General features: G+C 72.8%; 94 protein-coding genes, 1 tRNA gene, 5 pseudogenes and 1 riboswitch (2 of these 101 only partly in view). Of the genes and pseudogenes, 60 read left to right on the forward strand and 40 right to left on the reverse strand.

Translation table 11 applies throughout. The annotated features are described in order from the left end of the window. The 3 genes from ABD981_RS08275 to ABD981_RS08285 form a co-directional block, all read right to left on the reverse strand. A protein-coding gene (locus ABD981_RS08275; RefSeq protein ID WP_046910444.1) for an acyl-ACP desaturase crosses the window boundary here: on the reverse strand, positions 1-469 show its 5' portion. The gene continues 506 nt to the left of window position 1, outside the view; 469 of the gene's 975 nt are visible here — the first part of the coding sequence; it begins with the start codon at positions 467-469; its stop codon lies off the left edge, out of view. Positions 470-676: 207 nt separating this feature from the next. Then, positions 677-895, reverse strand: coding sequence for a hypothetical protein (locus ABD981_RS08280; RefSeq protein ID WP_046910445.1), 219 nt, complete (start codon positions 893-895; stop codon positions 677-679). Positions 896-908: 13 nt separating this feature from the next. Next, a complete protein-coding gene (locus ABD981_RS08285) occupies positions 909-1,760 on the reverse strand; it encodes a helix-turn-helix domain-containing protein (RefSeq protein WP_046910446.1) in 852 nt (283 codons plus the stop codon). 195 nt (positions 1,761-1,955) lie between these two features. Between ABD981_RS08285 and ABD981_RS08290 the strand changes: the two genes are divergently transcribed. Further along, positions 1,956-2,417 carry an ATP-binding protein gene (locus ABD981_RS08290; protein WP_046910447.1) on the forward strand — a complete coding sequence of 154 codons (462 nt, stop codon included), beginning with the start codon at positions 1,956-1,958 and terminating at the stop codon, positions 2,415-2,417. Here ABD981_RS08290 and ABD981_RS08295 read toward each other — a convergent pair. The 3 genes from ABD981_RS08295 to ABD981_RS08305 form a co-directional block, all read right to left on the reverse strand. Next, the gene (locus tag ABD981_RS08295; protein ID WP_046910448.1) at positions 2,403-4,046 is read right to left on the reverse strand and encodes an ABC-F family ATP-binding cassette domain-containing protein; all 1,644 of its coding nucleotides are present in this window, start codon (positions 4,044-4,046) and stop codon (positions 2,403-2,405) included. The genes ABD981_RS08290 and ABD981_RS08295 overlap by 15 nt on opposite strands. Positions 4,047-4,321: 275 nt before the next feature. Then, positions 4,322-4,738, reverse strand: coding sequence for a spore wall synthesis regulator SsgD (gene ssgD / locus ABD981_RS08300; protein WP_046910449.1), 417 nt, complete (start codon positions 4,736-4,738; stop codon positions 4,322-4,324). A 155-nt stretch (positions 4,739-4,893) separates the two neighbouring features. Next, complete coding sequence (locus tag ABD981_RS08305) at positions 4,894-5,370, reverse strand: (4Fe-4S)-binding protein (RefSeq protein WP_046910450.1); 477 nt, start codon at positions 5,368-5,370, stop codon at positions 4,894-4,896. A 75-nt stretch (positions 5,371-5,445) separates the two neighbouring features. Here ABD981_RS08305 and ABD981_RS08310 point away from each other — a divergent pair, with 75 nt between their 5' ends. Continuing rightward, positions 5,446-6,534, forward strand: a complete 1,089-nt coding sequence (locus ABD981_RS08310) for a WD40/YVTN/BNR-like repeat-containing protein (protein ID WP_240495391.1) — start codon at positions 5,446-5,448, stop codon at positions 6,532-6,534. A 31-nt stretch (positions 6,535-6,565) separates the two neighbouring features. Here the strand turns inward: ABD981_RS08310 and ABD981_RS08315 are convergent, their stop codons facing one another. Further along, the gene (locus tag ABD981_RS08315) at positions 6,566-6,865 is read right to left on the reverse strand and encodes a YciI family protein (protein WP_046910452.1); all 300 of its coding nucleotides are present in this window, start codon (positions 6,863-6,865) and stop codon (positions 6,566-6,568) included. Positions 6,866-6,918: 53 nt separating this feature from the next. On the opposite strand from ABD981_RS08315, the gene ABD981_RS08320 reads away from it, so the two are divergent. Continuing rightward, positions 6,919-7,614 carry an endonuclease V gene (locus ABD981_RS08320; protein WP_046910453.1) on the forward strand — a complete coding sequence of 232 codons (696 nt, stop codon included), beginning with the start codon at positions 6,919-6,921 and terminating at the stop codon, positions 7,612-7,614. A 92-nt stretch (positions 7,615-7,706) separates the two neighbouring features. Next, positions 7,707-8,096: a VOC family protein gene (locus ABD981_RS08325; RefSeq protein ID WP_046910454.1), complete on the forward strand. Its 390-nt coding sequence runs from the start codon at positions 7,707-7,709 to the stop codon at positions 8,094-8,096. Between the two features lie 12 nt (positions 8,097-8,108). On the opposite strand, the gene ABD981_RS08330 is transcribed toward ABD981_RS08325, so the two are convergent. Next, on the reverse strand, positions 8,109-9,296 hold the full coding sequence (locus tag ABD981_RS08330; protein WP_046910455.1) for a saccharopine dehydrogenase family protein: 1,188 nt from the start codon (positions 9,294-9,296) through the stop codon (positions 8,109-8,111). Positions 9,297-9,482: 186 nt separating this feature from the next. On the opposite strand from ABD981_RS08330, the gene ABD981_RS08335 reads away from it, so the two are divergent. From ABD981_RS08335 to ABD981_RS08350, 4 genes and pseudogenes are all read left to right on the forward strand, one after another. Further along, positions 9,483-10,655 (forward strand): CaiB/BaiF CoA transferase family protein, encoded by a 1,173-nt coding sequence (locus ABD981_RS08335; RefSeq protein ID WP_046910456.1) that lies wholly within the window; start codon positions 9,483-9,485, stop codon positions 10,653-10,655. Next, positions 10,652-11,803 (forward strand): acyl-CoA dehydrogenase family protein, encoded by a 1,152-nt coding sequence (locus tag ABD981_RS08340; RefSeq protein WP_046910457.1) that lies wholly within the window; start codon positions 10,652-10,654, stop codon positions 11,801-11,803. The genes ABD981_RS08335 and ABD981_RS08340 overlap by 4 nt, the downstream gene beginning before the upstream one ends. 22 nt (positions 11,804-11,825) lie before the next feature. Further along, positions 11,826-13,041 (forward strand): annotated as a pseudogene (locus ABD981_RS08345) (acetyl-CoA C-acetyltransferase). 38 nt (positions 13,042-13,079) lie between these two features. Further along, positions 13,080-15,260 carry a 3-hydroxyacyl-CoA dehydrogenase NAD-binding domain-containing protein gene (locus ABD981_RS08350; protein WP_046910459.1) on the forward strand — a complete coding sequence of 727 codons (2,181 nt, stop codon included), beginning with the start codon at positions 13,080-13,082 and terminating at the stop codon, positions 15,258-15,260. Here the strand turns inward: ABD981_RS08350 and ABD981_RS08355 are convergent. After that, complete coding sequence (locus ABD981_RS08355) at positions 15,241-15,990, reverse strand: MerR family transcriptional regulator (protein WP_046910460.1); 750 nt, start codon at positions 15,988-15,990, stop codon at positions 15,241-15,243. The two genes, ABD981_RS08350 and ABD981_RS08355, sit on opposite strands and share 20 nt — an antisense overlap. Positions 15,991-16,067: 77 nt before the next feature. On the opposite strand from ABD981_RS08355, the gene ABD981_RS08360 reads away from it, so the two are divergent. The 3 genes from ABD981_RS08360 (at position 16,068) to ABD981_RS08370 (ending at position 20,833) form a co-directional block, all read left to right on the forward strand. Beyond that, the gene (locus tag ABD981_RS08360; protein WP_046910461.1) at positions 16,068-16,550 is read left to right on the forward strand and encodes a macro domain-containing protein; all 483 of its coding nucleotides are present in this window, start codon (positions 16,068-16,070) and stop codon (positions 16,548-16,550) included. A gap of 104 nt (positions 16,551-16,654) precedes the next feature. After that, the gene (locus tag ABD981_RS08365) at positions 16,655-17,134 is read left to right on the forward strand and encodes a hypothetical protein (RefSeq protein ID WP_046910462.1); all 480 of its coding nucleotides are present in this window, start codon (positions 16,655-16,657) and stop codon (positions 17,132-17,134) included. Between the two features lie 231 nt (positions 17,135-17,365). After that, positions 17,366-20,833 (forward strand): M28 family peptidase, encoded by a 3,468-nt coding sequence (locus ABD981_RS08370; protein ID WP_046910463.1) that lies wholly within the window; start codon positions 17,366-17,368, stop codon positions 20,831-20,833. Between the two features lie 84 nt (positions 20,834-20,917). Here ABD981_RS08370 and sph read toward each other — a convergent pair whose 3' ends face one another. Continuing rightward, on the reverse strand, positions 20,918-21,913 hold the full coding sequence (gene sph, locus ABD981_RS08375) for a sphingomyelin phosphodiesterase (protein WP_046910464.1): 996 nt from the start codon (positions 21,911-21,913) through the stop codon (positions 20,918-20,920). A gap of 174 nt (positions 21,914-22,087) precedes the next feature. On the opposite strand from sph, the gene ABD981_RS08380 reads away from it, so the two are divergent. After that, the gene (locus ABD981_RS08380; protein WP_123954949.1) at positions 22,088-22,576 is read left to right on the forward strand and encodes a F0F1 ATP synthase subunit B family protein; all 489 of its coding nucleotides are present in this window, start codon (positions 22,088-22,090) and stop codon (positions 22,574-22,576) included. Positions 22,577-22,774: 198 nt separating this feature from the next. Next, on the forward strand, positions 22,775-23,686 hold the full coding sequence (locus ABD981_RS08385; RefSeq protein WP_046910479.1) for an oxygenase MpaB family protein: 912 nt from the start codon (positions 22,775-22,777) through the stop codon (positions 23,684-23,686). Here ABD981_RS08385 and ABD981_RS08390 read toward each other — a convergent pair. The 6 genes from ABD981_RS08390 to ABD981_RS08415 form a co-directional block, all read right to left on the reverse strand. Further along, positions 23,655-25,025, reverse strand: a complete 1,371-nt coding sequence (locus ABD981_RS08390; protein ID WP_046910465.1) for a GH1 family beta-glucosidase — start codon at positions 25,023-25,025, stop codon at positions 23,655-23,657. The two genes, ABD981_RS08385 and ABD981_RS08390, sit on opposite strands and share 32 nt — an antisense overlap. Before the next feature lie 88 nt (positions 25,026-25,113). After that, a complete protein-coding gene (locus ABD981_RS08395; RefSeq protein WP_046910480.1) occupies positions 25,114-26,037 on the reverse strand; it encodes a carbohydrate ABC transporter permease in 924 nt (307 codons plus the stop codon). Continuing rightward, positions 25,938-26,852 (reverse strand): carbohydrate ABC transporter permease, encoded by a 915-nt coding sequence (locus ABD981_RS08400; protein ID WP_123954951.1) that lies wholly within the window; start codon positions 26,850-26,852, stop codon positions 25,938-25,940. The genes ABD981_RS08395 and ABD981_RS08400 overlap by 100 nt, the downstream gene beginning before the upstream one ends. Positions 26,853-26,961: 109 nt before the next feature. Further along, positions 26,962-28,254: an extracellular solute-binding protein gene (locus ABD981_RS08405; RefSeq protein WP_046910466.1), complete on the reverse strand. Its 1,293-nt coding sequence runs from the start codon at positions 28,252-28,254 to the stop codon at positions 26,962-26,964. A gap of 190 nt (positions 28,255-28,444) precedes the next feature. After that, positions 28,445-29,470 carry a LacI family DNA-binding transcriptional regulator gene (locus ABD981_RS08410; protein WP_046910467.1) on the reverse strand — a complete coding sequence of 342 codons (1,026 nt, stop codon included), beginning with the start codon at positions 29,468-29,470 and terminating at the stop codon, positions 28,445-28,447. Between the two features lie 191 nt (positions 29,471-29,661). Beyond that, positions 29,662-31,209 carry a M1 family metallopeptidase gene (locus tag ABD981_RS08415; RefSeq protein WP_046910468.1) on the reverse strand — a complete coding sequence of 516 codons (1,548 nt, stop codon included), beginning with the start codon at positions 31,207-31,209 and terminating at the stop codon, positions 29,662-29,664. 201 nt (positions 31,210-31,410) lie between these two features. On the opposite strand from ABD981_RS08415, the gene ABD981_RS08420 reads away from it, so the two are divergent. From ABD981_RS08420 to ABD981_RS08430, 3 genes are all read left to right on the forward strand, one after another. After that, complete coding sequence (locus ABD981_RS08420; protein ID WP_046910469.1) at positions 31,411-33,438, forward strand: Xaa-Pro dipeptidyl-peptidase; 2,028 nt, start codon at positions 31,411-31,413, stop codon at positions 33,436-33,438. Then, positions 33,435-34,748: a M14 family metallopeptidase gene (locus tag ABD981_RS08425; RefSeq protein ID WP_046910470.1), complete on the forward strand. Its 1,314-nt coding sequence runs from the start codon at positions 33,435-33,437 to the stop codon at positions 34,746-34,748. Before ABD981_RS08420 ends, ABD981_RS08425 begins: the two co-directional genes overlap by 4 nt. 155 nt (positions 34,749-34,903) lie before the next feature. Beyond that, positions 34,904-35,209, forward strand: a complete 306-nt coding sequence (locus ABD981_RS08430) for a hypothetical protein (protein ID WP_046910471.1) — start codon at positions 34,904-34,906, stop codon at positions 35,207-35,209. A 95-nt stretch (positions 35,210-35,304) separates the two neighbouring features. On the opposite strand, the gene ABD981_RS08435 is transcribed toward ABD981_RS08430, so the two are convergent. Beyond that, the gene (locus ABD981_RS08435; RefSeq protein WP_046910482.1) at positions 35,305-36,318 is read right to left on the reverse strand and encodes an FAD-dependent oxidoreductase; all 1,014 of its coding nucleotides are present in this window, start codon (positions 36,316-36,318) and stop codon (positions 35,305-35,307) included. A gap of 163 nt (positions 36,319-36,481) precedes the next feature. Here ABD981_RS08435 and ABD981_RS08440 point away from each other — a divergent pair, with 163 nt between their 5' ends. The 3 genes from ABD981_RS08440 to ABD981_RS08450 are packed head-to-tail and all read left to right on the forward strand — an operon-like array spanning position 36,482 to position 39,290. Next, entirely contained in the window at positions 36,482-38,119 is a 1,638-nt protein-coding gene (locus tag ABD981_RS08440) for an ABC-F family ATP-binding cassette domain-containing protein (protein WP_046910472.1), read from the forward strand. Continuing rightward, positions 38,119-38,889: a 2-phosphosulfolactate phosphatase gene (locus ABD981_RS08445; protein ID WP_046910473.1), complete on the forward strand. Its 771-nt coding sequence runs from the start codon at positions 38,119-38,121 to the stop codon at positions 38,887-38,889. The genes ABD981_RS08440 and ABD981_RS08445 overlap by 1 nt, the downstream gene beginning before the upstream one ends. Continuing rightward, positions 38,886-39,290: a hypothetical protein gene (locus ABD981_RS08450; RefSeq protein ID WP_046910474.1), complete on the forward strand. Its 405-nt coding sequence runs from the start codon at positions 38,886-38,888 to the stop codon at positions 39,288-39,290. Before ABD981_RS08445 ends, ABD981_RS08450 begins: the two co-directional genes overlap by 4 nt. Positions 39,291-39,455: 165 nt before the next feature. Here the strand turns inward: ABD981_RS08450 and ABD981_RS08455 are convergent, their stop codons facing one another. Both ABD981_RS08455 and ABD981_RS08460 read right to left on the reverse strand, forming a co-directional pair. Further along, entirely contained in the window at positions 39,456-41,870 is a 2,415-nt protein-coding gene (locus ABD981_RS08455) for a Tex family protein (RefSeq protein WP_345528580.1), read from the reverse strand. A gap of 199 nt (positions 41,871-42,069) precedes the next feature. Beyond that, positions 42,070-42,939 (reverse strand): SCO6745 family protein, encoded by an 870-nt coding sequence (locus ABD981_RS08460; protein WP_046910916.1) that lies wholly within the window; start codon positions 42,937-42,939, stop codon positions 42,070-42,072. Positions 42,940-43,061: 122 nt separating this feature from the next. Here ABD981_RS08460 and ABD981_RS08465 point away from each other — a divergent pair, with 122 nt between their 5' ends. Both ABD981_RS08465 and ABD981_RS08470 read left to right on the forward strand, forming a co-directional pair. After that, the gene (locus ABD981_RS08465) at positions 43,062-44,039 is read left to right on the forward strand and encodes a GlxA family transcriptional regulator (protein ID WP_046910917.1); all 978 of its coding nucleotides are present in this window, start codon (positions 43,062-43,064) and stop codon (positions 44,037-44,039) included. A 130-nt stretch (positions 44,040-44,169) separates the two neighbouring features. Then, positions 44,170-44,790 carry a DJ-1/PfpI family protein gene (locus ABD981_RS08470; RefSeq protein WP_046910918.1) on the forward strand — a complete coding sequence of 207 codons (621 nt, stop codon included), beginning with the start codon at positions 44,170-44,172 and terminating at the stop codon, positions 44,788-44,790. A gap of 25 nt (positions 44,791-44,815) precedes the next feature. On the opposite strand, the gene ABD981_RS08475 is transcribed toward ABD981_RS08470, so the two are convergent. Continuing rightward, positions 44,816-45,559, reverse strand: coding sequence for an enoyl-CoA hydratase/isomerase family protein (locus ABD981_RS08475; protein WP_046910919.1), 744 nt, complete (start codon positions 45,557-45,559; stop codon positions 44,816-44,818). A 219-nt stretch (positions 45,560-45,778) separates the two neighbouring features. Between ABD981_RS08475 and ABD981_RS08480 the strand changes: the two are divergent. Next, a pseudogene (locus tag ABD981_RS08480) lies at positions 45,779-46,222 on the forward strand (ATP-binding protein); the annotation flags it as partial. Between the two features lie 94 nt (positions 46,223-46,316). On the opposite strand, the gene idi reads toward ABD981_RS08480, so the two are convergent. From idi to ABD981_RS08495, 3 genes are all read right to left on the reverse strand, one after another. Then, a complete protein-coding gene (idi, locus tag ABD981_RS08485) occupies positions 46,317-46,925 on the reverse strand; it encodes an isopentenyl-diphosphate Delta-isomerase (protein WP_046910920.1) in 609 nt (202 codons plus the stop codon). A gap of 143 nt (positions 46,926-47,068) precedes the next feature. Then, a complete protein-coding gene (locus ABD981_RS08490; protein ID WP_046910921.1) occupies positions 47,069-48,334 on the reverse strand; it encodes a bifunctional class I SAM-dependent methyltransferase/N-acetyltransferase in 1,266 nt (421 codons plus the stop codon). A 173-nt stretch (positions 48,335-48,507) separates the two neighbouring features. Further along, positions 48,508-49,449 (reverse strand): cation diffusion facilitator family transporter, encoded by a 942-nt coding sequence (locus ABD981_RS08495; RefSeq protein ID WP_046910922.1) that lies wholly within the window; start codon positions 49,447-49,449, stop codon positions 48,508-48,510. A 419-nt stretch (positions 49,450-49,868) separates the two neighbouring features. Here ABD981_RS08495 and ABD981_RS08500 point away from each other — a divergent pair, with 419 nt between their 5' ends. From ABD981_RS08500 to ABD981_RS08585, 18 genes and pseudogenes are all read left to right on the forward strand, one after another. Beyond that, entirely contained in the window at positions 49,869-51,695 is a 1,827-nt protein-coding gene (locus ABD981_RS08500) for a DUF5941 domain-containing protein (protein ID WP_046910948.1), read from the forward strand. Continuing rightward, positions 51,692-52,441: a phosphocholine cytidylyltransferase family protein gene (locus ABD981_RS08505; RefSeq protein WP_046910923.1), complete on the forward strand. Its 750-nt coding sequence runs from the start codon at positions 51,692-51,694 to the stop codon at positions 52,439-52,441. Before ABD981_RS08500 ends, ABD981_RS08505 begins: the two co-directional genes overlap by 4 nt. After that, positions 52,429-53,490, forward strand: coding sequence for an iron-containing alcohol dehydrogenase family protein (locus tag ABD981_RS08510; RefSeq protein WP_046910924.1), 1,062 nt, complete (start codon positions 52,429-52,431; stop codon positions 53,488-53,490). The genes ABD981_RS08505 and ABD981_RS08510 overlap by 13 nt, the downstream gene beginning before the upstream one ends. Then, positions 53,468-54,247, forward strand: coding sequence for a CDP-alcohol phosphatidyltransferase family protein (locus ABD981_RS08515; protein WP_123955040.1), 780 nt, complete (start codon positions 53,468-53,470; stop codon positions 54,245-54,247). Before ABD981_RS08510 ends, ABD981_RS08515 begins: the two co-directional genes overlap by 23 nt. Positions 54,248-54,270: 23 nt before the next feature. Beyond that, complete coding sequence (locus ABD981_RS08520; protein ID WP_046910949.1) at positions 54,271-55,143, forward strand: glycosyltransferase family 2 protein; 873 nt, start codon at positions 54,271-54,273, stop codon at positions 55,141-55,143. A 51-nt stretch (positions 55,144-55,194) separates the two neighbouring features. After that, complete coding sequence (locus tag ABD981_RS08525) at positions 55,195-56,124, forward strand: ABC transporter permease (RefSeq protein WP_046910926.1); 930 nt, start codon at positions 55,195-55,197, stop codon at positions 56,122-56,124. Beyond that, positions 56,117-56,905 carry an ABC transporter ATP-binding protein gene (locus ABD981_RS08530; RefSeq protein ID WP_046910927.1) on the forward strand — a complete coding sequence of 263 codons (789 nt, stop codon included), beginning with the start codon at positions 56,117-56,119 and terminating at the stop codon, positions 56,903-56,905. The genes ABD981_RS08525 and ABD981_RS08530 overlap by 8 nt, the downstream gene beginning before the upstream one ends. Positions 56,906-57,033: 128 nt before the next feature. Next, positions 57,034-57,690: a TetR/AcrR family transcriptional regulator gene (locus ABD981_RS08535; RefSeq protein ID WP_046910928.1), complete on the forward strand. Its 657-nt coding sequence runs from the start codon at positions 57,034-57,036 to the stop codon at positions 57,688-57,690. A 312-nt stretch (positions 57,691-58,002) separates the two neighbouring features. Next, positions 58,003-58,923 carry a squalene synthase HpnC gene (gene hpnC, locus ABD981_RS08540; protein WP_046910929.1) on the forward strand — a complete coding sequence of 307 codons (921 nt, stop codon included), beginning with the start codon at positions 58,003-58,005 and terminating at the stop codon, positions 58,921-58,923. Then, positions 58,920-59,873, forward strand: a complete 954-nt coding sequence (gene hpnD / locus ABD981_RS08545; RefSeq protein ID WP_046910930.1) for a presqualene diphosphate synthase HpnD — start codon at positions 58,920-58,922, stop codon at positions 59,871-59,873. The genes hpnC and hpnD overlap by 4 nt, the downstream gene beginning before the upstream one ends. Positions 59,874-59,955: 82 nt before the next feature. Then, positions 59,956-61,380: a hydroxysqualene dehydroxylase HpnE gene (gene hpnE, locus ABD981_RS08550; protein ID WP_046910931.1), complete on the forward strand. Its 1,425-nt coding sequence runs from the start codon at positions 59,956-59,958 to the stop codon at positions 61,378-61,380. A 38-nt stretch (positions 61,381-61,418) separates the two neighbouring features. After that, entirely contained in the window at positions 61,419-62,477 is a 1,059-nt protein-coding gene (locus ABD981_RS08555) for a polyprenyl synthetase family protein (protein ID WP_046910932.1), read from the forward strand. Positions 62,478-62,605: 128 nt separating this feature from the next. Further along, positions 62,606-64,601 (forward strand): annotated as a pseudogene (gene shc / locus ABD981_RS08560) (squalene--hopene cyclase). Next, the gene (locus ABD981_RS08565; RefSeq protein ID WP_123955037.1) at positions 64,601-65,317 is read left to right on the forward strand and encodes a phosphorylase family protein; all 717 of its coding nucleotides are present in this window, start codon (positions 64,601-64,603) and stop codon (positions 65,315-65,317) included. The pseudogene shc and the gene ABD981_RS08565 overlap by 1 nt, the downstream one beginning before the upstream one ends. Before the next feature lie 7 nt (positions 65,318-65,324). Next, positions 65,325-66,347, forward strand: a complete 1,023-nt coding sequence (hpnH, locus tag ABD981_RS08570) for an adenosyl-hopene transferase HpnH (RefSeq protein WP_046910934.1) — start codon at positions 65,325-65,327, stop codon at positions 66,345-66,347. A 79-nt stretch (positions 66,348-66,426) separates the two neighbouring features. Further along, positions 66,427-67,794, forward strand: a complete 1,368-nt coding sequence (locus tag ABD981_RS08575) for an aspartate aminotransferase family protein (protein WP_046910951.1) — start codon at positions 66,427-66,429, stop codon at positions 67,792-67,794. 87 nt (positions 67,795-67,881) lie between these two features. After that, positions 67,882-68,535 (forward strand): helix-turn-helix domain-containing protein, encoded by a 654-nt coding sequence (locus ABD981_RS08580; protein WP_240495425.1) that lies wholly within the window; start codon positions 67,882-67,884, stop codon positions 68,533-68,535. A 33-nt stretch (positions 68,536-68,568) separates the two neighbouring features. Next, positions 68,569-68,730 carry a DUF6126 family protein gene (locus ABD981_RS08585; RefSeq protein WP_165591013.1) on the forward strand — a complete coding sequence of 54 codons (162 nt, stop codon included), beginning with the start codon at positions 68,569-68,571 and terminating at the stop codon, positions 68,728-68,730. An 82-nt stretch (positions 68,731-68,812) separates the two neighbouring features. Here the strand turns inward: ABD981_RS08585 and ABD981_RS08590 are convergent, their stop codons facing one another. Next, a complete protein-coding gene (locus ABD981_RS08590; protein WP_046910935.1) occupies positions 68,813-69,610 on the reverse strand; it encodes a tyrosine-protein phosphatase in 798 nt (265 codons plus the stop codon). Positions 69,611-69,983: 373 nt separating this feature from the next. Further along, a riboswitch (cyclic di-AMP (ydaO/yuaA leader) is annotated at positions 69,984-70,138 on the forward strand. Between the two features lie 4 nt (positions 70,139-70,142). Between ABD981_RS08590 and ABD981_RS08595 the strand changes: the two genes are divergently transcribed. Beyond that, positions 70,143-71,117 carry a M23 family metallopeptidase gene (locus tag ABD981_RS08595; protein WP_046910936.1) on the forward strand — a complete coding sequence of 325 codons (975 nt, stop codon included), beginning with the start codon at positions 70,143-70,145 and terminating at the stop codon, positions 71,115-71,117. 161 nt (positions 71,118-71,278) lie between these two features. Beyond that, on the forward strand, positions 71,279-72,073 hold the full coding sequence (locus ABD981_RS08600; protein WP_046910937.1) for an SGNH/GDSL hydrolase family protein: 795 nt from the start codon (positions 71,279-71,281) through the stop codon (positions 72,071-72,073). Here ABD981_RS08600 and ABD981_RS08605 read toward each other — a convergent pair. Genes ABD981_RS08605 through ABD981_RS08625 form a run of 5 tightly spaced genes read right to left on the reverse strand, consistent with a single transcriptional unit; the run spans position 72,060 to position 77,419 of the window. After that, positions 72,060-72,926 (reverse strand): STM4011 family radical SAM protein, encoded by an 867-nt coding sequence (locus ABD981_RS08605; RefSeq protein ID WP_046910938.1) that lies wholly within the window; start codon positions 72,924-72,926, stop codon positions 72,060-72,062. The genes ABD981_RS08600 and ABD981_RS08605 overlap by 14 nt on opposite strands. Before the next feature lie 11 nt (positions 72,927-72,937). Next, the gene (locus ABD981_RS08610; protein ID WP_046910939.1) at positions 72,938-74,317 is read right to left on the reverse strand and encodes an STM4012 family radical SAM protein; all 1,380 of its coding nucleotides are present in this window, start codon (positions 74,315-74,317) and stop codon (positions 72,938-72,940) included. Further along, complete coding sequence (locus tag ABD981_RS08615) at positions 74,314-75,141, reverse strand: STM4013/SEN3800 family hydrolase (RefSeq protein ID WP_046910953.1); 828 nt, start codon at positions 75,139-75,141, stop codon at positions 74,314-74,316. Before ABD981_RS08615 ends, ABD981_RS08610 begins: the two co-directional genes overlap by 4 nt. A 17-nt stretch (positions 75,142-75,158) precedes the next feature. Further along, positions 75,159-76,463: an STM4014 family protein gene (locus tag ABD981_RS08620; protein ID WP_205628281.1), complete on the reverse strand. Its 1,305-nt coding sequence runs from the start codon at positions 76,461-76,463 to the stop codon at positions 75,159-75,161. After that, positions 76,460-77,419, reverse strand: a complete 960-nt coding sequence (locus ABD981_RS08625; protein ID WP_046910940.1) for an STM4015 family protein — start codon at positions 77,417-77,419, stop codon at positions 76,460-76,462. The genes ABD981_RS08620 and ABD981_RS08625 overlap by 4 nt, the downstream gene beginning before the upstream one ends. Positions 77,420-77,556: 137 nt before the next feature. Between ABD981_RS08625 and ABD981_RS08630 the strand changes: the two genes are divergently transcribed. From ABD981_RS08630 to ABD981_RS08640, 3 genes are all read left to right on the forward strand, one after another. Next, complete coding sequence (locus ABD981_RS08630; protein ID WP_046910941.1) at positions 77,557-78,009, forward strand: iron chaperone; 453 nt, start codon at positions 77,557-77,559, stop codon at positions 78,007-78,009. 144 nt (positions 78,010-78,153) lie between these two features. Further along, positions 78,154-79,263 carry a glycoside hydrolase family protein gene (locus ABD981_RS08635; protein ID WP_046910942.1) on the forward strand — a complete coding sequence of 370 codons (1,110 nt, stop codon included), beginning with the start codon at positions 78,154-78,156 and terminating at the stop codon, positions 79,261-79,263. A 129-nt stretch (positions 79,264-79,392) separates the two neighbouring features. Continuing rightward, positions 79,393-80,184, forward strand: coding sequence for an SIMPL domain-containing protein (locus ABD981_RS08640; RefSeq protein WP_046910955.1), 792 nt, complete (start codon positions 79,393-79,395; stop codon positions 80,182-80,184). Here ABD981_RS08640 and ABD981_RS08645 read toward each other — a convergent pair. Beyond that, complete coding sequence (locus ABD981_RS08645; protein ID WP_123955039.1) at positions 80,169-80,945, reverse strand: TetR/AcrR family transcriptional regulator; 777 nt, start codon at positions 80,943-80,945, stop codon at positions 80,169-80,171. The genes ABD981_RS08640 and ABD981_RS08645 overlap by 16 nt on opposite strands. Before the next feature lie 101 nt (positions 80,946-81,046). Further along, complete coding sequence (locus ABD981_RS08650) at positions 81,047-82,225, reverse strand: glutamate dehydrogenase (RefSeq protein WP_046910943.1); 1,179 nt, start codon at positions 82,223-82,225, stop codon at positions 81,047-81,049. 119 nt (positions 82,226-82,344) lie between these two features. Between ABD981_RS08650 and ABD981_RS08655 the strand changes: the two genes are divergently transcribed. The 6 genes from ABD981_RS08655 to ABD981_RS08680 all read left to right on the forward strand — a co-directional run bounded on the left by ABD981_RS08655 (position 82,345) and on the right by ABD981_RS08680 (position 87,813). Then, a complete protein-coding gene (locus tag ABD981_RS08655; protein WP_046910944.1) occupies positions 82,345-83,622 on the forward strand; it encodes an MBL fold metallo-hydrolase in 1,278 nt (425 codons plus the stop codon). Between the two features lie 324 nt (positions 83,623-83,946). After that, positions 83,947-85,830, forward strand: coding sequence for a sensor histidine kinase (locus tag ABD981_RS08660; RefSeq protein WP_345528611.1), 1,884 nt, complete (start codon positions 83,947-83,949; stop codon positions 85,828-85,830). A gap of 7 nt (positions 85,831-85,837) precedes the next feature. Further along, positions 85,838-86,272, forward strand: a complete 435-nt coding sequence (locus ABD981_RS08665; protein WP_046911062.1) for a roadblock/LC7 domain-containing protein — start codon at positions 85,838-85,840, stop codon at positions 86,270-86,272. Between the two features lie 2 nt (positions 86,273-86,274). Then, on the forward strand, positions 86,275-86,646 hold the full coding sequence (locus ABD981_RS08670; RefSeq protein WP_046911061.1) for a DUF742 domain-containing protein: 372 nt from the start codon (positions 86,275-86,277) through the stop codon (positions 86,644-86,646). Continuing rightward, positions 86,624-87,244 carry a GTP-binding protein gene (locus ABD981_RS08675; RefSeq protein WP_046911060.1) on the forward strand — a complete coding sequence of 207 codons (621 nt, stop codon included), beginning with the start codon at positions 86,624-86,626 and terminating at the stop codon, positions 87,242-87,244. Before ABD981_RS08670 ends, ABD981_RS08675 begins: the two co-directional genes overlap by 23 nt. After that, the gene (locus ABD981_RS08680) at positions 87,241-87,813 is read left to right on the forward strand and encodes a GAF domain-containing protein (RefSeq protein ID WP_046911059.1); all 573 of its coding nucleotides are present in this window, start codon (positions 87,241-87,243) and stop codon (positions 87,811-87,813) included. The genes ABD981_RS08675 and ABD981_RS08680 overlap by 4 nt, the downstream gene beginning before the upstream one ends. Positions 87,814-87,897: 84 nt before the next feature. Here ABD981_RS08680 and ABD981_RS08685 read toward each other — a convergent pair whose 3' ends face one another. After that, a complete protein-coding gene (locus ABD981_RS08685; RefSeq protein ID WP_046911058.1) occupies positions 87,898-89,097 on the reverse strand; it encodes an acyl-CoA dehydrogenase family protein in 1,200 nt (399 codons plus the stop codon). 548 nt (positions 89,098-89,645) lie between these two features. Between ABD981_RS08685 and ABD981_RS08690 the strand changes: the two genes are divergently transcribed. Further along, positions 89,646-90,014, forward strand: coding sequence for an MmcQ/YjbR family DNA-binding protein (locus ABD981_RS08690; RefSeq protein ID WP_046911057.1), 369 nt, complete (start codon positions 89,646-89,648; stop codon positions 90,012-90,014). A 91-nt stretch (positions 90,015-90,105) separates the two neighbouring features. Here ABD981_RS08690 and ABD981_RS08695 read toward each other — a convergent pair. Further along, a pseudogene (locus tag ABD981_RS08695) lies at positions 90,106-91,000 on the reverse strand (transketolase family protein). Between the two features lie 92 nt (positions 91,001-91,092). Then, positions 91,093-91,806, reverse strand: coding sequence for a thiamine pyrophosphate-dependent enzyme (locus tag ABD981_RS08700; RefSeq protein WP_046911056.1), 714 nt, complete (start codon positions 91,804-91,806; stop codon positions 91,093-91,095). A gap of 125 nt (positions 91,807-91,931) precedes the next feature. On the opposite strand from ABD981_RS08700, the gene ABD981_RS08705 reads away from it, so the two are divergent. Beyond that, positions 91,932-92,005: transfer RNA gene (locus ABD981_RS08705), tRNA-Pro, on the forward strand. Positions 92,006-92,266: 261 nt separating this feature from the next. On the opposite strand, the gene ABD981_RS08710 is transcribed toward ABD981_RS08705, so the two are convergent. The 3 genes and pseudogenes from ABD981_RS08710 to ABD981_RS08720 form a co-directional block, all read right to left on the reverse strand. Next, entirely contained in the window at positions 92,267-93,304 is a 1,038-nt protein-coding gene (locus ABD981_RS08710) for a TolB family protein (RefSeq protein WP_046911055.1), read from the reverse strand. Between the two features lie 242 nt (positions 93,305-93,546). Further along, positions 93,547-94,071, reverse strand: a pseudogene (locus ABD981_RS08715) (MFS transporter); the annotation flags it as partial. Position 94,072: 1 nt separating this feature from the next. Further along, entirely contained in the window at positions 94,073-94,951 is an 879-nt protein-coding gene (locus ABD981_RS08720) for an alkaline phosphatase family protein (protein WP_046911053.1), read from the reverse strand. Between the two features lie 570 nt (positions 94,952-95,521). Between ABD981_RS08720 and ABD981_RS08725 the strand changes: the two genes are divergently transcribed. The 4 genes from ABD981_RS08725 to ABD981_RS08740 all read left to right on the forward strand — a co-directional run bounded on the left by ABD981_RS08725 (position 95,522) and on the right by ABD981_RS08740 (position 100,775). Further along, entirely contained in the window at positions 95,522-96,937 is a 1,416-nt protein-coding gene (locus ABD981_RS08725) for a family 2B encapsulin nanocompartment shell protein (protein WP_046911052.1), read from the forward strand. Between the two features lie 140 nt (positions 96,938-97,077). Beyond that, entirely contained in the window at positions 97,078-98,412 is a 1,335-nt protein-coding gene (locus ABD981_RS08730) for a family 2 encapsulin nanocompartment cargo protein terpene cyclase (RefSeq protein ID WP_046911051.1), read from the forward strand. Positions 98,413-98,431: 19 nt separating this feature from the next. Further along, the gene (locus ABD981_RS08735; protein ID WP_046911050.1) at positions 98,432-99,322 is read left to right on the forward strand and encodes a geranyl diphosphate 2-C-methyltransferase; all 891 of its coding nucleotides are present in this window, start codon (positions 98,432-98,434) and stop codon (positions 99,320-99,322) included. A gap of 166 nt (positions 99,323-99,488) precedes the next feature. Continuing rightward, positions 99,489-100,775: a serine hydrolase domain-containing protein gene (locus tag ABD981_RS08740; protein ID WP_240495428.1), complete on the forward strand. Its 1,287-nt coding sequence runs from the start codon at positions 99,489-99,491 to the stop codon at positions 100,773-100,775. Positions 100,776-100,863: 88 nt separating this feature from the next. Here the strand turns inward: ABD981_RS08740 and ABD981_RS08745 are convergent, their stop codons facing one another. Both ABD981_RS08745 and ABD981_RS08750 read right to left on the reverse strand, forming a co-directional pair. After that, a complete protein-coding gene (locus tag ABD981_RS08745; protein WP_345528621.1) occupies positions 100,864-101,217 on the reverse strand; it encodes a hypothetical protein in 354 nt (117 codons plus the stop codon). 353 nt (positions 101,218-101,570) lie between these two features. After that, positions 101,571-109,352 carry a ricin-type beta-trefoil lectin domain protein gene (locus ABD981_RS08750; protein WP_240495429.1) on the reverse strand — a complete coding sequence of 2,594 codons (7,782 nt, stop codon included), beginning with the start codon at positions 109,350-109,352 and terminating at the stop codon, positions 101,571-101,573. A 624-nt stretch (positions 109,353-109,976) separates the two neighbouring features. On the opposite strand from ABD981_RS08750, the gene ABD981_RS08755 reads away from it, so the two are divergent. Next, on the forward strand, positions 109,977-113,138 hold the full coding sequence (locus ABD981_RS08755; protein ID WP_046911047.1) for a VCBS repeat-containing protein: 3,162 nt from the start codon (positions 109,977-109,979) through the stop codon (positions 113,136-113,138). Positions 113,139-113,231: 93 nt separating this feature from the next. Here the strand turns inward: ABD981_RS08755 and ABD981_RS08760 are convergent, their stop codons facing one another. Further along, positions 113,232-113,780 (reverse strand): carboxymuconolactone decarboxylase family protein, encoded by a 549-nt coding sequence (locus ABD981_RS08760; RefSeq protein WP_046911046.1) that lies wholly within the window; start codon positions 113,778-113,780, stop codon positions 113,232-113,234. 85 nt (positions 113,781-113,865) lie between these two features. Here ABD981_RS08760 and ABD981_RS08765 point away from each other — a divergent pair, with 85 nt between their 5' ends. Next, positions 113,866-114,573 carry an HAD family hydrolase gene (locus tag ABD981_RS08765; protein WP_046911045.1) on the forward strand — a complete coding sequence of 236 codons (708 nt, stop codon included), beginning with the start codon at positions 113,866-113,868 and terminating at the stop codon, positions 114,571-114,573. 324 nt (positions 114,574-114,897) lie between these two features. Further along, positions 114,898-115,343, forward strand: partial view of a hypothetical protein gene (locus tag ABD981_RS08770; protein WP_046911044.1) — the 5' portion only. 358 nt of this gene lie beyond the right edge of the window; 446 of the gene's 804 nt are visible here — the first part of the coding sequence; its start codon is at positions 114,898-114,900; the stop codon falls past the right edge of the window.

Here is a 115,343-nt window from a genome sequence, read left to right on the forward strand (position 1 = left end):
GGTTGTCGGACTCGAAGCCCTCGCTCATGTGCGCCATGCGGAAGCGCTCCAGCTCGTCCGGGTCGACCGCCCGCGAGGCCAGCAGGTAGTCGCGCATCACGATGCCGTGCCGGCCCTCCTCCGCGGTCCAGCGGTGCACCCAGGTGCCCCAGGCGCCGTCGCGGCCGAAGAGGCTGGCGATCTCGTGGTGGTAGCTCGGGAGGTTGTCCTCGGTGAGCAGGTTGACCACCAGGGCGATCCGGCCGATGTCGGTGACCTTGGACTGCGAGCGGTCCCAGGCCTCGCCGTCCTCGAAGAAGCCCGGGAAGTTCCGGGCGTCGGACCACGGCACGTAGTCGTGCGGCATCCAGTCCTTGGTGACCTTCAGGTGCCGGTTGAGCTCCTTCTCCACGACCTCTTCCAGGGCGTACAGGAGCCGCGCGTCGGTCCACCCTGCGGAGCTGCCGAGGTGGGGAGAGGTGAGCGTCACGGGAACTCCTGGGGACGGAGAGGGGGCATACGGAACTACCTACGGATTCGTAGGTTACGAGACCGTAGGTTAAAGCCCTCATAAGGGGGTGGCCAAGCCCGTCCCGGAGACGAGCCGTCACGTTCCGTCATGCGCGCAGTTCCGGCGGCCGGCGGGAGACCCAGGTCACGGGAGTCCGGGCCCGCCGCGGGCCCCGGCGGCGGCTACTCAGAGCAGATGATCGGCGGCGCCGGCCTTCACGGCCGAGATGAGCGCCCGCAGTGCCTCGACCGAGTCGCTGACGTACGCGTCGGGGGTGAGGGTGGAGCCGATGTAGGCGCGGCCGGAGCCGTCGAGCCCGAAGCGGAAGCAGTTGGCGCCCTCGCTGCAGAACGCCTCGTTCCAGGAGATGTCCCGGGTGGCGGCGGGGTGGTCGGTGAGGTTCATGGTGACGGGTCCTTCAGAGGTCCTGGGCGATGGAGCGTATGAAGTCGCGGGAGGCGGGCAGCGGCAGGGCGAGTCCGCTCAGCCGGTCCAACAGGCCCCGGTAACGGCGCAGTTGCATGTCGGTGTCGAGGAGCATGGAACCGTGGGACGAGTCGAGCTGCACGGTGTCGAGCTGCGGCACCGGCGCGGACACATAGGTGAACGACTGTCCCGCCCCGGGGAAACCCCCGGCCGTGAACGGGATGACCCGCACGGAGACGGTGTCCCGCTCCGAGCGCTCCAGGATGTACTCCAGCTGTGCCCTGGCGACCTTGGGCCCGCCGAACTGCATGCGCAGCGCCGCCTCGTGGATCACCGCGCCGTACGGCGTCGGCGGGTCCCGGTCGAGCACCTCCTGGCGGCGCAGCCGCAGCTCCACCCGGGCTTCCAGGTCGGGTCCCGGCAGCGGCGGGTCGGCGGTGTCGAAGACGGCCCGCGCATGCTCCTCGGTCTGCAGCAGGCCCGGGATGTGCGTGGTGACGGCGGTGCACAACTCGGAGGCGTGGAACTCCAGTTCGGCGATGTCGATCAGTGCGGGCGGCAGCAGTCCCCGGTGCTGCTCCCACCAGCCGCGGTCGCGCTCCTGCGCCATGGCGGCGAGCAGGTCGATCAGGGCCGTGTCCGGGCAGCCGTAGTTGAAGGCGAGGGTGCGGACCCGTTCGGCGCTGATGCCGAAGCGCCCCGACTCGATGTGGGGGATGCGGGTGCGGTCGACGCCCAGGAGGGCGGCCGCCTGCTGGGCCGACATGCCCGACTGTTCGCGCAGTCTGCGCAGCTCGTGTCCGAGGCGCTGTTGGCGCGCGGTCGGGGTGCTCCTTGGCGGCACGCTCGTGTCCCCCTTCGGTTCCGGGCTCGTGGTCCGGAGGAATCCGCCCGGAACGGCACAAGTGCGAGTGTCTACTGCCAAGTAGTAGCACTGTGCTCCGGGCGTACGTTACGGTCGGTAGTGCAAGTCTCACACGGGGCAATCGTGTTCGACGTGTGAGCACCCCCACACGCACAGGAAATGTGAGCGAAACCGATGAAGGGCGCACTGCGTTGCCTCCCGTCCGCCGTGGCGGCCGGCCCCATACCTCCCGCCACGGAGAACCTCAGCTACTCGATGCTCCTCCCCGGGGGCGCCTACTGTGCCGGACTGGCCCGTGACGCCATCCGCACCCTGGTGAGCCGCCACGGGCTCGCCGAACTCTGCGAGACCGCCGTCCTCGCCGCCTCCGAGCTGGTCTCCGCCGCGTACCGCTTCACCCCGGACCGCGAGATGGTCCTGCGGGTGCGCTGGCAGTTCGACGCGCTGCGGATCGTCCTCTACGACCAGCACCCGGCCCACTCCGCGCCGACGGCGGCCGACGCATGCCGCGACCGCCGCAGCCGCAGCATGTGGCTGCTGGCCGCGGCGGTCGAGGCGCACGGCGGGGACTGGGGGCTCGCCCCCGTCCTCACACCGGACGGGGGCACCAAGTCCTGGGCCTTACTCCACCGTTAGCAGCCCCTCCCGCACGGCCTCGGCCGTCGTGGGCCGCAGCTCGCCGTCGAGCCGCAGCCAGCGGGTGATCCCCAGCGACTCCAGGAACGGCACGTCGTGACTGGCCACGATCAGTGCCCCCTCGTACGCGTCGAGCGCGGCGGTCAGGCTCCGCACCGACGCCATGTCCAGGTTGTTGGTCGGCTCGTCGAGCATCAGCAGCTGCGGCGCCGGCTCGGCGAGCAGCAGCGCCGCCAGCGTCGCACGGAACCGCTCGCCGCCGGACAGCATGCCCACCGGCCGGTCGGCCCGGGCGCCCCGGAAGAGGAACCGGGCCAGCCGTGCCCTGATCGCGTTGTCCGTCGCCCCGGGTGCCATCCGGGCCACGTTCTCCACCACGCTCAGCCCGTCGTCCAGCACGTCGAGCCGCTGCGGCAGGAACCGCAGCGGGACCCGCGCCACCGCCTCGCCCGCGACCGGATCGAGCTCGCCCGCGAGCGTCCGCAGCAGCGTCGTCTTCCCGGCCCCGTTCCGGCCGACCAGGGCCACCCGCTCCGGACCCCGCAGCTCGAACTCCCCGGCGACCCGTGCCCCGTACCGCAGCTCCAGGTCGTGCAGCACCAGCACGTCCCGGCCCGGCGGGACCGAGGTGTAAGGCAGCTCGATCCGGATCTCGTCGTCGTCCCGCACCGCCTCCACCGCCGCGTCCAGCCGCGAGCGCGCCTCGGCGAGCCGCTCCGCGTGCACCTGGCGCTGCTTGCCGGCCGACACCTCGGCCTGGGCCTTGCGGTTGCCCGCCACGATCCTCGGCACCACCCGGTTCTCCGCGCTCTTCTGCCCGTAGCGCTTGCGCCGGGCCGACTTGCCCTGCGCCTCGGTCAGTTCCCGCTTCTGGCGCTGGACGTCGGCCTCGGCGACCCGCACCATGCGTTCGGCCGTCTCCTGTTCGGCGGCGAGCGCCGCCCGGTAGTCGGACCAGGCGCCGCCGTACCAGGTGACCTCGCCGTCCCGCAGGTCGGCGATCTGGTCCACCCGTTCCAGGAGTTCCCGGTCGTGGCTGACCACGACGAGCACCCCCGGCCAGGCGTCCACCGCCTCGTACAGCCTCTGGCGGGCGAAGAGGTCCAGGTTGTTCGTCGGCTCGTCGAGCAGCAGCACGTCCGGCCGGGCGAGCAGCAGCGCCGCCAGCCGCAGCAGGACGGACTCGCCGCCCGAGATCTCGCCGATCGTGCGGTCGAGCCCGACGTGTCCGAGACCGAGCCGGTCGAGCACGGCCCGGGCCCGCTCCTCCACGTCCCAGTCGTCGCCGACGGCCGCGAAGTGCCCGTCGTCGGTGTCGCCCGCCTCGATCGCGTGCAGCGCGGCCCGGGCGCGGTCGATGCCGAGCGCCCGGTCGACGCGCAGCCCGGTGTCGAGGACCAGGTTCTGCGGGAGGTAGCCGACCTCGCCCGCGACCCGCACCGTCCCGGAGGAGGGGCTGAGCTCGCCGGCGATCAGCTTGAGCAGGGTGGACTTCCCCGAACCGTTCAGACCGACCAGACCGGTCCGGCCGGGGCCGACGGCGAGCCGGAAGTCGTCGAGGACCCGGGTCCCGTCGGGCCAGGAGAAGGAGAGGGACGTGCAGGTGACGAAGGTGGGGCGTGGCGCCATGAGAGCCTCCCGGTGGCATGGGCGTGGAGAAGGACTGCGCGGAACGCGCGGACTACGCGGGAGACACCGGGGCGCGGGCTGGGAGAGGAGAACGGGGCAGCGCTCGTACGCCGAGGTCGAGGACGGCACACGCGGCGGCGGGGCGGCACGCGCGGCACGGTGTCTCGAAACCTCAGACGAGCAACGGCCTTCTCCGATCGGGCGACAACAGGGCCGGGAAGAACGCTACGGAGCGGGCGGCGTGCGCCGCAAACGAATTAAGGGCGCGCCCCCGCCTACGGGCGCTCCTCCAGGAGCCGGCCGAGGTTCCCGTCCCAGTCGAGGTGCTCGCGCTCGCGGCCCCGCGGCACCAGGCGCTGCGAGGCCTTGAGGAAGCGGCGCAGCTCGGACGTGTGGACGTGCACCATGGCGACGCCCTCGGGGGCGTGGAACTCGACCACGGTCCGGTCGTACCCGTACGGGCGCAGTCGTACGTCCCCGAGGCCCGCGGGTCCCTCGACGCCCTCCGCGAGCAGCTCGCGCGCGAAGGCCCACGAGACTTCCACGCCCTCCAGCGTCGCGGGCGGCGGGAAGGCCATGCGGACCGCGAACGGGTCCTCACGGTCGTACCGCAGCGTGGCGGAGACGGTCTCCATCCGTGGGACGGACGCGACCAGACGGGCCTGGACGGCCTGCTCGATGACGGTGGACAAGGCCAGCCTCCTGTTGCGCGGCTACGTTCTCCTGGTCTCCCCCTGACACAGGAAGAGACGAACCGCGGGGCCGGATCGTGCACTGCGGGGGTACGTGAGCTGTGTCACCGCCCGCCGCGGCCGCCCGCCGTCGGCGTCTCTCGGCGCCGTCGGCGCTATCCGTCGGCCGCGAAGGGCTCGAACTCCGCGCCCGCGCACGCTCCGGAGTGGTCGCAGTACGGCTGGTTGCCGGTGGCGCCGCAGCCGCACAGAACCGCCCGGGTCTCGTGCCGCCCCTCCGGCCCGCTCCGCCCGTCCCGCACGAGGAGGTCGCCGCGGACCAGGAGCCGGCCGTCCGGCATCCGCCGCACGGTGGTGGGGACGTCCCCCGACTCGGCCGGGACCTCGGCCGGGCCCGGGGCCGGGCGGTACTGGAGCGCGCCCGACGGACAGCGGCGGATCACCTCGGCGACCAGGTCGGGGGCGGCCCCGTCGGGCCGCACCCACGGGCGCTCGGCCAGGTCGAACACGGCGGGCAGGCCGCGGACGCACTCCGCCGCGTGGAGGCAGCGGCGCGGCTCGTATGTGACGGTGATGCCCTCGCCGTCGTACTCCTTGATCCTCGGCTGTTCCTCGGCCGTGGGTTCGGTCATGCGCCCAGCCTAGGAAGGGGCGGCGGGGCACGCACCCTGGACGGGGATCTTCGGGGTGGGCTAGCTTCCGGCGCCATGACGTCCATGCGGAACACGAGACGAATGACGGCGACGGCGCTGGCGGGGGCCGCTCTGGCGATGGCCCTCGCGGCCCCGGCGCAGGCGGCGCCCGGCCACGGGCCCGCCGGGTGGCGGCTCACGAAGACCGACACCGACGCCCGCTTCCGTGGCCTCGCCGCGGTCAGCCGGTCGGTCGCCTGGGCGGCGGGTTCCCAGGGCACGGTGCTGCGCACCACCGACGGGGGCAAGAGCTGGCGAAACGTCTCTCCGCCGGGAGCGGCGGAGCTGGAGTTCCGCGACGTGGAGGCCTTCGACGGCCGGCGGGCCGTGGTCCTCGCGATCGGCGAGGGCGAGGCCTCCCGGGTCCTGCGCACCGAGGACGGCGGGCTGACCTGGAGCGAGTCCTTCCGCAACACCGACCCGCGGGCCTTCTACGACTGCATGACCTTCTTCGACCGCCGGCACGGCCTCGCGATGAGCGACCCGGTCGACGGGAAGTACCGCATCCTGTCCACCGGCGACGGCGGCCGGTCCTGGCGGGTCCTGCCCGCCGAGGGCATGCCCGCCGCGTTGCCCGGCGAGGCCGGGTTCGCGGCGAGCGGGCAGTGCCTGGTCTCGTCCGGGCCGAAGGACGTGTGGCTCGCGACCGGCGGCGGCGCCACCGGCCGGGTCCTGCACTCCGCGGACCGCGGCCTGCACTGGACCGCCACGGACACCACGATCCCGGCGGGGGAGGGAGCCAAGGGCGTCTTCGGCCTCGCCTTCCGCGACCGCGCCCACGGCATCGCCGTCGGCGGCGACTACCGCAAGGACCAGCCCTCGCCGCGGGCCGCCGCCGTCACCGGCGACGCGGGCCGCAGCTGGACGGCCTCCGCCACCCCGCCGCCCGTCTACCGCTCGGGCGTCGCCTGGCTCCCGCACGCGAAGCGGTCCGCCCTCGCGGTCGGCCCCACCGGCACGGACCTCACCACGGACGGCGGCCGCACCTGGCGCACGGTCGACACCGGCTCGTACGACACCGTCGACTGCACCGCCGACGGCGCCTGCTGGGCCTCCGGGGAGAAGGGCCGGATCGCCCGGCTCACCCGCGGGGACCTGGGCTAGCGGCTCGGGGAGGCACCCCGCCGCGCCGCCCTCAGGCCGGCAACTCCTCGCGGAACGGGGCCAGTTCGGCGGCCGTCTTGGTCGCGTGGAACTCGGTGATCCGGTACGCGCAGACGCCCCCGACGCTGAACGGGTCGGCCGCCGCGATCTTCTCGATCTCCGCGCGGCCGACCCCGGCGGCCAGGATCACCCCGCCGTCGCGGGGGTTCTTCCGCCCGGAGGCGAGGAACACCCCGGCGGCGTACTGCGCGTCGAGCCACTCGATGTGCGCGTCGAGCAGCGCGTCGACCTGCTCGACCGGGGCGGTGTAGGAGAGTTCAAGTACGAACATGGGCGCCAGGCTACGCGCCCGCCCCGGCCCGGTCCGCCGTAGGGTGCCCAGTCATGACGATCATCGAGATTCCCGCGGGCTGGCCCGCCGACGAGGACACCGCCAGGGCCGTGCAGGAGGAGCTGCGCGAGCGGCTCGTGACGGCCGAGGAGGGTCCCGCCGCCGGGACGGGTCGCGTCACCGGGGTCGACGTCGCCTACGACGACGAGCGCGACCTGGTGGCCGCGGCGGCCGTCGTGCTGGACGCCCGGACCCTTGAGGTGGTGGAGGAGGCCACCGCCGTCGGACGGGTGTCCTTCCCGTACGTACCGGGGCTGCTCGCCTTCCGCGAGGTCCCGACCGTGCTCGCCGCGCTCGGGCGGCTCGCCGCCGACCCGGGGCTGCTGGTCTGCGACGGCTACGGCCTCGCCCACCCGCGCCGCTTCGGCCTCGCCAGCCACCTCGGGGTGGTCACGGGGCTGCCCTCGATCGGCGTCGCCAAGAACCCGTTCACCTTCACGTACGAGCAGCCCGGCACCGACCGGGGAGCGTTCGCCGACCTCGTCGCCGAGGGCGAGACCGTCGGCCGCGCGCTGCGCACCCGCGCCGGCGTGAAGCCGGTCTTCGTCTCCGTCGGCCACCGGGTCTCGCTGGAGCGGGCCTGTGCCCACACGCTCCACCTCACCCCCCGCTACCGCCTGCCCGAGACCACCCGCCACGCCGACTCGCTGTGCCGCCGGGCCCTCGCCGAGGCGCGTGCGGCGGAGTGAGGGCGCATGAGCACGAGGACCCTGTGACTCCTGGGGCGCCTGAGTACGAGTACGGATACCGGCCCGGTACGGTGGGCGGCACAGTGTGGAGCATGACAAGCCCCGGTGCGATCGGCACCCTGCAGTGCGTGGTCCTCGACTGTCCCGACGTGATGGAACTCGCCGAGTTCTACCGTGCGTTGCTCGGCGGCGAGATCAACCGCCCCGACCCCCAGTGGGCCGTCGGCGACGCCTGGGCCACCCTCCACGGCGCCTCCGGGGCGCCCGTGCTCGCCTTCCAGGGTGTGGCCGACCACCGGCCGCCGGTCTGGGGCGCGCCCGAGCAGCAGTTCCACATCGACGTACGGGTCGAGGACCTGGACGCGGCCCACGAGGCGGTGCTGGCCCTCGGGGCCTGGCGGCTCGACTCCGGCGAGGGCGACCGGGCCTGGCGCATCTACGCCGACCCGGCCGGCCACCCGTTCTGCCTGGTGCGCCACTGAGTTCCCGGGCGGTCAGCCCGAGTACGCCACCCGGAAGCGCAGCCCCGCCGCCCGCAGCCGGTCCAGCAGCGCGTCGCCCATCGCGACCGCCGTCGTGACCTGGCCGGAGGTCTTCGGCAGCTCGTCGAGGGCCAGGCAGAGTGCGGACTCGGCGAGCATCTTCGCGGTCTCGTCGTACCCGGGATCGCCGCCCGACACCTCGGTGAACACGCGCCGGCCGCCGCCCTCGCCGACGAAGCGCACGGTGAACCAGCTGCGGGCCCGCCGGTCGGCGTCGGGGCCCCGGCCCGGCTCGTAACGGTCCATCAGCCAGCTGCGCACGAAGGGCAGTTGGGCGGCCAGGACGCCCGTGCTCACCACCGCGGCGCCGCCGAGCGCCATCGGGAGCGTCTTCACCGAGGCGTAGTGGCGGTAGCGGAAGTCCGGTCCGTACCGCTCCAGGGCCGCCGCCGAGCGCGTCACCACCTGAGGGTCCAGGGTGGGCAGCGGCAGCGCCCACGTGCCGGTCTCGCGGCTGAACCGCGGCCCGGACAGCGGCGCGTGGGCCCGCCGGGTCACCAGCCGGGGCTCGTGCAGCCGCCGTTCGTGCGCGGCACGCAGGATCTCCCGGCCGCGGCCGAAGGCGGTCAGGGCCGAGGCGAAGGTGCCGCCCGAGAAGACCGCGCCGGCCCTCACGAACCCGTCGATCCGCAGCGGCACCCCCTCCGGCAGCTGCCGCACCGTGAAGTACACGCCGAGGTCGTGCGGGACGGAGTCGAAACCGCACGCGTGCACCAGACGGGCCCCGGTCTCCCGGGCGCGGGCGTCGTACCGCACGTACATCCGGTCGACGAACTCCGCCTCGCCGGTCAGGTCCACGTAGTCGGTCCCGGCCTCCGCGCAGGCCGCCACCAGGCCCTCGCCGTACCAGACGTAGGGGCCGACGGTGCTCGCCACGACCCGGGCCGATCCGGCCAGTTCACGCAGCGAGTCCGGGTCCTCGGAGTCGGCGACGAGCAGCGGCAGGTCGGCGCAGTGGGGCCGGCGCTCCGCCAGCCGGTGGCGCAGCGCGCCGAGCCGCGCCCGGCTGCGGCCGGCGAGCGCCCAGCGGCACCCGGCCGGGGCGTGCGCGGCCAGGTACTCCGCGGTGAGCCCGCCCGCGAACCCGGTCGCCCCGAAGAGGACCACGTCGTACGGCCGTCCGGCCGCCCCTGTCTCCATCCCGCCCAGCCCCTCGGTCAGCGTCCGCGCCGTCCCCCGGCGCGGATGTCGTCGGCGGACTCTAGCGGAAGTCGCGGCCGACGCAATTTCCAAGCGCTTGCTCGGCTCGGGGGCTTGTGCCGAGTGGAACACGTTCCTAGCATCTCCGGTGTTACATCATCACTGTCACACACCTCTGGGGGCTCGATGAGCACACCGCGCCACGCCCGCCCCGGCCCGCTCTCCGGCGTCCGGGTGGTGGAACTCGCGGGCATCGGCCCCGGCCCCTTCGCGGCCATGCTCCTCGCCGACCTCGGCGCCGACGTCGTCCGCGTCGACCGGCCCGGCGGCGCCGGCCTCGGCATCGACCCCGCCTACGACCTCACCAACCGCAACAAGCGCTCCGTCCTGGTCGACCTCAAGGCCGAGGGCGGCCCGGAGACCGTGCTCGACCTGGTGGCCCGCGCCGACGTCCTGATCGAGGGCTACCGGCCCGGCGTCGCCGAACGCCTCGGCATCGGCCCCGAGCCCTGCCTCGCCCGCAACCCGCGGCTCGTCTACGGCCGGATGACCGGCTGGGGCCAGACCGGGCCGCTCGCGCACACCGCCGGGCACGACATCGGCTACCTCGCCGTCACCGGCACCCTCGGCATGATCGGCCCCGACCCGGACGGCCCGCCCACCGTCCCCGCCAACCTCGTCGGCGACTACGCGGGCGGCTCCCTCTACCTCGTCATCGGCGTCCTCGCCGCCCTCCGGCACGCGAGCGAGCACGGCGAGGGCCAGGTCGTCGACGCCGCCATCGTCGACGGCTCCGCCCACCTCGCCATGATGATCCACGGCATGCTCGCCGCCGGCGGCTGGCAGGACCGGCGCGGCGTCAACCTGCTGGACGGCGGCTGCCCCTTCTACGGGACCTACGAGACCGCCGACGGCGGACACATGGCCGTCGGCGCGCTGGAACAGCGGTTCTACGCCGAGTTCGCCCGCCTCCTCGGCCTCGGCGAGGCGGCTGAGGCCCGGAACGACCTCGCCCGCTGGCCCGAGCTGCGGGCCGCCGTCGCCGCCCGCTTCCGCACCCGTACCCGGGACGAGTGGACCGCCGTCTTCGAGGGCACCGACGCCTGCGTGGCCCCCGTCCTCTCGATGCGCGAGGCACCCGGCCACCCGCACCTCGCCGTCCGCGGCACCTTCGTCGAGCACGCGGGGCTCGTCCAGCCCGCGCCCGCGCCCCGCTTCTCCGCCACCCCCGGCGCGGTCCGCACCGGACCCGTCCGGCCCGGCGCCGACACCGACGAGGTCGCCCGCGACTGGGCCGTACCGTCGCTGACCGGCGCCACCCCGCCCCCCGACGCAGCCGTCAAGGAGCCCTCCGCATGAAGCGCCAGCTCTACACCGCCGACCACGAGGCTTTCCGCGAGACCGTCCGCACCTTCCTCGCCAAGGAGGTGCTGCCGCACTACGCCCGGTGGGAGCAGGACGGCATCGTCTCCCGCGAGGTCTGGCGGGCCGCCGGCCGGCAGGGCCTGCTCGGCCTCGCCGTCGACCAGGAGTACGGGGGCGGCGGCGAGCCGGACTTCCGCTACAGCGTCGTCCTCGCCGAGGAGTTCACCCGCGCCGGCACCCCCGGCCTCGCCATCGGGCTGCACAACGACATCATCGGCCCCTACCTCACCTCGCTCGCCACCGAGGAGCAGAAGCGCCGCTGGCTGCCCGGCTTCTGCAGCGGCGAGCTCGTCACCGCCATCGCCATGACCGAGCCCGGCGCCGGATCCGACCTCCAGGCCATCCGCACCACCGCCGAGGACCACGGCGACCACTGGATCCTCAACGGCTCCAAGACCTTCATCTCCAACGGCATCCTCGCCGACCTGGTCGTCGTCGTCGCGAAGACCACCCCCGAGGGCGGCGCCCACGGCCTCTCCCTGCTCGTCGTCGAGCGCGGCGCGGAGGGCTTCGAGCGCGGCCGCAACCTCGACAAGATCGGCCAGAAGTCCCAGGACACCGCCGAGCTCTTCTTCACCGACGTACGCGTCCCGAAGGAGAACCTGCTCGGCGAGCTCGACGGCGCCTTCGTGCACCTGATGACCAACCTCGCCCAGGAGCGGCTCGCCATCGCCGTCGCCGCCATCGCCGGCGCGGAGCACCTCCTGGAGCTGACCACCGCGTACGTCAAGGAGCGCGAGGCCTTCGGACGGCCGCTCGCCAAGCTCCAGCACGTGCGCTTCGAGATCGCCGAGATGGCCACCGAGTGCGCCGTCACCCGCACCTTCATCGACCGCTGCGTCGAGGAGCACACCGCGCCGGGCGGGCCGGGACTCGACGCCGTGCACGCCTCCATGGCCAAGTGGTGGGCCACCGAACTGCAGAAGCGGGTCGCCGACCGGTGCCTGCAACTGCACGGCGGATACGGCTACATGAGCGAATTCCCGGTGGCCAGGGCCTTCACGGACGGCCGCATCCAGACCATCTACGGCGGGACGACCGAGATCATGAAGGAGATCATCGGCCGTTCCCTGCTCGCCTGACCCTCATGCGAAAGGCAACATCGTGACCACCGAAGCGTACGTCTACGACGCTATCCGCACCCCGCGCGGCCGCGGCAAGGCCAACGGGAGCCTGCACGGCACCAAGCCGATCGACCTCGTCGTCGGCCTCATCCACGAGCTCCGCTCCCGCTTCCCCGGCCTCGACCCGGCCGCGATCGACGACATCGTCCTCGGCGTCGTCGGCCCGGTCGGCGACCAGGGCTCCGACATCGCCCGGATCGCCGCCATCGCGGCCGGACTCCCCGACACCGTCGCCGGCGTCCAGGAGAACCGCTTCTGCGCCTCCGGCCTCGAAGCCGTCAACATGGCCGCGATGAAGGTCCGCTCCGGCTGGGAGGACCTCGTCCTGGCCGGCGGCGTCGAGTCCATGTCCCGGGTGCCGATGGCCTCCGACGGCGGCGCCTGGTTCGCCGACCCGATGACCAACATCGCCACCAACTTCGTCCCCCAGGGCATCGGCGCCGACCTCATCGCCACCATCGAGGGCTTCACCCGCCGCGACGTCGACGAGTACGCCGCCCTCTCCCAGGAGCGCGCCGCCGCGGCCGTCAAGGACGGGCGCTTCGATCGCTCCGTCGTCCCCGTCAAGGACCGGGCGGGACTCACCGTCCTCGACCGCGACGAGTTCCTGCGCCCCGGCACCACCGCCGACTCCCTCGCCCGGCTCAAGCCCTCCTTCGCCGACATCGGCGAGCTCGGCGGCTTCGACGCCGTCGCGCTGCAGAAGTACCACTGGGTCGAGGAGATCGACCACGTCCACCACGCCGGCAACTCCTCCGGCATCGTCGACGGCGCCTCCCTCGTCGCCATCGGCTCCAAGGAGGTCGGCGAGCGCTACGGGCTGACCCCCGCGCGCCCGGATCGTCGCCGCCGCCGTCTCCGGCTCCGAGCCGACCATCATGCTCACCGGACCCGCCCCCGCCGCCCGCAAGGCGCTCGCCAAGGCCGGTCTCACCATCGACGACATCGACCTGATCGAGATCAACGAGGCCTTCGCCGCCGTCGTCCTGCGCTTCGTCAAGGACATGGGCGTCTCCCTCGACAAGGTCAACGTCAACGGCGGCGCCATCGCCCTGGGCCACCCGCTCGGCGCCACCGGCGCGATGATCCTCGGCACGCTCGTCGACGAGCTGGAGCGCCAGGACAAGCGCTACGGCCTCGCCACCCTCTGCGTCGGCGGCGGCATGGGCATCGCCACCGTCGTCGAGCGCGTCTGACCGCCCGGTCCGAACCCCCTTACGGAGAAGCAGCAGTCATGAGCGAGAGCACCACGATCCGCTGGGAGCAGGACGAGACCGGTGTCGTCACCCTCGTCCTCGACGACCCGAACCAGTCCGCGAACACCATGAACCAGGCCTTCCGGGCCTCCATCACGGCGATCGCCGATCGCGCGGAGGCCGAGAAGGACTCGATCCGGGGCATCGTCTACACCTCCGCGAAGAAGACCTTCTTCGCCGGCGGCGACCTCAAGGACATGATCAAGGCCGGCCCCGAGGACGCCCAGGCGATCTTCGAGTCCGCCCTGGAGATGAAGCGCGCGCTGCGCCGCATCGAGACCCTCGGCAAGCCGGTCGTCGCCGCCATCAACGGCGCCGCGCTGGGCGGCGGCTACGAGATCGCCCTCGCCTCCCACCACCGCGTCGCCCTCGACGCCCCCGGCTCCAAGATCGGCCTGCCCGAGGTCACCCTGGGCCTGCTGCCCGGCGGTGGCGGGGTCGCCCGCACCGTACGGCTCATGGGCATCACGGACGCGCTGCTCAAGGTGCTGCTCCAGGGCACCCAGTACAACCCGAAGCGCGCCCTGGACAACGGCCTGGTGCACGAGCTGGCCGCCACCCCGGAGGAGATGCTGGCCAAGGCCCGCGCCTTCATCGACGCCCACCCCGAGTCGCAGCAGCCCTGGGACGTGCCCGGCTACAAGATCCCCGGCGGCACCCCGTCGAACCCGCGGTTCGCCGCCAACCTGCCGGCCTTCCCCGCCAACCTGCGCAAGCAGCTCAACGGCGCCCCCTACCCGGCGCCGCGCAACATCATGGCGGCGGCCGTCGAGGGCTCGCAGGTCGACTTCGAGACCGCGCTCACCATCGAGAGCCGCTACTTCACCGAGCTGGTCGTCGGCCAGACCGCCAAGAACATGATCCAGGCGTTCTTCTTCGACCTCCAGGCGGTCAACTCGGGCGCCAACCGCCCCCAGGGCATCGCCCCGCGCAAGGTCCGCAGGGTGGCCGTCCTCGGCGCCGGCATGATGGGCGCCGGCATCGCGTACTCCTGCGCCCGCGCGGGCATCGAGGTCGTCCTCAAGGACGTCTCCGCCGAGTCCGCCGCCAAGGGCAAGGCCTACTCGGAGAAGCTCTGCGCCAAGGCCGTCGCCAAGGGCCGCACCACGCAGGAGAAGGCCGACGCCCTCCTCGCCCTGATCACCCCCACCGGCGACGTCGCGGACCTGGCCGGCTGCGACGCCGTCATCGAGGCGGTCTTCGAGGACACGGCGCTCAAGCACAAGGTGTTCCAGGAGATCCAGCACGTCGTGGAGCCCGACGCGCTCCTGTGCTCCAACACCTCCACGCTCCCCATCACCGTCCTCGCGGAGGGCGTCGAGCGCCAGGCCGACTTCATCGGCCTGCACTTCTTCTCTCCGGTCGACAAGATGCCGCTGGTCGAGATCATCAAGGGCGGGCGCACCGGCGACGAGGCCCTCGCGCGCGCCTTCGACCTGGTCCGCCAGATCAACAAGACCCCGATCGTGGTCAACGACTCGCGCGGCTTCTTCACCTCCCGCGTGATCGGCCACTTCATCAACGAGGGCGTGGCCATGATCGGCGAGGGCGCCGAGCCCGCCTCCGTCGAGCAGGCCGCGGCCCAGGCCGGCTACCCGGCGAAGGTCCTCTCCCTGATGGACGAACTGACCCTCACCCTGCCCCGCAAGATCCGCAACGAGACGAGGAAGGCCGTCGAGGAGGCCGGCGGCACCTGGACCTCGCACCCCGGCGAGCTCGTCATCGACCGCATGGTCGACGAGTTCGGACGCACGGGCCGCAGCGGCGGCGCGGGCTTCTACGACTACGCCGAGGACGGCAGGCGCGGGAAGCTCTGGCCGGGCCTGCGCGAGCACTTCACCAAGCCCGGGACCGACATCCCCTTCCGGGACATGCAGGAGCGGATGCTCTTCGCCGAGGCCCTGGACACCGTCCGGCTCGTCGAGGAGGGCGTCCTGACCTCGGTCGCCGACGCCAACATCGGCTCCATCCTGGGCATCGGCTTCCCCGCGTGGACGGGCGGCGTGCTCCAGTACGTGAACGGGTACGAGGGCGGCGTCGCCGGCTTCGTCGCCCGCGCCCGCGAGCTGGCGGCGACCTACGGCGAGCGCTTCACCCCGCCGGCCCTCCTGGTCGAGAAGGCCGAGCGGGGCGAGGTCTTCACGGACGCGGCGTCCTGAAGGCCGTCCTGAGCTCCTCGCTCAGCGACCGCTGAAAGGCCGTGACGAGGGCCTGGACCACCATCGGCTGCATGTGCGCCGACAGCGACTTCATCGCCGTCAGGTGGTCCGGGTCCTCACCGCTCTCCCGGTACGGGTTCCACACCTGCTCCCGGAAGAGCCGGGCCAGCTCCTGGGCGGCCGCGCGGGCGTGCTCCAGGAGCACGGTCCGGGACGCGAGGATCGTCTCGTGCTCGATCGGCACGTCGAGCAGCTCCACGCCCAGCCGCAGCAGCGACCCGTCCAGCCGGAACACGTCCGGGTCGGCCCCCTTGTCCAGCACCCCCATGGCGGCCAGCCGGTCGACGTCCCGGTCCGCGAGCGGCCGCCCGGCCCGCCGCTCCAGCTCGCGCCGCGTGATCTCCTCGGCCGACTCGGGCGCCCAGGCGGCCACGAGCGCCCGGTGCACGGCCAGGTCCTGCGCGCTGAGATCGGCCGGCAGCTGCTCCAGGTACCGCTCGATCGCCGCGAGCGTCATCCCCTGCCGCTGCAGCTCCTCGATCAACGCGAGCCGCGACAGATGCCCGGGCCCGTACCACCCGACCCGCCGCGGCCCGATCACGGGCGGCGGCAGCAGCCCCCGCGTCCCGTAGAACCGCACCGTCCGCACGGTCACCCCGGCCCGCGCGGCCAGCTCGTCGACGGTGTAGACGGGCCCGTCACCCGGGTGCTCGTCGTTGGCCTGCTCCATGGTTCAACAGTATTGCTGTCTCACCAGGTCTGTAAAAGGGAGCGGCGCTGTCAGTGGCGGCTCGTACGGTGGGGGGCATGGGCATGATCGAGTACGTACGGGGGGACGCCACCGCGCCGCACGGCGAGGGCGTCAGGATCGTGGCGCACGTCTGCAACGACCTGGGCGGCTGGGGGAAGGGCTTCGTCCGCGCCGTCTCGGCCCGCTGGCCCGAGCCGGAGGCGGCCTACCGCCGCTGGCACCGCGAGCGCGCGGGCAACGACTTCGGGCTCGGCGCGGCCCAGTTCGTCCAGGTGGAGCCGTATGTCTGGGTGGCCAACCTGGTGGGGCAACGGGGGATCCGCACGGCCCGGAGCACCGGGGTGCCGGTGCGGTACGAGGCGATCGGCGCGGCCCTCGGGCTGCTCGCGGACCGGGCGGTGGAGCTGGGCGCCTCCGTGCACATGCCCCGGATCGGCTGCGGGCTCGCGGGCGGCACGTGGCCGCGGGTCGAGCCGCTGATAGCCGGGCGCCTGGTGGCGCGGGGGGTGCCGGTCACCGTCTACGACTTCGGGGCGTGACGGCCAGGGGCGGGGCCGGGTGGGTACCCCGGCGGGGGAGGGGGTGGGGCGGGCGCTAGAGTCATGCGCCTGTTCGAATTCGGGTGGCTGGCAGGGGGAAGGGTATGCAGGCGCAACTCAGGGAGAAGGCCGCCGAGTTGGCCGCGGTGCTCTGGAAGGAGCACACCGTCTACCGCGAGCGCGGTGGCGGGGTGGTGATCCGGGGCGAGCACGTCCGGCGGTGGATCAGCCTGGCGCCGACCGGCGGCAAGGACCAGGCGCTGGTGCGGGCCGGACGGATCCTGGACGGGGGGACGACGGCGCCGGCGCGGCTGGAGGCCGTCGTGGACCTCTCGGCGGGGACGTCCGAGCTGGCCGCGGTCTGCCGGCGGCTGCTCGCCGAGACGGCCGCCGACGCCGGCCCGTCCGCGCCCGCCGCCTCCCGGCCGCGCCGTGCGGCCCGAGCGGCCAAGGCGGCCGGGGCGGCAACGCCGCCGCGCCCGCGCAAGGACCGGCACACCGGCTTCGGGTCGTGGGTGGCGCTGCTCTGCGTCGCGGGGGTCGTGGCCTTCTGGGCGTACAGCGTCTTCGGCTCGCTGTACTAGGGAAGCGGCGACAGGCGGTTGCGGGTCCGCCCGTCGTCCGGGTCCCCGCCGATCCGGCGGATTCCGGCGGCGGCAGGGGTGCGGGAGAGGGGTCATAACGCGGGTCTTATGCCTGCCGGGATGACTCCTTTTCGTCATGTTCACGCTCATACTCGGCGGCGATGACACCCGAACCCCCCACGATCGGAGTGGACGTTGCAGCCCACCAGATGGACGGCCGCCGTGACAGCGATGGCGCTGTCCGCGAGCCTCGTCGGCGCCCTCGCCGGAACGGCGTCGGCCGCGCAGCCGGCACCGGCGCCGAAGGACAGCCCCGTGACCCGCGCCGTCGCGGCCGCGGACCTGGCCGTCGACAGCGGTCTCGACACGCTGATCAACTCGGCCCAGGAACAGTACGAGCGACGTCTCGTCACCCCCTGGGTGAAGGACCTCTACTCGGTTGCGTACGAGCGCAGCTACCGCGGCCTGCCGGTCGTCGGCGGTGACGCCGTGGTGCTCGCCGACGGCTCCGGCCGGATCCGCGCCCTCCAGTCCGCCTCCTCCGTGCGCATCGACGTGGCGACCCGGCCGTCGGTCACCGCGAAGAAGGCCGAGACGGCCTCGCGGAAGAAGCTGGCCTCGGTCGACAGGGTCGAGAGCAGCCGGCTGGTCGTCCGCCTCAAGGACGACAAGCCGGTGCTGGCCTGGGAGACCGTGCTGCGCGGCCGAACCAAGGCCGCCCCCAGCAAGCTGCACGTCTTCGTCGACGCCCGTACCGGTGCCGTCGTCGACAGCTACGACGACGTGGTGGCCGGCTCCGGCAACAGCAAGTGGAACGGACCCGGCCCGGTCACCATCGACACCACCGCCTCGGGCTCCACCTACTCCCTCCGGGACCCGAGCCGTACCGGCCTGAGCTGTGCCGACTACAGCACCAACACGGTCTTCTCGAAGTCCTCCGACTCCTGGGGCACCGGCAACCCCACGAGCAAGGAGACCGGCTGCGTCGACCTGATGTTCGCCGCGCAGAAGCAGTGGGACATGCTCGGCCAGTGGCTGGGCCGCAACGGCGTCAACGGCAACGGCCGCAGCTTCCCCGCCAAGGTCGGGCTCAACGAGCTCAACGCCTACTGGGACGGCAGCTCGGTGACCATCGGGCGCAACAGCGCCAACGAGTGGATCGCCGGCGTCGACGTGGTGGCCCACGAGTACGGGCACGCCATCGACTCCAACACCCCCGGCGGCACCAGCGGCCAGGAGGCCGGGCTCGGCGAGGGCACCGGTGACATCTTCGGTGCGCTGACCGAGGCGTACATCAACCAGCCGGCCCCCTACGACGTCCCCGACTTCACGGTCGGCGAGGTCATCAACCTCCAGGGGCGCGGCCCGATCCGCAACATGTACAACCCGCCCGCCGTCAACAACGACCCGGCCTGCTACAGCTCGGCGATCCCCGGCACCGAGGTGCACGCCGCCGCGGGCCCGCTGAACCACTGGTTCTACCTGCTGTCCGAGGGCACCAACCCCGGCGGCGGCAAGCCCAGCAGCAGCACCTGCAACCAGAGCACCCTGACGGGCGTGGGGATACAGAACGCCGGCAAGATCTTCTACGGCGGCATGCTGCTCAAGACCAGCAGCATGAGCTACAAGAAGTACCGCACGGCGACGCTCAGCTCCGCGAAGTCGCTCGACGCGACCTGCGGCCTCTTCACCAAGACGAAGGCGGCCTGGGACGCGATCACCGTGCCCGCCCAGTCGGCCGACCCGACCTGCACGCCGAGCGGTCAGAACGACGACTTCTCGATGTCGCTCAGCCCCTCGTCCGGCACCGTCCAGCAGGGCGGCTCGGTGACCACCACCGTCGGCACCGCCGTCACGACCGGCACCGCCCAGTCGGTGACGCTGACCGCCACCGGCCTGCCCGCCGGGGTGACCGCCTCCTTCAACCCCGCGACGGTGCAGTCCGGCCAGTCCTCGGTGCTGACCCTGACCGCCACCGCCAACGCGGCACCCGGCGCGTCCACGGTCGTCGTCAAGGGCCAGGGCACCACGCTGTCGCACACCGCCGACTACGCGCTCAACGTCGGCGGGACCCAGCCCGGCAACGACCCGCCGGACGTCGACGTCGCCAAGGTGCAGGCGCACCTGACCCAGTTGAACACGATCGCGAGCCAGAACGGCGGCAACCGCCGCGCGGGCAGCGCCGGATACACCCAGTCGCTGGCCTACGTGAAGGGCAGGCTGCAGGCCGCCGGGTACACGGTGACCGAGCAGAACTGCACCTCCTGCACCTACCCGTCGAACAACCTGATCGCCGACTGGCCGGGCGGCCCCGCCGACCAGGTCGTCATGTTCGGCGCGCACCTGGACGGCGTCTCGGCGGGCCCCGGCATCAACGACAACGGCTCGGGCTCCGCGGCCCTGCTGGAGAACGCGCTCGTCCTCGCCCAGAAGAACCCGACGATGACCAAGCACGTGCGCTTCGCCTGGTGGACCGACGAGGAGCAGGGCCTCAACGGCTCCGCGTTCTACGTCAACCGGCTCACCGCGACGGAGCGGGCGGCCATCAAGGCCTACTACAACTTCGACATGGTGGGCTCCACCAACGGCGGCTACTTCGTCAACAACCTCAACTCCGCCGCCGCCGCGCCCCTCAAGGCGTACTGGACCTCCCTGAACCTGGCGCCCGAGGAGAACACCGAGGGCCAGGGCCGGAGCGACGACTACTCCTTCCAGCAGGGCGGCATCGCGACCTCCGGATACGCGGCCGGCGCGAGCGCCCGCAAGACCGCGGCGCAGGCCCAGAAGTGGGGCGGCTCCGCCAACACCGCCTACGACTCCTGCTACCACAGCGCCTGTGACACCACGAGCAACATCAACGCGACGGTGCTGAACCGCAGCTCCGACGGGATCGCCTACGCCGTCTGGAAGCAGGCCGTCGGCGGCACCGCCCCGGCGCAGGACTTCTCCGTCGCCGTCAGCCCGTCCGCGGGCAGCGCGGCCCCCGGCGGGTCCGTCTCGGCGACGGTGAACACCGCCACCGTGAGCGGCGCCGCCCAGACCGTGGCGCTCTCCGTCTCCGGCGCGCCGGCCGGGGTGACCGCCACGCTCAGCCCGACGTCCGTCCAGTCCGGCAGCTCCTCGGCGCTGTCCGTCCAGGTCGGCGCGAGCACCGCGCCCGGCACCTACACCCTGACGGTCACCGGCTCGGGCACCGTCAGCCACACCACCACCTACACGCTGACCGTCACGGGCGGTGGCGGCTCCTGCACGCCGCGCCAGCTCGTGGTGAACGGCGGCTTCGAGAGCGGCAGCAGCCCGTGGACCGCGAGCGCGGGCGTGATCACCAACGACGCGCGGCAGGCGGCGCACGGCGGCAGCTACAAGGCGTGGCTGGGCGGCCGGGGGACCAGCTACACCGAGAACGCCGCGCAGTCCGTGACCATCCCCTCGGGCTGCGCCTCGTACCGGCTCTCGTTCTTCGTCCACATCGACACGGACGAGACCGAGAACGTCGCCTACGACACGGCCACGGTCAAGGTGGGCGGCCGCCAGCTGGCCTCCTACTCCAACCTGGACGCGGCCCCCGGCTACGTCGAGAAGTCGTACGACCTCTCGTCCTTCGCGGGCCAGACCGTGACCCTCGGGTTCACGTCGGTGGAGGACCAGTCCCTGCAGACCTCGTTCGTCGTGGACGACGTCTCGATCCAGGTGAGCTGAGCCCCCGCGCCCTCCGCACCGGTGAAACAGGCCCGGCCCCCGGCATCCGGGGGCCGGGCCTCCGGCGGTCGCCCGCCGGGTCGGTCAGTTCCCGGCGTAGGCCGTCACCGGGTAGTGGTCGCTCAGGTTCGTGTACGTGTAGCTCGTGCCCCAGCTGGAGACGGTCCAGGGCGCGCTCCGCTCCAGGACCACGTTGTTCGTCCAGCCGGCCGGACGCGCGTTCCCGGCGCGGTACAGGACGTAGTCCAGGTCCTCGCGGGGGTCGGTCGGGTAGCGGTAGTTCGCGATCGAGTTCAGCGAGGTGTCGAAGGAGTACGGGTGGCCGGTGCGGGCGTCCGCGCCCACCAGGCCCGCGTCGGCGAGCATCGTCGCGTACTCGGGCGTGCGGGAGTCCACGTTCATGTCGCCCGCGACGATCACCTGCTCGCCGGCCGGGATGTTCTTGGCGTCGAGGAAGGCGTCGATGTTCTTGAACTGCCGGCTGCGCATCTGCGCCGCCTCGCCCGCGGAGCAGCCCGGGTCGGTCGACTGCGCGTGGGTGCCGACGACGTGCACCTTCGTGCCGTTCACGTCGAGGACCGCGTAGACGAAGCCCTTGTTCGACCACCAGTCGGCGCCGCACGCGTCCTTGTAGACGTACTGCTCCTTGCGGACGACCGGCCACTTGCTGAGCAGGGTCACCCCGCCGTCCTCCGGGGTGGTGGCCGAGTAGGCGCCGCCGGTGGCGTCCCAGCCCGACTTCGAGCGGCCGACGACGGGGGTCTGGTACGGGTACTGCGCGGCGGCGTTCGCCTTGAGCGCGTCCGAGGCGGAGTTGTCGAAGGCCTCCTGGAGCACCACGACGTCGTTGCCCTGGAAGAAGGACGCGGCCGGGATGGCGGCGGCGCGGTGGTCCTGGCCCCAGTTCGGGTAGAGGTTCTTGGACATCAGGAAGACGTTGTACGTCAGCACCTTCAGGCGCGGCGTCGCCGCGGCGGAGTCGGCCGCCGAGGCGGCCGGTGCGACCGCGGTGAGGGTGGCGGCGGCGACCGCGACGGACAGGGCGGCGCCGGAGACGCGGCGGAGCGAGCGGAACGGCACTGGGAACTCCCGTTGGATAATGGGGGGTTGGAGGACCGGCGTCGCACATCAAAGCAGCCGTGGTTACCTTCCGGTAGCCGTTGGATGCCGCGAATCTTGCGCGGCTCGCACGAACGCGCCAACTCTCGGCCGTTAGCCCGAATTGCCGCATTTGCGACCAGGTAGGATGCGCCCATGACCCTCGCGCAGAACTCGCAGATCTTCGACATGGACCTCGGTCCGCTCAACCCGGTGTGGGCCGAGCTCATCATCGGCTTCGTGATCTTCGGCATCACCTTCCTGATCCTCGCCAAGGGGATCCTCCCGAAGATCAACCGCACGCTCTCCGAGCGTGAGGACGCCATCGAGGGCGGCACCGAGCGCGCCGACGACCTGCGCAGCGAGGCCACCGCGATCCGCGAGCAGTACGAGGCCGAGCTCGCCGAGGCCCGCCACGACGCCGCCCGCATCCGCTCCCAGGCCAGCGAGGAGGGCGCCGCCGCCATCGCCGCCGCCCGTGCCGAGGGCCTGCGCGAGCGCGAGGCCATCCTGGCCGCCGGCGCCGAGCGCATCGCCACCGAGCGCGCCGCCGCCGAGCGCGAGCTCACCGCCGACGTCGACGCCTGGGCCCACGCCCTGGCCGGCCGCATCGTCGGCGAGCCGGTCGGCGCCGATCGCGGCTGACGCGCACGCACGCCCGTACGGGGCCGCGCCCCGGGCCCACCGCCCGGGACGCGGCCCCGCGTCATTCCGGGCCGAGGACCGCCCGGCCCGCCCTTGCCCGCAGCCGCGGACCCGGGCAGCCTGAGAAGCGAGCGAGAGGAAGCAGGCGTGACGGAGCGCACCGAGAGGGAGACGGACCGCGGGACCGACCGCGGCCACCTGACCGGAACCGGGCGGCCCGCGCCGCCCGCCGCCCGCCCCCGCACCGCCGACCCCGTCCCGCCGCCCGTCGGCGGCGTCCTGTGGACCGTCGCCGGGGACGTCCGCGCCCTGCTCATGCTGCCCGCGGCGCTCACCATGCAGGTGGCCCACCCCGCCATCGGCGCCGGCGTCGACGCCCACTCGGTCTTCCGCACCGACCCCTGGGGCCGCGGCGAACGCTCCCTGCGCTCGCTCCAGCTGTGGATCTACGGCGGGGAGGCCGCCGCCGAGGAGGGGCGCCGGCTGCGGACGCTCCACAGGGAGATCCAGGGCACCGACGCCCGCGGCCGCCGCTACCACGCGCTGACCCCCGCCTACTACGCCTGGGTGCACGCCACCGGCTACCCCGTCTACCGCCACGGCCTGCGCTACCTCGCCCGCCCCCTCACCGGGGCCCAGGACCGCGCCCTCTACGCCGAGTGGCTCCGGGTCGGGCGGGTGCTCGGCATCCACGACCGGGACATGCCCCAGTCGATCGAGGAGTTCTGGCCGTACTACCGCCGGGTCCTCGCCGAGGAGCTGGAGGCCACCGTCGTCGTCCGCGAGCTCCTCGCCACCGACCTGCCCGTACCGGCCCCGGACCGCGGACCGCTGCCCGTACGGCTCGTCCTGAAGGCGCTGTGGCCGGTGCTCCGCGGACCCTTCCTGCGGGTCCGGGCCTTCCTCACCGTCGGCCTCATGCCGCCGGACGCCCGCGAGGCCATCGGCCTGGACTGGACGGACGCCCAGGAGCGGCGGCTGCGCCGCCTCGCCCGGGTCGTACGGACCGTGGTGCCCGTCCTCCCCGAGCGGCTGCGCTATCTGCCGATGGCCCGCGAGGCCCGCCGCGCGGCCCGGCTCAGCGGGGCGGCAGCCCGTTCCGGGCGATGACCTCCCGGTACCAGCGGAAGCTGTCCTTCGGCGTGCGGCGGCCGGTCGGGAAGTCCACGTGGACGATCCCGAACCGCCTGCCGTAACCGTGGGCCCACTCGAAGTTGTCGAGCAGCGACCACACGAAGTACCCGCGCAGGTCCACCCCGTCCGCCAGGGCCCGCCGCGCCGCCGCGAGGTGCGCCGCCAGGTACGCGACCCGCTCCGGGTCGTGGACCGCGCCCTCCGGGTCCGCGTAGTCGTCGTACGCGGCGCCGTTCTCGGTGACCAGCAGCGGCACCCCCGGCAGCTCGTCCCGCAGCCGGACCAGCAGCTCGTGGAGCCCGTCCGCGTCCACCGGCCAGTCCATCGCGGTGCGCGGACCCGGCAGCGGCACGAAGCGCACGTGCCCGGCGGCCCCCGGCCACGGGGACGGCGCGGCGGAGGAGCCCGCCGCGACCACGGCGGGGGAGTAGTAGTTGACCCCCAGCGAGTCGATCGGGGCGGCGATCGCGGCGAGGTCGCCGTCGTGGACGAAGGACCAGTCCGTCAGGGCGGCCGTGTCGGCCACCAGGTCCTCGGGCAGCCGGCCGTGGAAGACCGGCTCCAGGAAGATCCGGTTGCCGACGGCGTCGATCCGGCGGACCGCGTCCCGGTCCTCCGGTGTGTCCGTGTGCGGCCGCAGCGCGTGCAGGTTGAGCGTCAGCGACACCTCGGCCGAGGCCGGCAGCGCGGCCCGCAGCGCCCGCACCCCCAGCCCGTGCGCCAGGTTGAGGTGGTGCGCGGCGCGCAGCGCGGCCCGCTCGTCGGTGCGGCCCGGGGCGTGCTCCCCGGAGCCGTAGCCGAGGAAGGCCGCGCACCACGGCTCGTTCAGCGTGGTCCAGGTGCCGACGCGGTCGCCGAGCGCCTCCGCCGCGCGCCCCGCGTACTCCGCGAACCGCTCCGCCGTCGCCCGCTCCGGCCAGCCGCCCGCGTCCTCCAGCTCCTGCGGCAGGTCCCAGTGGTAGAGCGTGGCGACCGGCCGGATCCCCGCGTCGAGCAGCTCGTCGGCCAGCTGCCGGTAGAAGTCCAGCCCCTTCTGCGAGACCGGGCCCCGGCCGCCCGGCAGGACGCGGGACCAGGAGAGGGAGAAGCGGTAGTCGGTGAGCCCGAGCTCCCTCATCAGGGCGATGTCCTCGCGCGACCGGTGGTAGTGGTCGGTCGCGGTGTCGCCGGTGTCGCCGTTGCGCACCTTGCCCGGGGTGCGGCTGAAGGTGTCCCAGATCGACGGGGTGCGGCCGTCCTCGGCCGCCGCCCCCTCGATCTGGTAGGCGGCGGTGGCCGAGCCCCAGCGGAAGCCGGCAGGGAAATGAGCGTTCATGAGAGGGAAACCCCCGGTTTCGGAGAAAAGGCACGGAAGACGGCCCGCGCGGCGGAGCCCGGGCCCGGCATGACCCGGAGGACGCGACCTAGCCCTTGACGGCGCCCTGCATGATCCCGCCGACGATCTGCCGGCCGAGCAGCCCGAAGACCAGCAGGACGGGAAGGGTGCCGAGCAGGGTGCCCGCCATGACCACGGACTGGTCGTGGACGTAGCCGCCGCCGAGCTGGCGCAGCGCGACCTGCACGGTCGGCTCCTGCGAGGAGAGCGCGACCACCGGCCAGAAGAAGTCGTTCCAGGCGCTCATGAAGGTGAGCAGCCCCAGCACCGCCATCCCGGGGCGGGCCACCGGCACGACGATCGACCAGAAGATCCGGGCCGTGGACGCCCCGTCCACCCGGGCCGCCTCGATCAGCTCGTCCGGCAGCGCCTGCACCAGGAACTGGCGCATGAAGAAGACCCCGAAGGCCGACACCAGTCCCGGCAGGATCACCGACTGCAGCCGGTTCACCCAGCCCAGCTCGGCGATCAGCATGAACAGCGGGATCACCCCGAGCTGCGGCGGGATCATCATCGTGCCCACGGTGAGCGCGAGCAGCGCGCCCCGGCCGCGGAAGCGCAGCTTGGCGAAGGCGAACCCGGCGAGGGTGCAGCACAGCACCGTGCCGACGGTGATCGAGCCGGACACGACCAGGGAGTTGAGCAGCGCCTTGCCGATGTCGGCCTCCTCCAGCACCGCCTCGAAGTTGGGGATGAGGTTCGGCCCCGGCAGCAGGCTGGGCGGCACCTTCGCCAGGTCGGCGTTGGAGCGGCTCGCGGCGACGACGGTCCAGTAGAAGGGGAAGGAGGAGACGAGGACGGCGAGGACGAGGACGGCGTACGTGACCGGCCCGCCGCGTCCGGCGCGGGCGCTCACGACGCCACCGCCGCGGCCTCGTCGCGCCGCGAACGGCGGCGCGCGACCACGGCGTTGGCCCCGACGAGCAGCAGGATCAGCAGGAACATGAGCCAGGCGACGGCCGCCGCCCGCCCCAGGTGGAAGAAGCCCCAGCCCTGTTCGTACAGGTAGAGCCCCAGTGTCTGGTACTGGTGCGAGATGCCGCCGGAGACCGACCCCTCGAAGAGCAGCGGCTCGCCGAACAGCTGGGTCGCGCCGATCGTCGAGACGACCACCGTGAACACGATCGTCGGTCGCAGTCCCGGCAGGGTGACGTGCGCGAACTGGCGCCAGCGCGAGGCGCCGTCCATCTCGGCGGCCTCGTACAGCTCGGCGGGGATCGACTGCATCCCGGCCAGGTAGATCAGGGCGTTGTAGCCGGTCCAGCGCCAGACGACGATCGAGGACACCGCCGCCTGCGAGGCGAGGGTGCCGTCCTGCCAGTCGACGGGCCCGAGCCCGGCCACCGACAGCAGCTGGTTGACCAGACCGAAGTCCCGCCCGAAGAGCTGGGCGAAGACGAGGGTGGCGGCGGCGACGGAGGTCGCGTACGGCAGCAGCATCGCCGTGCGGAAGAACGTCCGCCCGCGCAGCCGGTAGTGGAGCAGGTGCGCGAGCCCGAGCGCCATCAGGAGCTGCGGGACCGTGGACAGGGCGCCGATGACGACGGTGTTGCGCAGCGCCCGCCAGAAGAACTCGTCGGTGAGCAGGGCCGTGTAGTTCCCGAGCCCGCGCCACTCCATCGCGCCGGGCGTCTGGAGCTCGACGCGGTGGAGGGAGACGTAGGCGGTGTAGAGCAGCGGGAAGAGCCCGAAGGCGGCGAACAGGGTGAAGAACGGCGCGAGGAAGGTGTACGGGGACACACTGCGCCACAGCCGGGTGAGGGTCACGGTGCGAGGCCCTTCGACGGGGTGGGGTGGCGGGGCTCGGGGCGGGGAGCGCGGCCGGGAGGGCCGGCCACGGGGCGGGCGGAGGGCGCCGGGGGAGCGGCGCCCCGGCTCACCCGATCGCGTTCTCGACCCCCTTCCGGGCGTGGGACCAGGCCTCCGCCGGCGCGGTGCCCTTCCGTTCCACCTCGCTCAGGGCGTTGGTGATCTGGTCGGCCACGTTCTTGTCGTGCACCCCGAGGACCTGGACGGGGGCGGCCTTCGCCGCGTCGCCGAAGAGGCGGCCGATCGGGGCGCCGGAGAAGTACGGGTCGGTGGCGTCGGCGACCTGGGCGATGGCACCGGTGGAGGAGGGGAAGTTGCCCTGCTTGCGGAAGAGCCGGGCCTGCTGGGCGGGGGCGGTGAGCCAGCGGATCAGCTCGTACGCCTCCTTCTTGTGCTTCGCCGCGCGGGGTACGGCGAGGAAGGAGCCGCCCCAGTTCCCGGCGCCGCCCGGGAGCTTCGCGATGTCCCACTTGCCCTTGCCGGCGTCCCCGGCCTGGCCCTTGATGTAGCCGAGCATCCAGGCGGGGCAGGGCAGGGTGGCGAAGGAACCGGCGGAGAAGGCCTGGTTCCACTGCGGGGACCACTGGTCCAGCTTGGCGCTGAGGCCGTCCTTCGCGGCGGTCACGGAGGCGTCCCAGGCGCGGCGGACGGCGGGGCTGTCGGCGTAGATCAGCGTGCCGGAGGCGTCGTAGTAGCGCTCCTTCTCCTGGCCCACCATGACGGTGTAGAGGCTGCCGACGCTGTCCATCCAGGCGCTCTTGCCGGGCGCCTTCGCCCGGTACTGGCGGCCGAGCTCCAGGTACCCGTCCCAGGTGGACCAGCGCGCGGCGAGCTCGGTGCGGTCGGTGGGCAGCCCGGCCTGCCGGAGCAGGTCGGTCCGGTAGCACATCGCCTCGGGCCCGACGTCCGTGCCGAGGCCGAGCACGGCCCCGCCCGGAGCGGTCGCCGCGGCCCAGGTGGCGCTCGCGAACTCGCCCTTCAGCGCCTCCGCGCCGTAGCGGCGCAGGTCCTCGAACCGGTCGCCCTGCTGCTGCGTGACGGAGGCGATCCGCCCCACCTCGACGGCCTGCACGTCGGCGAGCCCGCCGCCGCCGGCGAGCCGGGTCTGCAGCGACTTCCAGTAGTCCTGCTCGTCCTCGGTGTCGGTCTGCTTGACGACGATCCCGGGGTGGGCCTTCTCGTACTCGGCGTAGAGCCCGGCCTCCTTGTACCCGAAGGAACCGAAGAGGTCGACGGTGACGACCACCTTCCCGCCGGCGGAGTCGGACCCCGCGGAGCCCCCGCCGGACGAACACCCGGCGACCAGCGCCCCGACGAGTGCGGCCGCCGCGGCGGCTCGGTGGACGCGGACAGTGCGCATAGGGGGGCCTCCCTTGGCTCCTGACCGTCTTGAGAGCGCTCTCAAGACGCGTGAGGAGAGTGCCCGCCCTGCCAGGTTCGCGTCAAGAGCTTGGCGCGTAACGGCCGTTCCGTCGGCAGGCTGACGCTGCCCGCACGCCGCCCGCCACGCGGCTGGTGCGCGGCGAGGTGTGCCGGTAGAGGCGGGTTCCTCAGGCCGAGGCGCGCCGCACCAGATCCGTCGGGGTGATCAGGGCCCCGACCCGCTCGCCGTCCAGCGTGCGCATGAGCTGGCGCACCATCAGGCGCCCCATGCCCTCGATGTCCTGGCGCACCGTCGTCAGCGGCGGGGAGGTGGACTCCGCCACCGCCGGCATGTCGTCGAACCCGACGACCGCCACGTCCTCCGGCACGCGCGCCCCCCGCTCCCGCAGGATCTCCAGCGCGCCCGCCGCCATCAGGTCGTTGGCCGCGAAGACCGCGTCGAGGTCCCGCCGGCGCTCCAGGAGCACGGTCATCGCCCGCGCGCCGCTCTCCCGGGTGAAGTCGCCGTCCACGACCAGGTCGGCGTCGCCGCCGGGGAGTTCGTCCCGGTAGCCGTGCAGCCGGTCCAGGGCCGAGGTCTGGTCGCGCGGGCCCGCGATGTGGGCGATGCGGCTCCGGCCGAGGGCGCGCAGGTGGCGTACGGCCGCGCGGGCGCCGCCGCGGTTGTCGCAGTCGACGTACGGCACCTCGGGACTGCCGTCGGGGCCGGTCCAGCCGGGCCGGCCGCCGAAGACGCTCGGGACCTGGGCGCGGCGGATGATCGCGGGCAGCTCGTCGTCGTCGTGGAGGGAGAAGGCGAGCGCGCCGTCCACGTGACCGCCGCCCAGATAGCGCGCGATCCGCTCGTGGTCGCCCGTGTCCTCCACCCACAGCAGAACCAACTGGGTGTCGTGCGCGCTGAGTTCCCGGCTGATGCCGCGCACCTGGCGCTCGAAGAACGGGTCGGAGAAGATCCGGAACTCCGGCTCGGCGATGATCACCGCGACGGCCCCGTTGCGGCGGGTCACCAGCGTGCGCGCGGCGTGGTTCGGGATGTAGCCGAGCTCGTCGACGGCCTTGCGGACCTTCTCCACCAGGGCGTCCCGCACGCCCGCGCCGCCGTTCACGACCCGGGACACCGTGGCCCGGGACACGCCCGCCCGCGCGGCGACCTCTTCCAGGGTGGGGCGCCCACCGGGCACGGGTTCGCTCACGGCCGGCTCCTCGGGGCGTCGCGGCGGTCGGTACTGACGCCACGAGGGTAACCGGTGTGCCCCGCGCGCCGGACCCGCCCGGGAAAGCGCTCTCCCCACGCGCGCCCGCCGGGTCCGTCCCCGTCGGCGCGGGACGGACCCGGCGGGCGCCGGTCACGGGCCCGGGCCGGCGACCGGCCCGGGCACCCGGCTCAGTGCCGGTCGTTCTCGTGGATCGTGTTCGTCTCCGCGATCTTCTTCCACGACTTCGGCTGCGCCGGCTTCGCCGCCGCGGCCTTCGCGGAGCCCTGCGCCGCACGCGCCGCCGGAGCCGCCGCGGGCGCCTTCAGGCCGGCCTTCGCCGCCGCCGGGGCCGCGGGCTTCACCGGCTGGTAGAGCCAGGTGTCGAAGAGGCCCGCCAGCGGCTTGCCCGAGAGCTTCTCCGCGTACTTCACGAAGTCGGACACCTTCGCGTTGCCGTAGGCGTACTGCTGCGGCCAGCCCTTGAGGACCGCGAAGAACCTCTCGTCGCCGATCTCGTTGCGCAGCGCCTGCAGCGCCAGCGCGCCCCGGTCGTACACGGCGGCGTGGAACTGGTCGTCCGGGCCCGGGTCGCCCGGCTTCACGGTCCAGAACGGGTCCTCGGCCGCGCGGGTCTGGTACACGTAGTCGGCGAGCTCCTGCGCCGTGCCCTCGCCCTCCTTCTCCGACCACAGCCACTGGCTGTAGCGGGCGAAGCCCTCGTTGATCCAGATGTCCTTCCAGTCGGCGACCGAGACGCTGTCGCCGTACCACTGGTGGGCCAGCTCGTGGACGACCACCGAGACGTTCGCGCCGTTGGCGAACTGCCGCGGGCTGTAGAACGGCCGGGTCTGCGTCTCCAGCGCGAAGCCGCTGGTCACGTTCGGCACGTAACCGCCGAGGGAGTTGAACGGGTACGGGCCGAAGACCGACTCCAGCCACTCCGCGACCTCGGTGGTCCGCTCGATGGAGGCGCGGGCCGCCCCGGCGTTGTCGCCCAGGTCCTTGCTGTACGCGTTGAGGACCGGCAGTCCGTTCGCGGTCCTGTCCGTCGTGATGTCGAACTTGCCGACCGCGAGCGTGGCCAGATACGTCGCCTGGGGCTTGTTGGAACGCCAGTTGAAGCGCGTCCAGCCCAGCTTGGAGGACTGCGACTGCAGCACGCCGTTGCTGATCGCCTGGTGGCCGTCCGGCACCAGCACGGAGACGTCGAAGGTGGCCTTGTCCAGCGGGTGGTCGTTGGACGGGAACCACCAGACCGCCGAATCCGGCTCCTGCGCGGCCACGCCGCCGTCGGGCGTACGGGCCCAGGCGGACCAGCCGCCTATCTTCACCTCGGAGGGCTTGCCCGCGTAACGGACCACGATGGAGACGGACTTGTTCTTCTCCAGCGGCGACGCCGGGGTGACGACCAGCTCGTGGTCGCCGGCGGTGGTGAACTTCGCGACCCGGCCGTTCACCCGCACCTCGCTGACCTTCAGACCGAGGTCGAGGTTGAAGCGGGACAGGTTCTGCTTGGTGGTCGCGACCAGCGTCGCCGTGCCCTCCAGCAGGTCGGTCGCGGGCTGGTACTTCAGCCGCAGGTCGTAGTGCGAGACGTCGTAACCGCCGTTGCCGCTGGCGGGGTAGTAGGAGTCGCCGATGCCCGGGGCGCCCGGAGTGAAGTCGGCGGCGGATGCCGGGATCGCCAGCAGCAGGCCGGCCGCGAGGGCGCTGGGAACGATGATTCTGCGGTGCACGGGTGCTCCCCAAGTCATGAGAATCGTAAGACGCACGGGTGGTCGTCGGTCCTTAGCGAGCCTATTCAGCCCCCCGACGGCCCGTCACGTCCAGAGCACCCCCTGTCACATGATCGCCATTCGGCCGACACGAACCCCGCGCACCGCATGTCCCGCACGGCACTCTTTTGCTCGGGGTCGGCGGACGGTACGTTCCGCCCCATGCCGATACGTGTGCGGAGAACCCGTCGAGCTCGTCTGTCGTGCAGAACACTGGCCGTCGCCGCCACGGCGGCCCTGATGGCCGCCTTCGCCCCGGCGGCCGGCGCCCAGCCGGCCGACGCCGTGGCGGCCGCGGGCGTGGCGGCCGCGGGCGTACGGGAGTCCGCGCCCGTGTACTCCTACGCCGACGCCGTCCGCGAGTCCGTCTGGGTCGACACCGGCCTCGACGCGGACGCCGACGGGCGCACCGACCGGGTCGCCGTCGACATCGTCCGCCCCCGCGAACCCGCCGCGGCCGGCCGGAAGATACCCGTCATCATGGACGCCAGCCCCTACTACGCCTGCTGCGGCCGGGGCAACGAGGGCCAGCGCAAGACCTACGACGCCGACGGCAAGCCCGTCCAGTTCCCGCTCTTCTACGACAACTACTTCGTGCCGCGCGGCTACGCCTTCGTCGCCGTCGACCTCGCCGGCACCAGCCGCTCGGACGGCTGCGACGACGTCGGCGGACGCTCCGACGTGCAGTCCGCCAAGGCCGTCGTCGACTGGCTGAACGGCCGCGCCCGCGGCTACACCACCCGCACCGGCGCCGACCGGGCCCGCGCCACCACCTGGTCCACCGGCGCCGTCGGCATGATCGGCAAGAGCTGGGACGGCACCGTCGCCAACGGCGTGGCCGCGACCGGCGTCGAAGGCCTGCGCACGATCGTGCCGATCGGCGCGATCTCGTCGTGGTACGACTACTTCCACTCCCAGGGCGCCCCGCTCTACGACGCCAACCCCACCTGGCTCTCCGACTACGTCAACAGCCCCGAGGCCAAGGCCCGTTGCGGCGCCGTCCAGGACCGGATCGCGCAGGCCACCCCGTACACCGGAGACTGGACCCCCGCCTGGACCGAGCGCGACTACGTCGCCGACGCCCGGAAGGTGAAGGCCAGCGTCTTCGTCGTGCACGGACAGCAGGACCTCAACGTGCGCGCCAACCAGTTCGGCCAGTGGTGGGACGCGCTCGCCGCGAACGGCGTCGAGCGCAAGATCTGGCTCTCCCAGACCGGCCACGTCGACCCCTTCGACTTCCGCCGGGCCGACTGGGTGCGCACCCTGCACCGCTGGTTCGACCACCACCTCCTCGGCTACGACAACGGCATCGACCGCGAACCGATGGCCGACGTCGAACGCGCCCCCGACCGCTGGACCACCGACCGCGTCTGGCCGGCCCCCGGCACCGCCCCCACCGTGCTCCGCCCCACCACCGGCGGCACCCCCGGCGTCGGCGGCCTCGACCGCACCCGCGCCCCGCGCGGCGCCACCGAGACCTTCACCGACGACCCGGCCCTGAGCGAGCTCGACTGGGCCGCTGACATCGACCGCGGCACCCCCGCCAAGGCCGGCTTCAGCACCACCCCGCTCACCCGCGACCTGCGCCTCTCCGGCTCCTCCACGGTCACCGTCACCGCCACCCCGACGACCTCCAGCGCCCACCTGAGCGCCGTCCTCGTCGACCTCGGCCCCGACACGATCCGGGCCTACGACGAAGCCGGCGAGGGCATCACCACCCTCACCGAACGCAGCTGCTGGGGCGCGAGCACGCCCGGCGACAGCGCCTGCTTCAAGGACACCCGGGCGCGCACCGCGGACGTCGGACACACGGTCGTCTCCCGCGGCTGGGCCGACCTCGGCACCTGGGCCGACCCGCGCCGGGGCCGGCCGCTCACCCCGGGACGGGCGTACACGATCACCCTCAAGCTGGCGCCCACCGACCACGTCGTCCCCGCCGGACACCGCCTCGCCCTGATCGTCGCGGGCACCGACAAGGACCTGATCGACCCGCCGGCCACCCGGCCGACCGTCACCCTCGACCTGACTCGCACCTGGGCCCGGGTGCCGCTGCTCGGCGGGGCCGGGGCCTTCGACCGGGCGACCGCCGGTGACCTCGCGCGGGCCGCCGGCGTTCAGCCCGGTGACGCCCCCGCCGGCCGCGCCGCACCCGCGCGGACCGGCGCCCCGATCCCCGGTGAGGCCCGATGACCCGCACCCTCCGCACCCGACGGCGCGCGCTCACCCTCGCGGTGGGCGCCGCCCTCGCCCTGCCCCTGCTCGCCACCCCCACCGAGGCCGCAGGCGGCGGGACCCCGCCGGCGCCCCCCAGGACCGGGTTCGAGACCAGCGACGGCGCCCGCTGGACCACCGAGGCGGAGGAGACGGCCTTCCTCGCCGCCGTCGACCGGGCGAGCCCCCGCCTCTCGGTGCGCACCTTCGGCACCACGAAGCAGGACCGCCCGCTCCGGCTTGCCACGATCGGCACCGGGCCCACGACCGTGCTGCTCATCTGCTCCCAGCACGGCGACGAGCCCGCCGGCCGCGAGACCTGCCTGGGCACCCTGCGCGACCTCGCGTACGCCCAGGACCCCACGACCCGCCGCTTCCTCGCCCGCACGACCCTCCTCGTCGTCCCCACCGCCAACCCCGACGGCCGTCAGCTCGACACGCGCGGCAACGCCGACGGGGTCGACCTCAACCGCGACCACCTCGCCCTGCGCACCGCCGAGACACGGGCGCTCGCCGCGGTCCTCCGCGACCGGCGGCCCGAGCTGGTCTACGACCTCCACGAGTACGGAGCCACCCCGCCGTACTACGACAAGGACCTGCTGGCCCTCTGGCCGCGCAACCTCAACACGGACCCGCGCGTCCACGAGGAGTCCCGCACCCTGTCCGAGGCGTACGTCCGCCCCGCCGGCGCGCGCGCCGGGTTCGGGACCGGCATCTACGGCATCTGGACCGACCCCCTCACCGGCGAGCCGATCAAGCAGGTGGCGGGCGACGGCCAGGAGCGCATCCTGCGCAACACGGCCGGCCTCAAGCACGCCGTGGGACTCCTCGTGGAGACCCGCGAGGACGCCCGCGACCAGGCCGAGCGGGACGACCCGGCGCTGAACCACCGCCGCCGGGTGACCACGCAGAAGGCCGCCCTCAGGGGCCTGTTCGCCTACGTGGACGCCCGCCGCGGCGGGCTCGCCGCGGCCACCGCCCAGGCCCGCCGCACCGGTTTCGCCGACCGCGGCCCCGTCCTGCTCGGCGGCGCCGACAACGACCCGGCCGAGCCGTCCGAGACCCTCCCCGACCCGCCGTGCGCGTACCGCCTGACGGCAACTCAGTACAGCGACGTCAAGGATGAGTTGGACCTGCACGGCGTCGTCGTGCGGCACCGGGGGGACGGGACCGCGGTCGTCCCGCTCCGCCAGTCGCGGCGCGCCCTGGTCGCCCTGTTGCTCGACCCTCGGGCGTCGTACGGGCTGACGCGCGGGGAGCCGCTGGAGACCTGCCGAGGGAGTGGTTGAGGAGCCGCTGAGGAGCCGGTGAGGAGCCGGTGAGGAGCCGGTGAGGAGCCGGTGAGGAACCGACGGGGGACCCGGCGCGTATGCCGGGTCCCCCGTCGGTTCCGGGCTACGGTCGCCGACCCGTACCGACCCCCGCCCGAACGCTGGAGTGACCCATGCGCCACGCCCCGCCGCGCCGCACCCTCCCGGCCCTCGCCGCCACGACGCTGCTGGCCGGTGGCCTGCTCCTCGGCCAGGCGGCGACGGCCCCGACGGCCCGCGCCGACGGCCGGACGGTCGTCTGCGACGTGCCCGGGATGCGCCAGGAGTCCCACGCGCTGCGCGCCAAGGCGGCCCGGCTGGACGAGCTCGGGGCCCGCACGGAGGCGAACGGGGCCCGCGCCGAGGCGGACGCCCTCGACCGCAGGATCCAGAGCTGCGTCGACGCGGAGGAGAACAACGCGAGGCCCTTCCCGCGCTGACCCGAGCGGCACCCGGCGCACTCCGCGCGGAACAGCCGGTCCGTCACTCCGTGCGGAACAGCCGGTCCGTCACTCCGCGCGGAACAGCCGGTCCGTCACCCCTCGTGGACCAGCTCCGCCGCCCGTTCCGCGCAGCCCCACGCGACCGTGACCCCGGCCCCGCCGTGCCCGTAGTTGTGCACGAGCAGCCCGCCGCCCGGCAGCGGCTCCGCCTCGATGCGTACCCCGCCCGCCCGGGCCGGCCGCAGGCCCACCCGGTGGCCCAGGACCCTCGCCCGCGCGATCTCGGGCCGGATCAGGGCGCACCGCGCCACGATGGCCGCGGCGGTCGCCGGGTCGGGCTCCGAGGACTCGTCGCCCTCCTGCGCGGTGCCGCCCAGGATGAGGCGGCCCGGCTGCGGGAAGAAGTACGTCGTCTCGCTGGACGCCCCGTCGGCGGCGGTGAACCAGCTGTCCACGCCCGGGTTCTCCACCAGCACCAACTGCCCCCGCACCGGCCGCAGCCGCGGGTCCGGGACCAGCTCCCGCGCCGCGAGCCCCGTGCAGTCCACCACCACCCGGGCCTCGGCGGCGGCCTCCGCGAAGCCGGGACCCGACACCGCGCGCCGCTCGAACGAGCCGCCCAGCCCCTCGAACCGGGCCCGGAGCCAATCGAGATGGACCGGCATGTCGATCAGAGGCAGCCGGGCGGCGAGCCCGACCGCGTACGGCCCCGGCACCTCCTCCGGCGGCAGCTGCCGCAGCCCGTCGACCTCCTTAGCCCAGTCGCCGAGACCGTCGAGGACCGTGTCGGCGTGCACGCCCGGAACCAGGCGCACCCCCGTCGCCGCCGGGTCGGCGGCCAGCTCCTCGTACCGGCGCAGCGAGGCCAGCGACCAGCCGCCGACCTCCGCCTCCGGTTCGATCCGGTACGGCCACCACAGCGCGCCCGCCACCGCCGAGGTGGTCTCCGCGACCGGGTCCCGGGACCAGACCCGGACCCGCAGCCCCCGCTCCGCGAGCCGGATCGCCGTCGTCAGACCGACGACCCCGCCGCCCACCACGACCACGCGGCCGTCCCCGGCGCCGCCCCTGCCCCTGCCGCTGTTCCTGTCCCTGTCCCTGTCCATGAACGGACCGTACCGACCCGGGGAGCCCGGCACGGGAGGAATTCCGGTGGACGCGGGCGCGCCACCGGGGGCGCCGGCTCCCCGGCCCCCCACGTGCCGGCAGGACCGCCGTGACCGGCCCCGCTCCACCCCGCGCCCGTCCTCACCTAGGATTCATCCCCTGATGACTGCCACCCTCGTCGCCAAGAACCTCGCCGCCGGCCACGGCGACCGCTCCCTCTTCTCCGGGCTCGACCTCGTCGTCGCCCCCGGGGACGTCATCGGCCTCGTCGGGGTCAACGGCGCCGGGAAGTCCACCCTGCTGCGGCTGCTCGCGGGCCTCGACATCCCCGAGGACGGTGAGCTGCGGCTCTCGCCGCCCACCGCGACCGTCGGACACCTCCCGCAGGAGCCGGAGCGGCGCGAAGGGGAGACCGTCCGGGAGTTCCTGGCCCGCCGCACCGGCGTCGCCGCCGCGCAGGCCGCGATGGACGAGGCCACCCAGGGGCTCGTCGACGGCACGCCCGGTGCCGACGACGCGTACGCCGTGAGCCTGGAGCGCTGGCTCGACCTCGGCGGCGCCGACCTCGACGAGCGGGCCGAGGAGGTCGCCGCCTCCCTCGGCCTCACCGTCGGGCTCGACCAGCCCATGACGGGGCTCTCCGGCGGCCAGGCGGCCCGCGCCGGCCTCGCCTCCCTCCTGCTCTCCCGCTACGACGTCTTCCTCCTCGACGAACCCACCAACGACCTCGACCTCGACGGCCTGGAGCGCCTCGAAGCCTTCGTCCAGGGGCTGCGCGCGGGCACCGTGGTCATCAGCCACGACCGCGAGTTCCTCACCCGCACCGTCACCAAGGTCCTCGAACTCGATCTCGCCCAGCAGCAGATCACCCTCTACGGCGGCGGATACGAGGCCTACCTGGAGGAGCGGGACACCGCGCGGCGGCACGCCCGCGAGGACTTCGAGGAGTACGCCGACAAGAAGGCCGCCCTGGAGGGGCGCGCCCTCATGCAGCGCAACTGGATGGACAAGGGCGTGCGCAACGCCCGCCGCAAGTCCTCCGACAACGACAAGATCGGGCGCAAGCTGCGCGGCGAGTCCAGCGAGAAGCAGGCCGCGAAGGCCCGCCAGACGCAGCGCATGATCGAGCGCCTGGACGTCGTCGAGGAGCCCCGCAAGGAGTGGGAGCTGCGCATGGAGATCGCGGCGGCCCCGCGCTCCGGCGCGGTCGTGGCCACCCTGCGCGAGGCGGAGGTGCGCCGCGGCGACTTCTCCTTCGGTCCCGTCTCCCTCCAGGTCGACTGGGCCGACAAGATCGCGATCACCGGCGCCAACGGGGCCGGCAAGTCGACCCTGCTCGCCGCGCTGCTCGGCCGGCTGCCGCTGGACGCGGGCGACGCGACGCTCGGCCCCGGTGTGGTGGTCGGCGAGGTCGACCAGGCCCGCAAGCTGTTCCACGGCACGGAGACGCTCCTGGACGCGTTCTGCGCGGCCGTCCCCGACACGGAGCCGGCGGAGGTCCGCACGCTGCTCGCCAAGTTCGGCCTCAAGGCGGACCACGTGCTGCGGCCCGCCACCACCCTGTCGCCCGGCGAGCGCACCCGCGCCGCCCTCGCCCTGCTCCAGGGCCGCGGGGTCAACCTGCTCGTCCTGGACGAGCCGACCAACCACCTGGACCTGCCCGCGATCGAGCAGCTGGAGTCCGCGCTGGAGGCGTACGAGGGCACGCTGCTCCTCGTCACCCACGACCGGCGGATGCTGGACGCGGTCCGCACGACCCGGCGCGTCGAGGTCGCCGACGGCAAGGTGACGGAGCTCTGATGACGGCCTCCTTCGGGTGGCCGGCCGCCGGGCAGGGGGTCTCCTTCGGCTGGGGGCCCGTCGAGGCCCGGGCCCTCGCCCCGGCCGCCGCCTGCGTGGTCGTCGTGGACGTGCTGTCGTTCACGACCGCCGTCGGCGTCGCCGTCGAGGGCGGCACGGCCGTCCACCCGTACCGGTGGCGGGACGCGAGCGCCCGGGCGTACGCCCGCGAGCGGGACGCCGTCCTGGCCGTCGGGCGGCGCGAGGCCGACGCCGCGCACCCCTGGTCGCTCTCCCCGGCCGCGCTGCGGGCCGCGCCCGCGCCCGACCGGCTCGTGCTGCCCTCGCCGAACGGCTCCACGATCGCGGTCGAGGCCGCGGCCGGCCGGGCCACCGTGGTCGCCGCCGCGCTGCGCAACCGCACCGCCGTCGCCCACTGGCTCGCCGCCCGCGGCCACGGCTCCGCCGAGCGCCCCCTCGCGGTGATCGCCGCCGGCGAACGATGGCCGGACGGCTCGCTGCGCCCCGCCCTGGAGGACCTGCTCGGCGCGGGCGCGGTCCTCGCCGCGCTGCGGGCCGCCGTGCCGGGGCTCACCCTGACGCCCGAGGCGACCGCGGCGGCCACGCTGTGGGACGCCACGGAGGACCCGGCCGCCGCCTTGCGGGGCTGCGACTCGGGCCGTGAACTGTACGAGTACGGCTATCCGCAGGACGTGGAGGTGGCCGCCGAGACCGACTCCTCGACCACGGTCCCCGTCCTCGTGGACGGCGCATTCCAGGAGGCACCATGACCGACGACCGCGTGACCCGGCTGATCGAGATGCTCGACGACCTCGAGGCCGACGTCGACGAGACCATCGACCTCGCCGACGCCATCGCGGCCTCCGGCGACCTCGGCCTGCTGCCGCGCCTGGAGTCCGAGCTGGACCGGGCGGTCGCGGACCGCAACGCCTACGGCCGCGAGCTCCTCGGCGGCGTCGTCGCGGCCCTCGGCGGCCCGGACCGGCTGCCGGTCCTGATCCGCGCCTCCGCCGTCGACCTGGGCGACGACCAGGACGGGCTGGCCGCCGAGATCGTCGACCTGGTCCAGGCCGACCCGAAGACCGCCCGGCGCCTCCTCCAGCCCCTGACGGAGGACGACGACCTGACGGTCGCCAACCGCGCGGACTGGGCGCTGCGCTTCGCGCCGTAACCCTCCCGGCGAGACACACCCGCCACGCCCGTCACGCCCGGCGGGACACAACCGGCACACCCGCCACGCCCGGCGGGACACCCGCCGCACTCGGCATACCGGCGACGCGCCGGCCACGCGCCGACGGGGCCCGGCCGCACCGGCCGGGCCCCGTCGGCGTTCACGTCACCGTCCGCGGCGCTTCCCGCCGCCACCGCCCTCGCCGAGCAGCCCCGCCTTGCGCAGGGCGTCCGCCATCGCGCTGTTCGAGGGGGCCGGGGCCGCCGGGCCGCCCTGGGGCTGGCCGCGCCGCTGCTGCGGCGGACGGCCGCCGCGCTCGCCACGGTCGCGGCGCTCGCCGCCGCCCCCGCGCTCGCCGCGGTCCCGCTTCGGGCCGGAGGCGGAGGGCTCCGCCGTCGCCTCGTCGTCCAGGCGGAGGGTCAGGGAGATGCGCTTGCGCGGGATGTCGACGTCCAGGACCTTCACCCGCACCACGTCGCCCGGCTTCACCACGTCCCGCGGGTCCTTGACGAAGGTCTTGGACATGGCGGAGACGTGCACGAGGCCGTCCTGGTGCACGCCGACGTCCACGAACGCGCCGAAGGCGGCCACATTGGTGACGACACCCTCCAGGACCATGCCCGCCACCAGGTCGCCGATCTTCTCGACGCCCTCCTTGAACGTGGCCGTGCGGAACGCGGGACGCGGGTCGCGGCCCGGCTTCTCCAGCTCCCGCAGGATGTCGTTGACCGTCGGCAGACCGAAGGTCTCGTCCACGAACTCGTCGGCCCGCAGCGAGCGCAGCACGCCCGTGTTGCCGATCAGCGCGCCGACCTCGCCGCCCGCCGTCTTCACCATCCGCCGCACCACCGGGTAGGCCTCGGGGTGCACCGCCGACGCGTCCAGCGGGTCGTCGCCGCCGCGGATCCGCAGGAAGCCCGCGCACTGCTCGTACGCCTTCGGTCCGAGCCGCGACACGTCCTTCAGCGCGCGCCGGGAGCGGAACGGGCCGTTGGCGTCGCGGTGGGACACGATGTTCTCGGCGAGTCCCGCGCTGATGCCGGAGACCCGCGAGAGCAGCGGCGCGGAGGCCGTGTTGACGTCGACGCCGACGCCGTTCACACAGTCCTCGACCACCGCGTCCAGGGAGCGCGAGAGCTTCACCTCGGACAGGTCGTGCTGGTACTGGCCGACGCCGATCGACTTCGGGTCGATCTTCACGAGCTCGGCCAGCGGGTCCTGGAGCCGCCGCGCGATCGACACCGCGCCGCGCAGGGACACGTCCAGGCCCGGGAGTTCCTGCGAGGCGAACGCGGACGCCGAGTACACCGAAGCGCCGGCCTCCGACACCATCACCTTGGTGAGCGACAACTCCGGGTGCTTCGCGATGAGTTCGGCGGCAAGCTTGTCCGTCTCGCGGGACGCGGTGCCGTTGCCGATGGCGACCAGCTCGACCGCGTGCTCCTTGGCGAGCCGGGCCAGCTTCGCGAGCGACTCGTCCCACCTGTTCGCCGGGACGTGCGGGTAGACCGTGTCGGTGGCGACGACCTTGCCGGTCCCGTCGACCACGGCCACCTTCACACCGGTGCGGAAACCGGGGTCGAGGCCCAGCGTCGCCCGGGTCCCGGCCGGCGCGGCCAGCAGCAGGTCGCGCAGGTTCGCCGCGAAGACCCGGACCGCCTCGTCCTCGGCGGCCGTGCGCAGCCGCAGCCGCAGGTCGATGCCGAGGTGCACCAGGATGCGGGTCCGCCAGGCCCAGCGGACCGTGTCCAGCAGCCACTTGTCGCCGGGGCGGCCGCGGTCGGCCACGCCGAAGCGGTGCGCGACGATCGGCTCGTACGAGGAGGAGGCCGGGCCGGCGGTGACCTCGGCGGGCTCCTCCGGTTCGAGCTCCAGGCTGAGCACGTCCTCCTTCTCGCCGCGCAGCATCGCGAGGATCCGGTGCGAGGGCAGCGCCGTGAACGGCTCGGCGAAGTCGAAGTAGTCGGCGAACTTCGCGCCCGCCTCCTCGTTCCCCTCCCGCACCTTGGCCATCAGTCGGCCCCGGCCCCACATCCGCTCGCGCAGCTCGCCGATCAGGTCGGCGTCCTCCGAGAACCGCTCGGTGAGGATCGCCCGCGCGCCCTCCAGGGCCGCGGCCGGGTCGGCCACGCCCTTGTCCGCGTCCACGAACGCGGCGGCCGCCGCGAGCGGTTCCACGGACGGGTCGGCGAGCAGCCCCTCGGCGAGCGGCGCGAGACCGGCCTCGCGGGCGATCTGCGCCTTGGTCCGCCGCTTCGGCTTGAACGGCAGGTAGATGTCCTCCAGCCGCGCCTTGGTGTCGGCGGCGAGGATCAGCGCCTCCAGCTCGGGGGTCAGCTTGCCCTGCTCCCGTACGGAGTCGAGGACGGAGCTCCGCCGGTCCTCCAGCTCGCGGAGGTACCGCAGCCGCTCCTCCAGCGTGCGCAGCTGCGCGTCGTCGAGGAGCTCGGTCGCCTCCTTGCGGTAGCGCGCGATGAACGGCACGGTCGAACCGCCGTCCAGCAGTTCGACGGCCGCCCTCACCTGTCGCTCGCGTACGCCGAGCTCCTCGGCGATCCTTGCTTCGATGGACGTCGTCACGATGTCCGACCCGCCTTCTCGTGCCACTGGGTTGCGCAAACATTCTGCCCGGTCGCTCACCCGTACGCGGCAACCGACCCGCCCCGACCCGCCCCGGCCCGCCCCGACCCGCCCCGGCCCGCGCCCCGGCGGTGCCGGGGCCGGCCGGTCGGGCGGTCAGGCCCTGACGGTTCAGACCTGTCCGGTCGGCCCCTGACGGTCAGACCTTGCCGGTCAGGTCGGCCGGGAACGCGCCCGCGCCCGCCGCCGCGACCAGGAAGCCCTTCGCCAGCTCGGTGAGCCGGGCCACCCCGTCCGCGCCGAGCCGCTCGTACGGGGCCGCGTCCAGGCGGTCCGTCTCGTCCTCCAGCGCCTCGCGCAGGGCCGTGCCCGCGTCCGTCAGCTCCAGTTCGTCCCCGTCGTCCAGCAGCCCGCGCCCGCGCAGCCGCTCCACGGCCGCGTCCCAGTCCGCGCGCCGCCAGCCGCGGGTGGAGAGGAGCCAGCGGGGGCTCATGCCCCGGCCGGTGGCGGTGTGGCTGACCAGCGCCTCCACCGGGTCGAGCCCGGCGGCCAGCAGGGCCGCCAGGTGTCCGTCGCCGCGGTGCTCGCGCAGCAGCGTCGTCGCGTGCCAGAGGCGCAGGTGCGGGGCGTCGGGGACGGGCAGATCGGCATTGCCGGAGTAGAGCGGGCGGGCGTGCCGCGCACAGCCCTCGGCGGCGCGCAGCGCGAGTTCGGCGGCCTCCGCCATCTCGGGCGAGGCGAGGACCTCGGTGCCCAGCAGCCGGTTCAGGGTGGTGTCGATCGCGCGCAGCCGGGCGTCGAGCACGGCGGCGGGGGAGGCGGTCTCCCAGACGGCCGGCAGGTGCCGGGCCAGCAGCTCGTGGTGGTAGTTGTAGAAGGTCGCGGCGACGGTCCCGGCTCCCACGGCCCCGAGCGGGGCGCTGCGCGCGGCCAGCCGCATCGCGTTCGGGTCCTCGATGCCGAGCCCCTTGAACTCGGCGTCCAGGTCGGGCGAGAAGAAGAGCGTCGCGTGCAGCAGGTTCATCGAGTGGGCGCAACGTCGGCCCGCGCGGGGCGGCAGGTTCGTCATGCCGCGCACCTTACCTACCGGTCGGTACGGAGGGAACGCCGGGAACGGTCACACCGCGCATGGCAGGAAAGGTGGGCTTTCCGTCATTGCGGCCGCGCCCGACCGGGGCGAAGGATGGGGGCATGCCCCGACGCCCCGTCCTCGTCGTCCTCTTCGACGGCGTACAGAGCCTCGACGTCACCGGCCCGGTCGAGGTCTTCTCCGGTGCCGGCCGCGCCGCGGGCGACCCGGACGCCTACCCGGTCCGCACCGCCTCCCTCGACGGCCGCCCGGTCCGAACGGACAGCGGGCTGCGCCTGCTCCCCGACTCCACGCTCGCCGAGGCGGTCGCCGACGGGCCGCCGCACACCCTGCTCGTCCCGGGTGGCGCGGGCACCCGCCGGGGGGACCCGGCCCTCGTCGACTGGCTGCGCGCCCACGGCGCGCGGACCGAGCGGCTGGTCTCCGTGTGCACCGGGGCGCTGCTGCTGGCCGAGGCGGGGCTGCTCGACGGACACCGGGTCACCACCCACTGGGTCGCCTGCGAGCAGCTCGCCCGCGACCACCCCGCCGTCGAGGTGGACCCCGACCCGATCTTCGTCCGGGACGGCCGGATCGCCACCTCGGCCGGAGTGACCGCGGGCATCGACCTGGCGCTCGCCCTCGTCGAGGAGGACCTGGGCCGCCACATCGCCCTGACCGTCTCCCGCTACCTGGTGGTCTTCCTGCGCAGGCCCGGCAACCAGGCCCAGTTCAGCGCCCAGCTGTCCGCCCAGACCGCGCGCCGGGAACCGCTGCGCGAGCTCCAGCACTGGATCACCGAGCACCCCTGCGACGACCTGTCGGTCGAGGCGCTCGCCGCCCGCGCCCGCCTCTCGCCCCGGCACTTCGCCCGCGCCTTCCAGGCCGAGACCGGCACCACCCCGGGGCGCTACGTGGACCGGGTCCGCCTCGAACACGCCCGCCGGCTCCTGGAGGACACCGGCCGGGGGGTCGAGGAGGTCTCCCGGGCGGCCGGTTACGGCACGCCCGAGGCCATGCGCCGCGCCTTCCTCAAGACCCTCGGCACCGCCCCGGCGGAGTACCGCCGCCGCTTCCACGCCCCGGTCGGCCGGACCTGACCCCGCGTCCGACCCCGAACCCGTACGCCGGTACGGACCACGGACCCGTACGGACCACGGACCCGTGACGTCCACGGACCCGCACAGACCACGGACCCGCCCACCGCACCGCTTACCGAAAGGGAACGGCATGCAGATCGCCGTCGTGCTCTACGACCGCTTCACCACCCTCGACGCCATCGGCCCGTACGAGCTGCTGGGCCGGCTGCCCGGGGCCGAGACCGTCTTCGTGGCCAAGGAGGCCGGGCCGGTCAGGAACGACCAGGGCAACCTCGCGCTCATCGCCGACAAGACCCTCGCCGAGGTGCCGCGCCCCGACATCGTCCTGGTCCCCGGCGGCCCCGGCGACAACGAGGTCAAGCGGGATCCCGAGCTCCTCGCCTGGCTGCGCGCCGCCGACGCGACCAGCACCTGGACGACCTCGGTGTGCACCGGCTCGCTGATCCTCGCCTCGGCGGGGCTGCTGAAGGGGCGCCGGGCCACCAGCCACTGGCTCGCCCTCGAGGAACTGGCGGGGCTCGGCGCCGAGTCCACCGGCGAGCGGGTGGTGTTCGACGGCAAGTACGTCACGGCCGCCGGCGTCTCCTCCGGCATCGACATGGCGCTGCACCTGATCGGCCGGATCGCCGGCGACGAGACCGCGCAGTCGATCCAGCTGCTCACCGAGTACGACCCGCAGCCGCCCTACGACGCGGGCTCCCCGGAGAAGGCCCCGGCCTCGATCGTCGCCCACTGGCGCGGCCGGGCCTAGGCCCAGTCCTGCGGATCAGGCCGTATCAGAGCCCGTACGTGAAGCGGGCCGCGCGGCGCTCCAGGAAGGCGGCGACCCCCTCGGCGGTGTCGCCGCTGCCGCGCGCCTGCTCCGTCCAGTGCGCGTCCCGGTCGGTCCGCCCGTCCGCGAACTCCTTGGCCGCGGCCTGGGTGAGCAGCGAGCGGGAGACGAGGGTGCGGGTGAACTCGGCCACCCGCTTGTCGAGTTCGCCCACCGGGTGGACCTCGTCGACCAGACCGGTCCGCAGCGCCCGGTCGGTGTCGACCAACTCGCCGGAGAACAGCAGGTGCTTGGCCGCGGAGGGCCCCACCAGGGCGGCGAGCCGCCGGGTGGAGGAGGAGGGGTAGACGATGCCGAGCTTCGCCGGGGTCACCCCGAAGCGGGCGCCCTCCTCGGCGAAGCGCAGGTCGCAGGCGGCGGCGAGCTGGCTGCCGCCGCCCACGCAGTAGCCGCGGACGGCCGCCAGGGTCGGCTTGGCGAAGGCGGCGAGCGCCTCCTCGGCCCGTACCGCGAGGGCCTGCTGCTCGTCGCCCGGTTCGCGCAGCGTGGAGATGTCGGCCCCGGCGCAGAAGGTCCCGCCCTCGCCCGTCAGGACCAGGGCGCGCACGGCGGGGTCGGCGGCGAGCGGGGCGAGCAGCTCCGGCAGCGCCCGCCACATCCCGGCGGTCATGGCGTTGCGCTTGGCCGGGTTCGCGATGACGACGGTGGCGACCTCGTCGGCGACGGTGACGGTCAGCTGGGGCTCCATGCGCCGGATGCTATCCGGGCGGCAGTATCGTCACACCGGCGCACCCTCCGAAGGTGTCAGCCGGGGGTCAAGAGCAGTCGCACAACTGACGTTGGCATACTCACCCGATCAGAACCCGGTCGATAAGTGTCGACTTCTGGTCAGTAGCCCGGTGGGCCCCGGTGGATTATCAAGACTCGACCCGTGGCGACAATCGAGCACGAGGGCGGGAACCGGATGATGGAGAGCCGCGGGAGCGTCCCCGCCCGGCCCCCGTCCTACGAAGGGGTCTGGCGCTTCACCGCTCCCGCGGTCGACGTTTCCGTCCCGCAGGCCCGGCACGCGGTGCGCGACCTGCTGGCCCGGCAGGCCGTACCCGTCCACGAGGACACCCTCCAGGGGCTGCTCCTCATCGTTTCCGAACTGGTCACCAACGCGGTCAAGCACGCCGCGCTGCTCTCCCCGGAGATAGCGGTGGAGGTGGCGATCGGGGCGGAGTGGATCCGGGTGTCCGTCGAGGACAACCATCCCTACCGTCCCAAGGCGCTGGAGGCCGACTGGGGCCAGACCGGCGGCCGCGGACTGCTGCTGGTGCGCGAGATCGCCCTGGAGTCGGGCGGTGCCTGCGACGTCGAGCACACCGCGAGCGGCGGCAAGATCATCTGGGCCGCGCTGCCGCTGAACCCGTTCGTGCCCGGTCAGGTGCCGACGGGACCGGTGGTGCACGGCCTGACGGCGCCGGGCGCGGTGCCCGGCGCCGTCCAGGGGATCCCCGGGATCACCAGCCCCCGGCCGGACCCGTCAGCTCCCTGATCGCCGGACGCGCCGCGTCGAGCACCGTCATGAACCAGGCGGAGAACGGCGCGGACGCGTGGCGCTCGGCCAGCTCGGCCGCGGTCACGAAGGCGGTCTCGCCGACCTCCTCCGGATCCGGCCGCGGCCCGGACTGCACCAGGCCGACGAAGAGGTGGTTGAACTCCTGCTCCACCAGGCCCGAGGCCGGGTCCGGGTGGTTGTAGCGGACCGTGCCCGCCTCCGCCATCAGCGAGGGCGAGACGCCCAGCTCCTCGAAGGTGCGCCGGGCGGCCGCCGCGAACGGCGCCTCGCCCGGGTACGGGTGGCCGCAGCAGGTGTTGGACCAGACGCCGGGGGAGTGGTACTTGCCCAGCGCCCGGCGCTGCAGCAGCAGCCGGCCCGCCTCGTCGAAGAGGAAGACGGAGAAGGCGCGGTGCAGCTGCCCCGGCGCCTGGTGGGCGGCCAGCTTCTCCGCCGTGCCGATCGTGACGCCGTCCTCGTCGACCAGTTCGAGCATGATCGACGCGTCGGCCGCGGTCGGCTGCACGCCGTTCGACGCGCTGTGGTCCACGGTGGCTGGTGTGATCGGCATACCCATCCTTCGCTTCGGTCCTCGCCCTCGCGGGGGCGACCTCAGTCTGCCGTACAAAAGCGGCTTGTCCGTACTTCGGCGGCCTGACATGGCCGCTCCCACCGCGCCGGGAGTGCCCCGGTGCGGCGGGAGCGGCCGGCGCGTCAGACCCCGAAAGCCGCCGGATAGGAGATCGTGCCCCTGGTCACGGCTCCGGAACCGTCGAGATCCAGAGCCATCATCGCCTCGTCCGGAACCTCGAAGGTCGGCCGGATTCCATACTCGGACGCACGTGCGAACCCGAACCGCGGGTAGTACTCCGGATGGCCCAGCACCAGCACGAGCCGCTCGCCGCGCAGCCGCGCCGCGTCGAGCACCGCGCGCACGACGGCCTGCCCGGCGCCCGTGCGCTGGTACGCGGGAGCCACCGCGACCGGCGCCAGGGCGGCCGCCGGGGCGCCGTCCACGTGGCAGCGGGTGATCAGGGCGTACGCGGCGACCGTGCCGTCCGGCGCCTCCGCGACATAGCTGAGCCCGGGCAGCCAGGCCGCCCGGTCCCCGCGCAGTGCGTCGACGAGACCGGCCTCGTCCGGCGTGGCGAAGGCCGCCGCGTTGATCTCCCGTACGAGGGGGACGTCGGCCGCGGTCTCCTCGCGGGTCCGCCACCTCGGGTCCGCGGGCCGCAGCGCGAAGCCGGCGTAGCCGTACTCCGCGCCGTGCTCGCGGCGCAGTGCGATCTCGGCGCGGGCCCCGGACACGGCCTCGGCCATGCCGGGCACCGAGAGGTCCGCCGCGTCCGCGTGCGCGGCGAGCGGAGCGTAGTACTCGTCCCAGTCCTCCTCCGGCTGGAGGACGGTGCCCAGGACGTGGAAGCCGGCCTCGACGGCGGCGGCGGCGTTCCCGGCGACGGTGCGGAGCCGGTAGTGCTCCTCCCAGAAGCCGCGGGCGGTCTCGCCCGGCTCCTCGGTGGTCCAGACGCACTCGGTGAGCACCAGGGTGCCGCCGGGGGCCAGGAGCCGGCGCCACTCGGCGAGCGCCCGGTCGAAGCCGATCACCCAGGCCGAGCTCTCGGCCCAGACGAGGTCGAAGGAGCCGTCGGGCAGCTCCTCCAGCGCGCCCATGTCGGCGCGCAGGGTGTGGATCCGCTCGTCGAGACCGCGGGCGGCGGCCGTGCGGCGCAGCTCGGCCAGGAACGGCTCGTGCAGGTCGACGGCGGTCACCTCGGCGCCCGCCTCCGCGGCGAGCAGCAGCGCGGAGCGGCCCGGGCCGCAGCCCAGGTCGAGCACGCGCGGGCGCTCGGGAAGCGGGCCGGCCAGCGACAGCAGGCGGCGGGTGGTGGTGTCGGAGCCCGGGCCCTGCCGCGGCAGACCGTGGTGCAGGGCGAAGAAGGCGTCGTGGAGCGCGGTGGTGGTGATGTCGTTGTCGGACAACGTGGGAAACCCTTGTGTGAGAGAAGGGTCCCGGCCGACGGTGAAGTCAGGTCAGCCGGAGACCCGGAGGCTGAGGGACGACCGGGCGCTGCCGCTGCGGGCAGCCTCCATCGCGACGGTCATCAACCTCAGCTCCTTCCACACTCGCGTTCGGACATCGCCCAGGCTAACAGTCACAGGCACAGCTTGGCCTCGTGCTCGGCGTGGCCGGCCGGCTCCAGCTGGAAGGTGCAGTGCTCGACGTCGAAGTGCGAGCCCAGGCAGCCCTGGAGGTCGTGCAGCATCTTCTCGTGGCCGATGGCGTCCAGCGTGTCCTGGCTCACGACCACGTGCGCCGACAGCACCGGCATGCCCGAGGTGATCGTCCAGGCGTGCAGGTCGTGCACGTCCTCGACGCCCGGCAGGGCCAGGACGTGCGCGCGCACCTCGGCCATGTCCACGCCCTTGGGGGCCGCCTCCAGGAGCACGTCCAGGGTTTCCCGCAGCAGCTTCACCGTGCGCGGCACGATCATCAGGCCGATCACGATCGAGGCGATCGGGTCCGCGTACGACCAGCCGGTGGCCAGGATGATGCCCGCCGCGACCAGTACCGTCACCGAGCCCAGGGCGTCGGCCAGCACCTCCAGGTAGGCGCCGCGGACGTTGAGGCTCTCCTTCTGGCCGCGCATCAGCAGCGACAGCGAGACGATGTTGGCGACCAGGCCGATCAGGGCGAAGACGATGGTCAGTCCGCCCTTGGTCTCGGCCGGCTCCATGAAGCGCTGGATCGCCTCGTACAGCACGTAGCCGCCGACGCCGAGCAGGAGGAGACAGTTCGCGAGCGCGGCGAGGATCTCGGCCCGGGCGTAGCCGTAGGTGCGGTTGACCGACGGCGGCCGGTTGGCGAAGTGGATCGCGAGCAGCGCCATCCCGAGGCCGAGGGCGTCGGTGGCCATGTGGGCCGCGTCGGCGATCAGCGCGAGCGAGTCGGACAGCACGCCACCGATGATCTCGACGACCATCACGGAGAGCGTGATGCCGAGTGCGATGCGCAGCCGGCTCTTGTAGGCCGCGGCCGCGGTGCCCGTGGGCGGCGGTCCGCCGTGGCTGTGTCCGTGGTCGTGTCCAGCCCCCATGACAAGGCCTCCCGGTCGTGTCGTCCATCAGCGTCGGTCAGGTGCTCCGATTCGCAAGTGAACTACGGGTGGGGGGTATGTGCAACACGGTACTGAACACCGTTGTCATATGCTCTGACCTGCGCTTATGCAGATCGGCCAGGAGGTGTCGCGAAACATGCGCCGCCCCCCGTCCGGACGCGGTTTGTGGGCCGGGCGGGCGATCGCCCATGATGATCTCCACAGGACGCGGCGCACGCGCGGGGACGCGGGTGGGCCCGGGGGAGTCCGTACCGCGAAACCTCGGTGAACTCGCGCTTCCGTTCATCCGATAGCCTCAGCCGACGTGCCGCGCCCGGGTGCCGGGCCGCACCGCCGCGCCCGGGGCCGTGCCGTGGGCCCCGCCGGCCCGTCCGTCAGCTCCAAGGAGTGAGTTCGTCCTGTCGACCGCCATCCTCACCGGTCCGCCGGTACCCGGATCGTCGCTCGACGCCGATCTGCGGGCCCTCGGCTTCCACGTCGAGGTCGCCTCCGGTCCGCACGAGACGAGCGGCCTGCTGGCCGCCGTACCGGCCGGACAGCGCGTCGCCGTCGTGGACCCCCGCTTCGTCGGGCACCTGCACGCCCTGCGGCTCGCCCTCACCGACCCCCGCTTCCCGGCCGCCGCCGCCCCCGGCGCCCTCACCGCGCAGCCCGAGGCCCGCCCGGCCCTGGCCCGCGCGCTGGCGGCAGACCCGGACGGCACCCCGGCCGGGGCCGCGCCGGACGCCCCGTACGGCGTCGTGGACAACCTCCCCGACACCCTCGCCGCCGCGCTCGACGCCGACGGCGTCGCCGTGCACCGGCCGGCGCTCGGCACCCTCGTCGCCGCCGTCCCCGAGGACGCCGAGGCCCGCCACCAGGCGCGGGCCGGCGTCGCGGCCGTCGACGAGGAGGCGGTCCGGCTGCGCTCCGCCGTGAAGGCCCACGACGGCTTCTTCACCACCTTCTTCATCAGCCCGTACTCGCGCTACATCGCCCGCTGGTGCGCGCGCCGCGGCCTGACCCCCAACCAGGTCACCACCGCCTCGCTGCTCACCGCGCTGATCGCGGCCGGCTGCGCCGCCACCGGCGAGCGCGGCGGCTACGTCGCGGCCGGCGTGCTGCTCCTCGTCTCCTTCGTGCTCGACTGCACCGACGGGCAGCTCGCCCGCTACGCGCTCAAGTACTCGACGATGGGCGCCTGGCTCGACGCCACCTTCGACCGCGCCAAGGAGTACGCCTTCTACGCCGGCCTCGCCCTCGGCGCGGCCGGGAACGGCGACGACGTCTGGGCCCTCGCGCTCGGCGCGATGGTCCTCATGACCTGCCGGCACGTCGTGGACTTCTCCTTCAACGAGGCGAACGCCGAGAGCACGGGCGCCGCGGCCAAGACCAGCCTGGCCCTCTCCAGCAGGCTGGACGGCGTCGGCTGGACCGTCTGGGCCCGGCGCATGATCATCCTGCCGATCGGCGAGCGCTGGGCGATGATCGCCGTCCTCACCGCCGTCACCACCCCCCGGATCGTCTTCTGGGCCCTGATCGTCGGCTGCGCCTTCGGCGCCTGCTACACCACCGCCGGCCGCGTGCTGCGCTCGCTGACCCGCAAGACCCCCCGCACCGACCGCGCCGCCCGGGCCCTGGCCGACCTCGCGGACTCCGGCCCGCTCGCCGAGCTCCAGGCCCGGCTGCTCCGCGGCCGGGCCGGCGCGGTCGCCCCGGTCGTCGTGGCCGCCCTCGGCGCCGTCCTGATGCTCGCGGGCGCGCTCGTCCTGCCGTTCGGCGACGCCCGGCTGATCGCCGTCGCGGTGGTCTACGCGATGGCGGCGGGCCTCACCGTCTCCCGCCCCCTCAAGGGCGCCCTCGACTGGCTGGTCCCGCCCCTCTTCCGGGCGGCCGAGTACGGCACCGTCCTCGTCCTCGCCGCCAAGGCCGACTCCGCCCAGGCCCTCCCCGCCGCATTCGGGCTGGTCGCGGCGGTCGCCTACCATCACTACGACACGGTGTACCGCATCCGCGGCGGCACCGGCGCGCCGCCCGCGTGGCTGGTGCGCACCGTCGGCGGCCACGAGGGACGCACGCTCGTGGTGGCCGTACTCGCCGCCCTGCTGGCGAACCGCGGCAACGACTTCACCTCGGCGCTCACCGCTCTCGCGGTCGCCGTCGGCCTCGTGGTCCTCGTGGAGTCCATCCGCTTCTGGGTCTCCTCCGGAGCACCCGCCGTACACGACGAAGGAGAGACAGCATGATTGGCCTCGTACTGGCAGCCGGTGCCGGACGGCGTCTGCGCCCCTACACCGACACGCTTCCGAAGGCCCTCGTGCCCGTGGACCGCGAGGGCGACGGTTCCCTGACCGTCCTCGACCTCACGCTGAAGAACTTCGCCGAGGTCGGCCTCACCGAGGTCGCGATCGTCGTCGGCTACCGCAAGGAGGCCGTGTACGCGCGCAAGGAGGCCCTGGAGGCGAAGTACGGCGTCTCGATCACGCTGATCGACAACGACAAGGCCGAGGAGTGGAACAACGCCTACTCCCTGTGGTGCGCCCGTGAGGTCCTGAAGAAGGGCGTCATCCTCGCCAACGGCGACACCGTGCACCCGGTCTCCGTCGAGAAGACCCTGCTCGCCGCCCGCGGCCAGGGCCAGAAGATCATCCTCGCCCTCGACACGGTGAAGAACCTCGCCGACGAGGAGATGAAGGTCGTCACCGCCGAGGGCAAGGGCGTCCAGAAGATCACCAAGCTGATGGACCCGGCCGACGCGACCGGCGAGTACATCGGTGTCACCCTCATCGAGGCCGAGGCCGCCGAGGAGCTGGCCGACGCCCTGCAGACCACCTTCGAGCGCGACCCCGACCTCTACTACGAGGACGGCTACCAGGAGCTCGTCAACCGCGGCTTCACCGTCGACGTGGCGCCGATCGGCGACGTGAAGTGGGTGGAGATCGACAACCACGACGACCTGGCGAAGGGCCGTGACATCGCGTGCCAGTACTGACCCGGCTCATCCCGTCGCCGGTCGTCGTCGACATCCGCGGTGGAGCGCTGGACGACCTGTCCGCGCTCCTCGCGGACCAGCGGATCTCCAGCAACGGCCGGATCGCCGTCGCCATCAGCGGCGGCTCCGGCCTGAAGCTCCGTGACCGCTTCGCCCCCGAGCTCCCGGACGCCGACTGGTACCCGGTCGCCGGCGGCACCATCGACGAGGCCGTCAAGCTCGCCGACGCCATGCGCGGCAAGCGGTACGACGCGGTCGTGGCCCTCGGTGGCGGCAAGATCATCGACGTGACGAAGTACGCGGCGGCCCGGGTGGGCCTGCCGCTCGTCGCGATCGCCACCAACCTGTCGCACGACGGGATCTGCTCGCCGATCTCCACCCTGGACAACGACAACGGCCGGGGCTCCTACGGCGTGCCGACCCCGATCGCGCTGGTCATCGACCTCGACGTGATCCGGGACGCCCCGGCGCGCTTCGTGCGCTCCGGCATCGGCGACGCGATCTCCAACCTCTCCGCCATCGCCGACTGGGAGCTCTCCCACCGCGAGACCGGCGAGAAGGTCGACGGCCTGGCCGCCGCCATGGCCCGCAGCGCCGGCGAGGCCGTGCTCCGGCACCCCGGCGGCGTCGGCGACGACGACTTCCTGGTCACCCTCTCCGAGGGCCTGGTGATGTCCGGCATCGCCATGTCGATCAGCGGTGACAGCCGCCCCTCCTCGGGCGCCTGCCACGAGATCAGCCACGCCTTCGACCTGCTCTACCCGGCCCGGGCGGCCAGCCACGGCGAGCAGTGCGGCCTCGGCGCCGCCTTCGCCATGCACCTGCGCGGCGCCGCCGAGGAGTCCGCGCAGATGGTCGCCACGCTGCGGCGGCACGGCCTGCCCGTGCTCCCGGAGGAGATGGGCTTCAGCGTGGACGAGTTCGTCCGCGCGGTGGAGTTCGCCCCGCAGACCCGGCCCGGCCGGTTCACCATCCTCGAGCACCTCGACCTGTCCACAGACCAGATCAGGGACGCGTACGCCGACTATGCAAAAGCCATCGGTAGCTGAGCTCCGCCCGGTCGTCCACCCCCCGGGTGTGAAGGACCGGCGGAGCGGCGAACACTGGGGCGGCCGCCTCTACATGCGGGAGATCTCGCTGCGGATCACCCGCCAGCTGGCGAACACCCGCGTCACGCCGAACCAGCTGACGTACCTGATGACCCTGGCCGGTGTGCTCGCCGCCCCCGCCCTGCTGATCCCCGGGATCCCCGGGGCGCTGCTCGGCGTGCTCATGGTCCAGCTCTACCTGCTCCTCGACTGCGTCGACGGCGAGCTGGCCCGCTGGAAGAAGCAGTACTCGCTGGCCGGCGTCTACCTGGACCGGGTCGGCGCCTACCTGTGCGACGCGGCCGTCCTGGTCGGCTTCGGCCTGCGCGCCGCCGACCTGTGGGGCAGCGGCCGGATCGACTGGCTGTGGGCCTTCCTCGGCACGCTCGCCGCGCTCGGCGCCATCCTGATCAAGGCCGAGACCGACCTGGTCGGCCTCGCCCGGCACCAGGGCGGACTGCCGCCGGTCAAGGAGTCGGCGTCCGAGCCGCGCTCCTCCGGCATGGCGCTGGCCCGCCGGGCGGCCGGAGCGCTCAAGTTCCACCGGCTGATCCTCGGGATCGAGGCCTCCCTGCTGATCCTGGTGCTCGCGGTCGCCGACCAGGTCCGGGGCGACCTGTTCTTCTCGCGGCTCGGCGTCGCCGTGCTCGCCGGCATCGCGCTCCTGCAGACCGTGCTGCACCTGGTGTCGATCCTGGCCTCCAGCAGGCTGAAGTGAGGGCCGCGACCGTGACCGAGCCGATGAAGCTGGGCGCCGTCGTCATCACGATGGGCAACCGGCCCGACGACCTGCGGGCCCTGCTCGACTCGGTCGCCGGGCAGGACGGCCCGCCGGTCGAGGTCGTGGTCGTCGGCCAGGGCGTCGAGATCACCGACGTACCCGAGGGCGTCCGCACGGTCTGCCTGCCGGAGAACGTCGGCATCCCGGCCGGCCGCAACGTCGGCATCGAGGCCTTCGGCCCCGGCGGCACCGACGTCGACGCGCTGCTCTTCCTCGACGACGACGGCCTGCTCGCCAACGCCGACACCGCGGAACTGGTCCGCCAGGCCTTCACGGCCGATCCGAAGCTGGGCATCATCAGCTTCCGGATCGCCGACCCGGAGACCGGGCTCACCCAGCGCCGGCACGTGCCGCGGCTGCGCGCCTCGGACCCGATGCGCTCCTCGCGGGTGACCACCTTCCTCGGTGGCGCCAACGCCGTGCGCACCAAGGTCTTCGCCGAGGTGGGCGGTCTTCCGGACGCGTTCTTCTACGCGCACGAGGAGACCGATCTGGCCTGGCGGGCGCTCGACGCCGACTGGATGATCGACTACCGTTCCGACATGGTGCTGCTGCACCCCACCACCCCGCCGTCCCGGCACGCGACGTACCACTTCAACGTGGCCCGCAACCGCGTGTGGCTGGCACGTCGCAATCTGCCCGCACCCCTGGTGCCGGCCTATCTCGGCGTCTGGCTGCTCCTCACCCTGGCACGGCGACCCTCCGTATCCGCGCTCAAGGCCTGGTTCGGCGGTTTCCGGGAGGGCTGGACCGCCCCCTGCGGGCCCCGGAACCCCATGAGGTGGCGTACGGTGTGGCGGCTGACCCGACTGGGTCGCCCGCCCGTGGTCTGACATCGTGGTACCCGACTTGCCGCGCATCTTGAACACGAAAGTTTTCGACTTGTGAGTGACACATCCCAGGACGGTGGGGTCGTGACGAGCACCCGGCCGTCCGCAGACGACGGCCTGAGCGCGGCCGAGCTGGCCGCCAAGCACGGCCTCTCGGTCAGCGGCGCCCGGCCGGGGCTCGCGGAGTACGTCCGCCAGCTGTGGGGCCGCCGGCACTTCATCCTGGCCTTCTCCCAGGCGAAGCTCACCGCGCAGTACAGCCAGGCGAAGCTGGGCCAGGTGTGGCAGGTGGTCACCCCCCTGCTCAACGCGATGGTCTACTTCCTGATCTTCGGCCTGATCCTCGAAGCGGACCGGGGCATGTCACGGTCCGTGTACATCCCGTTCCTGGTGACGGGCGTGTTCGTGTTCACCTTCACCCAGAGCTCCGTGATGGCCGGCGTCCGCGCGATCTCCGGCAACCTCGGCCTGGTGCGGGCGCTGCACTTCCCCCGGGCCTCGCTGCCGATCTCCTTCTGTCTCCAGCAGCTCCAGCAGCTGCTGTTCTCGATGGTCGTGCTGGTCGTCATCGCGGTCGCCTTCGGCAGCTACCCGTCGGCGTCCTGGCTGCTGCTCGTCCCGGCCCTGGTGCTCCAGTTCGTCTTCAACGCCGGCCTCGCCATGATCGTGGCGCGGATGGGCGCCAAGACCCCGGACCTGGCGCAGCTGATGCCGTTCATCATGCGCACCTGGATGTACGCCTCCGGCGTCATGTTCTCCATCCCGGTGATGCTGGAGGACAAGCCGGCCTGGCTGTCCGACCTGCTCCAGTACAACCCGGCCGCCCTCCACATGGACCTGGTCCGGTTCGCGCTCATCGACGGCTACGGTGGGTCCAACCTTCCGCCGCACGTCTGGTTCGTGACCCTCGCCTGGTCCGTCGTGATCGGCGTGGGGGGCTTCGTCTACTTCTGGAAGGCCGAGGAGAGGTACGGCCGTGGCTGACCACGACACCGAGGGCCGGGTGCCCACCGTCATCGCGGACGACGTCCACATCGTCTACCGCGTCAACGGCGCGGGCGGCGGCAAGGGCAGCGCCACCGCCGCCCTGAGCCGCATCATCAAGCGGAAGAAGGGCGACGCCGAGCGCGGCGTGCGCAAGGTGCACGCGGTGCGCGGCGTCTCCTTCACCGCGTACCGGGGCGAGGCCATCGGACTGATCGGCACCAACGGCTCCGGCAAGTCGACCCTGCTGCGCGCCATCGCGGGCCTGCTGCCCACCGAGAGCGGCAAGGTCTACACCGACGGCCAGCCCTCGCTGCTCGGCGTCAACGCGGCGCTGATGAGCGACCTGACCGGCGAGCGCAACGTGATCCTCGGCGGCCTCGCCATGGGCATGAGCCGCGAAGAGGTCAAGAGCCGTTATCAGGACATCGTCGACTTCTCCGGGATCAACGAGAAGGGCGACTTCATCTCGCTCCCGATGCGGACCTACTCGTCCGGCATGGGTGCCCGGCTCCGCTTCGCCATCGCCGCCGCCAAGCAGCACGACGTCCTCATGATCGACGAGGCCCTGGCGACCGGCGACCGCAAGTTCCAGATCCGCTCCGAGCAGCGGATCCGCGAGCTGCGCAAGGAGGCCGGCACCGTCTTCCTGGTCAGCCACAGCAACAAGTCGATCAGGGACACCTGCGACCGCGTGCTCTGGCTGGAGAAGGGCGAGCTGCTCATGGACGGCCCGACCGACGAGGTCATCGCCGCCTACGAGCGCGAGACCGGCAAGTAGCACCCCCGGGTTCCCGGGACGCGACGCGGCCGCCCCACCGGTATGACCGGTGCGGGCGGCTGACGCTTTTTGCGCGTGGCGGGACCGCCCGGAATGTTCATGCGGTCAACATCGGGCAGGATGAGCACATGCCAGCGATCTCGGGAGGCAAGACCTACCACCACGGCGACCTGCGCAACGCCCTCATCTGCGCGGCCGTCGACCTCGCCACCGAAGGAGGCCCCGAGCGGGTCGTGCTGCGCGAGGCGGCCCGGCGGGTCGGCGTCTCGCCCACCGCGGCCTACCGGCACTTCGACGGCCGCGGCGAGCTCCTCGCGGCGGTCCGGGACCACGCCCGCCGCGCCCTCGCCGACTCCATGGAACGGGCCGCCGTCCGGGCCCCCGGGGCCGACGACCCGGCGCTCGCCGCCGAGTCCCGGCTCGCCGCCCTCTGCCGCGGCTACGTGGCCTTCGCCGTCGACCAGCCCGGCCTCTACCGGTCGGCCTTCAGCACCCCCCGTACGGCCTCCGCGGCCGGCTCGGGCGACAGCGGTCCCGAGGCCGAGGGCGGCTGCGTCGAGGTGCGCGCCTTCACCCTGCTCGCCGACGCCCTCGACGCCCTCGCGGCGACCGCCCGGCCGCCGCGGGTGCCCCGCCCGGCCGCCGAGGCCGCCGCGTGGTCGGCCGTGCACGGACTGTCACTCCTGCTGCTCGACGGCCCCCTGCGCCGGCTGCCGGCCCAGCGCCGTGCCGACGTCGTCGAGTCCACCCTCGCCATGGTGGTCTCCGGGACCCGCGCGCCATGAGGGTCAAGGGAACGTCAACTACCGCCGCGTACGGGAAGGTTGGGAGCACCTCCCGCGTTGTCGCGGAGCGCCCGGCCCCCGGGCGCGGCCCGGAGTCCCGTACGACGTAAGCTGGACCGGTCTGTTTCGCGGCAAGTGGGGTGATACCCCTCGGCGCCCCGACCGCCGGGCGGTGAGCCACGGGCAGAGGTCGGCGGCGTGTCCGAAATAGGATGGATTGGATCCGCAGTGTAGAACGGGAGATGTGACGGCCATGACGCAGAATCTCCAGCTCCACGAGGGTGTCGCCGTCCTCGCGTCGGGCAGCGGCCGGTGACGGGAACCCGGCAGGTGCACCCCGACACCTCCTCGCGCACGACGCTCGGCAAGGCCGCGGACGAGAACTTCCCCGTGGCCCCCTTCTTCCTGCCACGCGCCTGGCGCGACGACCTGATGGCCGTCTACGGCTTCGCCCGGCTCGTCGACGACATCGGCGACGGCGACCTCGCCCCCGGCGGCGCCGACGCCCGCCTGCTCGGCGTCGCACCCGAGCGGGCCGACGACCGGCTCGCGATGCTCGACGCCTTCGAGACCGACCTGCTGCGCGTCTTCGCCCCCGCCGACGGCGAGCCGCGCCACCCGCTGCTGCGGGCCCTGCGTCCCACCGTCGAGCGGTGCCGGCTCACCCCCGGGCCGTTCCTCGGCCTCGTCGCCGCCAACCGGCAGGACCAGCTGGTCCGTCGCTACGAGAGCTACGACGAGCTCCTCGCCTACTGCGAGCTCTCCGCCAACCCCGTCGGCCGGCTCGTGCTCGCCATCACCGGCACCGCCACCCCCGAACGACTGCGCCGCTCCGACGAGATCTGCACCGCGCTGCAGATCGTCGAGCACCTCCAGGACGTCGCCGAGGACCTGGCGCGCGACCGGATCTACCTGCCCGCCGAGGACATGAAGCGTTTCCACGTCACCGAGGACGACCTGGCCCGGCCCACCGCCGGCGCCTCGGTCCGCGCCCTGATCGCCTTCGAGGCCGACCGGGCCCGCGCCCTGCTCGACGCGGGCGCCCCGCTGGTCGGCAGCGTCCGCGGCCGGCTGCGGCTGCTGCTCGCCGGGTTCACCGCCGGGGGGTACGCGGCGCTGGACGCCGTCGCCGGCGCCGGCTACGACGTCCTGCCCGGGCCGCCGAAGGCCGCCAAACCGAGTCTGATGCGCCGGGCGGGTGCCGTCCTGCTCACGGCACGGAGAGAGGGGTGATCCGGACCGTGGAGGAACAGCCGCAGCCGTCCGCACCGGTACAGGCCGCGTACAGCTACTGCGAGGCCGTGACCGGGCAGCAGGCCCGCAACTTCGCGTACGGGATCCGACTCCTGCCGATCGACAAGCGGCAGGCCATGTCGGCGCTCTACGCCTTCTCGCGCCGCGTCGACGACATCGGCGACGGGCCGCTCGCGCCCGAGGAGAAGGACCGGCGCCTGGAGGCGACCCGGGCGCTGCTCGGCCGCGTCCGCGCCGGCGAGGTCGAGGAGGACGACACCGACCCGGTCGCCGTCGCCCTCGCCGACGCTGCCCGCCGCTTCCCGATCCCGCTCGGCGGGCTCGACGAACTCATCGACGGCGTCCTCATGGACGTGCGCGGCGAGACCTACGAGACCTGGGACGACCTCAAGGTCTACTGCCGCTGCGTCGCCGGGGCCATCGGCCGGCTCTCGCTCGGCGTCTTCGGCACCCAGCCCGGCGCCCACGGCGCCGACCGGGCCGGCGAGTACGCCGACACCCTGGGGCTCGCCCTCCAGCTGACCAACATCCTCCGGGACGTACGGGAGGACGCCGGCAACGGGCGCACCTACCTGCCCGCCGACGACCTGGCCAAGTTCGGCTGCTCCGACGGCTTCGGCAGCGACACCCCGCCCGCCGGCAGCGACTTCGACGGGCTCGTCCACTACGAAGTGCGGCGCGCCCGGGCGCTGTTCGCCGAGGGGTACCGGCTGCTGCCCATGCTGGACCGGCGCAGCGGCGCCTGTGTCGCCGCCATGGCCGGGATCTACCGACGGCTGCTCGACCGCATCGAGCGCGACCCCTCCGCGGTGCTGCGCGGCCGGGTCTCGCTCCCCGGGCGCGAGAAGGCCTACGTCGCGGTGCGGGGCCTGTCGGGGCTCGACGCCCGGCACATCTCGCGGCGGACCACCGTCAGGAGGCCGGCGTGAGGCCGGCCGCGGACCGGGCGCGGACAACCCGTGCCGCCCGTTCCGCGTCCCTGACCATGACGTTCGCAGGGGAGGCTGCCGCATGACCGCCGATCAGCGCTGGGCCACGGCCGGGGACACCGCCGTCGGCGGCGGCCCGCGGCCGCACGCCGTCGTGGTCGGCGGCGGCCTCGCCGGCGTCACCAGCGCCCTCCAGCTGGCCGACGCCGGGGTGCGGGTCACCCTGCTGGAAGGGCGCCCCCGGCTGGGCGGCCTCGCCTTCTCGTTCAAGCGCGGCGAGCTCACCGTCGACAACGGCCAGCACGTCTACCTGCGCTGCTGCACCGCCTACCGCTGGTTCCTCGACCGCGTCGAAGGCGCCCACCTCGCGCCCGTGCAGTCCCGGCTCGACGTGCCCGTGCTCGACGTCGGCCACCCGGCCGGGCCCCGGCTCGGACGGCTGCGGCGCACCGGCCTTCCGGTGCCCCTGCACCTCGCCAGGAGCCTCGCAACCTATCCGCACCTCTCGCTCGCCGAACGGGCGAGCGTCGGACGGGCCGCGCTCGCCCTCAGGAAGCTCGACCCCGCCGACCCCGCCCTCGACGGGATCGACTTCGCGACCTGGCTCGGCCGCCACGGGCAGTCCCCCCGCACCGTCGAGGCGCTGTGGGACCTCGTGGGCGTCGCCACCCTCAACGCCACCGCGCCGCACGCCTCCATGGGGCTCGCCGCGATGGTCTTCAAGACCGGCCTCCTCTCCGAGCCCGGCGCCGCCGACATCGGCTGGGCGCACGTCCCGCTCGGCGAGCTGCACGACACCCTCGCCCGCAAGGCCCTGGACACGGCCGGGGTGCGCGTCGAGGTGCGCGCCAAGGCCGAGCGGATCCTCCGGAACGACGGCGGCGGCTGGAGCGTCCACACCGCAGGGGAGACCCTGGAGGCCGACACCGTCGTCCTCGCCGTACCGCAGCGCGAGACCCGCGAGCTGCTGCCCGACGGGGCGCTCGACGACCCCGACAGGCTGCTCGACATCGGCACCGCGCCCATCCTCAACCTGCACGTCGTCTACGACCGCAAGGTGCTGCGGCAGCCCTTCTTCACCGCGCTCGGCTCCCCGGTCCAGTGGGTCTTCGACCGCACCGAGTCCTCCGGCCTGACCGGCGGCGGCCAGTACCTCGCCGTCTCCCAGTCCGCCGCCCAGGACGACATCGACGAGCCCGTCGCCGCGCTCCGCGAGCGCTACCTCCCGGAGCTGGAGCGGCTGCTGCCCGCCGCCCGCGGCGCCGGGATCCGCGACTTCTTCGTCACGCGGGAGCGCACCGCGACCTTCGCCCCGACCCCCGGCGTCGGGCGGCTCCGCCCCGGCGCCCGCACCCACGCCCCGGGCCTGTACCTGGCCGGCGCGTGGACCGCCACCGGCTGGCCCGCGACCATGGAGGGTGCGGTCCGCAGCGGCTTCAGCGCCGCGGGCGCCGCGCTCTCCGCCCTCGGCCGCCGTTACGACCATCCGCTGCAGGAGGCGGCATGAGTGTGAGTACCGGAACTAGAGGAGAAACCGTGCCGACTGTGCCCCCGGGGAATCCGGCGGTCGACACCGCGGACGTCGCCGCACTGCTGGAACGGGGCCGCGCCCTGTCCACGCCCGTCATGCGGGCGGCCGTCGACCGCCTCGCGCCGCCCATGGACACCGTGGCCGCGTACCACTTCGGCTGGATCGACGCCCACGGCAACCCGGCCGAGGGCGACAGCGGCAAGGCCGTCCGCCCCGCGCTGGCCCTGATCTCCGCCGAGGCCGCGGGCGCCGCCCCCGAGGTCGGCATCCCCGGCGCCGTCGCCGTGGAGCTCGTGCACAACTTCTCGCTGCTCCACGACGACCTGATGGACGGCGACGAGCAGCGCAGGCACCGCGACACGGTGTGGAAGGTGCACGGCCCCGCCCAGGCCATCCTGGTCGGCGACGCCCTCTTCGCCCTCGCCAACGAACTGCTCCTCGAACTCGGCACCGTCGAGGCCGGCCGGGCCACCCGCCGGCTGACCACGGCCACCCGCAAGCTCATCGACGGGCAGGCCCAGGACATCTCGTACGAGCACCGCGAGCGGGTCACCGTCGAGGAGTGCCTGGAGATGGAGGGCAACAAGACCGGCGCCCTGCTCGCCTGCGCCGTCTCCATCGGCGCCGTCCTCGGCGGCGCGGACGACCGCACCGCCGACAAGCTGGAGGAGTACGGCTACCACCTCGGCCTCGCCTTCCAGGCCGTCGACGACCTGCTCGGCATCTGGGGCGACCCGGAGTCCACCGGCAAGCAGACCTGGTCCGACCTGCGCCAGCGGAAGAAGTCCCTGCCGGTCGTCGCCGCCCTCGCGGCCGGCGGCCCCGCCTCCGAGCGGCTCGGCGAACTGCTCGCCGCCGACGCCAAGAGCAGCGACTTCGACAGCTTCTCCGAGGAGGAGTTCGCCACCCGCGCCGCCCTCATCGAGGAGGCCGGCGGGCGTGAGTGGACCTCCCAGGAGGCCCGCCGCCAGCACGCGATCGCCATCCGGGCCCTGCACGACGTGGAGCTGCCCGCCCACGTCCGTTCCCAGCTCACGGCGCTGGCCGATTTCGTCGTCGTCCGGAAGAGATGATCACCATCACTCTGATATGAGTGCGCAGTCGCCGGCCGGTGCCTCCCGGCACCAGCCGACGGCAGACCCGAAGAAGCAGATCAACGCGGAAGTACGCCGAAGTACACCGACTGCACGAAGGGGAAGCCATGACAGCGACGACCGACGGAAGCGCCGGGGCCGTGGGCCCCCGGGCAGCCGCGGCCAGCGACACCTCAGACCGCACCGACCGTGGGGGAGCGACCCTCGAAGCCTCCGCCGCCGAGGCCGCGGAACGCTCCGTACGGCACCTCCTCGGCCGCCAGGACCCCGAGGGCTGGTGGAAGGGCGACCTGGAGACCAACGTCACCATGGACGCCGAAGACCTCCTGCTGCGCCAGTTCCTCGGCATCCTGGACCCGGAGACCACCCGCGCCGCCGCCCTCTTCATCCGGGGCGAGCAGCGTGAGGACGGCACCTGGAGCACCTTCTACGGCGGGCCGGGCGAGCTCTCCGTCACCATCGAGGCCTACGTCGCCCTGCGACTGGCCGGAGACCTCCCCGACGCCCCGCACATGGCGCGCGCCGCCGCCTGGATCCGGGACCGGGGCGGCATCGCCGCGGCCCGGGTCTTCACCCGGATCTGGCTCGCCCTGTTCGGCTGGTGGCGCTGGGAGGACCTGCCCGAGCTGCCGCCCGAGCTGATCTTCCTGCCCTCGTGGTTCCCGCTCAACATCTACGACTTCGGCTGCTGGGCCCGGCAGACGATCGTGCCGCTCACCGTCGTCTCGGCCAAGCGCCCGGTGCGGCCCGCGCCCTTCCCGCTGGACGAGCTGCACACCGACCCGGCCCGGCCGAACCCGGCGAAACGTCTCGCTTCCGTGGCCAGTTGGGACGGCTTCTTCCAGCGGGTCGACAAGGGGCTGCACCTCTACCGCAAGATCGCCCCCGCGCCGGCTGCGGAAGACCGCCATGGACGTCGCCGCCCGCTGGATCATCGAGCGGCAGGAGAACGACGGCTGCTGGGGCGGCATCCAGCCGCCGGCCGTCTACTCGGTGATCGCCCTCCACCTCCTCGGCTACCACCTGGACCACCCCGTCATGCGGGCCGGGCTGGAGTCCCTCGACCGGTTCGCGGTCTGGCGCGAGGACGGCGCCCGGATGATCGAGGCCTGCCAGTCGCCGGTCTGGGACACCTGTCTGGCCACCATCGCCCTCGCCGACGCCGGGGTCCGCCCCGACGACCCGGCGCTGGTCAAGGCGGCCGACTGGATGCTCGGCGAGGAGATCGTGCGCACCGGCGACTGGGCGGTGCGGCGGCCCGGACTCCCGCCGGGCGGCTGGGCGTTCGAGTTCCACAACGACAACTACCCGGACATCGACGACACCGCCGAGGTGATCCTCGCGCTGCGCCGGGTGAAGCACCCCGATCCGGAGCGGCTGGACGCGGCCGTCGCCCGCGCCGCCCGCTGGACCGGCGGCATGCAGTCGAAGAACGGGGCCTGGGGCGCCTTCGACGCCGACAACACCAGCCCCTTCCCCAACCGGCTGCCGTTCTGCGACTTCGGCGAGGTCATCGACCCGCCCTCCGCCGACGTCACCGCCCACGTGGTGGAGATGCTGGCGTACGAGGGCAAGGCCGGGCATCCGCGCACCCGCCGCGGCATCGAGTGGCTGCTCGCCGAACAGGAGCCGGGCGGCGCCTGGTTCGGCCGCTGGGGCGTCAACTACGTCTACGGCACGGGCTCGGTGGTGCCCGCCCTGACCGCCGCCGGGCTGCCCGTCGGCCACCCGGCGATCCGGCGGGCCGTCGCCTGGCTGGAGTCCGTCCAGAACGAGGACGGCGGCTGGGGCGAGGACCTGCGCTCCTACACCGAGCGCCAGTGGATCGGCCACGGCACCTCCACCGCCTCGCAGACCGCCTGGGCGCTGATCGCCCTGCTCGCGGCGGGCGAACGGGAGTCGGAGGCGGTCCGGCGGGGCGTCGCCTGGCTGGTCGGGACCCAGAGGGAGGACGGCTCCTGGGACGAGCCGTACTTCACCGGTACGGGTTTCCCCTGGGACTTCTCCATCAACTACCACCTGTACCGGCAGGTCTTCCCGCTCACGGCGCTCGGCCGGTACGTGCACGGGGAGCCGGTGCTGCACGGCCCCGGGGGCGCCTGATGGCCCGGGACCCCGGCGGAGCCGCCGGATCCGGCAGCCCCGGTGGCCCCGGCAGCCCCGGTGTCCGCGGCGCGCCGGCCGCCGTGCCGCCGCTGCTCATCGCCTGCGCGCTCGGCATCGAGCAGCTGGCGCTGCGCAGCGGCGCGCGCGGGGAGCGGGCCGGGGCGCCCGCGCCGCTGACGGTGGTGCGGACCGGGATGGGCCCCGCGCACGCGCGCCGGACCGTCTCCCGGGCCCTGGAGCGCGAGGCCTGGCGGGACGCGGCCGTCATCGCCTCCGGCTTCTGCGCGGGGCTCGAACCAGGGATGCACCCCGGCGACCTCGTCGTCGCCGACGAGACCCGCGGCCCCGACGGGGTCACCCCCTGCACGGGCACCGAGCTGCTGGTGAAGGCGCTCGCCCGGGCGGTGCCGGGGCGAGCCGTCCACACCGGCCCGCTGACCGGCTCCGACCACGTGGTGCGCGGCCCCGAGCGGGCCGAGCTGCGGGCCGGCGGGGCGGTCGCCGTCGACATGGAGTCCGCCGCCACCCTGCGTACGGCGGTGGCGGCCGGTCCCCGCCCGGTTGCGGCCGTACGGGTGGTCGTGGACGCTCCAGAACATGAACTGGTCCGGATCGGCACGGTACGCGGTGGAATATCGGCTTTCCGCGTTCTTCGTGCCGTCCTTCCCGCATTCTTCGAATGGCACCGTTCTTTGCTGCTCCCCAGGAGGTGAGCGAGTTATGGCCATGCCGCTCCGTCAGTCCATCCGGGTCGGGACCTACCTCTTCGAACAGAAGCTCCGCAAGCGGGACAAGTTCCCGCTGATCGTCGAGCTGGAGCCGCTGTTCGCCTGCAACCTCAAGTGCGAGGGCTGCGGCAAGATCCAGCACCCGGCGGGCGTGCTCAAGCAGCGCATGCCGGTCGCCCAGGCCGTCGGGGCCGTCCTGGAGTCCGGGGCGCCGATGGTCTCCATCGCCGGCGGCGAGCCGCTGATGCACCCCCAGATCCACGAGATCGTGCGCCAGCTGGTGGCCAAGCGCAAGTACGTCTTCCTCTGCACCAACGCGATGCTGCTGCGCAAGAAGCTGGAGAACTTCACCCCCTCCCCGTACTTCGCCTTCGCCGTCCACATCGACGGACTGCGCGAACGGCACGACGAATCGGTCGCCAAGGAGGGCGTGTTCGACGAGGCGGTGGCGGCGATCAAGGAGGCCAAGCGGCGCGGCTTCCGGGTCACCACCAATTCGACCTTCTTCAACACCGACACCCCCCAGACGATCATCGAGGTGCTGAACTTCCTCAACGACGACCTCCAGGTCGACGAGATGATGATCTCGCCCGCATACGCCTACGAAAAGGCCCCCGACCAGGAGCACTTCCTCGGCGTCGAGCAGACCAGGGAACTCTTCAAGAAGGCCTTCGCAGGCGGAAACCGGCGTCGTTGGCGGCTCAACCACTCGCCGCTCTTCCTCGATTTCCTGGAAGGCAAGGCCGATTTCCCCTGCACCGCGTGGGCGATCCCGAACTACTCCCTCTTCGGGTGGCAGCGCCCCTGCTATCTGATGAGCGACGGCTACGTCCCCACGTACCGCGAGCTCATCGAGGAGACCGACTGGGACAAGTACGGCCGCGGCAAGGACCCGCGCTGCGCCAACTGCATGGCGCACTGCGGCTACGAGCCCACCGCCGTCCTCGCCACCATGGGCTCGCTCAAGGAGTCCCTGCGCGCGGTCCGGGAGACGGTCCACGGGAACAACGGGTGAGCCGGCCGTGACGGGCGGGACGGGCGAGCCCGGAGGACCGGGCGCTACCGGCGGAGCGGCCGGGGCCGGCGGCTTCGACCTGCGGGCGCTGCTCGCCGAGCGCGGGGGCGAGCGGTACGAGCTGCACGCCCGGTACCTCAACCACCAGCTCCCGCGCATGCTCCACACCATCGGCTTCGACAAGGTGTACGAGCGGGCCGAGGGCGCCCACTTCTGGGACGCGGACGGGGCGGACCACCTCGACATGCTCGCCGGCTTCGGCGTCATGGGCCTGGGCCGGCACCACCCGGTCGTCCGCAAGGCGCTGCACGACGTCCTCGACGCCGGGCTCGCCGACCTCACCCGCTTCGACTGCCAGCCGCTGCCCGGACTGCTCGCCGAGCGGCTGCTGGCCCACAGCCCCCACCTCGACCGGGTCTTCTTCGGCAACAGCGGCACCGAGGCCGTGGAGACCGCCCTCAAGTTCGCCCGTCACGCCACCGGGCGGCCGAGGGTCGTCTACTGCTCCCACGCCTTCCACGGGCTCACCGCCGGCTCGCTCTCCGTCAACGGCGAGAAGGGCTTCCGGGACGGCTTCGCCCCGCTGCTGCCCGACACGGAGATCGCGCTCGGCGACCTGGACGCGCTGGAGCGGGAGCTGCGCAGGGGGGACGTCGCCGCCTTCGTCGTGGAGCCGATCCAGGGCAAGGGCGTGCACGCGGCCCCGCCGGGCTTCCTGCGCGCCGCCCAGGAGCTGCTGCACCGGCACGGCGCGCTGCTCATCGTCGACGAGGTGCAGACCGGCCTCGGCCGGACCGGCGACTTCTACGCCTACCAGCACGAGGAGGGCGTCGAGCCGGACCTGGTCTGCGTCGCCAAGGCGCTCTCCGGCGGCTACGTGCCGGTCGGCGCCACGCTCGGCAAGGACTGGATCTTCAAGAAGGTCTACTCGTCGATGGACCGGGTCCTGGTCCACTCGGCCAGCTTCGGCTCGAACGCGCAGGCGATGGCCGCCGGGCTCGCCGTGCTCTCGGTGATGGAGTCCGAGGACACGGTCGCCCACGTACGGCGGATCGGCGACCTGCTGGCCGGCCGGCTGCGCGAGCTCGTGCCGCGCTACGAGCTGCTGAAGGAGATCCGGGGCCGCGGGCTGATGATCGGCATCGAGTTCGGCCGGCCGTCCTCGCTGGGCCTGCGCAGCCGCTGGACGATGCTCCAGGCCGCCCGCAAGGGCCTCTTCGCCCAGATGGTCGTGGTGCCGCTGCTCCAGCGCCACCGGATCCTCACCCAGGTCTCGGGGGACCATCTGGAAGTGATCAAGCTGATCCCGCCGCTGATCATCGACGAGGCGGACGTGGACCGCTTCGTGACCGCCTTCACGGCGGTGATGGACGACGCCCACGGGGGTGGCGGGCTGATGTGGGACTTCGGGAAGACGCTGGTCAAGCAGGCGGTCGCACAGCGCTGACCGCACGGAGACCGGCCCGGACCCGAGGTCTTTTGCCTCTGGGGCAATAAACTTGCCTCAGAGGCACGATCCTGGCGGAATGGACGCATGGACCACGTCCCCGGGGAGACCTCCCCGGCCCCTGCCGCCCACGACGCCACCGGCGCCGACGGCCCCGGCGTCCTGCCGGACGTCGCCCCGCAGCTGCGGGCCCTGCGCCGCCGCCGGGGGCTCACCCTGGAGGCCGCCGCCCAGCGCGCCGGTCTCTCCCCGGCCCACCTGTCCCGGCTGGAGACGGGGAACCGGCAGCCCTCGCTGCCGATGCTGCTCGCCCTGTCCCGTATCTACGGTACGACGGTCTCCGAGCTCCTGGGCGAGATCCCGCCCGAGCGCGACCCGGTCGTCCGGGCCGGACGCTCCGAGCCGGTCGAGGCGGACGGCTGGATCTACCGCCAGGCCGGCGGCGCCGGGCGCGCCCTGCAGTGCCTGCGCGTGCACGTCCCCTACGCCACCCGCGCCGACATCGTGCGGGTCCACCCCGGCGAGGAGTGGATCCACGTCCTGGAGGGCCGGGTCCGGCTCGCCCTCGGCGACGCGGTGCACGTCCTCGATCCCGGGGACAGCGCGCACTTCGACTCGCTCACCCCGCACCGGATCGGCGCCGCCACCCGCTCCGGGGCCGAGCTGCTCTTCGTCCACACCCTGATGCAGAGTCCCGTCGCCGAGCTGTGCCTCGGCGACGGGACCCCGCACCGGCGCTGACCCTTCGAGTCTCTTTACGTGGAAAGGACCGACATGTCTGAGATTCCCGCGAATTCCGTACCGGACACCGGCGAAGAGCGCGGCGGCGGCAAGTTCCCCAAGGGTCTGGTGCTCCGTCTGTTCGCCTACCTGATCGCCGGCCACCTCTTCGCAGGCTTCCTCTACCTGCTCTTCGAGATGGGCGGCAACCGGTAGGGGCCGGCCCGGCGGGCACGGAGCCGCGGGTGGCGGTGACGGGGGCGGGAGGCTCGGGCGAGCCTCCCGCCCCCGCCGCGTCCTACGCCTCGTCGAGCAGCCGCGCGCGCAGCTGGTCCCGGGTCTCCGGGGCGAGCCGCAGGCCCTCGGACAGGTAGGCGTCCACCGAGCCCCAGGTCCCCTCGATGGTGTCGAAGGCGGCCCGCAGGTACTCCACCCGCGCGTCGAACAGCGGGCTGAGCAGCTCCATCACCTCGGGCGACATGGCGTCCGCGGCGTCGGAGCCGCGCGTCACCTTGTAGCGCCGGTGCGGCTCGTTCGACTTCACGTAGTCCGCCTCGATCGCCTCGCGCTCGACGCCGAGGGCGAGCAGCGTGATCGCGATGGACAGGCCGGCGCGGTCCTTGCCGGCGGCGCAGTGCATCAGCGCCGGGAGGCTGTCCTCGGCCATGGCGTGCAGGATGCGGCTGTGCTCGGCCGTCCGCTCCACGATCATCTTCTGGTACGACTCGGACATCCGGGCCGCGGCCTTGCCGTCGCCCAGGATCTCGTGCAGCTGGGCCAGGTCGCCGGTGCGCACCAGCTTCCAGAACTCCTTGCCGTCGGCCGGATCGTTCAGCGGTATGTTCACGTTCGTCACGCCGGGCAGTTCGACGTCCGCCCCCTCGATGCGCACGTCGGCCTCGTTGCGGAAGTCGAAGACGGTGTGCAGGTCGAGGGTGGCCAGAAACGTCGCGTCCTCCGGCGTGGCGTGCGCCAGGTGACCGCTGCGGAAGAGGCGTCCGGCGCGCACGCTCCGGCCGTCCACCGTCGGCAGCCCGCCGAGGTCGCGGAAGTTGCGTACGCCGGTCAGCTCGGGCTCGGTCGTCGCTTGCGTCACGGATGCTCCTGGTCTCGAGATCGGTTCCTGGGGCAATCATCCAGGTGAGGGGCCCCGAACGCATCCCCTCTGGCAGGAATGAGCAATCTGTCCGAATTACGCCCTTAGGGGTAACGCGCCCTGATACCGGGGGAGATGGGATTCGGCGCGTGAGCAGCGTCATAAACGTGACGGACCGTGGCTGATCGTCTTTCCCAAATTCCCTTCCGGAAAGGGAAATCGAGGGACCGTCATCCACGGAGGGTGACCGCAATTCCGGCCGGAAATCGCGCCCGTGCCGCCGTCGCGAAAACAGTGGCTTGTTCGTTCCCGCCCGCCTCGTCTAGCGTCGCGCTCAATCCGGACGGACCGCCTAATCCTGCCGCCGACCGGAATCCGCACACCACCCGGACAAGGCAGGAGCGGGGGACCCAGGTAGTACGCCGATCCCTCGAAGAAGGACGGCTCGGGGTGAAGTCGCGCGACCGCGCGGCCGGACATCTCCAGTCCGAACCCGACAGCTCACCTCGCAGGCGACGGAGAGGAATTCGTCATGCCCGCGAAGGGTAAGCACCGTCGTCCCAAGGCCAATCCGATCACCCGCGGCTTCGTCGCCGCCGGCACCGGTGGCGCCATCGTCGCCCTGCCGCTGATCGGCGCGACCGGCGCGCACGCCGCCGAGCAGGCCGCCCCGATCGCGAAGGCCCCGCAGGCCGTCGCCGCCGCGGCCCCCGCCCAGGCCCCGGCCGCCGCTCCCGCCGCCGCCCCGAAGGCGTACACCGTCGTCCGTGGCGACTACCTGTCGAAGATCGCCGACGAGCACCACCTCGCCGGCGGCTGGCAGAAGCTCTACCGCGACAACCGCCAGGTCGTCGGCGAGGACCCCTCACTGATCCTCCCCGGCATGAAGCTCACCTTCGGCGCCAAGAGCACCGGCAAGCACACCGGCAAGGCCCACCCGCCGAAGGCCGCCGCCCCCGCCCAGAGCAGCGGTGACGACACGCGTGCCTCCCGCGGCGGCGAGCGCTCCGCGGCCCCCGCCACCTCGGCCTCCTCCTCCGCGGCCGCTTCCTCCTCCTCCTCTTCGTCGTCCTCCTCCTCGGCGGGCGAGACCTCCTCCTCCGGCTGGGTCGCCCCGATAGCCGGCGGCGGTGTCTCCACCCCGTACCGCGCCTCCGGCTCGATGTGGTCCTCCGGCTACCACACCGGCGTCGACTTCATCGCCTCCACCGGCACCACCGTCCGCGCGGTCGGCCCGGGCACCGTCTACTCCGCCGGCGACGGCGGCGCGTACGGCAACCAGGTCGTCATCCAGCACGCCGACGGCACCTTCTCGCAGTACGCCCACCTGTCCTCGATCTCCGTCTCCGCCGGTCAGACCGTCACCGGCGGCCAGCAGATCGGCCTCTCCGGCGCGACCGGCAACGTCACCGGCCCGCACCTGCACTTCGAGATCCGCACCGGGCCGGAGTACGGCTCCGACATCGACCCGCTGGCCGCCCTGCGCGGGCACGGCGTCAGCATCTGACCCCGGAGACCCGTGGGTTCACCCCGGAGGCCCGGCACCCGCGTGCCGGGCCTCCGGGGTATTCCGACTTGGGGGAATCTTTATGGGTGGCATATGTCACCCGCCGTCAACCCCTCCTTACGGTCGCGTAGGTCACATCCGTAAAGGAAGGATGTGGTCTCGTGGCAGACGATTCGAGAACATCAGACAAGCACGCATTCGGGTCGTACGCGGCGATCGGTGACAGCTTCACGGAGGGCGTCGGTGACCCCGGGCCCGACGGGACGTACGTCGGATGGGCGGACAGGTTCGCGGTCCTCCTCGCCGACCAGCTGCCGGAGAACGACGCCTTCCGCTACGCCAACCTGGCGGTGCGGGGGCGCCTTCTGGACCAGATCGTCGCGGAGCAGGTCCCCCGGGCGAAGGAACTCGCCCCCGACCTGGTGACCTTCTGCGCCGGCGGCAACGACATCATCCGCCCCGGCACCGACCCCGACGACGTGGCCGAGCGCTTCGAGCGCGCCGTCGCCGACCTGACCTCCGCCGTGGGCACCGTCATGGTGACGACCGGCTTCGACACGCGCGACGTGCCCGTCCTGAAGCACCTGCGCGGCAAGATCGCCACCTACACCGCCCACGTCCGGGCCATCGCGGACCGCTACGACTGCCCGGTGCTCGACCTGTGGTCGCTGAAGTCCGTCCAGGACCGGCGGGCCTGGGACGACGACCGGCTCCACCTGTCCGCCGAGGGGCACACCCGGGTCGCGCTGCGCGCCGCCCAGGTCCTCGGACTGCCGGTGCCGGCCGACCCGGACCAGCCGTGGCCGCCGCAGCCGCCCCGCGGCACGCTGGAGGTCCGCAAGGACGACATCCACTGGGCGAAGGAGTACCTGGTGCCCTGGATCGGGCGCCGGCTGCGCGGCGAGAGCTCCGGGGACCACGTCGAGGCCAAGCGCCCCGACCTCATGCCCCTGTAGGGGCCCCGGGCGGACCGGCCGGGATCCGCTCCAGGACGCCGCCGGCGAACACGTCGTACAGCGGCAGCGTCTCCAGGTGGACGTAGCCGATGTGGCAGTCGCAAACGGCCAGCGGGCAGGACCGGGGGCGCAGCGCGGCCCGGTACGAGCCGTCGTAGAGGTTGCCGAGCTCGGCCCGTACGAAGTGGCAGCGCCGCACCGTCCCGTCGCCGTCCACCGAGACGACCGACTCGCCGGTGCGGCAGGGCAGCCCCGCCGAGCGGTGCGGATGCCTGCTGTACGGGAAGAGGGGGTCGAGGGCCGTCCAGTCCCCGGCCTCCTCGTCGGTGTAGGTGTGGCCCTCGGCCGCGTTCACCCACAGGTAGACGCCCGCCGGGAGCTCGGCGCGCAGCCGCCGGGCGGCGGCCAGGTGGCCCGGGAGGCCGACGATCCCGACGCTGAACCGGATCCCCCGCGCCGCGAGCGCGCGGCACTTGCCGAGGAACCGCTCGTACGGGGTCTGGCCCGGGTGGTAGGTGCACCAGAGCGCCACCGTGTCCGGGTCGGCCTCGTCCAGCCACTCCGTGCGGCAGCTCAGGTTGGTCTGGATCGCCACCCGCTCCACGTGCGGCAGCCGGGAGAGCTCGACCAGCGCCCGCCGGTACCAGGACCGCACCAGGCCCTCGCCCCACGGGGTGAAGAGGATCCGCAGCCGGTCCTCCCGCCGCTCCGCCGCCCAGTGCGCGAAGCGCTCCAGGGCGGCCCGGTCCGCGGTCAGCGCCGCGCGGCTGTCGCGGCGCTTGGCGAAGGGGCAGTACGGGCAGTCGTAGTCGCAGGAGGCCAGCGGGCCCCGGTACAGCAGGGTCAGATCCATCCCGTGCTCCGCTACTTCGCCTCGTACGCGGCCATCGCCGCCCGCACCGCCGGGGAGAACAGCTCGGGGCCGAGCCCGTCCGAGTGCGCCAGGCCCTCCGGGGAGAGCCGCAGCAGCCCGCCGGGCGCGTCCCCGTCCAGCCAGCCCAGCGCCTCGAAGCGGGCCAGTTCGGCCGGGAAGTCCGCGAAGGGCGAGGTGCCGAAGCGGGCCGCGTAGTCGGCCGTCTCCATGCCCTGGGCCTGGAGCAGCGACTGCAGCAGATGGCGGCGGCGCGCCTCGTCCGCGTCGGTCCACCGGCCCACCTCCGCCCGGGAGAAGTCCGCCGTCCCGGTGTAGGCGTCGATGATCGAGCGGATCTCGCGCATCCCGACCGCGTAGTCGAAGGAGTAGTGCAGCCGCGAGGTGTACGAGCGGGCGCCGCAGCCCAGGCCGATCATGCCGTCCGTCTGGCAGGCGTGGTCGTCGGGGCCGAGCGCCGGCGCGTCCGTACGGCGGAACATGCGCATCGACACCTGCGTGTAGCCGCGGGCGAGGAGGTGGTCCCGGCCGTACCGGTAGAGCCGCAGCCGCTGCTCGTCCCACTCCCGGTCGGCGTCCTGCCCGGGGGCCTGCCGGCCGAGACCGGTGAGCGGGCGGACGTACAGCGGGTAGAGGTAGAGCTCCTCGGGCTCCCAGTGGAGCGCGGCGTCGAGCGAGCGGCGCCAGGACTCCTCGGTCTGGCCGTCGATGCCGTAGATCAGGTCGATGTTGAGGACCGGGACGCCGGTGTCCCGGATGCGGCCGAGGGCGGCCTCGACGTCCGCCCGGCGCTGCGGTCGCACGGCGGCCCGGGCCTCCGCCTCGACGAAGCTCTGCACGCCGATGCTCAGCCGGGTCGCGCCCCGCTCGGCGAGGACCGCGAGCCGGTCGGCGGTCGCCGTGGCCGGGGAGGTCTCCACGGACAGCGGCACCGCCCGCAGGTCCGCCCCCATCCGCCGCTCGGCGATGTCGCAGAGCCGCTCCAGTTCGGCGGCGGTCAGGTACGTGGGCGTGCCCCCGCCGAAGGCGGCCGTGGCGAACCGCACCGGAGCCGCGTCCCCCAGCGCCTCGCGCACCGCCGCGGCCTGCCGGTCCAGCGCGTCGAGATAGCGGGTGGTCAGCTCGCCCGGGGCGCCGATCCGGGTGAAGAGGTTGCAGAAGCCGCAGCGGACCTCGCAGAAGGGTATGTGGGCGTAGAGCGACAGCGCGTCCTTCGGCTCGTCCGCCCAGAGCGCGGCGAGCGGGGCCCGCTCGGACAGCGGACGGTAGGCCGTCTTGTGCGGGTAGGCGTAGACGTAGCTGCGGTACGGGCGCGGGGTCCCGGCCGGGCGGGTCGTGCGGGTCGCGCGGGTCGGCGGGGTCGTGCGGGTCATGCGGTCTTCTCCATGCTGTCCGGGCCAGGCAGGATGAAATGTGCATACGGCACATTCCATACGCTCTCATGGCCCAGCCGGTGCCCGGTGAAGCCGTCCTCCCCGTACGCCGTGCCGTGGTCGGAGCAGACGACGGCGAAGCAGTCCCGGCGGCTGCTCATGGCCGCGAACAGGCGTCCGATGTGCCGGTCGACGTACTCCAGGGCGGCGGCGTGGGTGTCCCGGGTGTCGCCCGCCTCGCGGGTCGCGCCCGACCGGTGGAACCAGTTGGGCTGGTGCAGGGCCGAGACGTTGACGAAGAGGAAGAGGCGCCGGTCGCGCGGGAGCGCGGCGACGACCTCCTCGGCGCGCTCCACCTGGGACGCGAAGGAGGTCGGCGAGGCGACCCCGAACGAGGGCTCCCAGTGGCTCTCCTGGAACAGGCCGGGCAGGACCGTGCCGAGCGGCGGCAGCCGGTTGAAGAAGCCGACCCCGCCCACGCACACGGTCCGGTAGCCCTCGTGCGCCAGCGCGGACACCAGGTCGGGCGTGTCCCGGAAGACGTAGGTGCCCTCGGCGGTGGTCTCGCTGCCCGCGAACGAGGCGGCGAAGAGCCGCGGGTGCGGTCCCGGGGACGCCGGGGTGGGCAGGAAACCGGCGAAGATCGCCTGGTGGGAGGCGTAGGTGAAGCTCCCGGGCGCGTGCCGGCGCTCCCAGGCGCCGCCGGGCAGGTGCCGGGCCAGGTTCGGGATGCGGCCCTCGGCGGCGAGCTCGGCGGCCACGTCGTACCGCAGCGTGTCGAGCGTGACGAGGAGCAGATCGTGACTCCCGACGATCCGGTTCATGTCCAGCGCGGGCGGTGTCACGGCGTGCTCGTTCCTGTGGGTCGGGTCTCGTGGGGCTGGTGGTTCTGGTGGTTCTGGTGGTTCTGGTGGGTCTCGTGGGTTTCGCGGGTCCGGCGGAGGTCTCGGGTCCCGCGAGACTCGCGGGTCTCGGGGAGATCCCGGGTGTCGCGGGTCCGTCGGGCCGGGCGCCCCGGGTGCCCCGGTCGGCCCGGGCGGGCGGGTCGGGTACGGACGTACGCGGCGACCTGGGCCGCGTAGGTGTCCAGGCCCTCGGCCCCGCTCCCCGGCAGGCCGGTGAGACCGGGCAGCAGGTCGCCGAAGGCGTTGACCTCGCCGACCGCGAAGCGCCGCCAGCCGGCGGCGGGCAGCAGGTCGACCCCCACGCAGCGGGTGCCGGGGAAGGCCGCCGCGGCCCGCTCGCACACCTCCAGGGCGTCGGCGAACCGCCCGCCCGCGGCGGCGATCGCGGCCCGCGCCGCGTCCAGGTCTCCCCGGGCGCCGCCCAGGTGCAGGTTGGTCATGGGGGAGCGGCTGGTGCGCACGACGGCGTGGGTGGCCCGGCCGTCGACGACGACCACCCGCAGGTCGGCCGCCCGCCCGCCGAGGGAGGCCTTCGGCAGCCAGCGCTCCACGTGCAGCCCGTCCGGGGCGAGCGCGTCCACGACGGCCGCGATCTCGCGTTCGGAGGTGTAGCGGCGCACCCGCAGCGAGTTGTGCAGCCGCCCGTCGGCGCGGAGCTCGACCGAGGTGGTCGCCTGCGTCCGGCCGGAGGCGGACGTCTCCAGGGCGAGCACCCCGGAGGCCGAGGAGCCGTGAGCGAGCTTCACGAAGACCCGGCGCATCCCCGGCAGGTCCGTCAGCGCCCGGACGTCCTCCCACCCGCGCACGGGCGGGGCGGCCGGACCCGAGGTCGGCGCGGGCGGCACCGGGACCCCGGCCGCGAGGAGGCGGCCGTGCCCGAGCCGCTTGTCGAAGAGGACGGCGAGCTCGTCCGGATCGCCGAGGAGGTCCGCGCCGGCCGACCGGACCCCGGCGGCGAGCCCGTGCGCCGCCGCCGTGAAGCGCGCGAACCAGCGCCCGGTGCCCTCGACCCGGGTCGGCTCCGGCACGCCCCGCAGCAGCCGGTCGACCTCCGGCTCCTCACCGGGGGAGTCCAGGCGCACCAGCTCCCCCGGGTGGAAGCGGGCCCCGCCCCGCAGCACGTCGAGCCACGGCACGACCCGCGGCCGGGGCAGCCCGGCGGCGAGCGCCGCGTCCAGGAAGAGCCGCACGCGGCGGCCTTCCGGGTTGCCGACGACGGCGAGGGACGGGGCCGCGCTCACTCGGCGACCGCCACGTACCGGTAGACCTCGCCGTCGCCCTCGTCCTCCGGCGTCTGCGGGTCGTCGAGGTCGACCGTCACCCCGTGCGGCGCGAGCGCGGCGGTCAGCCGTTCGGCCGTCTCCGGGGACAGGTAGTGGTGGGCGAGGCCGAGGCGGCGCAGATGGGTCAGCGGCTGCCCGGCGAGCAGCGCCGCCGCGCCCTCGTCGGTGAGCACGCCCATCGACAGGTCGAGTTCGTCGAGGCGGGCGACGACCGGCGCGCCGGCCACGGCCGCGGCGACCTCGTCCTGGATGTCGCTGTTGCGCAGTCCGAGCCGGCGCAGCGCGGGCAGCCGGGCCCCGGACAGCAGCGGCTCCAGGTCGGCGGGGGTCGTGTCCGCCCCGTACTCCTCGGTGCCGAGCCACAGGTCGAGCCGCTCCAGGGCGGGCAGCTCACTGGCCGCGACGCCCCGCACGACCTCGGCGCCCAGGCCGCCGCTCTCCAGCACCAGGGCGCGCAGGCCGGTGTGGTGCACGGGCGGGAAGACGAGCCCGCTGCCGCCGCGCACCCCGAGCTCCCGCAGCGCCGGGTAGGCGGCGAGCAGCGGGGTGACGTCCGACTGGATGATCCACGAGATCTCGCAGTCCTCCGAGGTCATGTCGCCGAGGAACACCGCCTCCAGGCCGGTGAGCCGGTCGTTGGCCCCGATCAGGGCCTTCACGATCGCGGCGGAGGAGGTGTCGTAGGCCTCGTCCCAGCCGCCGACGACCACGGCCCGCACCCGGGCGGTGTCCACCGTCGCCAGGAAGCGCTCGAACAGCGGCTCCCACAGCTCGTCCTCGGGGTCGGAGTACGTCGGTGCGGAGAGCCGCCAGGCGACCGAGGCGGCGTCGGGCAGCTCGACCGTGGCGCCGGGCGCCGGGAACTCGTACACGGGCAGGCCGTGGAACTCCTGCAGGTGAACCCCAATGGTCATGAGCGCTCCATACTCCGGACACCACGCGGTGCCGATCGGCTGATGCCAGAAGTTCTACCAAGGGCCGCCGACAATCGGGTGCGGCGGGATAGGGTCCACCTCCCCCTCGAGATCCTCCACGATCGGAGCGAACGGCCATGGGCAAGACCGAAGACGGTGCGTACGAAGGGTTCTCGGCCGAGGAGCGGGCCGCGATGAAGGACCACGCCCAGGAGATGAGGAAGGCCTCGCGCCGTGCCTCGAAGGAGGAGAAGGCGGCGGAGGCGGAGCGGGACGTGCTCGCGAAGATCGCCGAGATGCCGGAAGCGGACCGGGCCATGGCCGAGCGCGTCCACGCCGTGGTGACGGCCGCCGCGCCCGCACTCGGGGCGAAGCTCTGGTACGGGATGCCGGCCTACGCGCTGGACGGCAAGGTCGTCTGTTTCTTCCAGAGCGCGGAGAAGTTCAAGGCGCGCTACGCGACCCTGGGCTTCAGCGACCTGGCGCGGCTCGACGACGGCGCGATGTGGCCGGCCGCGTTCGCCCTGACCGAGGTGACCGCGGAGGTGGAGGCGCGCATCGCCGAGCTGGTGAAGCGGGCGGTGGGCTGAGTCCGCCGGAGTGACGGCGGGGCGGGGCCCGGTCCGGCCTTCGCGCGTGTCCGGGCCGATATCCGACGATTCATCAGATAATCATCGGAATTGCTTGTCCCGTCGAGTGCCGACCGGTGTCCCCGGCACGAGAGGAGGGGCACCATGCCCGTCCGCCACGCCCTCACCACCCTGCTGCTCGCCCTGGCCGCGCTGCTCGTCCCCGGCGCCGGCGCCGCGGCCGCACGCGCCCCGCTCCCGCCCGCGTTCACCATCTCGGGCCTCGACCTCCACGACACCCAGCTCGCCCGGTTCGGCGACACCTACTACCTCTACGGCTCGATGTACGGCTGCGGCTACGAGTGGTACGTGGCCGACACCCCCTGGTGCGGCTTCGGCGTCTCCACCGCCCCGAGCCCCCAGGGGCCCTGGAGCACCCCCCGGCCGCTCTTCGACCCCACCACGGTCGACCCCTGGACCGACGACTCCTGGCAGGTCACCTGCGGCGGCACCGGCCAGGGCTGCTTCAACCCGCGGATGATCCGCCGCAGCGGATGGGGCCGCGACGACGGCGTCTTCATCCTCTGGTTCAACAGCCCCCGGCACTACACCGTCGACAACAGGACGAACGCCTACAACGCGATGGGCTGCGCCTCGGCGGCCGGACCCTGCGGTCCCGGCGTCACCCCCAACGGCTCGTACAACAAGCCCACCCTCAAGATCTGCGCGGGCAACGGCGACTTCGGCTTCATCGCCTCCGGCACCCCCGGCGGGCGGCCCGCCCTCGTCTGCACCCTCCCCGGAGCGGCGCAGCTCAACATCGAGGAACTCGACCAGTGGGGGAGCGGCGGCCGGGCCGTCGGCGTCCGCCAGGTCGCCGGACTGCGCAACGTCGAAGGGCCCGGCGGCTACTGGGACCCCGTCGCGCGCCGGTACGTCCTCACCTACGCCGACCCCGCCTGCGGCTACTGCGCCGGCACCCCGATCGGCTACGCCACCGCGCCCTCGCTGTACTCGGGCTGGACCGCGCCCGGCAACGTGGGCTGGAGCGCGCCCCTCAACGGGCGCCGCGTCTTCAACGGCAACAGCTGCGGCGGCCAGCCGCGCACCGTGACCGTCCTCGACGGACAGCCCTGGCAGATCATCGACCTGTGGCTCGGCACCCGCAACGAGACCGCCGCCGCCACCCATCTCGTCCCGCTGTCCTACACCCCCTCGCCCGGCGTCGCCGGCGACGGCCGGGTCTGGCGCCCGCCGCTCGCCCTCGCCTGCTGACGTCGCGCGGCGGCGCCCGCGCCGCGTCCGGAGAGGTGAAGGCCCGCCCGCCCCAGGAGTGGCGCTGCGCCGACCGGGGCGGGTCCTGGTGGGATGTGCGCGCCGAACACCACCCCGAAGGGACCGCCCATGACCCCTCGTCACCCCGCGAGCCGGCCCGCCCGCATCCCCGCCCGCACCGGGCGCGCGCTCGCCGTCGCGGCCGGCCTGGGCGCGCTGCTGCTCGGTGCCGCGGCCCCCGCCGTCGCCGCCGCCCCCGGCGCGACGGTCCGGCACACCGCCGTACGGGCCGCCGCGCCCGCCACCGTCACGGTCAGCGGAAGCGGCCGGGCGTCCGCCGCGCCCGACCTGGCCGTGGTCTCGGTCGGCGTGGAGGCGACGCGCCCGACGGCCAAGGAGGCGATGGCCGCCCAGAGCACGGCGGCCACGGCGCTCCTGGACGCCCTGCGGGGACAGGGCATCGCCGACCGCGACGTCCGCACCGAGAACCTGTCCCTCTCGCCGGTCTACACCCAGACCGCCGAGGGCGAGAGCAAGGTGACGGGCTATCAGGCCGGGCAGAGCTTCTCGGTGAAGGTCCGCGACGTCGACAAGGCGGGCCAGGTCGTCGGGGCGGTCGGCGACGCCACCGGCGACGCGGGCCGGGTCAACGGCGTCTCCTTCGACGTCTCCGACCCGACCGCGCTGCGGGCCAAGGCCCGCGAGGCCGCCTTCCGCGACGCACGCGCCAAGGCCGCCCAGCACGCCGAGCTCAGCGGCCACCGGCTCGGCCGCCTGGTGTCCCTGACCGAGGGCGAGGCCGTCCGCCCCGGCACCGGCGCCGTCCCCGGCGCCCCCGCCGACGGCGGCGCCAGCGTGCCGCTCGCCCCCGGCGAGATCGAGGAGCACGTGACGGTCACGGTGGTCTACGAGCTGATCTGAGGAGGACCGGGCGGCTCGTCCGGCCCCGCCGGCCCGCCCGCTTCGCTTGCGCCCTCCGTGCCCTCCGTGCCGTCTGTGCCGCCCGTGCCGCCCGTGCCGTCTGTGCCGTCTGTGCCGCCCGTGCCCTCCGTGTCGCCCGCGCCCTCCGCGCCCTCCGCGCCGTCCAGGGACGCCAGCCCCAGCTCCCGCGCCAGCGCCCCGTCCGCCCACTCCAGCATCGTCGCGCGGGGCAGCGGACCGGCGTACGCGGTCGTCTGGACCGCCAGGCCGTCCAGGAACGCGGTGAGGCGCCAGGCCGCCGCGGCCGGGTCCGGACAGGCGAACTCCCCGGCCGCCGCGCCCTCGGCGATCACCCGGGCCAGCGCGGCCTTCCACTCCCGGTCCAGCGAACCGGCGACCTCGCGCAGCGCCGGTTCGCGCAGCGAGGCCGCCCAGCCCTCGATCCACAGCCGCCAGCCCTTGGCCCGGCCGGTCGGCGCGTACCAGCGGACCGCCGCCCGGAGCCGGCGCACGGCCGTGGTCCGGCGGTCCAGCACCCGGCGCAGCCGGACCAGGTCCTGCTCGGCCGCGTGCGCGAAGGCCGCCGCGACCAGCTGCTCCTTGCTCGCGAAGTGATACAGGACCAGCGCGTTGCTGACCCCCAGCTCCGCCGCCACGTCCGCGATCCGGACCGCCGCGACCCCCTTGGCCTCGATCCGGCCGACGGCCGCCCGGAGCAGCGCCTCGCGCCGCTCCGCCACGCCCAGCCGCACTCTCGCCATGTCCCGCACCCGTCCCGTCAGTGCCCGTCCGCCCCGCGTCCGGACCCGTCAGCACCCGTCAGTACTCGTCGTCAGTACTCGTCAGTAACCCTCAGTGCCCCTCAGTACCAGCCGTACCGCTCGGCGATCACCGGCAGCCGCTCCTCCACCAGCGCGTGCGCCGCCGCGCGCGGGGTCGTGCCGTCCGCCTCCGCCCGGTCCAGCATCAGGCCCACGAGCTCCCGCATCGCCCGCCTGACCCGGTCGAAGGCCGCCTCCGCGTCCGCCTCGACGTCGCCGAAGAGCGTCCACCACCACCAGGCGTTCGTGCCCGAATTGACCACCACGTCCGGCAGCACGGTCACCCCGCGCGCCGCGAGCAGCTGCTCCGCCTCCGGGAGCACCGGCATGTTGGCGGCCTCGACGATCAGCCGGGCCCGCACCCGCTCCTGGTTCGCCGCGTCCACGGCGTACGAGACGGCGGCCGGCACCAGGACCTCCACGTCCGCCGCCAGCCAGGCGTCCCCGGGCTCCTCGCGGTCCCCGGGCCGCAGCACCGCCCGGTCCACCGCGCCGTGCGCGTCGCGCGCCGCGAGCAGCGCCTCCACGTCCAGGCCCTCCGGGTTCACGATCGTGCCCTTCACGTCGGCCACGGCGACCACCCGCAGCCCCGCCCGGGCCAGGAAGCGCGCCGTGGCCCCGCCCATCGTCCCGAAGCCCTGCACGGAGACGCGCGCGCCCCCGTACGGCGTTCCCGCCCGGTCGAGGGCCGCCAGGGCCGCCTCGGCCACCCCGCAGCCGCCGACGAGCTCGTCCAGGCCGATCCCGTCCACCTCCAGGGCGAACGCGTCGGCCAGCCGCGCCCGGGCCGCCGCCTCGTCGTCCAGCAGCGGGTACACGGCCTGGACCGAGGAGACCAGACCCGCCTCGGCCGCCGCCCGGTCCACCAGGTCCTGGGTCAGCCCCAGGTCCTCGCCGGTGGTCCAGAAGCGCTCGATGTACGGGCGCATCGCCCGCAGGTAGCGCACGAGCACCCCGTACGCCTCGGGGGAGCGCGGATCGCAGTCGATGCCGCCCTTGGCGCCGCCCAGCGGCACGTAGCGGGCCGAGGGGTCGTAGTGCAGGGCCTCCTTCATGGTCATCCCGCGGGCCAGCCCCGCGACCTCCTCGGCCGTGCACCCCTCCCGCATCCGCAGGCCGCCGCTGGCCACCCCGCGCACCAGCCGGTCCACGACCAGATGGCCGCGGCGGCCCGTGACGTGATCGGTCCATCCGACGCTCAACAGGGGGGCGGTGCTCATCGGCACACTCCTCGGTACTCCCGTTCTTACTGAATAGCGGTTCAGTATGGCTGATCGTCCGGGCGCCGGAGGCCGCGGGCCGCCCATAATGAAAAGATCCTCGACTTTCAGGAGGTCCTGTGACCGGCACTGGCCCCGACCACTCACTGCGGGCACGGCTGCGCGCGCTGCGCCCCGAGGCCTTCGGCGCCGACCCGACCGGGGAGCGCCTGGAGCGCATCCGCCGTTCCCCGAACTTCGCGGACGGGGTGTTCGTGAATCCGGAGCGGGCCCGGCACCGGCCGTCCGGCTCGACGGTCGAGTTCGCGAAGATCTACTTCGAGAAGGAGGCACGGGCGCGCCGAGCCCCCACCGGCACGATCCCCGTCCACCCGACCACCCTGGCCGACCTGGCCCGGCCGCCGGCCTCGGGGCTCCGGATCACCTGGATGGGGCACTCCAGCGTCCTCGCCGAGATCGACGGCCGCCGGGTGCTCTTCGACCCGGTCTGGGGCGACCGCTGCTCGCCCTTCGCCTTCGCCGGCCCCAAGCGCCTGCACCCCGTCCCCGTCCCGCTGGCGGCGCTCGGCCCGGTCGACGTCGTGGTGATCTCGCACGACCACTACGACCACCTGGACCTGCCCACGGTCAAGGCGCTGGCCGGCACGGACACCCTCTTCGCGGTGCCGCTCGGGGTCGGCGCCCACCTGGAGCGCTGGGGCGTGGCCGCCTCCCGGCTGCGCGAGCTGGACTGGACCGAGTCCACCGAGGTCGGCGACCTGCGGCTGACCGCGAACCCGGCCCGGCACTTCTGCGGCCGGGGCCTGCGCAACCAGCAGCACACCCTCTGGGCCTCCTGGACCGTCGAGGGGCCCGAGCACCGGATCTACCACAGCGGCGACACCGGCTACTTCTCCGGTTTCGAGGACATCGGCGCGGCCCACGGCCCCTTCGACGTCACCATGATCCAGATCGGCGCCTACTCCGAGTACTGGCCCGACATCCACATGACCCCGGCCGAGGGCGTCCGCGCCCACCTCGACCTCCAGGGCGGCCGCCCGCACGGCGTCATGCTGCCCATCCACTGGGGCACCTTCAACCTCGCACCGCACCCGTGGGCGGAGCCGGGGGAGGGCACCGTGGCGGCCGGCGCGGAGGCCGGACAGCGGCTCGCGCTGCCGCGGCCCGGCGAGCCCTTCGAACCGGGCGCGGCCGTGCTTCCCGAGGCCCCTTGGTGGCGCGCCGTCGCGCACGCCCCCGAGGGCGGCTGGGGCGGCGCGGGCGGTGCGGACCGCCACGGCGTGCGCGCCGGCGGCGGCGACGCGAACGCGAACGCGCACACGGGCGTCGTGGACGTCGCCGGGGAGCGGCACGCGGACAGCGGGCGGAGCGCGCAGGAGGCGGCGCCCACCCCGTAGTCGATGGTCCCCGCACCGGATTCCGGTCGCGGGCGTTTCCCGTGGAGGGCGGAGGCGTGCACACGCCTCCGCCCTCTTCCGTTCCCGCCGCCGAAGCGGGTGCGTCGGGTTTCGGCCGACAGGTCTCGGCCGGTCGCGCGAGGGGTGCTAGCAGACCGGGGCTCCGCACGGGGTAAGTTTGCCAACTGCGCACCGCACATGAACGGTTGACGACTACAGTGGGTGCTTGGTGATCATCGGTAGGCTCATCACACACACGTAGTCATCCTCTCCGTAGTGCACCCCCGTAGTACGCCGATTCCTGGGCACGTACCAAGGACACTCATGTCTCAACTTCGCGCACCCGCCCCGCGGTCCGAACGCCGCGAGGGCGGGCGCCACGGCCGGTCGGGCGCCCGCGGCGCCGCCGGTCCCGCCGGCGCCGGTTCCGTACAGTCCCCCGCGCCGCTTCCCGCCGAGGCGCGCATACGACCCCAACTGCTGCGTACCTCCGTTCTTCCGGCCGTCGCCGTCGCGCTCGGCGGCGCCGCCGCCGTGCTGTTCACCATCCGTTCCACCGGGGCCGAGGTCACGCCCGGCCTCTGGGCCGCCCTCACCGGGGCCGCCGCGCTCACGGTCGCCTCGGTGACCGCCGCCGCGCTCGGAGCCGACCGGGCCGCCAAGGCCGTCCTCGACCGCGCCAACGCCCTGCGCCGCAGCAGCGCCCGCAGTCAGAGCGAACTGCGTACGGTCGTCGAACAGTTGCGCAGGGGCGAGATGCCGGAAGCCCGGCCCGCCACCCCGGCCGGCACCGGATCGAGTGATGAATTCGACCTGCTCGCCCACGAACTGACGCGCTCTCACGAAGCCGCCGTCAGCGCCGTCGTGCAGGCCTCCCGGCTCTCCAGCAGCGTCGGAAACGAACAGAAGGTCGAGGTCTTCGTCAACCTCGCCCGCCGGCTCCAGTCCCTCGTCCACCGCGAGATCCAGCTCCTCGACGAGCTGGAGAACGAGGTCGAGGACCCCGAGCTGCTCAAGGGCCTGTTCCACGTCGACCACCTCGCGACCCGCATCCGCCGGCACGCGGAGAACCTCGCCGTCCTCGGCGGTGCCATCTCCCGCCGCCAGTGGTCCAACCCGGTCACCATGACCGAGGTCCTGCGCTCCTCCATCGCCGAGGTCGAGCAGTACCCGCGGGTGAAGCTGGTGCCGCCGATCGACGGTACGCTGCGGGGCCATGCCGTGGCCGACGTCATCCACCTGCTCGCCGAACTGGTCGAGAACGCCACCGTGTTCTCCGCCCCGCACACCACGGTGCTGCTGCGCGCCCAGTACGTCACGGCCGGCCTCGCCATCGAGGTCGAGGACCGCGGCCTGGGGATGCCCGTCACCGAGCAGAACAAGATGAACGCCCTGCTCGCCGACCCCGACCAGGTCAACGTCGCGCACCTGCTCCAGGACGGACGCATCGGACTCTTCGTGGTCTCGGCCCTCGCCCGGCGCCACGGCATCGCCGTCCGGCTCCAGTCCAACATCTACGGCGGCGTCCAGGCCGTCCTCGTGCTGCCGCAGGGACTCCTCGGCTCCGACCCCGAGGGCCTGGCCCGCGCCGGCGACCGGAGCACGGCCGCCGCACCGGCCGCCGCCCCGCAGGTCCAGGCCGCGCCCCCGGCGGCCCCGGCCGTCCCCGCACCCGCCCCGATCCCGGCGGTCGCACCCCTCCCGGCCCCCGCCCCGGCGGCGCCCGCGCCCCCGCACGTACCCGCGCCCGCGCACGTACCCGCCCCGGCCCCCGTACCGGTGCAGGCACACGCGCCGGCGCAGGCGCACGCACCCGCGCACCCGGCGGGGCAGGCGCCCGGGCAGGCACCGCTCCCGCCCCGCCCGGTCTACGCCGAAGCGGCCCCCGCCGCGCCCGGCCTGCCGGGTGTCCCGCCCCAGCCCAGCCACGCCGAGCCCACCGGGCACGGCACCGCCTTCCCCGCCCCGGCGCCCGAGGTCCCCCCGGCCCCGCGCACCGGAGCACCGGGCAGGCCCGTCCTCCCCAAGCGGCGCGCCCAGGAACACCTCGTCCCGCAGCTGCGCGACGAGCCCACGGCCCGCAGGCCCGAGGAGCACGCCCTGCACGACCCGGGTCTGATGGCCGCGTTCCAGCGCGGCATCGGACTCGCCGAATCCCAGCCCTCCCCCCGTGAACCGCTGCGTCCAGGCGACGCGCACAAGGAGTAGATGCACCATGGCGAGCAATGGGCCGCACGGCCATTCCTCGGATCTCGACTGGCTGCTGAGCGGTCTGGTTCAGCGGGTCCCCTACACCCGCAACGCCGTTCTGCTCTCCTCCGACGGCCTCGTGAAATCCGTCCACGGCCTCGACCCCGACGCGGCCGACCACATGGCCGCGCTGGCCTCCGGGCTCTACTCGCTCGGGCGCAGCGCCGGAGCGCGGTTCGGCGACGGCGGTGAAGTGCGCCAGGTGGTGGTCGAGCTGGACTCCACCCTGCTCTTCGTCTCCACCGCCGGGTCCGGCACCTGTCTCGCCGTCCTGGCGGGCCGCGAGGCGGACGCCGCCGTGCTCGGCTACGAGATGGCGATGCTCGTCAAGAGCGTGCGGCCGTATCTGGTCACCCCGGCCAGACAGGCCGCCGGCGCGGCGGGCAGTGCGGGGCAGTGACCATGGGGTCCCACCAGGAAGGACCCTGGCTGGACGACGCGGCAGGCCGGCTGATCCGCCCGTACACCGTGAGCGGTGGCCGGACCAAGCCGACCGCCGCGCTCGACCTGCTCTCCATGGTGATGGCCACCGGCAGCAGCCCCCAGCCGCACATGGGCCCCGAGCACAGCCTGGCCCTGGGGCTGTGCGGCGGACCCACCTCGGTGGCGGAGATCGCGGCGCACTTACGGCTCCCGGCCGTCGTCACCAAGGTCCTGCTCTCCGACCTCGTGGACTGCGGGGCGATCACCGCCCGCGCGCCCCGCTTCCACGCCAACCCAACCGACCGTTCCTTGCTGGAGGCAGTGCTCGATGGCCTACGACAACGGCTCTGAGCGCCACGATTTCGCCGCCGACCCCTTTCCCACCGCGCTGAAGATCCTGGTGGCGGGCGGGTTCGGCGTGGGCAAGACGACCTTCGTGGGCGCGGTCAGCGAGATCGAACCGCTGAGCACCGAAGAGCTGCTGACCTCGGTCAGCGCGGCCACCGACAGCCTGGAGGGCGTGGAGTCCAAGACCACGACCACCGTCGCCATGGACTTCGGACGCATCACCCTCGACGACCGCAACGTGCTCTACCTGTTCGGCACCCCCGGCCAGGAGCGCTTCTGGTTCATGTGGGACGAGCTCTCCGAGGGTGCGCTCGGAGCGGTCGTCCTCGCCGACACCCGGCGTCTCCAGGAGTGCTTCTCCGCCATCGACTTCTTCGAGCGGCGCGGCATCGGATTCGTGGTCGCCGTCAACGAGTTCGACGGGGCCTTCCGCTACGACCCCGACGAGGTGCGGTCGGCGCTCGACCTCAAGCCGACGGTCCCGGTGCTGCTCTGCGACGCCCGGATCTCCAGCTCCGGCATCCGCACCCTGCTGACCCTCGTCCAGCACCTCCTGACCACCATCCCGGCCGCCGTGCCGAGCTACGGAGCCACGACATGACCTACGACCCGACCGGTCATATGCTGCTCACCCCCATCGACAACGAGGCGCCCACCCGGGTCCGCCGTCTGCGCGAACTGGGGTTCGGCGAGCAGCCCGACCCGGCCTTCGACGAATTCGCCCGGCGGCTGGCCGAGGTGACCGGCGCGCCCTTCTCGATGGTCAACTTCATCGACGAGAACCGGCAGTTCTTCGCCGGACTGCACACCCCGGCCGGCACCCACTCGGGCTCCGACCTGGGCGCGGCCGCGGCGGGCAGCGGCGGAGTCGGCCGCTACATGGCCCGCGACCACGGCTACTGCCCGCACGTGGTGGTGCGCCGCAAGGCGCTGGTCCTGGAGGACGTCTGCGACTATCCGCGGTTCGCGGGCAACCCGGTCGTCGACGAGATCGGCATCCGTTCGTACATGGGAGCGCCGCTGATCGACCGGACCGGCGTCGCCCTGGGCACGATCTGCGTGGTGGACACCGACGTGCACCCCTGGGGGCGGGTCGGTCTGGAGACGATCAAGACGATGGCGGCCGAGCTGGTGGAGCAGATCCACCGTCGCGAGGACGGCATGATCTGACGGCGCGGGCCGCCGTCACGTACGGGTGCCCCGGTGTTCGGCTCCCTTGCCGGACCCCGGGGCACGGTTCTTCGGTGGACGCCGTCAGCAGCCCGCGGGCTCCAGACGGACCAGCTCGGACAGGCGCTCCGACCAGCTGCCCTTGTCCTGTCCGAGGGCGACCTCGGCCAGGCGCAGGAGCTGGATGTCGGAGGTGCCCGCGGGGGCGAAGATGTGGTGTGCGTCGCGGAGATAGCGCTCGATGGGGCGGTTGACGAAGAGGCCCGCGGCGGCGTGGATCTCCATGGCGTTGCGGCCCGAGTCGATGGCGGACTCGACGTTCACCAGCTTGGCGTTCATCAGCTCGGTGTCGCAGGACATGCCCTGGTCGAGGAGATGGACCGCGTGGTAGGCGGCGAGCCTGGCCGTCATCAGACGCGACTGCATCTGGCCCAACTTGAGCTTGACGGTAGGGAGTTCGGCGAGCGGTGCGCCGTAGCGGATCCGTTCGGTGGCGAACCGGGTGGTCTCCTCCAGGATGGCCTGATGGATACCCAGCGACACGGCCGTCAGGTTGGCCCTGCCGTAGAGGACGCTGGAGGAGTAGGCGACGGCGAGGCCGTCCCCCTCGTCGCCGAGCCGGTTGGAGGCCGGAACCCGGCAGTTCTCGAAGATGAGTTCGCCGAAACTGAACCCGTGGAGGCCCATCGCGGGCTGTTGCGGACCGGTCCTGAACCCCGGGCGATCGGATTCGACCAGGAAAGCGGTGAGTCCCTTCGAACCGGGACCGGTCCTGACCACGACCCCGTGGAGATCGCCCACGTGGCTGTTGCCGACGTACACCTTGCTGCCGTTCAGGATGTAGTCGTCGCCGTCCCGCTCGGCGGTCGCGGACATGCCGAGGACATGGCCCCCGGATTCCGGTTCGGTGACCGCGATGGTCGGCAGGCACTCGCCGGCGGCGATGGCCGGAAGCCAGGTCTTGCGCTGTTCGTCGCTCCCGAAGTGCACGATCTTGGCCGTGCCCAGCTGTGAGGCCTGGACCATGGCGCCCATGGCGCCGCTGACCCGGGACAGCTCCTCGATGATGATGGTTTTGGCCAGGTGGCCGGCGCCCATCCCGCCGTACTCATGGCTGATAGTCGCCCCGAGCCACCCCTGTTCGGCGATGTATCGGGACAGTTCGTGGTGGACCGAGCGTGACGCTTCCATCTCCGGTATCCGTGGCCGAACCTCACGCTCTGCGAAGTCCCGCACGGTCTCACGGAGTTGATGATGCAGTCGGCTGCTGAAGTAGCCGTCCATACGAGTCCTCCCCTGCGAAACTCCCGCTCGTCTAGTGGTCCGAGCAGGTGGTGCATCGGCAGTGGTCCCGTCCCGAACAGGCCGACCACTTCATGGTGTTGATCTTTCTCGGACGGATCAATATCGCCACCAAGTTTGTCTGAAACAGGAACGGTTGACGATTGTTTCCGACTGTGTTTCGCGAGATGTTGGCCTGCTCAGTCCGGTTCGAAGGTCATTCCCCGAGGGCATCTTTCTGCCACATGCCAACGGCAAAGCTTTGGTGGGCATATGGCGTCGAGGCCGGTCGGGACGCCCCATAGACCCCTTCTTCACCGAAGGGACATCATTCCGGAAGCACCCCCCGAGGCGCACACGGCCCGGAAACACTGGGCCCTGGCCACCTCACGCCTTCCCGGCGGGCCTCGCGCGCCTCCGCAGGGGCGCGTGGAAGCATTGCCCGGCGCGAGGGCGCGTCACAGGGAGTGAGGGGAGCCGGTGACGGTACGTGCGCGGGCGCGTACGCCGTTCCGGGCTCGTCGCCCGCCGGGAGGCCGTACGGTCGGAGCATGGCCACTTCCGACGACGTGCGCAGGATCGCCCTCTCCCTGCCCGAGGCGGTCGAGAAACTCGCCTGGGGCATGCCCACCTTCCGCGCGGGCGCCGGCGGACGGATCTTCGCCTCGCTGGACGACGACGACCAGGCGATCGGCGTGAAGTGCCCGAAGGAGGACCGGGACGAGCTGATCGCCGCCGAGCCGGCGAAGTTCTTCCTGCGCGAGGGACACGACGACGGCTACGCGTGGATCAGGGTCCGGCTCGGCGCCCTCGACGACGAGGCCGAACTCCGCGCGATCCTGTCCGACTCCTGGCGCCAGGCGGCGACGCGCAAGCTGGCGGACCGCCATCCGGAGGTGGGGCGGGTGGAGGGGGAGTAGGGAACGGTAAGGGGGGAACGCGGGACCCGACGGTCCCGCCCCCGATCCCACCGCCGATCCCGCCCCGATCCCACCGCCGATCCCGCCCCCGTCACCGGACGAAGGCGTCGATCCGTGCCCGCAGGGCGGCCGGGTCCAGGCCCTGCCCGGCCAGGTGCTCCTCGACCGTCCCGTACCGGCGCAGCTCGCTGCGCCCGATGCCGAGCCCGAGTACCCGGTGGGGCACCTCGGACAGTGCGTCGTTGGCGGCGGCCGTCGAGGTCCCTTCGAGGTACGGCTCCACCAGGACGACGTCCGGCCGGGCCGCGGCGACCGCCCGGCGCAGCGTGTCGCCGTCGAAGGGGCGCACGGTGGTCGCGTACAGCACGCTGACGTCGAGCCCTTCCGTCGCCGCCAGCACGTTGTCGAGCATCGGCCCGACCGCGACGACGACGCCCCGCGAGCCCTCGCGCACCACGCTGAACCCGCTCCGGGTGCGCGGCCGTGCGGTGGCGTTCGCGTGCACCGACAGGCGGACGTACACGGAACCGTCCCCCCGCCACCGCCTCCCGCACCAGGGTCTCCGCCTCGTCGGGGTGTCCCGGCACGTGGATGGTCCAGCCGTCGAGGGTGTCCATCAGGGCGACGTCTCCGGGCGACATGTGGGTGAACCCGCCGGCCGGCCAGTCGTACGAGCCGCCGGCGCTGACCAGGACGCCGTGCACGCCCTGGTGCCCGAAGTCCAGCTTCAGCTGCTCGAAGGGCCGCTCGACCAGGAAGCTGGCGAAGGTGTGCATGACCGGCCGCATCCCGGTGAGGGCGAGCCCGCCGCCCGCGCCGATGAGCAGCTGCTCGCGGATGCCGACGTTGAGCACGCGGTCGGGGTGCCGTTCGAGTGCCTGCTGGAAGCCGTCCTTGCTGATCTCGGCGAGCACGACCGCGAGCCGCGGGTCCTCGTCGAGCAGCCGGCTGGTGGTGGCGATGAAACGATCACGCATGGTGTCCATGGAAGGGGCTCTCCTCGGGAGGGCGGGGTGACGGGGGGATGAAGGGTGGCGGTGGCGGGGGGAGGCCGGGGCGGCGGGGGTGGCCGGCGCGCTCAGGCGCCCTTGGGCTCGACGCGGGCGACGACGGCGCGCGGCCGGCCGGGGTGCGGGGCGGTGAAGGCCGCGTACAGCGCTTCGTGATCACGCCCGTCGACGGTCTCGGCGGACCAGCCGGCGGCCTCGAAGCGGGAGGCGATGCCGCCGGGCCAGCCGTAGGAGGCGGAACCGTTGTCGATCACCAGGGTGTGCAGCTGCTCCAGGCCGGCGGGCCCGGCGTAACCGATGGCCTCGTGGTTGCTGCCCTCGTCGAGCTCGGCGTCGCCGATCAGCACCCACACCCGCGGATCGGTGAGCCCCTGGGCCCGCAGCCCGAGCACGCTCCCCACCGCGAGCGGCAGCCCGTGCCCGAGCGACCCGCTCCCGATCTCGGCGCCCGGCACGAGCGTCCGGTCCGGGTGGTGCCCGAGCGGCGAGCCGTACTCCCCGAACCCGCCGAGCAGCTCCTCGCCGAAGAACCCCTTGGCGGCCAGCACGGCGAAGTACGCCATGGGCCCGTGCCCCTTCGACAGCAGGAACCGGTCCCGCCCCCGGTCGTCCGCGGTCCCGGGCGAGACCCGCAGGACGCGGTCGTAGAGGACCCAGAGCGCGTCGAGGGTGGAGGTGGCGGCGGTGGAGTGCTTCTCGTCCCCGGTCATCAGGGCCATCAGACGGTGCAGCTCGCGGACGGCGGCCTCGGGCGCCGACGGTGTGTACGTCGTGTTCGTCATGCTCTACACGGTGCTACCTCAAGCGCGCTTGAGGTCAAGCCTCGAACTGGTTCGTGACCACCCGGGGAAGTGCGGTATGGTTCTCATGCGCGTTCGGCCGGGGAAACCCCAGGTCAGACGGGCACCGGGACGTGGCGCAGCTTGGTAGCGCACTTGACTGGGGGTCAAGGGGTCGCAGGTTCAAATCCTGTCGTCCCGACTCGAAAGAGTCGTTGATCGAGGGGCCGTTTCAGAGAGATCTGAAACGGCCCCTCGACCGTTTTCTGCCGGAGCCTGTCCGCCGCCCGGACCCGGTGCAGGTGGACGAGGACGTCGTAGGCGCGGCCCAGGGCGACGGTGTCGCGGGTCTGCCGCAGCCCGGACTCGGTCCGGCCGCACACCCGGGACAAGGTCCTGGACTGCGCCGGGGCGTGCTCGGGCGGGGGCGGGTCGGCGCGGCGGGGTCGGTCCGGCCGTGGGCCTACCGCCCCGCCCCGCCCAGCACCACCGGTGCCAGCCCCGCCGACAGGAGCCGGGCCGGGGTGCCGGAGCCGTCGGCCGGGGCGGTGTAGAGGTCGGAGCCGTAGTCGCCCGGGAGGGCGTAGGCGACCGTGTGGTCGTCCAGCCAGACCGCCTGGTCGTCGACGCTGCGGCGGTCCGCGAGCGGGGTCTCGCGCAGCGTGGCCAGGTCGAGGGCGTACAGCCGCCAGGGCGCGTCGGCGGGGGCTCCGGCGACCCGCTTCTTGTAGACGATCCGGGTCTCGTCGGGGGAGAGGGACGGGCACTCGACGTTCTGGTGGAGGGTCGTGACGGTCCGCGCGGCGAGGTCGCCCCGCACCAGGTAGGTCTTCCCGCCGGTCGCCATCGTCGCGTAGAAGTGCCGGTCGTCGCGGGAGAAGGTGACGCCCCAGAAGTTGGTGTCGGCGGCGTGGTGGCCCTTGCCGTCCTTGACCACCGCGAACTCCTCCAGGGAGGCCGTGAGCCGGTTCGTCCCGGTGTCCAGGACGGCGGTACGGGTCGAGAAGTCCGTGCCCGCGTACGAGTCGCCACCGACGAACACCGTCCAGGCCACGAAGCGGCCCGAGGGGGAGACCCGGGCCCGGGTGGGGATGCCGGGCAGCGGGTAGCGGGCCCGCTCCTTGAGGGCGGCGTCCAGGACCACCGCCCGGTAGGCGTCCTCCACCGTGCCGCGCTCGGCCTGGAGGCAGATCCCGGTGCCGGCGGCGGCGTGGAAGCGCAGGCACTTCACCCCGGACGCGGTGCGCGGACCCGTCGGCGCCGCGGCCGGGACGGTCGTCAGCTCGTCGCGGTGCGGCCCCCAGGCCATGTTGCGGAAGGCGAGCAGGCGGGCCGCGCCGGGCGCGAGCGAGACCTGCCCGGACGTGACCGGCGGACCGCCCGCCTGCGTACGGTCCTTCTCGGCGGCCCGGTCCGCGGCGTGCAGCAGCGAGGCAGCGGCGACGCCGCCGAGGACGGCCAGCGCCGTCAGCAGGACGAGCAGTTTGACGCGCAGGGTCATGCGGCCTGTTCCTTCGGGTCGGACGGGCCCTCCGGCGCGGTGCTCCGGGAGGGCGCGGGGAGGAGTGCGAACGCCACTGCCACGCACACCGCCAGCGCGGCGGTCGCCGTGCCGAGCGCCGTGCGGTCGCCCCAGGCGGTCCAGGCGGCGCCGAACGCGATCGAGCAGCCGAAGCGGGCGAGCGCCTGGCCCGTCTGGACCAACGCCGGCCCGGAGGAGCGGAGTCCGTCCGGGACCGCACCGGCGGCCGCCGCCATCAGGACGCCGGCGGTGTCCATCGCCCGGTGCACGCCGAACGCGCGCCCGCGGGCATCGGCCGGCGAGGCGAGCGAGATCAGGGCGTCGCGCGGCGCGGTCCGCAGGCCCTTGCCGGTGCGGTCGGCGGCCGGCACGGCGCCGATCAGCGGCACTGAACCCGCCACCTGGAGAAGGGGTTTGCACAGCGCCGACAGGCCGTAGCCGAGCACGGCCACCGTCTTGTGGCGGCCGCCGCGGTCGGCGAGGTGTCCGCCGACGAGCCGGACGAGCGCGCTGAAGCCGTTGTAGACCCCGTCGAGCAGGCCGAAGCCGAGCGGCGACAGGCCGAGCCCCGCGACCGGGTAGAGCGGCAGCACGGCCGTGACCATCTCCGAGGACACGTCCGTGATCAGGCTGACCGTGCCGAGTGCCGGCACGGTGGGGGCGACGGCGGCCCGCCGGCCGGAGCGGTCGCTCCGGCCGGCGGACGCGGGTGTCGCGGGGGTGCCGCGACTGTCCGCTACGTACACGTCACGAGGTCCAGATGCCCGTGATCGGGGTCGCGTTGGCGGCCTGTCCGGCGTGCGAGGTCCCGTGCATGTCCTCGAGGGTGCGGAGCAGGTTGTAGTGGTTGTACGTCGTGGACGAGGTCGAGCCCGGGGTGACCTGCTGGCCGTAGAGCACGGTCGGGATCTTGTTCCCGGCGAGCCTGTTGTCCTCGTCGAAGGTGACCACGAGCAGGCTGTTGTGGGTCTTCGCCCAGGTCGCGTAGGCGCCGAGGTTGTTCTTCAGCCAGGTGTCGCCGGTGCCGACCGAGCAGTCGTGCATGTCGCTGCACAGGTTCGGGACGACGAAGGACACCTGTGGCAGCTTGGTGTAGTCGGTCGGGAACTGGGCGAAGGTGTACGCCGACGAGGTGGGGACGTTGGAGAAGCCGAACCACGGATTGTGCTTCCGGGCGTACTTGCCGCTGCTGCACGTGGTCGAACCCTGGCTGGGCAGCGTCTCGTTGTAGCTGGCCCAGGTCTTGCCCGCGGCGATCAGCTCGGAGGCCAGGTTGGGCGCGGACGAGAAGCCGGGGGTGTAGCAGCTGTCGTCCGTGATGCCCTGGGTGGAGCCCGAGAACAGGGCGAAGTAGTTGGGCTGGCTCGGGTGGGTCTCGCCGTACGACTGGGTCAGGTTGGCGCCGCCGGTCTTCAACGAGTTGATGTACGGGGCGCTGGAGCTTCCGATGACCTGGCTGTAGGCGTGGTTCTCGAAGACCACGACCACCACGTGGTCCGGGGTGGGAACGGTCGCCGCGGCCTGGGCCGAGGTACCGCCGAGTCCGGCCCAGAGGCCGAGCGAGGCGGCCGCGAGGCCGAGGGCGGAGAGAAGGGCGGTGCGGCGTTGTCTGGGCGCGCCGGACACGGTACCTCCGGTTGAGGGGGGATGGCTGGGGGCGGTGCAACCGAAGGGTAGGAGTGTCCATGCCAACCGGGAAGGCGCCGGATGTGAAGACCCGGGGAACGTCTCGTGGCGCATGCACCTTCTCCTGGCGGGGCCTCCGGGGGTGAGGTGAGGGGCATCGGAAGGTGGCGCGGAGGCACCGCGAGCGCCCCCCGTGCGTCCCTTTCGCCGACTCCCAGGCACGGCACGGCCGTTCGACGGGGGTGAAACCTCGTCGCGCGCCCCTTGGCCGGATCCGGCGCTCACGCACGTGCCGCCCTCCCCGGGTGGCCCGGACTTTGACGCGGTGTGCCGGCCGAGGCTTCCGCCGCATGGCCGGAATGCCGATGTCCACCCCGTTAAACCCCGCATGAAGCAAGATCACCGCTTCGAGGTAATGCCCCCCGTCTGGCTGGGTGATCCGGTCGTGCAGGCCGTTACTGTTCCCCGGGATCTGGGGCGATTCCCAGAGATTTCCACCTCTACATCCCTCTTATGGCGATCGGTACGAGTATGTTCCGGTCGCCTCCTTCGCGAAGGAGAGCTCGCCCGATGACCGTTGACACCGGCGCGGAAGCCCAGCTGGAGCCATCCCGGCCGCAGTCCAGCCTGAGCACCGCGGCTGCCCGCAACCTCGCCACCACGACCAAGTCCGCCCCGCAGATGCAGGAGATCACCTCCCGCTGGCTGCTGCGGATGCTTCCCTGGGTGGAGACCAAGGGCGGCGCCTACCGGGTGAACCGCCGGCTGAGCTACACCGTCGGCGACGGGCGCATCGAGTTCGTCCAGGACGGCGCCACGGTCCGGGTCATCCCCCGGGAGCTCGGCGAACTCGCCCTGCTGCGCGGCTTCGAGGACGTGGACGTGCTGACCGCCCTGGCCGGCCGCTGCGAGCAGCGGGAGTTCCGCGCCGGTGAGGTGCTGGTCGAGCGGGGGACCCCCGCCGAGAAGATCCACCTGATCGCCCACGGCCGGATCAGCCAGACCTCCGCCGGCAAGTACGGCGACGAGATCGCGGTCGCCGTCCTCGCCGACGGCGAGCAGTTCGGCGAGAACGCCCTTCTGGACGCCGATGCCAGGTGGGACTACACGGCCACCGCCGAGACCTCGGGCGTCCTGCTCACGCTCTCCCGGGACGACTTCGCCTCGGTGCTCTCCTCGGCACCGAGCCTCCAGGCCCACATCCAGGACTTCAGCTCCCTCCCGCTCCAGCGGCAGAACAAGCACGGCGAGGCCGAGATCGCCATGTCGGCGGGCCACGTCGGCGAGTACGAGCTCCCCGGCGCCTTCGTGGACTACGAGCTCAAGCCGCGCGAGTACGAACTCTCCGTCGCCCAGACCGTGCTGAAGGTCCACACGAGGGTCGCCGACCTCTACAACGGGCCGATGAACCAGACCGAGGAACAGCTCCGGCTCACCATCGAGGCGCTGCGTGAGCGCCAGGAGTACGAGCTGATCAACAACCGGGAGTTCGGCCTGCTCCACAACGCCGACTTCAAGCAGCGCATCCAGACCCACTCCGGACCGCCCACCCCCGACGACCTGGACGAGCTGCTCTGCCGCCGCCGCGGCACCAAGCTGCTCCTCGCCCACCCGCGCACCATCGCGGCGATCGGGCGCGAGTTCAACGCCCGCGGGCTCTACCCGGACCACGTCGACCTCGGCGGCCAGGCGGTCCCGGCCTGGCGCGGGGTGCCGATCCTGCCCTGCGGCAAGATCCCGATCAGCAAGGACAACACCAGCTCCGTCATCGCCATGCGCACCGGCGAGGAGAACCAGGGCGTCATCGGCCTGCGCCAGACCGGCCTGCCCGAGGAGTACGAGCCCGGCCTGTCCGTGCGGTTCATGGGCATCAGCGAGCAGGCGATCATCTCGTACCTGGTCACCACCTACTACTCCGCCGCCGTCCTCGTGCCCGACGCGCTCGGCGTGCTGGAGAACGTGCAGATCGCCCGCCGCCGCGACTGAGCGGCGCGAAGGAAGCGCGCGACCGGAGGGCGCGACCGAAGGATCCGCCCGCGGTCCGCGACACGGCCCGGACCTTCCCGGGCCGGGCGAGCACGCCCGGGAGCCGGGGACAGCCCACTCACCTCAGCAAGGAGCCACGGATGCCCGACCCCGGGCTTTCCCCCCTTCCCCCCGACTCCCCTCCCGCCCCACCGGAAGTACCGGTCGCACCGGCCGCGCCGCTCTCGGCGATCGAGCGGATCCTGCGCGGGCCCAGCGGCCTCGGCACGAGCACGCTGTCCCTGGCCCGCCGCACGGGGCCGCCCGCGGTGCCGGCGCCGCCGGCGCCGATCGAGGCGCCCGCGGCACCCGCTCCGCACGCGGCGGTGGTACCGGCGGCACCAGTGGCTCCGGTACCACCATTGGCCCCGGTGGCCCCGGTGGCTCCGGTGACCCCGGTGGCTCCGGCGGCCCCGGTGGTCCTGGCGGCCCCGGCGGCACCAGTGGCCCCGGTGGACGCGCTGCACATCCCGGGCCTCTACTACCACCCCGTCCCGGAGCCCGACCCCGTACGGGTGGCGGAGCTCAGCCGTCGGATCAAGGACTGGGCGGTCGACGAGGTCCAGCTGTTCCCCGACGACTGGGAGGGCGAGTTCGACGGCTTCTCCGTCGGGCGCTACATGGTCGCCTGCCACCCGGACGCGCCCACCATCGACCACCTGATGATCGCCACCCGGCTGATGGTCGCAGAGAACGCCGTCGACGACATGTACTGCGAGAACCACGGGGGTTCGCCCGTCGGCCTCGGCGGGCGGCTGCTCCTCGCGCACTCCGCCCTGGACCCGCTGGCCGCGCCCGCGGAGTACCAGCCGCGCTGGGCGGAGTCGCTCGGCGCGGACGCCCCGCGGCGCTCGTACCGCTCCGCCATGGAGTACTTCGTCAAGCAGGCCACCCCCTCCCAGGCCGACCGGTTCCGGCACGACATGGCCCGGCTGCACATGGGATACCTCGCGGAAGCGGCCTGGACCGAGACGGACCACATGCCGGAGGTGTGGGAGTACCTGGTGATGCGGCAGTTCAACAACTTCCGCCCCTGCCCCACCATCACCGACACGGTCGGCGGCTACGAACTGCCGACCGACCTGCACGCCCTGCCCGCCATGCAGCGGGTGCTCGCGCTCGCCGGGAACGCCAGCACCATCGTGAACGACCTCTACTCCTACACCAAGGAGCTGGACACCCCCGGCAAGCACCTGAACCTGCCCGTGGTGATCGCCGAGCGCGAGGGCCTCTCCGAGAAGGACGCCTATCTGAAGGCGATCGAGGTCCACAACGACCTGATGCACGCCTTCGAGGCCGAGAGCGCCGAGCTGGCCGCCGCCTGCCCCGTACCGAGCGTGCTGCGCTTCCTGCGCGGCGTGGCCGTGTGGGTCGACGGCAACCACTACTGGCACCAGACCAACACCTATCGATACAGCCTGCCCGACTTCTGGTAGTCAAAGAATGGATTCCTCAATGACCAGCACCGAGTTCACCACCCTCGACGGCAGCTCCACCGCCGCCTTCATCCCCGCTCCCGCCTCGCCGTACCAGGGCGACATCGCGCGCTACTGGGACGCGGAGGCCCGGCCGGTCAACCTGAAGCTGGGCGATGTCGACGGCCTTTACCACCACCACTACGGCATCGGCGAGATCGACCACGCGGCCCTCGGCGACGTCCAGGACAGCGCGTACGAGAAGAAGCTGATCGCCGAGCTGCACCGCCTGGAGTCGGCGCAGGCCGACGTCCTGCTGCACCACCTCGGCTCCATCGGGCGCGACGACACGCTGGTCGACGCCGGCTGCGGCCGCGGCGGTTCCATGGTCATGGCCCACCAGCGCTTCGGCGCCAAGGTCGAGGGCGTCACCCTCTCCGCCAAGCAGGCCGACTTCGCCAACCGGCGCGCCGCCGAACTCGGCATCGACGACCACGTGCGGGCCCGCGTCTGCAACATGCTCGACATGCCCTTCGAGACCGGACAGGCCGCCGGCTCCTGGAACAACGAGTCCAGCATGTACGTCGACCTGGAGGACCTCTTCGCCGAGCACTCCCGGGTCCTCGCCGTCGGCGGACGCTACGTCACCATCACCGGCTGCTGGAACCCGCGGTACGGCCAGCCCTCGAAGTGGGTCTCCCAGATCAACGCGCACTTCGAGTGCAACATCCACTCGCGCCGCGAGTACCTGAAGGCCATGGCGGACAACCGGCTCGTCCCGCAGGCCGTCATCGACCTCACCCCGGACACCCTGCCCTACTGGGAGCTGCGCGCCACCTCGTCCCTGGTCACCGGCATCGAGGAGGCGTTCATCAACTCGTACAAGGACGGCTCCTTCCAGTACGTCCTGATCGCGGCCGACCGCGTCTGACGCACCGCACGGCCCCGGGGCCCGTCCACCCGGACGGGTCCCGATCGGCCGGGCGTGTCAGGAACCGTTCCCGGGCTCCGGCACTCATGATCCTTGGTGGCCGCGGTCGGACGACGACCGCGGCCCGCCGTGCCGACCGAGCCGAGCAAGAAGCCGAGGAACCACCGTGTCGCAGTCGTCCCAGCCGTCCCGCCGACGCCTGGCGCTGAGCGCCGCCCTGATCGCCGCCGCCCTCGCCGGAGCCGTCGCCCCGACGGCCCACGCCGCCGCACCCGTGCCCGCCCCCACGCCCGCCACGGCCCCCGCGCCCGACATGGACGGCGTGACCGCCGCCCTGAACTCCGCGATGGCCAACGGCGCGCCCGGCGCGATGGCCCGCTACAGCGGCCCCGACGGCGTCCGCAGCCGGACCGCCGGGGTCCGCGACCGCGTCTCGGGCGCGCCCATGGACATCCACGCGCGCTTCCGCATCGGCAGCGTCAGCAAGACCTTCTCCTCCGTCGTGCTGCTCCAGCTGGTGGACGAGGGCAAGCTGGAGCTGGACGCCCCGGTCGACCGCTACCTGCCCGGACTGCTGCCCGACGACCGCATCACGGTCCGCCACCTGCTCACCCACCGCAGCGGCCTCGCCGACTACACCGACGCGATGTTCAACCAGACCGTGCCCGGCTTCGAAGCCGTACGGAACCGGGTCTTCGGCTACCAGGAGCTGGTCGACCTCTCGCTCGCCGAACCCCGCACGACCGAGCCCGGCGCCGCCTACTCCTACTCGAACACCAACTTCGTGGTCGTCGGCATGCTCATCGAGAAGCTCACCGGCCGGCCCGTCGCCGACGCGTACGAGCGCCGCGTCTTCAAGCCGCTGGGCCTGCGCCAGACCTCGTACGTCCACCCGGACACCGCCATCAAGGGCCTGCACGCCCGCGGCTACCTGCACCCCGACGAGGAGGGCGGCGCGCTCGTGGACTCCACCGAGCAGACGGTGTCCTGGGCCCAGTCCGCCGGCGCGGTCATCTCCAGCCCCGCCGACCTCAACACCTTCACCAGCGCCCTCATGCGCGGTCGGCTGCTCTCCCCGGCGATGCTGGACGCGATGACGACGGTGACCCCGACGGACACCACGAACACCCGCTTCTACGGCCTCGGCCTGCGCCGCTACGACCTCACCTGCGGCACCCGGGTGTACGGCCACACCGGCACGGTGCAGGGCTTCTACACCTACGCCTTCTCCACCCGCGACGGCCGCCGCAGCCTGTCGGCCCTGGCCAACACCTCCAACCACGGCGCCGCGAACACGGCGCTCAGCGGCACCTTGGAGGCGGCCTTCTGCGGGAAGAAGCCGGCGGCCGCGAAGACCACGGCGCCGTCCGCGCGGACGGCGGACGGCGCTGGACGCATCACGCGGGGGGCCACGGGGTACGCGGCGGAGCGGGACCTGGCCGAGCGGTTCTGACGCCCGGATCGGCGCCCGGATCGGCGTCCGGGAACGCAGGAAGCCCCGCCGAATCACTTCGGCGGGGCTTCCGCATGTCCCTCGGGTGTCAGTCCCATCCGGCCGGGAGTCCGGGGAACCCCTCCCCGACGGTGGAGACCATCGGGTAGGGCAGGGATCCGACCAGGTCGGATCCGGTCAGTGGGGTCGGGTCCGCCACCACGAGATGGACCCGTGGCGGGCGGTCCGGGTCGCCGGTCAGGAACGGCTCCTCCAGCACGACCGCGTCGTCGAAGCGCGTCCACCGGGTGAGGCTCCCACCCGTCATTGGGCGGGTCCTTCCCCTGGAGACGAACTCCACGGCGTCGGCGTACCGGAGACCGAAACCGGTCAGGACCGTCCAGCCCCGCAGCGTCGACCACAGGGCCACCGTCTCCACGAACTCCGTGAAGCCGGCGAACATGTCCGTGTACTCACCGCTCCAGGAGACCCCGACCCTGCCGTCGCGCCGTAGGACGATCGCGCAGGCGAGGTCGTGGTTCTCCGCGAAGCGGATGAACTCGTCCCCCTCGGGGGAAGAGGTCCAGCCGCCCGGGGAGACCGACAGTCGGTTCCATCCGAGGTAGTTCCCCCCCGTAGCAGGGGAGGACGCAGCCCTCCCACTCCTCCGTGAGCAGTTCGACCAACGCTCCCGTCTCGGACGGGAAGTCGATCGAGGTGAGCTCGCGAAGTCCACGAGGGACACGTACCTCCTCGTTGAGGAACCGGACGGACTCGGCTGTCGGTTTCACCCGGGCGTTCCTTTCAGGGGTGCGGCTAGTGGCTGACGGTCAGCAGGTACGAGAACAGTTTCCTGCAGTAGCCGCACATCTCGCGTTCGGCGCCATGGCGTTCGTATCCGTAGCCCTCGGATCCGCCGTGGACGTCGACGGCCTGGGACCTCGCGCCTCCGATGGGCAGTCCGCGGCGTTCGAGTTCGCACAGCGCGCCGATCTCGCCACAACCGCCGTGGTGCTCGGTCAGCTGCACCGCGGTCCGCACGTTCGGGGTGAGGCCCGCGATCGAGCGGCCCGTGCTGGCGCCGAGGGCGAAGTGCTCCCCGTCGGCCGTGAAGACCTGGGCGACCACGTTGGTCTGGCCGTCGTTGGCGTCGGCGTAGTCGAGCAGCTCGTCCGACGGCTCGCCGGTGATCTCGCAGACATGCGGCTGGTTGTTGCCGCCGTCGTTGTGGACCAGGACCGGCGTCGCACCCGCGAGCGCGTAGTACGTGTGGACGTCGGAGACCGTCAGGTTGTAGACGGTGGCGGCCTGCGCGGTCCAGCGCCGGACGGACGCGACCTGGACGTAGGTGCCCTTGCTGGTCTGCAGCCACTGACCGGTCCGGAGGTCGGTCGCCTTGATCCACTCGCCGAGCTCGGGGACCCAGAAGGGGTGGCCGTCGGTCGCGGTGACCACGGCCGTCTTCGTGCCCTTGGCACCGTCGACGTCGATCGTGACCTTGACCAGCTTCTTGAGGCCCTGGCCCTTGATCTCGGCCGTGACCGTCTCGACGCGGGTCTCGCCGGTCTTCTCGTCGGTCGCGAGGACCTTGTCGCCGGCCTTGACCTGGTCGATCGGCTTGGTGGAGCCGTCGGCCATCAGCACCTTCGTGCCGGGCACGAAGCTGTTGCAGCCGCCTCCGCCTCCGCCTCCGCCGCCACTGCGCTGGGAGTCGGCCTTGCCCGAGCCGCCGCTGCCGCTGGTGCCGCCCTTGCCGCGGGAGGAGCCACCGGAGGAGCCACCGGGCTTGCTGGTGTTGACCTTGCCGCCGCCGGAGCCCTTGTTGGACTGCGAGGACGCCTTCGGGGCCGACTTGGCCTGGGCCTGCTTCTGGACCGGGTTACCGGTCTTCTTCGTCTGTTGGACCGCCTTGTCGGCCGTTCTCTTGGCCTCCTCGGCGGCCTTCTTCTGCGCTCTCTGCGCGGCCTCCTTCTTGGCCTTCTCGATGGCGAGGGTCTTCGCCTTCAAGGCTGCTTCCTCGGCGGCCTTGGCGGCCTTGAGGACGATCTCGGCGGCCTTCTTGGCGGCCCTGAACGCCATGACGGCGTCGATGGTGCGGTTGACCGCCTTCAGGACCGAAGGAATCTTGCCCAGCTTCGACCACGGAATGGCGCCGACGATGAGGCTGCCGCACGACCACAGGTCACCGCCGAAGCAGGCCATGGCGTCGTTGATGCCGATGAAGTCCTTCAGCGTCTCCCACGCGACCGAGAGGATGACCGAGGTCAGGGACTTGCCCTGCATGGCCTCCGCCTCCGCGACCTGCGCCGCCGACAGGCCCGCGCCCGCGAGGGCCGCGGCCCGCTCGGTAGCGGTCAGGCTGATCGACAGGCCGGTGGGGTCCGCGAAGGTCACCGGGTTGTTGTGCGCGTACGCGTACCCGTTGGACTGCATCGGGTCGTTCAGGTCCAGCACCGGGTCGGCGGACAGGAAGCGTCCGACCGACGGGTCGTACAGCCGGGCGCCCAGCGGCTGGAAGCCGGAGGCGTCGTCACGGTCCTTGCCCAGGAAACCCTTGTGGTTCTGGATGTTCTGGCCGGAGGTGTCGGCGCCGCGCTGGTTGCCGAAGGCGTCCTGCTTGCGCACCCGGACCGGCATGCCGCTGTAGAGGCCGACCTCCGCGTACGCGCTGCCCTGATGGTCGCCGGTCTGGGCGACCAGCATGTCCGCGCCCGTTCCGTTGGCGTAGCGCATGACCCCGCCGCCGGGGACGGCGTAGGTGCGGCTCGTCTGGACCAGGACGCCGCCCTGCTGGACGGTGACCTCGGACTCGTTCAGGCTCAGTGTGGCCTGCTTGCCCTTGATGGTCAGCAGACGGGAACCGTCGGGGCCGTAGATGTGACGGGTGTCGTTCTGCGGCAGCCACTGCTGCGCCGTGGAAGCGGCGTCGCAGGTGGCGAGCACGATCGGGGTCTGGTTCGCGGTGTTACCGCCCTGCACCGCGAGGCACAGGCCGGAGGCGACGTGGGTCAGCTGACCGGCCGCGTTCCGCTTGAGCTGCTGCGCGGTGGTGCCGTTGCACTTCTGCAGCTGCACCGCCGAGCCGGCCGTGTTGGCCGCCGGCTGGACGCACCAGGTGTCGTAGACCTCCAGGGTGCCGAGGTTGGCGTCCGCCTGGCCCGGGGCCGGGGCGAAGCGCCAGTTCTGCGCGACCGTGGTGTTGCAGCCGTACAGCTGGATCGCCTGGCCGGCCGCGGCCGTACCCAACCTCAGGTCGAGGCACTTCTGGGCGAGACCCACGTACGGGGTCTTGCCCCCGGTTCCCGCTCCGGTGATCCGGTCGACCTTGCCGTCGTAGGTCCAGGTCAGGTCCTGCTTGTCGCCGTTCTGGACCGAGGTGATCGACTTGGTGTCGCCGGTCAGTTCGTACAGGCGCGTGGCCTCGGCGGTGACCTGCGCACCCGCGGGGGTCTTGTAGGTCTTCGACACCTTGGTCAGCGTGTGCGGCTGGTCCTTGGCGGCGTTCTTGCCGTAGGCGTACGTCGTGACGGCGTTCTTGGTGGTGTCGCCGGTCAGGTCGTTCTCGGTCAGCTTGGTGCGGTTGCCGAGCAGGTCGTACTCGTACTCCTGCCAGTAGCCGGAGTTGTCCCTGCCGGCGGCCACGTTGAGCGAGCCGTCGGTGTTCTTCGGGGTGGAGCAGGCCGTCTGGTCCTTGGAGGTCCAGGCCGACTTGAGCTGACCCAGCGGGTCATAGGCGAAGCACTGGCGCTCCTCGATCCCGACGGACTTCTCCTGGATCGAGGTGACGTTGCCGGCCGGGTCGTAGGTGTACGCCCGGTTGGAGACCAGGTTGCCGCCGACCAGGGAGGCGTCGTTCTTCTCGCGGTAGACCGACTGCTCCTGGAGCGCGCCGCTGCCCTCGTCGAACGAGCTCTGCGTCCAGACCCGGTACGGCTGGGCGCCCAGGGTCGAGCGCAGCACCTGGCCGTACGCGGAGTAGGTGGTCTCGGCGCCGTACCAGTCCTTGCCGGACAGGGAGAGCGGCTTGCCGTCCTTGTTGTAGCGGACGACCACCTTCTCGGCGTCCAGCTTGCCGATGGCGGGAAGCTGCGCCTCTTCCACCGCGCCCGTGTCCGAGTAGGAGTACCCGTAGGTGTAGTCCTTCTTGAAGCCCCACGTGTCGACGATCGACTGCGGGAGGGACAGCGTGGTCGAGGTCGGCTGGTAGTCCTTGGTGTAGCCGTCGACCTTCTGCGTGTACGCCAGGCCGTCCGTGTAGCGGACCGCGGTGGCGGGCATGCCCTTGCCGCCCGGGACGGTGTCGTACGTGTAGTCGGCGAGAACGGTGCCGTTGGCGTCGTTCAGGCGCTGCTGCTTGGGCCGGGACAGCTCGTCGTAGCTGTTCCAGACCTTGGTGCCACGGGCGTTGGTGCTCGTCTGCGGCCGGCCGAGACCGTCGTACGTGTTGCGCGTGGTGCCCGAGTCCGGGTCGGTCGCCGTCTCCAGACGGCTACGACGGTCGTACGTCCAGGACCACGGGTGCGCCGTGTCGGCCGAGCTGGTGGCCTTCACCATCAGGCCGCGCGTGTCGTAGGCGTACGACATCGACGTGTAGCCCTTGGGAGCGGCGGGGTTGAACGTGTCCACGCGGGCCGTGCGGCCGAGCGCGTCGGTGAACAGCCGGTAGGACGAGGCGCCCTGCGGCTGGATGACCTTCGACCAGTCCTGGCCGTACTCGTACTTCGTCGCCCGGTCCTCGAACGCGACCGACTGGGACTCCCCGGTCGCCTCGTTCGTGACCTTCTTGAGGTACGGGGTCTCCTTGACCACGCGGCCGAGGCCGTCGTAGTCGTACCGCGTGATGTTCGGGATCGCGGTGTCGGCGAGCGGGGTGAAGAGCTCGCCGGGCTTGGCGTCCTTGGTCAGGTAGGCGTTGTTGGTCTGCCAGACCTCGCCGGAGCTGTTGTACAGGGTGTCCGTGACGAGGTAGCCGGCGTCGTTGTCGGCCTCCTCCAGCGACTGCCGCTCGCGGCCGAGGCCGTCGTACAGCGTCACCGAGGTCTCGACCCGGTCCTCGTAGCCACGCGTGTACGTGGTGACGAACGGAGGCTTTCGGGTCTTGACCGACGGGTCGTTCGGGTCGGTCTCCTCCGCGGGGATCGTGTAGACCGCGCGGAAGTCCGGCACAGCGCCCGCCGTCGGGGTGCGGCCCGGGGACCAGGCCTCGGCGAGACGGCCCAGCGGGTCGTACTTCGACTCGCTCACGTAGCCGTTGGGGTCGGTCGTCTTCAGCGTGACCGCGCGTCCGGGCTCCAGCTCGCGGGTCTGCTCGTGCAGGAGCGCGTTCTTCTCGGTCACCTTGAAGACCTGACCCGTGGGCGGGTCGTAGGTGATCGTGGCGGACTTCTGCTCGGGATCGGTCTGCCGGACCACGCGCCCGATGGCGTCGAAGCCGGTGGTGCCGTTGGTCTGGTAGCCGGTGCCGTCGCCGTTGAGGGACCAGGACTCGGTGGCCAGGCCACGGGTGGAGTCGGCGAGCGCGGTGCCGAAGGCCGTGCCGTCGTACGCCGTGCGGTTGGCGCTGGTCAGCGTCTTCAGATCGGCGAAGTTCGCGTTGGCACAGGTGCCCGGAGAGACGAGGACCTGCTTGGACAGACCGATGAGGTTCTTGCCCGTGTGGTGCAGGTACTCCAGCTTGGTGCAGGTCTCGTCGCCGGACTTGACCGTGTCGCCGAACGACTCGACCTGGGTCGGCAGTCCGTACGTCGGGTCGTAGGTCGTCAGGGTGCGGACCGAGCGCAGGGTGCGCGGGTCGTCCTCGTTGGTGCCCGAGGACTTGGTGTACGCGATCTCCTCGGGCACCGTGACGCGCCAGGCCCGCAGCGGCTCCAGGCCGTCGTCGCGGTCACGCCTGGCCAGCTCGGTGGCCTCGGGGATCTTGACGCCGCGGGTGAGCCAGTCGGTGTCGGCGTCGGTCGCGTTGGTGTAGGTGAGCTCCTCGGCGACGCGGCCGGCGAAGGGCTGCTTGTCCTTGGCGATCTCGGCGCCGGTGATGTCCTTCACGGACACCGTGTCGCCCATGCCGCGGAAGTAGCGGGTGACGGCCTTCGTCTGCTTGCTGCGGACCGCGGGGTCCTCGGTGCCGGTGAGCACCGTGGTCTGCTCGAAGCCCGCGAACTGCGAGTAGGTGCGGGTGGACTTCTTGGAGAACTCGCCGTCGGCGAACCTCCACGCCGGGTTCTTGTACTGGTACGCCGTCCTCGTCGGGTACGAGCCGGCGACGTTCGGCAGCTCTTCGATCGACTCGACCGCGTACTTGTGGAACCAGTCGATGTCCTCGAACTCCGGGTCAGGGTTCCAGTAGACCGGGTAGCAGAGGCGGCTGTTCGCCTTCAGGGCCGCCGTGTCGGTCTTGCCGGGCAGCGGGCCGGTGGCGCACTCGCCCTCGATGGGCTTGTACGTGACGACGGTCTCGCCGCCGTACTCGTTGATGACGCGCGCGATGCGCAGGCGCGAGAAGCCGGGGCGCTGCGGGTTGACCGCGAGGACACGGTTGGGCATGTCCTCGACGTTGGGCTCGAAGCGGACCGCGTTCAGGGTGACGCTCGCGTCGGTGGAGCCGTTGCGGGCGTAGCCGGTGCGGCTGATCGACTCCAGCCACAGGGCGGTGTTCGGGCCGGTCTTCAGCGAGGCGAAGGACTGCTTGAGCTGGTACTCGTCCACGACCTGGCGGGCCGTGGTGTCGGTGCGGCGCTGGGCCGAGGTCGTGATCTTGTCCAGGCGCTTGCGCGTCCAGAACGTCGGGCCGGCGTTCCAGCACTTCTTGCCGGACTCGCAACGGAGGTCTGCGGGGGTGTCGAACCAGGGCCGGTACTTGCCCGGGTCCTTCGACTTGAAGTTGTCCTCGGTGCAGGTCACACCGGCGACGTCGTAGCAGCGCTCCGCGACGGTGAAGCCGATGCGGGCCGGGGCCGTGGCGCTGAAGAGGGTGTCCTTGCGCTGGCCGTAGTAGATGTGCGACAGGTAGCCGTCACGGTCGTAGACGACCGGAGCCTTGAAGTTGAAGTTCTTGGCGTAGTAGTTCTGGTCCTTCTTCCACCACAGCGACATGGCGTTGCCGTGGATGTCCTCGACGTAGTCGAGGCCCCAGCGCCAGCCCTGCGTGCAGGAGGAGTTCTTCCAGTCCTCGGTGGTGGCGCCCTTGTAGCAGGGCTCGCCCGGGTGGTTGCCGTAGACCGGGACCGTGAGCACCGAGTCGGTGGTCGGGTCGTCGGCGGCGGTGCCGTTGTCGGACCAGCCCGGCAGCTTGTTCAGACCGAAGTGGTAGCGGATGCCGTCCTTCGTCGTGACGACCCAGTACTCACCGTCCTTCGCCCCGTTGCCCGTGGCCTGACCGGTGACGCGCTCGACCTTGGAGCCGTCGCCGTTCGCGGTGAACCACTTGCTCTTGGAGTCGTCCCAGACGAGCTCGGTGGTCATGCCGGCGAGGGAGAGCGTGGCGTTCTCCGAGCCCCAGCACAGGTCCGCGGTGCGGTGCGTCTTGTTGTTCGCACCGGCCTTCTTCGAGTCCTGGCGGCAGTTGACGTACGTACGCGTGATGGAGCCCGCGTTGTAGTCCCAGCCGTCGCCGATCCAGGAGGCCTGGTTGTTCGACGAGGACGTGCGGCCGTCCACCGACTGCGACGAGTACGACAGGTTCACCTTCGGCATCAGGCCGCCGGCGGTCTCCGGGGTCTGCACCTGGTAGCCGTACGTGAATGCGCCCGACGACGAACCGGCCGACCAGGAGCCCGCCGACAGCAGCGGCGAGGCCGTGAAGTCGCCCTGCGCCGAGGAGCCGGTGTCGAGCATGCCGACCGCGCTGCCGCCGGCCGCGTTCGCGACCGGCTGGACGCCGTCGCGGTACGAGGCCTTCGTCTGGGAGGAGGTGAAGCCCTCGCCCAGCAGGCTGGAGACGGGGATGGTGCCCGTGATGATGCTGCGGGTCTTGGCCTTGGGAGCAGCCTTCGAGTTCGTCGGCGCGTCCTTCGCGGGGACGACCTCCACCGACGAGCTCAGCCGCTTGAAGGCGCCGGAGTCGTCCTTGCCGGACATCGGGGTCGCCCCCGCGTCGTCCGCGCAGTCACCCGTGGTCGGGGACGAGTAGACGCACTCGGGCAGCAGCATCAGACCGAAGCGCTCGGCGGCCTGCGGCCCGTAAAGGTCCTTGAAGCCGCTCGTGTCGACGGTGAGCGCGACCTCGGCGGCCGGGTCGACCGTCGCCGGCGGCGTCACCTTCATGACCAGGCCGGAGACGCCCGCGTCCTGGGAGGTGGTCGTCGGCGCCAGACCGACGCTCCAGTCGCCCGCGAGCGCGGCCGGGTCGCCGCCCTCCGGTACGCCGATGGCGACCGGCAGGTTGTTCGTGACCGGCACGGTGTCACCCGGCGTGCTGGTCGGCGTGAGCGTCGCGTTGCCCGTACCCGAGGCCCAGGCAGCCGTGTCCTTCGCCTGGTACTGCGGGATCACGGCCTCGGCCGCGAGGGTCAGGTCCTTCTGCGCCGTGGCGTCGCCTTCGAGCTCGGTGCTCTTCGGGATGTCCGGGAGGTCGACCGAAGTGGTCTGCTCCTCGCGGTTCATGCCCGGGCCGGGGATGGCCAGCGCCTGCCCGCCCAGGCTCGTCACCGTCAAGGTGGACGACAACAGAAGGACGGTCGCCGTGCGGCTTCGCCGCCGGCGCCGTCGTTGTGACTCCGTCATGGCTGGGCGTCCTCGCCCCAGCCATGACAGCGGACCTGAAGCACGCATACGCGTCGACTCCCACCCAGCGCAAAGAGTTAGAAAAGGAACGGAGAATCCGGTGCGGAAACACCAAAGAGCGCACCTCGTCGGAGGTGCGCGCGTCGGCACTCTCCGTCATCGCCGTGGCGCATTCAAGATCACGCACGGTGACGTTGTGTGAATTCCAGTGAGGTCGCTCACGGTGTAGCTCCGGGTGTATGCCGCGCAAGGCCTGAATCGGACTAATCGTCAAAATGCGTAGTACTCAACCGAATTGGAGAGGATGTGCCGGGTGTATGCGGTCAATTCGGTCGTCACTATGGTGTGTTCATCCGAATGGGTAACGCCTTTATAAAGTTCTCATCTGTGGACCTGGGGGCCACCGCGTGTGATGGTTTGCCCCGCCCTTCTGCCCCTCGGTCCGCCGCACGGGGCTGTTTGTGCTGTCCCTGATCCGCCTGGTCCACACGGGAGTAGACCGCCGTGACCGCGCCGCCTCGTTATCTCAGCCCCTTCGTGCGCACGCGCACACGGCTGTCACTGACCCTCGGCCTCGTACTGGCCGCCCTCACCGCCGCGCTGCTGCCCTGGTGGCAGCCGCCCGGCACGGCCCCCGCCATGGCCGGCGGCGGTGCCGCCAAGGCCGAGCCCGCCTCGACCGGCCTCAAGGACGAGGCCACCGCGATGGCGCAGGCCCTTCGCACCCGCAAGCAGGTGTTGATCGACACCGCCACCACGGCCACCTCGCTCACCTGGGCGCTGCCCGACGGGCAGTTCCGTACGCGGATCACCGCCACGCCGACCCGGGCGAAGAACGCCGAGGGCGAGTGGGCCCCGATCGACAACCGGCTCAAGCGCTCCGTCAAGGCCCCCCGGGGTCTCGGCATCGCGCCCACGAACGCCGCCATCCCGCTGCGCTTCGCGAGCGGGAGCCCCGACAAGGGCCGTGCCGACCGTTCGTTCGTCCGCGCCGAGGTGCCGGGCGAGACGCTGCTGGCCGAGGTCGACCTGGCCGGGCACACCGTCGCGTACACCTGGCCGGGCGCGCTGCCCGAGCCGGTGCTCGACGGGCCGCGCGCCCTGTACTCCGAGGTGTTCCCCGGCGTCGACCTGCTGCTCGTCGCCCGTGAGGAGGGCGGCTTCGCCCAGGTCCTCGTCGTGAAGACGCCCCAGGCGGCCCAGCGGCCGGAGCTCAAGACCGTCTCGTACGGACTGCGTTCCGCGACCGCGACCTTCCGGCACGACCCCAAGGCCAGCCGGGTGCAGGTCCTCGACGGGACGGGCAAGGAGGTCGGCTCCATCCCGACCCCGTTCGCCTGGGACTCCAGCGGTCGCGACCCCGAGCTGCCCCAGGGCACCCCGAACCGCACCTCCACCGCCACCCCCGCCGACGTCCTGAAGCTCTCCGGCCTCACCGGCATCGAGCCCGGCGCCAAGGCCGCGCCGCTGCCGATCGAGCTGGCCGGCGAGAACACCGGGTCCGTCCGGCTCGGCCTCGGCGTCGCCGAGTCCGGCCTGCTCGCCCGCGAGGGCGTCAGGTACCCCGTCTTCGTCGACCCGCCGCTCAACGGCCCGTGGCAGGCCTGGACGGTCGCGTACAAGCCGTACCCGAACACCAGCTTCTTCAACGGAACCAACTTCTCCTCGGGCACCTCCGACGCCCGCGTGGGCCACGAGAGCGACACCGGCGGCACCGCCCGATCCTTCTGGCGCATGGGGTTCCCCACCGGCATCGCGGGCGCCAAGTGGAGCCGCGCCACCTTCAAGATCCTCAACAACCACTCGTGGTCCTGCACCAACCGCTCGTACCAGTTCTCCCTGACCGGGGCCATCTCCTCCGGCACGACCTGGAACGCGCAGCCGAGCTGGTCGACCGTGCAGGACACCAAGTCCTTCGCGCACGGCTGGTCCTCGACCTCCTGCCCGGACGACTACGAGTCCTTCTCCGTGATGGACGCGGTCCAGAAGGGCGCGACCGCCGGCTGGTCGAACATCACCTTCGGCATGAAGACGACCGCCGAGTCGGACACCCAGACCTGGCGCAAGTTCAAGGCCACCTCCGCGGTCCTGGAGGGTGACTACAACCGCGACCCGAAGGAGCCGACCAACGGCACCACCACCCCGGGCGGCGCCTGCGTGCCCGGCCCGGGCGCGGGGCTCACGATCGGCAGGACGAACGTCACCCTGAAGGTCACGGCCAAGGACGACGACAACAACCTGAAGCAGGTCCGCTTCCGCTTCTGGAAGACCGGCGGCACCGTGCCCGCCGGCTGGCTCGTCCCCGCCCCCGCGGCCGGCGGCACCGTCTCGTACACGGTCCCCGTCACCTTCCCGCTGGACGACAAGGCGACCTACTCCTGGGACGCGCAGGCCCAGGACTCGGCCGGTGCCGTGTCCAGCAACTTCCCGGCCGGCTCCGAGCCCTGCCGGATCACCATCGACGGCTCCGCCCCGCCGGCGCCGACCGTGGACGAGGACACCACCCCGTTCAAGCGGGCCACCTCCGACGGCGCCACCTGGGCGAGCGTGAAGTTCGGCCAGACCGGCTCCATCACCTTCTCCTCGCCCGGCGCGGCCAAGTTCCGCTACGGCTTCGAGGGCTTCTACGGCCCCGACGTGACCGCCGTCAACGGCTCCTACACCGTCCCGAACCTGACGCCGCCGCACGCCGGGCCGAACTGGCTGCACATCTTCGCCCTGGACGCGCTCGGCAACGTCAGCGCCCGCACCGACTACGCCACCTACGTCCCGCCGCGCGACGCCGGTGACGGTCCGGGCGACGTCGGCGGCGACGGCATCGCCGACCTGCTCGTCATCGACGCCAACGGCAACCTCATCTCGTACGCCGGCGGCCCCGGCGGCGAGCTGTACGGCGGCATGGCCGGCTCGTACACGAGCGACAACAAGCTCTACCCGTCCGGTCACTGGTACGACAAGACGACCGGCAAGGCCGCGCTGATCTCCCACTACCAGGACGTCTATCCCGGCGACGGCTCCACCGACGTCTTCGCCCGCACCCCGGACGGCGGCTTCTGGCTCTACCCCGGTGACGGCTACGGCACGTTCAACGTGGACCAGCGGATGAAGATCCGGCTGCCCGCCAACGCGCCCGCCCCGAAGGACTGGACGCAGATGAAGGCCGTCGGTGACATCACCGGCGACAAGCTGCAGGACGTGGTCGTGCGCGTCGGTTCGGCCTTCTGGTTCCTCACCGGCTACACCGGCGCCTCCTTCCAGACGGCCACGCTCATGGAGGGCACCGCCTGGGCCCGCCGGGAGATCGTCAACGTCGGCGACATCAACCTCGACGGCACCCCGGACATGCTCTGGCGCAGCCTGGACAGCGGCACCATCTACATCCGCCACGGCAAGCCGGGCCCGGTCGCGGGCAGCGTCGACCTCAACTCGCTGATGCTGTCGGCCAACTCCCTCAACGGCGACCAGTCGTACGGCACCAACTGGACCGAGGCCCACGTCACCGCGATCGTCGGCATCCCCGACGTCAACGGCGACCGGATCCCGGACCTCTGGGCCCGCTTCGAGGACGGGCAGATGCGCGTCTACTACCCGTCCCAGACGAACACCAACGGGGCCGTGAAGGTCGTCCTGTCGGTGGACTGGAACGCCATCAAGGCCTTCGGCTGATGCCGCAGCGCCCCTGAGGCGACCACAGGACCCGATGCCGCGCAGGAAGGGCCGTCCCGGAACGATCCGGGGCGGCCCTTCCGCCGTTCGTTCCTACGCGGTCCCGCCCTCCTCCGGCTGGATCCCCGCCAGCAGGTTGAACGCCCCCGTCAGCAGGTTGAGCGTCACCACCCCGACCACCTCCGCGATGATCCGGTCGCTCCACCCGTGCGCCCGCAGCTCCGCCACGTCCTCGTCGCCCAGGGCGCTCGGCTCGACGAGGACGCGCAGCGCGACGGCGATGAGCGCGGCCTCGCGGGCGTCCGTGGACGTGCCCTGGCGGGCCAGTTCGATGTCGCTCTCGGTCAGCCCGGCGGCCCGGGCGGCCGCCACGTGGGCTTCGCGGCAGGTGCCGCAGCCGATCCACTCCTGGACGGCGAGGGAGAGCTTCTCGCTCAGCGCCCGGGGGATCTTCACCCGCTTCATGGCCCGGGACAGGCTGAGGTAGCCCTCGATGAGCGCGGGGGAGTGGGCCATCGTCGACACCATCTCGCCGGCCGAGCCGTGGCGCTCGACGATGTCGGTCAGCAACTCCCGCGCCTTGCCCGTGGCCTGCTCGGGTTCGAGAGCGGTCAACCGCCGCGCCGTGCCTTCAGTTCGCACCTTGCCTCCTCGTCGACATACCCATGGGGGGTATAACGCGGAGGTGGTTCGGGGAGTTCCCCGCCGGGCGTTCTACGATCGGGGAATGATCAAAGGCGTCATGTTCGACTTCTCCGGCACCCTGCTGCGCGTCGAGTCCACCGCCCAGTGGCTGGACGCCGTCCTCTCCGAGGGGGGCGTACGGCTCTCCGGCGACGAGTTCGCCCACACCGTGGAGCGGCTGACCCGTTACGGGGCGCTGCCCGGCGGCCCGTCCCCGCAGGACGTGCCCGCCCGGCTGCGGAAGCTGTGGGGCGAGCGCGACCTCGACGCCGAGCGGCACCGCGCGGCGTACTCCGGCCTGATCCGGGCGGCCGGCGTCACCGAGCCGGAGCTGGTCCGGGCCCTCTACGACCGGCACATGGATCCCGAGGCCTGGAACCCGTACCCCGACACCGCGCGGACGCTCGGCGAGCTGAGCCGCGGCGGGGTGCTGGTCGCCGTCGTCAGCAACATCGGCTGGGACCTGCGGCCGGTGTTCCGCGCGCACGGCCTCGACGAGTGGGTCGACCTCTACGCGCTCTCCTACGAGGTCGGCGTCCAGAAGCCGGACCCCGGCATCTTCCGCTTCGCCTGCGACGGACTCGGGCTCGCCCCCGCCGAGACGCTGATGGTCGGCGACGACCGCACCGCCGACGGCGGCGCGCTCGCGCTCGGTGCCCGGGTGCACTTCGTCGACCACCTTCCCGTCGACCGCCGGCCCGACGGTCTGCGTCCGGTCTTCGGGCTCCTGGGTGACGCCGGCCGCGCCTGAGGGGAGCCGTGTTGACGGCCGGGTGGTGCGGGACGACCTGATGTTGCCTCAGGAGGCTTTGCCCGTGCGGGAGTTGCCTGGGCCTCGGGCGGGGGCGCGCTCCGGCGCACAACCCCTCGGTCAGCCCGCACGCTCGCCCGAAGGGGCGGGGGAGGTCGTCGAAAACACCGAACGGAGCGCAATCGCCCGATCGGTTCCTCTTCTCCTCCGCACGGAGTAGAAGGCCTTGTCGGGCCGTGTGCCGACGTGCGTCCCTATGTCCTGCCGCCAGCCGGAGCCGGGCATTCGCTCCGCGGTCCGCCGCGGCGTGAAAGGACGCGTCGCATGGGTGTCATCCAGGACCGGGCCGTGGCCCGGCTCGCCGATCCGGTCCTCCTCGGCGCGCTGCTCGAGCCCCGGGCCAGGTTCCTCGTCGAGCGCACCCACGAGCTGGAGTACGAGCGGATCGACTCGGTCGCGGCGCTGCGGGTGCGGAAGGTCGCGGCGCAGTGGCCGCTGTTCCCGCCCGACTCCCGCCGCGGCACCTGGAGTCAGGTCGTCCCGGCCACCACGCTGTCCGACTTCCGCTGGGACGGCGAGACCGCCGAGCCGGTCTGGATCGACGTCCTCGCCGAGCTGGAGATCGACGTCGTCGCCGAGACCGACCCGGGCGGCCTCGACTCCCTCGTGGTCAAGGCCGTCGACGCGTACGACACCCTCGACGAGTTCCGCGACCAGTTCCGCTTCCTGGACCTGGACGCGTTCATGCGCAGCCACGGCCTCGTCACCGT

The sequence above is a fragment of the Streptomyces showdoensis genome (genome assembly GCF_039535475.1).
GTDB classification, from domain to species: Bacteria; Actinomycetota; Actinomycetes; order Streptomycetales; family Streptomycetaceae; genus Streptomyces; species Streptomyces showdoensis.

Bases quoted from the DNA above. Each gene is read 5' to 3' on its own strand.
- ABD981_RS08420 (WP_046910469.1), top strand. From the start codon at position 31,411: ATGCCGATACGTGTGCGGAGAACCCGTCGAGCTCGTCTGTCGTGCAGA.
- hpnH (WP_046910934.1), top strand. From the start codon at position 65,325: ATGGCCATGCCGCTCCGTCAGTCCATCCGGGTCGGGACCTACCTCTTC.
- ABD981_RS08405 (WP_046910466.1), bottom strand. From the start codon at position 28,254: ATGCGCACTGTCCGCGTCCACCGAGCCGCCGCGGCGGCCGCACTCGTC.
- ABD981_RS08650 (WP_046910943.1), bottom strand. From the start codon at position 82,225: ATGAGCACCGCCCCCCTGTTGAGCGTCGGATGGACCGATCACGTCACG.
- ABD981_RS08320 (WP_046910453.1), top strand. From the start codon at position 6,919: ATGACGATCATCGAGATTCCCGCGGGCTGGCCCGCCGACGAGGACACC.
- ABD981_RS08745 (WP_345528621.1), bottom strand. From the start codon at position 101,217: ATGTTCGCCGGCTTCACGGAGTTCGTGGAGACGGTGGCCCTGTGGTCG.
- ABD981_RS08565 (WP_123955037.1), top strand. From the start codon at position 64,601: ATGGCCCGGGACCCCGGCGGAGCCGCCGGATCCGGCAGCCCCGGTGGC.
- ABD981_RS08730 (WP_046911051.1), top strand. From the start codon at position 97,078: ATGCCCGACCCCGGGCTTTCCCCCCTTCCCCCCGACTCCCCTCCCGCC.
- ABD981_RS08750 (WP_240495429.1), bottom strand. From the start codon at position 109,352: ATGAACCGCGAGGAGCAGACCACTTCGGTCGACCTCCCGGACATCCCG.
- ABD981_RS08665 (WP_046911062.1), top strand. From the start codon at position 85,838: ATGGCGAGCAATGGGCCGCACGGCCATTCCTCGGATCTCGACTGGCTG.
- ABD981_RS08680 (WP_046911059.1), top strand. From the start codon at position 87,241: ATGACCTACGACCCGACCGGTCATATGCTGCTCACCCCCATCGACAAC.
- ABD981_RS08505 (WP_046910923.1), top strand. From the start codon at position 51,692: ATGATTGGCCTCGTACTGGCAGCCGGTGCCGGACGGCGTCTGCGCCCC.
- ABD981_RS08315 (WP_046910452.1), bottom strand. From the start codon at position 6,865: ATGTTCGTACTTGAACTCTCCTACACCGCCCCGGTCGAGCAGGTCGAC.
- hpnE (WP_046910931.1), top strand. From the start codon at position 59,956: ATGACCGCCGATCAGCGCTGGGCCACGGCCGGGGACACCGCCGTCGGC.
- ABD981_RS08435 (WP_046910482.1), bottom strand. From the start codon at position 36,318: ATGGACAGGGACAGGGACAGGAACAGCGGCAGGGGCAGGGGCGGCGCC.
- ABD981_RS08645 (WP_123955039.1), bottom strand. From the start codon at position 80,945: ATGGCGAGAGTGCGGCTGGGCGTGGCGGAGCGGCGCGAGGCGCTGCTC.
- ABD981_RS08675 (WP_046911060.1), top strand. From the start codon at position 86,624: ATGGCCTACGACAACGGCTCTGAGCGCCACGATTTCGCCGCCGACCCC.
- ABD981_RS08765 (WP_046911045.1), top strand. From the start codon at position 113,866: ATGATCAAAGGCGTCATGTTCGACTTCTCCGGCACCCTGCTGCGCGTC.
- ABD981_RS08625 (WP_046910940.1), bottom strand. From the start codon at position 77,419: ATGACCATTGGGGTTCACCTGCAGGAGTTCCACGGCCTGCCCGTGTAC.
- ABD981_RS08370 (WP_046910463.1), top strand. From the start codon at position 17,366: ATGGCGCTGTCCGCGAGCCTCGTCGGCGCCCTCGCCGGAACGGCGTCG.
- ABD981_RS08390 (WP_046910465.1), bottom strand. From the start codon at position 25,025: ATGAACGCTCATTTCCCTGCCGGCTTCCGCTGGGGCTCGGCCACCGCC.
- ABD981_RS08520 (WP_046910949.1), top strand. From the start codon at position 54,271: ATGAAGCTGGGCGCCGTCGTCATCACGATGGGCAACCGGCCCGACGAC.
- ABD981_RS08465 (WP_046910917.1), top strand. From the start codon at position 43,062: ATGCCCCGACGCCCCGTCCTCGTCGTCCTCTTCGACGGCGTACAGAGC.
- idi (WP_046910920.1), bottom strand. From the start codon at position 46,925: ATGCCGATCACACCAGCCACCGTGGACCACAGCGCGTCGAACGGCGTG.
- ABD981_RS08710 (WP_046911055.1), bottom strand. From the start codon at position 93,304: ATGACCCTGCGCGTCAAACTGCTCGTCCTGCTGACGGCGCTGGCCGTC.
- ABD981_RS08595 (WP_046910936.1), top strand. From the start codon at position 70,143: ATGCCCGCGAAGGGTAAGCACCGTCGTCCCAAGGCCAATCCGATCACC.
- ABD981_RS08635 (WP_046910942.1), top strand. From the start codon at position 78,154: ATGCCCGTCCGCCACGCCCTCACCACCCTGCTGCTCGCCCTGGCCGCG.
- ABD981_RS08350 (WP_046910459.1), top strand. From the start codon at position 13,080: ATGAGCGAGAGCACCACGATCCGCTGGGAGCAGGACGAGACCGGTGTC.
- ABD981_RS08475 (WP_046910919.1), bottom strand. From the start codon at position 45,559: ATGGAGCCCCAGCTGACCGTCACCGTCGCCGACGAGGTCGCCACCGTC.
- ABD981_RS08425 (WP_046910470.1), top strand. From the start codon at position 33,435: ATGACCCGCACCCTCCGCACCCGACGGCGCGCGCTCACCCTCGCGGTG.
- ABD981_RS08535 (WP_046910928.1), top strand. From the start codon at position 57,034: ATGCCAGCGATCTCGGGAGGCAAGACCTACCACCACGGCGACCTGCGC.
- ABD981_RS08615 (WP_046910953.1), bottom strand. From the start codon at position 75,141: ATGAACCGGATCGTCGGGAGTCACGATCTGCTCCTCGTCACGCTCGAC.
- ABD981_RS08470 (WP_046910918.1), top strand. From the start codon at position 44,170: ATGCAGATCGCCGTCGTGCTCTACGACCGCTTCACCACCCTCGACGCC.
- ABD981_RS08580 (WP_240495425.1), top strand. From the start codon at position 67,882: ATGGACCACGTCCCCGGGGAGACCTCCCCGGCCCCTGCCGCCCACGAC.
- ABD981_RS08430 (WP_046910471.1), top strand. From the start codon at position 34,904: ATGCGCCACGCCCCGCCGCGCCGCACCCTCCCGGCCCTCGCCGCCACG.
- ABD981_RS08685 (WP_046911058.1), bottom strand. From the start codon at position 89,097: ATGGACGGCTACTTCAGCAGCCGACTGCATCATCAACTCCGTGAGACC.
- ABD981_RS08445 (WP_046910473.1), top strand. From the start codon at position 38,119: ATGACGGCCTCCTTCGGGTGGCCGGCCGCCGGGCAGGGGGTCTCCTTC.
- ABD981_RS08515 (WP_123955040.1), top strand. From the start codon at position 53,468: ATGCAAAAGCCATCGGTAGCTGAGCTCCGCCCGGTCGTCCACCCCCCG.
- ABD981_RS08585 (WP_165591013.1), top strand. From the start codon at position 68,569: ATGTCTGAGATTCCCGCGAATTCCGTACCGGACACCGGCGAAGAGCGC.
- ABD981_RS08690 (WP_046911057.1), top strand. From the start codon at position 89,646: ATGGCCACTTCCGACGACGTGCGCAGGATCGCCCTCTCCCTGCCCGAG.
- ABD981_RS08340 (WP_046910457.1), top strand. From the start codon at position 10,652: ATGAAGCGCCAGCTCTACACCGCCGACCACGAGGCTTTCCGCGAGACC.
- ABD981_RS08610 (WP_046910939.1), bottom strand. From the start codon at position 74,317: ATGACCCGCACGACCCCGCCGACCCGCGCGACCCGCACGACCCGCCCG.
- ABD981_RS08700 (WP_046911056.1), bottom strand. From the start codon at position 91,806: ATGACGAACACGACGTACACACCGTCGGCGCCCGAGGCCGCCGTCCGC.
- ABD981_RS08280 (WP_046910445.1), bottom strand. From the start codon at position 895: ATGAACCTCACCGACCACCCCGCCGCCACCCGGGACATCTCCTGGAAC.
- ABD981_RS08660 (WP_345528611.1), top strand. From the start codon at position 83,947: ATGTCTCAACTTCGCGCACCCGCCCCGCGGTCCGAACGCCGCGAGGGC.
- ABD981_RS08380 (WP_123954949.1), top strand. From the start codon at position 22,088: ATGACCCTCGCGCAGAACTCGCAGATCTTCGACATGGACCTCGGTCCG.
- ABD981_RS08325 (WP_046910454.1), top strand. From the start codon at position 7,707: ATGACAAGCCCCGGTGCGATCGGCACCCTGCAGTGCGTGGTCCTCGAC.
- ABD981_RS08670 (WP_046911061.1), top strand. From the start codon at position 86,275: ATGGGGTCCCACCAGGAAGGACCCTGGCTGGACGACGCGGCAGGCCGG.
- ABD981_RS08290 (WP_046910447.1), top strand. From the start codon at position 1,956: ATGAAGGGCGCACTGCGTTGCCTCCCGTCCGCCGTGGCGGCCGGCCCC.
- ABD981_RS08295 (WP_046910448.1), bottom strand. From the start codon at position 4,046: ATGGCGCCACGCCCCACCTTCGTCACCTGCACGTCCCTCTCCTTCTCC.
- ABD981_RS08735 (WP_046911050.1), top strand. From the start codon at position 98,432: ATGACCAGCACCGAGTTCACCACCCTCGACGGCAGCTCCACCGCCGCC.
- ABD981_RS08305 (WP_046910450.1), bottom strand. From the start codon at position 5,370: ATGACCGAACCCACGGCCGAGGAACAGCCGAGGATCAAGGAGTACGAC.
- ABD981_RS08460 (WP_046910916.1), bottom strand. From the start codon at position 42,939: ATGACGAACCTGCCGCCCCGCGCGGGCCGACGTTGCGCCCACTCGATG.
- ABD981_RS08630 (WP_046910941.1), top strand. From the start codon at position 77,557: ATGGGCAAGACCGAAGACGGTGCGTACGAAGGGTTCTCGGCCGAGGAG.
- ABD981_RS08310 (WP_240495391.1), top strand. From the start codon at position 5,446: ATGACGTCCATGCGGAACACGAGACGAATGACGGCGACGGCGCTGGCG.
- ABD981_RS08440 (WP_046910472.1), top strand. From the start codon at position 36,482: ATGACTGCCACCCTCGTCGCCAAGAACCTCGCCGCCGGCCACGGCGAC.
- ABD981_RS08495 (WP_046910922.1), bottom strand. From the start codon at position 49,449: ATGGGGGCTGGACACGACCACGGACACAGCCACGGCGGACCGCCGCCC.
- ABD981_RS08725 (WP_046911052.1), top strand. From the start codon at position 95,522: ATGACCGTTGACACCGGCGCGGAAGCCCAGCTGGAGCCATCCCGGCCG.
- ABD981_RS08330 (WP_046910455.1), bottom strand. From the start codon at position 9,296: ATGGAGACAGGGGCGGCCGGACGGCCGTACGACGTGGTCCTCTTCGGG.
- ABD981_RS08450 (WP_046910474.1), top strand. From the start codon at position 38,886: ATGACCGACGACCGCGTGACCCGGCTGATCGAGATGCTCGACGACCTC.
- ABD981_RS08640 (WP_046910955.1), top strand. From the start codon at position 79,393: ATGACCCCTCGTCACCCCGCGAGCCGGCCCGCCCGCATCCCCGCCCGC.
- ABD981_RS08605 (WP_046910938.1), bottom strand. From the start codon at position 72,926: ATGGATCTGACCCTGCTGTACCGGGGCCCGCTGGCCTCCTGCGACTAC.
- ABD981_RS08360 (WP_046910461.1), top strand. From the start codon at position 16,068: ATGGGCATGATCGAGTACGTACGGGGGGACGCCACCGCGCCGCACGGC.
- ABD981_RS08365 (WP_046910462.1), top strand. From the start codon at position 16,655: ATGCAGGCGCAACTCAGGGAGAAGGCCGCCGAGTTGGCCGCGGTGCTC.
- ABD981_RS08335 (WP_046910456.1), top strand. From the start codon at position 9,483: ATGAGCACACCGCGCCACGCCCGCCCCGGCCCGCTCTCCGGCGTCCGG.
- ABD981_RS08355 (WP_046910460.1), bottom strand. From the start codon at position 15,990: ATGGAGCAGGCCAACGACGAGCACCCGGGTGACGGGCCCGTCTACACC.